102 protein-coding genes, 1 tRNA gene and 2 other RNA genes (1 of these 105 cut by a window edge) are annotated in these 113,830 nt (G+C 66.4%); 66 read left to right on the forward strand and 39 right to left on the reverse strand.

The window, feature by feature from the left end; translation table 11 throughout:
* Positions 1-127: 127 nt before the first annotated feature.
* Complete coding sequence (locus tag VRZ08_RS17910; RefSeq protein ID WP_414533385.1) at positions 128-466, reverse strand: hypothetical protein; 339 nt, start codon at positions 464-466, stop codon at positions 128-130.
* Positions 467-656: 190 nt separating this feature from the next.
* Positions 657-1,376, reverse strand: coding sequence for a L,D-transpeptidase (locus VRZ08_RS17915; RefSeq protein WP_263989137.1), 720 nt, complete (start codon positions 1,374-1,376; stop codon positions 657-659).
* A gap of 270 nt (positions 1,377-1,646) precedes the next feature.
* Here VRZ08_RS17915 and VRZ08_RS17920 point away from each other — a divergent pair, with 270 nt between their 5' ends.
* Both VRZ08_RS17920 and VRZ08_RS17925 read left to right on the forward strand, forming a co-directional pair.
* On the forward strand, positions 1,647-3,095 hold the full coding sequence (locus VRZ08_RS17920; protein WP_264052917.1) for a tryptophanase: 1,449 nt from the start codon (positions 1,647-1,649) through the stop codon (positions 3,093-3,095).
* Positions 3,096-3,320: 225 nt separating this feature from the next.
* Positions 3,321-3,521 carry a DUF3606 domain-containing protein gene (locus VRZ08_RS17925; protein WP_263989135.1) on the forward strand — a complete coding sequence of 67 codons (201 nt, stop codon included), beginning with the start codon at positions 3,321-3,323 and terminating at the stop codon, positions 3,519-3,521.
* 55 nt (positions 3,522-3,576) lie between these two features.
* Here the strand turns inward: VRZ08_RS17925 and VRZ08_RS17930 are convergent, their stop codons facing one another.
* On the reverse strand, positions 3,577-4,425 hold the full coding sequence (locus tag VRZ08_RS17930; RefSeq protein ID WP_414533386.1) for an arsenite methyltransferase: 849 nt from the start codon (positions 4,423-4,425) through the stop codon (positions 3,577-3,579).
* Positions 4,415-4,771, reverse strand: a complete 357-nt coding sequence (locus VRZ08_RS17935; RefSeq protein ID WP_013501553.1) for an ArsR/SmtB family transcription factor — start codon at positions 4,769-4,771, stop codon at positions 4,415-4,417. The genes VRZ08_RS17930 and VRZ08_RS17935 overlap by 11 nt, the downstream gene beginning before the upstream one ends.
* Positions 4,772-4,867: 96 nt before the next feature.
* On the opposite strand from VRZ08_RS17935, the gene VRZ08_RS17940 reads away from it, so the two are divergent.
* From VRZ08_RS17940 to arsB, 7 genes are all read left to right on the forward strand, one after another.
* Positions 4,868-5,167: an ArsR/SmtB family transcription factor gene (locus VRZ08_RS17940; protein WP_142883130.1), complete on the forward strand. Its 300-nt coding sequence runs from the start codon at positions 4,868-4,870 to the stop codon at positions 5,165-5,167.
* Positions 5,164-6,213 (forward strand): permease, encoded by a 1,050-nt coding sequence (locus VRZ08_RS17945; protein ID WP_346295195.1) that lies wholly within the window; start codon positions 5,164-5,166, stop codon positions 6,211-6,213. The genes VRZ08_RS17940 and VRZ08_RS17945 overlap by 4 nt, the downstream gene beginning before the upstream one ends.
* A gap of 11 nt (positions 6,214-6,224) precedes the next feature.
* Complete coding sequence (locus VRZ08_RS17950; RefSeq protein WP_414533387.1) at positions 6,225-6,461, forward strand: thioredoxin family protein; 237 nt, start codon at positions 6,225-6,227, stop codon at positions 6,459-6,461.
* 54 nt (positions 6,462-6,515) lie between these two features.
* Positions 6,516-6,872 (forward strand): ArsR/SmtB family transcription factor, encoded by a 357-nt coding sequence (locus VRZ08_RS17955; protein ID WP_013501556.1) that lies wholly within the window; start codon positions 6,516-6,518, stop codon positions 6,870-6,872.
* The gene (locus VRZ08_RS17960; protein ID WP_013501557.1) at positions 6,865-7,392 is read left to right on the forward strand and encodes an arsenate reductase ArsC; all 528 of its coding nucleotides are present in this window, start codon (positions 6,865-6,867) and stop codon (positions 7,390-7,392) included. The genes VRZ08_RS17955 and VRZ08_RS17960 overlap by 8 nt, the downstream gene beginning before the upstream one ends.
* Positions 7,392-7,817, forward strand: a complete 426-nt coding sequence (gene arsC, locus VRZ08_RS17965) for an arsenate reductase (glutaredoxin) (protein WP_414533388.1) — start codon at positions 7,392-7,394, stop codon at positions 7,815-7,817. The genes VRZ08_RS17960 and arsC overlap by 1 nt, the downstream gene beginning before the upstream one ends.
* A 246-nt stretch (positions 7,818-8,063) precedes the next feature.
* On the forward strand, positions 8,064-9,116 hold the full coding sequence (arsB, locus tag VRZ08_RS17970) for an ACR3 family arsenite efflux transporter (protein WP_414533389.1): 1,053 nt from the start codon (positions 8,064-8,066) through the stop codon (positions 9,114-9,116).
* Positions 9,117-9,127: 11 nt separating this feature from the next.
* On the opposite strand, the gene VRZ08_RS17975 is transcribed toward arsB, so the two are convergent.
* From VRZ08_RS17975 to VRZ08_RS17990, 4 genes are all read right to left on the reverse strand, one after another.
* Positions 9,128-9,949 carry an SDR family NAD(P)-dependent oxidoreductase gene (locus VRZ08_RS17975; RefSeq protein ID WP_414533390.1) on the reverse strand — a complete coding sequence of 274 codons (822 nt, stop codon included), beginning with the start codon at positions 9,947-9,949 and terminating at the stop codon, positions 9,128-9,130.
* A complete protein-coding gene (locus VRZ08_RS17980; RefSeq protein ID WP_414533391.1) occupies positions 9,946-10,665 on the reverse strand; it encodes an SDR family oxidoreductase in 720 nt (239 codons plus the stop codon). Before VRZ08_RS17980 ends, VRZ08_RS17975 begins: the two co-directional genes overlap by 4 nt.
* A complete protein-coding gene (locus tag VRZ08_RS17985; RefSeq protein ID WP_414533392.1) occupies positions 10,662-12,563 on the reverse strand; it encodes a B12-binding domain-containing radical SAM protein in 1,902 nt (633 codons plus the stop codon). Before VRZ08_RS17985 ends, VRZ08_RS17980 begins: the two co-directional genes overlap by 4 nt.
* A 232-nt stretch (positions 12,564-12,795) precedes the next feature.
* Positions 12,796-13,434 carry an HAD-IA family hydrolase gene (locus VRZ08_RS17990; protein WP_414533393.1) on the reverse strand — a complete coding sequence of 213 codons (639 nt, stop codon included), beginning with the start codon at positions 13,432-13,434 and terminating at the stop codon, positions 12,796-12,798.
* A gap of 176 nt (positions 13,435-13,610) precedes the next feature.
* On the opposite strand from VRZ08_RS17990, the gene VRZ08_RS17995 reads away from it, so the two are divergent.
* A complete protein-coding gene (locus VRZ08_RS17995; RefSeq protein WP_414533394.1) occupies positions 13,611-16,859 on the forward strand; it encodes an autotransporter domain-containing protein in 3,249 nt (1,082 codons plus the stop codon).
* A gap of 32 nt (positions 16,860-16,891) precedes the next feature.
* Here the strand turns inward: VRZ08_RS17995 and VRZ08_RS18000 are convergent, their stop codons facing one another.
* The gene (locus VRZ08_RS18000; protein WP_107345319.1) at positions 16,892-17,131 is read right to left on the reverse strand and encodes a hypothetical protein; all 240 of its coding nucleotides are present in this window, start codon (positions 17,129-17,131) and stop codon (positions 16,892-16,894) included.
* 190 nt (positions 17,132-17,321) lie between these two features.
* On the opposite strand from VRZ08_RS18000, the gene VRZ08_RS18005 reads away from it, so the two are divergent.
* Entirely contained in the window at positions 17,322-19,277 is a 1,956-nt protein-coding gene (locus tag VRZ08_RS18005) for a methyl-accepting chemotaxis protein (protein WP_414533395.1), read from the forward strand.
* 123 nt (positions 19,278-19,400) lie between these two features.
* Positions 19,401-20,642 carry an extensin family protein gene (locus tag VRZ08_RS18010; RefSeq protein ID WP_263989125.1) on the forward strand — a complete coding sequence of 414 codons (1,242 nt, stop codon included), beginning with the start codon at positions 19,401-19,403 and terminating at the stop codon, positions 20,640-20,642.
* Positions 20,643-20,653: 11 nt separating this feature from the next.
* Here VRZ08_RS18010 and VRZ08_RS18015 read toward each other — a convergent pair whose 3' ends face one another.
* On the reverse strand, positions 20,654-21,304 hold the full coding sequence (locus VRZ08_RS18015) for a TetR/AcrR family transcriptional regulator (protein ID WP_414533396.1): 651 nt from the start codon (positions 21,302-21,304) through the stop codon (positions 20,654-20,656).
* A 182-nt stretch (positions 21,305-21,486) separates the two neighbouring features.
* On the opposite strand from VRZ08_RS18015, the gene VRZ08_RS18020 reads away from it, so the two are divergent.
* From VRZ08_RS18020 to VRZ08_RS18035, 4 genes are all read left to right on the forward strand, one after another.
* Positions 21,487-22,767, forward strand: coding sequence for an HlyD family secretion protein (locus VRZ08_RS18020; protein ID WP_414533397.1), 1,281 nt, complete (start codon positions 21,487-21,489; stop codon positions 22,765-22,767).
* A gap of 149 nt (positions 22,768-22,916) precedes the next feature.
* Positions 22,917-24,512 carry a DHA2 family efflux MFS transporter permease subunit gene (locus tag VRZ08_RS18025; protein WP_107345314.1) on the forward strand — a complete coding sequence of 532 codons (1,596 nt, stop codon included), beginning with the start codon at positions 22,917-22,919 and terminating at the stop codon, positions 24,510-24,512.
* Between the two features lie 48 nt (positions 24,513-24,560).
* Positions 24,561-24,761, forward strand: coding sequence for a hypothetical protein (locus VRZ08_RS18030; protein WP_414533398.1), 201 nt, complete (start codon positions 24,561-24,563; stop codon positions 24,759-24,761).
* Between the two features lies 1 nt (position 24,762).
* On the forward strand, positions 24,763-25,332 hold the full coding sequence (locus VRZ08_RS18035) for a Fic/DOC family protein (RefSeq protein WP_414533399.1): 570 nt from the start codon (positions 24,763-24,765) through the stop codon (positions 25,330-25,332).
* 53 nt (positions 25,333-25,385) lie between these two features.
* Here VRZ08_RS18035 and rnpB read toward each other — a convergent pair.
* Both rnpB and VRZ08_RS18045 read right to left on the reverse strand, forming a co-directional pair.
* An RNA gene (gene rnpB / locus VRZ08_RS18040) (RNase P RNA component class A) lies at positions 25,386-25,869 on the reverse strand.
* Between the two features lie 62 nt (positions 25,870-25,931).
* Positions 25,932-26,798 carry an N-acetylmuramoyl-L-alanine amidase gene (locus VRZ08_RS18045; RefSeq protein WP_414533400.1) on the reverse strand — a complete coding sequence of 289 codons (867 nt, stop codon included), beginning with the start codon at positions 26,796-26,798 and terminating at the stop codon, positions 25,932-25,934.
* Between the two features lie 499 nt (positions 26,799-27,297).
* On the opposite strand from VRZ08_RS18045, the gene rsmH reads away from it, so the two are divergent.
* The 11 genes from rsmH (at position 27,298) to murB (ending at position 41,131) form a co-directional block, all read left to right on the forward strand.
* A complete protein-coding gene (gene rsmH, locus VRZ08_RS18050) occupies positions 27,298-28,296 on the forward strand; it encodes a 16S rRNA (cytosine(1402)-N(4))-methyltransferase RsmH (protein ID WP_414533401.1) in 999 nt (332 codons plus the stop codon).
* Positions 28,296-28,676: a hypothetical protein gene (locus VRZ08_RS18055; RefSeq protein ID WP_199851840.1), complete on the forward strand. Its 381-nt coding sequence runs from the start codon at positions 28,296-28,298 to the stop codon at positions 28,674-28,676. Before rsmH ends, VRZ08_RS18055 begins: the two co-directional genes overlap by 1 nt.
* Positions 28,673-30,427, forward strand: a complete 1,755-nt coding sequence (locus VRZ08_RS18060) for a peptidoglycan D,D-transpeptidase FtsI family protein (protein WP_414533402.1) — start codon at positions 28,673-28,675, stop codon at positions 30,425-30,427. The genes VRZ08_RS18055 and VRZ08_RS18060 overlap by 4 nt, the downstream gene beginning before the upstream one ends.
* A gap of 112 nt (positions 30,428-30,539) precedes the next feature.
* Positions 30,540-31,997: a UDP-N-acetylmuramoyl-L-alanyl-D-glutamate--2,6-diaminopimelate ligase gene (locus VRZ08_RS18065; protein WP_414533403.1), complete on the forward strand. Its 1,458-nt coding sequence runs from the start codon at positions 30,540-30,542 to the stop codon at positions 31,995-31,997.
* Entirely contained in the window at positions 31,994-33,433 is a 1,440-nt protein-coding gene (locus tag VRZ08_RS18070) for a UDP-N-acetylmuramoylalanyl-D-glutamyl-2,6-diaminopimelate--D-alanyl-D-alanine ligase (RefSeq protein WP_414533404.1), read from the forward strand. Before VRZ08_RS18065 ends, VRZ08_RS18070 begins: the two co-directional genes overlap by 4 nt.
* Positions 33,434-33,443: 10 nt before the next feature.
* A complete protein-coding gene (mraY, locus tag VRZ08_RS18075) occupies positions 33,444-34,529 on the forward strand; it encodes a phospho-N-acetylmuramoyl-pentapeptide-transferase (protein WP_107345310.1) in 1,086 nt (361 codons plus the stop codon).
* Between the two features lie 184 nt (positions 34,530-34,713).
* Complete coding sequence (murD, locus tag VRZ08_RS18080; protein ID WP_414533405.1) at positions 34,714-36,126, forward strand: UDP-N-acetylmuramoyl-L-alanine--D-glutamate ligase; 1,413 nt, start codon at positions 34,714-34,716, stop codon at positions 36,124-36,126.
* A gap of 211 nt (positions 36,127-36,337) precedes the next feature.
* Entirely contained in the window at positions 36,338-37,480 is a 1,143-nt protein-coding gene (ftsW, locus tag VRZ08_RS18085) for a putative lipid II flippase FtsW (RefSeq protein WP_107345308.1), read from the forward strand.
* A gap of 4 nt (positions 37,481-37,484) precedes the next feature.
* Positions 37,485-38,585 (forward strand): undecaprenyldiphospho-muramoylpentapeptide beta-N-acetylglucosaminyltransferase, encoded by a 1,101-nt coding sequence (gene murG, locus VRZ08_RS18090; protein WP_414533406.1) that lies wholly within the window; start codon positions 37,485-37,487, stop codon positions 38,583-38,585.
* A gap of 136 nt (positions 38,586-38,721) precedes the next feature.
* The gene (gene murC, locus VRZ08_RS18095; protein WP_414533407.1) at positions 38,722-40,125 is read left to right on the forward strand and encodes a UDP-N-acetylmuramate--L-alanine ligase; all 1,404 of its coding nucleotides are present in this window, start codon (positions 38,722-38,724) and stop codon (positions 40,123-40,125) included.
* Positions 40,126-40,201: 76 nt separating this feature from the next.
* On the forward strand, positions 40,202-41,131 hold the full coding sequence (gene murB / locus VRZ08_RS18100) for a UDP-N-acetylmuramate dehydrogenase (RefSeq protein ID WP_414533408.1): 930 nt from the start codon (positions 40,202-40,204) through the stop codon (positions 41,129-41,131).
* A gap of 58 nt (positions 41,132-41,189) precedes the next feature.
* Here the strand turns inward: murB and VRZ08_RS18105 are convergent, their stop codons facing one another.
* Complete coding sequence (locus VRZ08_RS18105; RefSeq protein WP_107356339.1) at positions 41,190-42,011, reverse strand: DUF4239 domain-containing protein; 822 nt, start codon at positions 42,009-42,011, stop codon at positions 41,190-41,192.
* A gap of 229 nt (positions 42,012-42,240) precedes the next feature.
* Here VRZ08_RS18105 and VRZ08_RS18110 point away from each other — a divergent pair, with 229 nt between their 5' ends.
* The 8 genes from VRZ08_RS18110 (at position 42,241) to recN (ending at position 53,307) form a co-directional block, all read left to right on the forward strand.
* The gene (locus VRZ08_RS18110; RefSeq protein WP_414533409.1) at positions 42,241-43,569 is read left to right on the forward strand and encodes a glycosyltransferase family 87 protein; all 1,329 of its coding nucleotides are present in this window, start codon (positions 42,241-42,243) and stop codon (positions 43,567-43,569) included.
* 109 nt (positions 43,570-43,678) lie between these two features.
* A complete protein-coding gene (locus tag VRZ08_RS18115) occupies positions 43,679-44,668 on the forward strand; it encodes a D-alanine--D-alanine ligase family protein (protein ID WP_414533410.1) in 990 nt (329 codons plus the stop codon).
* Positions 44,669-44,985: 317 nt separating this feature from the next.
* Positions 44,986-45,975, forward strand: coding sequence for a cell division protein FtsQ/DivIB (locus tag VRZ08_RS18120; protein ID WP_414533411.1), 990 nt, complete (start codon positions 44,986-44,988; stop codon positions 45,973-45,975).
* Positions 45,972-47,294 carry a cell division protein FtsA gene (gene ftsA, locus VRZ08_RS18125; RefSeq protein ID WP_107345301.1) on the forward strand — a complete coding sequence of 441 codons (1,323 nt, stop codon included), beginning with the start codon at positions 45,972-45,974 and terminating at the stop codon, positions 47,292-47,294. Before VRZ08_RS18120 ends, ftsA begins: the two co-directional genes overlap by 4 nt.
* 93 nt (positions 47,295-47,387) lie before the next feature.
* Positions 47,388-49,166, forward strand: a complete 1,779-nt coding sequence (ftsZ, locus tag VRZ08_RS18130; RefSeq protein ID WP_414533412.1) for a cell division protein FtsZ — start codon at positions 47,388-47,390, stop codon at positions 49,164-49,166.
* A gap of 346 nt (positions 49,167-49,512) precedes the next feature.
* Positions 49,513-50,475 (forward strand): UDP-3-O-acyl-N-acetylglucosamine deacetylase, encoded by a 963-nt coding sequence (gene lpxC, locus VRZ08_RS18135; RefSeq protein WP_414533413.1) that lies wholly within the window; start codon positions 49,513-49,515, stop codon positions 50,473-50,475.
* 226 nt (positions 50,476-50,701) lie between these two features.
* Entirely contained in the window at positions 50,702-51,610 is a 909-nt protein-coding gene (locus VRZ08_RS18140; protein WP_164573044.1) for an outer membrane protein assembly factor BamD, read from the forward strand.
* An 11-nt stretch (positions 51,611-51,621) separates the two neighbouring features.
* Positions 51,622-53,307 carry a DNA repair protein RecN gene (recN, locus tag VRZ08_RS18145; RefSeq protein ID WP_414533414.1) on the forward strand — a complete coding sequence of 562 codons (1,686 nt, stop codon included), beginning with the start codon at positions 51,622-51,624 and terminating at the stop codon, positions 53,305-53,307.
* A gap of 154 nt (positions 53,308-53,461) precedes the next feature.
* Here the strand turns inward: recN and VRZ08_RS18150 are convergent, their stop codons facing one another.
* Positions 53,462-53,749 (reverse strand): GIY-YIG nuclease family protein, encoded by a 288-nt coding sequence (locus VRZ08_RS18150; protein ID WP_414533415.1) that lies wholly within the window; start codon positions 53,747-53,749, stop codon positions 53,462-53,464.
* Between the two features lie 146 nt (positions 53,750-53,895).
* Here VRZ08_RS18150 and ligA point away from each other — a divergent pair, with 146 nt between their 5' ends.
* Entirely contained in the window at positions 53,896-56,043 is a 2,148-nt protein-coding gene (gene ligA, locus VRZ08_RS18155) for an NAD-dependent DNA ligase LigA (protein WP_414533416.1), read from the forward strand.
* A 131-nt stretch (positions 56,044-56,174) separates the two neighbouring features.
* Here the strand turns inward: ligA and VRZ08_RS18160 are convergent, their stop codons facing one another.
* Together VRZ08_RS18160 and VRZ08_RS18165 are read right to left on the reverse strand one after the other, a co-directional pair.
* Positions 56,175-57,461: a multidrug effflux MFS transporter gene (locus VRZ08_RS18160; protein ID WP_414533417.1), complete on the reverse strand. Its 1,287-nt coding sequence runs from the start codon at positions 57,459-57,461 to the stop codon at positions 56,175-56,177.
* Between the two features lie 381 nt (positions 57,462-57,842).
* The gene (locus tag VRZ08_RS18165; protein WP_414533418.1) at positions 57,843-59,672 is read right to left on the reverse strand and encodes an aminopeptidase P family protein; all 1,830 of its coding nucleotides are present in this window, start codon (positions 59,670-59,672) and stop codon (positions 57,843-57,845) included.
* A gap of 196 nt (positions 59,673-59,868) precedes the next feature.
* On the opposite strand from VRZ08_RS18165, the gene VRZ08_RS18170 reads away from it, so the two are divergent.
* Complete coding sequence (locus VRZ08_RS18170) at positions 59,869-60,063, forward strand: hypothetical protein (protein ID WP_107345293.1); 195 nt, start codon at positions 59,869-59,871, stop codon at positions 60,061-60,063.
* 24 nt (positions 60,064-60,087) lie between these two features.
* On the opposite strand, the gene VRZ08_RS18175 is transcribed toward VRZ08_RS18170, so the two are convergent.
* Positions 60,088-60,978 carry a 50S ribosomal protein L11 methyltransferase gene (locus VRZ08_RS18175; protein ID WP_107346672.1) on the reverse strand — a complete coding sequence of 297 codons (891 nt, stop codon included), beginning with the start codon at positions 60,976-60,978 and terminating at the stop codon, positions 60,088-60,090.
* Positions 60,979-61,500: 522 nt separating this feature from the next.
* On the opposite strand from VRZ08_RS18175, the gene VRZ08_RS18180 reads away from it, so the two are divergent.
* Positions 61,501-61,725, forward strand: coding sequence for a hypothetical protein (locus VRZ08_RS18180; protein ID WP_414533419.1), 225 nt, complete (start codon positions 61,501-61,503; stop codon positions 61,723-61,725).
* A 69-nt stretch (positions 61,726-61,794) separates the two neighbouring features.
* Here VRZ08_RS18180 and VRZ08_RS18185 read toward each other — a convergent pair whose 3' ends face one another.
* Positions 61,795-63,405, reverse strand: coding sequence for a phytoene desaturase family protein (locus VRZ08_RS18185; RefSeq protein ID WP_414533420.1), 1,611 nt, complete (start codon positions 63,403-63,405; stop codon positions 61,795-61,797).
* Positions 63,406-63,566: 161 nt separating this feature from the next.
* On the opposite strand from VRZ08_RS18185, the gene VRZ08_RS18190 reads away from it, so the two are divergent.
* Complete coding sequence (locus VRZ08_RS18190; protein ID WP_414533421.1) at positions 63,567-65,846, forward strand: spermidine synthase; 2,280 nt, start codon at positions 63,567-63,569, stop codon at positions 65,844-65,846.
* A 61-nt stretch (positions 65,847-65,907) separates the two neighbouring features.
* On the opposite strand, the gene VRZ08_RS18195 is transcribed toward VRZ08_RS18190, so the two are convergent.
* Complete coding sequence (locus tag VRZ08_RS18195) at positions 65,908-66,678, reverse strand: L,D-transpeptidase (RefSeq protein WP_414533422.1); 771 nt, start codon at positions 66,676-66,678, stop codon at positions 65,908-65,910.
* A gap of 268 nt (positions 66,679-66,946) precedes the next feature.
* Between VRZ08_RS18195 and VRZ08_RS18200 the strand changes: the two genes are divergently transcribed.
* A complete protein-coding gene (locus tag VRZ08_RS18200; RefSeq protein ID WP_107345289.1) occupies positions 66,947-67,294 on the forward strand; it encodes a hypothetical protein in 348 nt (115 codons plus the stop codon).
* 84 nt (positions 67,295-67,378) lie between these two features.
* On the opposite strand, the gene VRZ08_RS18205 is transcribed toward VRZ08_RS18200, so the two are convergent.
* The 6 genes from VRZ08_RS18205 to VRZ08_RS18230 all read right to left on the reverse strand — a co-directional run bounded on the left by VRZ08_RS18205 (position 67,379) and on the right by VRZ08_RS18230 (position 72,838).
* The gene (locus VRZ08_RS18205) at positions 67,379-68,140 is read right to left on the reverse strand and encodes an ABC transporter permease (protein WP_107345288.1); all 762 of its coding nucleotides are present in this window, start codon (positions 68,138-68,140) and stop codon (positions 67,379-67,381) included.
* Positions 68,141-68,142: 2 nt separating this feature from the next.
* Positions 68,143-69,063 carry an ABC transporter ATP-binding protein gene (locus VRZ08_RS18210; protein ID WP_408016612.1) on the reverse strand — a complete coding sequence of 307 codons (921 nt, stop codon included), beginning with the start codon at positions 69,061-69,063 and terminating at the stop codon, positions 68,143-68,145.
* Between the two features lie 334 nt (positions 69,064-69,397).
* Positions 69,398-69,688, reverse strand: a complete 291-nt coding sequence (locus VRZ08_RS18215) for a type II toxin-antitoxin system HicB family antitoxin (protein ID WP_414533423.1) — start codon at positions 69,686-69,688, stop codon at positions 69,398-69,400.
* Between the two features lie 8 nt (positions 69,689-69,696).
* Positions 69,697-69,891 (reverse strand): type II toxin-antitoxin system HicA family toxin, encoded by a 195-nt coding sequence (locus tag VRZ08_RS18220; protein WP_414533424.1) that lies wholly within the window; start codon positions 69,889-69,891, stop codon positions 69,697-69,699.
* 116 nt (positions 69,892-70,007) lie between these two features.
* Positions 70,008-70,292 carry a type II toxin-antitoxin system HicB family antitoxin gene (locus VRZ08_RS18225; RefSeq protein WP_414533425.1) on the reverse strand — a complete coding sequence of 95 codons (285 nt, stop codon included), beginning with the start codon at positions 70,290-70,292 and terminating at the stop codon, positions 70,008-70,010.
* A complete protein-coding gene (locus tag VRZ08_RS18230) occupies positions 70,292-72,838 on the reverse strand; it encodes an ATP-dependent helicase (protein WP_414533426.1) in 2,547 nt (848 codons plus the stop codon). The genes VRZ08_RS18225 and VRZ08_RS18230 overlap by 1 nt, the downstream gene beginning before the upstream one ends.
* A gap of 315 nt (positions 72,839-73,153) precedes the next feature.
* Between VRZ08_RS18230 and VRZ08_RS18235 the strand changes: the two genes are divergently transcribed.
* On the forward strand, positions 73,154-73,327 hold the full coding sequence (locus VRZ08_RS18235; protein ID WP_107345284.1) for a DUF1328 domain-containing protein: 174 nt from the start codon (positions 73,154-73,156) through the stop codon (positions 73,325-73,327).
* Here the strand turns inward: VRZ08_RS18235 and VRZ08_RS18240 are convergent.
* Positions 73,324-73,854: a thioesterase family protein gene (locus VRZ08_RS18240; RefSeq protein WP_414533427.1), complete on the reverse strand. Its 531-nt coding sequence runs from the start codon at positions 73,852-73,854 to the stop codon at positions 73,324-73,326. The genes VRZ08_RS18235 and VRZ08_RS18240 overlap by 4 nt on opposite strands.
* A gap of 67 nt (positions 73,855-73,921) precedes the next feature.
* On the opposite strand from VRZ08_RS18240, the gene VRZ08_RS18245 reads away from it, so the two are divergent.
* Complete coding sequence (locus tag VRZ08_RS18245; protein WP_414533428.1) at positions 73,922-75,349, forward strand: FAD-binding oxidoreductase; 1,428 nt, start codon at positions 73,922-73,924, stop codon at positions 75,347-75,349.
* Positions 75,350-75,484: 135 nt separating this feature from the next.
* Positions 75,485-79,306, forward strand: coding sequence for an AsmA family protein (locus tag VRZ08_RS18250; RefSeq protein ID WP_414533429.1), 3,822 nt, complete (start codon positions 75,485-75,487; stop codon positions 79,304-79,306).
* 20 nt (positions 79,307-79,326) lie between these two features.
* Here the strand turns inward: VRZ08_RS18250 and VRZ08_RS18255 are convergent, their stop codons facing one another.
* From VRZ08_RS18255 to ssrA, 5 genes are all read right to left on the reverse strand, one after another.
* Positions 79,327-79,605, reverse strand: a complete 279-nt coding sequence (locus VRZ08_RS18255) for a ribbon-helix-helix domain-containing protein (protein ID WP_011159041.1) — start codon at positions 79,603-79,605, stop codon at positions 79,327-79,329.
* Positions 79,602-79,790, reverse strand: a complete 189-nt coding sequence (locus tag VRZ08_RS18260; protein ID WP_107346670.1) for a DUF4169 family protein — start codon at positions 79,788-79,790, stop codon at positions 79,602-79,604. The genes VRZ08_RS18255 and VRZ08_RS18260 overlap by 4 nt, the downstream gene beginning before the upstream one ends.
* Before the next feature lie 265 nt (positions 79,791-80,055).
* On the reverse strand, positions 80,056-81,483 hold the full coding sequence (fumC, locus tag VRZ08_RS18265; RefSeq protein WP_414533430.1) for a class II fumarate hydratase: 1,428 nt from the start codon (positions 81,481-81,483) through the stop codon (positions 80,056-80,058).
* A 112-nt stretch (positions 81,484-81,595) separates the two neighbouring features.
* Positions 81,596-82,132, reverse strand: coding sequence for an SspB family protein (locus tag VRZ08_RS18270; protein ID WP_164635597.1), 537 nt, complete (start codon positions 82,130-82,132; stop codon positions 81,596-81,598).
* A gap of 216 nt (positions 82,133-82,348) precedes the next feature.
* Positions 82,349-82,717, reverse strand: a transfer-messenger RNA (tmRNA) gene (ssrA, locus tag VRZ08_RS18275).
* 140 nt (positions 82,718-82,857) lie between these two features.
* Here ssrA and VRZ08_RS18280 point away from each other — a divergent pair.
* From VRZ08_RS18280 to VRZ08_RS18345, 14 genes are all read left to right on the forward strand, one after another.
* Positions 82,858-83,454, forward strand: coding sequence for a chromate transporter (locus tag VRZ08_RS18280; RefSeq protein WP_414533431.1), 597 nt, complete (start codon positions 82,858-82,860; stop codon positions 83,452-83,454).
* Positions 83,451-83,981, forward strand: coding sequence for a chromate transporter (locus tag VRZ08_RS18285; RefSeq protein ID WP_414533432.1), 531 nt, complete (start codon positions 83,451-83,453; stop codon positions 83,979-83,981). Before VRZ08_RS18280 ends, VRZ08_RS18285 begins: the two co-directional genes overlap by 4 nt.
* A gap of 71 nt (positions 83,982-84,052) precedes the next feature.
* Positions 84,053-84,553, forward strand: a complete 501-nt coding sequence (locus tag VRZ08_RS18290; protein WP_264074061.1) for a tripartite tricarboxylate transporter TctB family protein — start codon at positions 84,053-84,055, stop codon at positions 84,551-84,553.
* A 7-nt stretch (positions 84,554-84,560) separates the two neighbouring features.
* Positions 84,561-86,078: a tripartite tricarboxylate transporter permease gene (locus tag VRZ08_RS18295; protein WP_414533433.1), complete on the forward strand. Its 1,518-nt coding sequence runs from the start codon at positions 84,561-84,563 to the stop codon at positions 86,076-86,078.
* 101 nt (positions 86,079-86,179) lie between these two features.
* The gene (locus tag VRZ08_RS18300; protein ID WP_346295150.1) at positions 86,180-87,187 is read left to right on the forward strand and encodes a tripartite tricarboxylate transporter substrate-binding protein; all 1,008 of its coding nucleotides are present in this window, start codon (positions 86,180-86,182) and stop codon (positions 87,185-87,187) included.
* 174 nt (positions 87,188-87,361) lie between these two features.
* Entirely contained in the window at positions 87,362-88,156 is a 795-nt protein-coding gene (locus VRZ08_RS18305; protein ID WP_414533434.1) for a thymidylate synthase, read from the forward strand.
* A complete protein-coding gene (locus VRZ08_RS18310; protein ID WP_346295148.1) occupies positions 88,153-88,695 on the forward strand; it encodes a dihydrofolate reductase in 543 nt (180 codons plus the stop codon). The genes VRZ08_RS18305 and VRZ08_RS18310 overlap by 4 nt, the downstream gene beginning before the upstream one ends.
* 144 nt (positions 88,696-88,839) lie before the next feature.
* A complete protein-coding gene (gene hflK, locus VRZ08_RS18315) occupies positions 88,840-89,994 on the forward strand; it encodes an FtsH protease activity modulator HflK (RefSeq protein WP_107345273.1) in 1,155 nt (384 codons plus the stop codon).
* Positions 89,991-90,926, forward strand: a complete 936-nt coding sequence (gene hflC, locus VRZ08_RS18320; protein ID WP_107345272.1) for a protease modulator HflC — start codon at positions 89,991-89,993, stop codon at positions 90,924-90,926. The genes hflK and hflC overlap by 4 nt, the downstream gene beginning before the upstream one ends.
* A 240-nt stretch (positions 90,927-91,166) precedes the next feature.
* Positions 91,167-91,367 carry a DUF2065 domain-containing protein gene (locus tag VRZ08_RS18325; protein WP_107345271.1) on the forward strand — a complete coding sequence of 67 codons (201 nt, stop codon included), beginning with the start codon at positions 91,167-91,169 and terminating at the stop codon, positions 91,365-91,367.
* 214 nt (positions 91,368-91,581) lie between these two features.
* A complete protein-coding gene (locus VRZ08_RS18330) occupies positions 91,582-93,087 on the forward strand; it encodes a Do family serine endopeptidase (RefSeq protein WP_263989077.1) in 1,506 nt (501 codons plus the stop codon).
* Between the two features lie 6 nt (positions 93,088-93,093).
* Positions 93,094-93,708: a class I SAM-dependent methyltransferase gene (locus VRZ08_RS18335; RefSeq protein WP_414533435.1), complete on the forward strand. Its 615-nt coding sequence runs from the start codon at positions 93,094-93,096 to the stop codon at positions 93,706-93,708.
* Between the two features lie 238 nt (positions 93,709-93,946).
* The gene (locus VRZ08_RS18340) at positions 93,947-95,158 is read left to right on the forward strand and encodes an ABC transporter substrate-binding protein (protein WP_414533436.1); all 1,212 of its coding nucleotides are present in this window, start codon (positions 93,947-93,949) and stop codon (positions 95,156-95,158) included.
* Between the two features lie 104 nt (positions 95,159-95,262).
* A complete protein-coding gene (locus VRZ08_RS18345; protein ID WP_414533437.1) occupies positions 95,263-96,456 on the forward strand; it encodes a CaiB/BaiF CoA transferase family protein in 1,194 nt (397 codons plus the stop codon).
* 10 nt (positions 96,457-96,466) lie between these two features.
* Here the strand turns inward: VRZ08_RS18345 and VRZ08_RS18350 are convergent, their stop codons facing one another.
* The 3 genes from VRZ08_RS18350 to VRZ08_RS18360 all read right to left on the reverse strand — a co-directional run bounded on the left by VRZ08_RS18350 (position 96,467) and on the right by VRZ08_RS18360 (position 97,383).
* Positions 96,467-96,799: a nucleotidyltransferase family protein gene (locus VRZ08_RS18350; RefSeq protein ID WP_414533438.1), complete on the reverse strand. Its 333-nt coding sequence runs from the start codon at positions 96,797-96,799 to the stop codon at positions 96,467-96,469.
* Complete coding sequence (locus VRZ08_RS18355) at positions 96,796-97,209, reverse strand: nucleotidyltransferase substrate binding protein (RefSeq protein ID WP_414533439.1); 414 nt, start codon at positions 97,207-97,209, stop codon at positions 96,796-96,798. Before VRZ08_RS18355 ends, VRZ08_RS18350 begins: the two co-directional genes overlap by 4 nt.
* A 100-nt stretch (positions 97,210-97,309) precedes the next feature.
* Positions 97,310-97,383 (reverse strand) — tRNA-Gln (locus VRZ08_RS18360).
* Positions 97,384-97,664: 281 nt separating this feature from the next.
* Between VRZ08_RS18360 and VRZ08_RS18365 the strand changes: the two genes are divergently transcribed.
* Entirely contained in the window at positions 97,665-97,895 is a 231-nt protein-coding gene (locus VRZ08_RS18365; RefSeq protein ID WP_414533440.1) for an AbrB/MazE/SpoVT family DNA-binding domain-containing protein, read from the forward strand.
* The gene (locus VRZ08_RS18370) at positions 97,892-98,296 is read left to right on the forward strand and encodes a PIN domain-containing protein (protein WP_263989068.1); all 405 of its coding nucleotides are present in this window, start codon (positions 97,892-97,894) and stop codon (positions 98,294-98,296) included. The genes VRZ08_RS18365 and VRZ08_RS18370 overlap by 4 nt, the downstream gene beginning before the upstream one ends.
* A gap of 43 nt (positions 98,297-98,339) precedes the next feature.
* Here VRZ08_RS18370 and VRZ08_RS18375 read toward each other — a convergent pair whose 3' ends face one another.
* Together VRZ08_RS18375 and VRZ08_RS18380 are read right to left on the reverse strand one after the other, a co-directional pair.
* On the reverse strand, positions 98,340-101,477 hold the full coding sequence (locus tag VRZ08_RS18375) for a multidrug efflux RND transporter permease subunit (protein ID WP_264074013.1): 3,138 nt from the start codon (positions 101,475-101,477) through the stop codon (positions 98,340-98,342).
* Positions 101,478-101,479: 2 nt separating this feature from the next.
* Positions 101,480-102,703 (reverse strand): efflux RND transporter periplasmic adaptor subunit, encoded by a 1,224-nt coding sequence (locus tag VRZ08_RS18380; protein WP_263989066.1) that lies wholly within the window; start codon positions 102,701-102,703, stop codon positions 101,480-101,482.
* Between the two features lie 336 nt (positions 102,704-103,039).
* Between VRZ08_RS18380 and VRZ08_RS18385 the strand changes: the two genes are divergently transcribed.
* From VRZ08_RS18385 to VRZ08_RS18410, 6 genes are all read left to right on the forward strand, one after another.
* Positions 103,040-103,282, forward strand: a complete 243-nt coding sequence (locus VRZ08_RS18385; RefSeq protein WP_011159021.1) for a hypothetical protein — start codon at positions 103,040-103,042, stop codon at positions 103,280-103,282.
* 286 nt (positions 103,283-103,568) lie between these two features.
* Entirely contained in the window at positions 103,569-105,950 is a 2,382-nt protein-coding gene (locus VRZ08_RS18390) for a TonB-dependent receptor (protein ID WP_107356301.1), read from the forward strand.
* A 24-nt stretch (positions 105,951-105,974) separates the two neighbouring features.
* Positions 105,975-106,664 carry a Fe2+-dependent dioxygenase gene (locus tag VRZ08_RS18395; RefSeq protein WP_164573668.1) on the forward strand — a complete coding sequence of 230 codons (690 nt, stop codon included), beginning with the start codon at positions 105,975-105,977 and terminating at the stop codon, positions 106,662-106,664.
* Positions 106,661-107,572, forward strand: coding sequence for a tonB-system energizer ExbB (gene exbB, locus VRZ08_RS18400; protein ID WP_414533441.1), 912 nt, complete (start codon positions 106,661-106,663; stop codon positions 107,570-107,572). The genes VRZ08_RS18395 and exbB overlap by 4 nt, the downstream gene beginning before the upstream one ends.
* Before the next feature lie 3 nt (positions 107,573-107,575).
* Positions 107,576-108,025, forward strand: coding sequence for a TonB system transport protein ExbD (gene exbD / locus VRZ08_RS18405; protein WP_107356298.1), 450 nt, complete (start codon positions 107,576-107,578; stop codon positions 108,023-108,025).
* 104 nt (positions 108,026-108,129) lie between these two features.
* Positions 108,130-108,924, forward strand: a complete 795-nt coding sequence (locus VRZ08_RS18410) for an energy transducer TonB (RefSeq protein ID WP_107356297.1) — start codon at positions 108,130-108,132, stop codon at positions 108,922-108,924.
* 364 nt (positions 108,925-109,288) lie between these two features.
* On the opposite strand, the gene VRZ08_RS18415 is transcribed toward VRZ08_RS18410, so the two are convergent.
* The 3 genes from VRZ08_RS18415 to VRZ08_RS18425 all read right to left on the reverse strand — a co-directional run bounded on the left by VRZ08_RS18415 (position 109,289) and on the right by VRZ08_RS18425 (position 112,849).
* Positions 109,289-110,038: an SDR family NAD(P)-dependent oxidoreductase gene (locus VRZ08_RS18415; RefSeq protein ID WP_414533442.1), complete on the reverse strand. Its 750-nt coding sequence runs from the start codon at positions 110,036-110,038 to the stop codon at positions 109,289-109,291.
* A gap of 134 nt (positions 110,039-110,172) precedes the next feature.
* Positions 110,173-110,907, reverse strand: coding sequence for an SDR family oxidoreductase (locus VRZ08_RS18420; protein ID WP_414533443.1), 735 nt, complete (start codon positions 110,905-110,907; stop codon positions 110,173-110,175).
* A gap of 133 nt (positions 110,908-111,040) precedes the next feature.
* On the reverse strand, positions 111,041-112,849 hold the full coding sequence (locus tag VRZ08_RS18425) for an IlvD/Edd family dehydratase (protein ID WP_414533444.1): 1,809 nt from the start codon (positions 112,847-112,849) through the stop codon (positions 111,041-111,043).
* Positions 112,850-113,085: 236 nt separating this feature from the next.
* Between VRZ08_RS18425 and VRZ08_RS18430 the strand changes: the two genes are divergently transcribed.
* Positions 113,086-113,830, forward strand: the 5' portion of a protein-coding gene (locus tag VRZ08_RS18430; RefSeq protein ID WP_414533445.1) for an ABC transporter ATP-binding protein. 320 nt of this gene lie beyond the right edge of the window; only the first 745 of its 1,065 coding nucleotides appear in the window; it begins with the start codon at positions 113,086-113,088; its stop codon lies beyond the right edge, outside the window.

A 113,830-nucleotide genomic window follows, 5' to 3' on the forward strand; every position in this document is an offset into this window, starting at 1 on the left:
GGACAATACAGCCCGGGGGCGGGGGGCGCCAGCCGCGCCAGCCCCGCGGGCCGCCAAGCCGTGGAAAGACCCGCGAACCGCCGCGATATCGCCGGCAACAACGCCGCAGATGGAGTGTTGCCGGAAATTACAGCCGGATCGGCCCGTCGGGCTCGCAGCCCAGTGCGCCACCGCGCTGTGCCCACAGATTGCACACCGAATCCGCGCTGACCGGCCCTTCGACCACCAGGCACTGGTCCGGCGCCTGATAGAACCGGCAGGAGCCGCAGCGCCGCCCGGAAGTCGCGGACGCGACGAAGCGGGCATCCTGCTGCGATGATTTCCGCGGGATCACCGCCGAACATCCGGCGGCCGGCTGCGCCCGGCCGGTCGTCGCGGCCGTGCAGGTCGCTGCCAGCGTGAGGCCGGCGATGCCGAGCAGGCGCCGGCGCGATACCAGGGCCGCGGAGTCGATCGGCTTGTCCATCCAAGTCCCCCTTCGCCGCGGCGCACAGAACGAGACAGGCCGCGCTCGGGAGAACTGATAGTTCCGTCGTGCTGACGGTTAGCTGACAACGCTCGCGGTAAGCGGCGATGGGATGCCTGACGCAAGAACGCGCGGCCTCCGGAGAGACCGCGCGTTCTGAATTAACTAATCGTTGACCGCCGGGGCGAACTCAGCCGCGGCGTCCGGTGCCGGCATCGGCGGCGCGGCGGTTGTCGGGCAGCACAATCACCTTGGCGCCGACGTTGACCCGCGAATACAGATCCTTGACGTCCTCATTGGTCAGCCGGATGCAGCCAGAGGAGACGTGGGTGCCGATGGTCGACGGCGCGTTGGTGCCGTGGATGCGATACACGGTGCCGCCGAGATACATCGCGCGGGCGCCGAGCGGGTTGCCCGGGCCGCCGGCCATGTGGCGCGGCAGATAGGGTTGGCGGGCGATCATTTCCGGCGGCGGCGTCCAATCCGGCCACTCGGCCTTTCTGGCGACCGCCTTGACGCCTGACCAGGTGAAGCCATCACGGCCGACCCCGATACCGTACCGGATCGCACGCCCGCTGCCGAGCACGTAGTACAGATAGGTGTTGGGCGTATCGACGATGATGGTGCCCGGGGCTTCGCGGGTCTGATAGGCGACGATCTGGCGCTTCAACCGGGCGGGCAGCTCGGCGACGGTGCCGTCCTCGTCTTCTTGCGGCGCGACTTGGGGTTGTGGTGCGGTCTGTTCGACAGGTGCGTAGGCCAGCGGCTGCATCGCTTCCGGCTGCGGCAGGAAAGGCAGGAACGGGAAGGGCAGCGTCTGCGCCGCATTCGCGGGTGCGGCGATGGCAATGGTCCCGATCGCGACAATGGCGACCGCGGCGGCACGGCTGGTGCGCGGAAAACGGATCATGTCGGGTCCCCCTGTGGGTGCTCTGTTCGTTCGCCTCGACGCCTTTTCGGCGACTTGTTGGCGCTACCAGTACTCCACCATCCGTTTCCGGACGTTTTCGCCGACCGATGGATTTGGTTTCGTCGCAGTAGGGATTTGTTTCGCCTGTCCGCCTGGCGGGCTCCCGGCGGCGCGCCGGATCGTTTGATCAAGCGCAATTGAGAAAGCCCGCCTGCCCGATAAGCCAAGGCCCCCGCGCGGTGCGGGCAAGGGTCGGGGGAGTTTGACGACATGGCGACAGTGAAGTTTTTTGGCAACGAGGCGGTGCCGCTCGAGATGCACAAGGTGCGGATCGTGCAGAAACTCAACCTGCCGCCGGTCGAACGCCGGCTGGAGAAGATCACCGAGGCGGGCAACAACACCTTCCTCTTGAAGAACGACGACGTCTTCCTCGACATGCTGACGGATTCCGGCGTCAACGCGATGAGCGACCGCCAGCAGGCCGCGATGCTGACCGCCGACGACTCTTACGCCGGCAGCGCCACCTATACCCGGCTCGAAGACAAGCTCCGCGACATCTTCGGCATGCACTACTTCCTGCCGACCCATCAGGGCCGCGCCTGCGAGCACATCCTCGCCAAGGTGTTCGTCTCGCCCGGCAAAGTCGTGCCGATGAACTATCACTTCACCACCACCAAGGCGCACATCGTGTTGCAGGGCGGCACGGTGGAGGAACTGGTGACCGACGCCGGCCTCGAAGTGACCAGCGCCAACCCGTTCAAGGGCAACATGGACATCGCCAAGCTGCGGGCGGTGATCGAGAAGGTCGGCGCCGCCAATATCGGCTTCGTCCGGATGGAGAGCGGCACCAACCTGATCGGTGGCCAGCCGGTGTCGCTGCAGAACCTCGCCGACGTCAGCAACGTCTGTAAGGAGCACGGCGTTCCGCTGGTGCTCGACGCCAGCCTGCTCGCCGACAATCTGTACTTCAACAAGACCCGCGAGGATCACTGCAAGACGCTGTCGATCCGCGAGATCACCCGCCGCACCGCCGACCTGTGCGACATCATCTACTTCTCGGCGCGCAAGCTCGGCTGCGCCCGCGGCGGCGGCATCTGTATCCGCGACCGGGCGCTGTATGAGAAGATGCGGCCGCTGGTGCCGCTGTATGAAGGCTTCCTCACCTATGGCGGCATGTCGGTGCGCGAAATGGAAGCGCTCACCGTCGGCCTCGAAGAGACCATGGACGAGGAGATGATCAACCAGGGGCCGCAGTTCATCGCCTATATGGTCGACCAGCTGGTCGAGCGCGGCGTTCCGGTGATCACGCCGCCCGGCGGCCTCGGCTGCCACATCGACGCCAAGCGCTTCGTCGACCATATCCCGCAGTCGCAATATCCGGCCGGCGCGCTGGCGGCGGCGCTGTACGTCGCTTCCGGCATCCGCGGCATGGAGCGCGGCACGCTGTCCGAACAGCGCGAGCCGGACGGCAGCGAGATCTACGCCAATATGGAGCTGGTACGCCTCGCGATGCCGCGCCGGGTGTTTACGCTGTCGCAGGTGAAATACGCCGTCGACCGCATTGCCTGGCTGTACGCCAACCGCAAGCTGATCGAAGGCCTGACCTTCGTCGAGGAGCCGGAAGTGCTGCGGTTCTTCTACGGTCTGCTCAAGCCGGTGACCGATTGGCAGAACAAGCTGGTGGCGAAGTTCCGCGAGGACTTTGGCGACAGCCTGTAATCATCGCTGTTACTCGTCTCTTGCAGCACAAACGTCGTCATGCCCGCGCTCGTCGCGGGCATCCACGTTTTGGAGACCTGTCGAGCAAGGCGTGGATGGCCGAAACGATGCCGGCCGTGACGAGGGCGGCAATCCCACGCTCGATTCCATTCGGTACGACGCCGCGTCTTCGGAACCTGGGATTCCTGAATGCGTTGCTCACGGGGGCAACATCAGGAGGCCAGCATGGCTGCGAAGAAAGCCACCAAGAAGACCACGACGCGCGGACGCAAGCAGGACCGGGCGCGCGTCGCCGGCGGCCAGGACTACGAAGTCCGCTACGAAGCCAAGAAGACCGGCCGCTCCGCGCCCGCGGTGAAGAAGGCCGTCAAGAAAGTCGGCAACGCGCGCAAGAAGGTCGAGAAGCGGCTGGCGAAGAAGGGGTGACGCGCCGGCGGGCGGGGTGATCCCGGCTCGCAATGACTTCGCCAGGACACCGCGCTCAGGTGCAACATCCTGCGGGCGAGTTTCCATCGGGCTTGCTGGCCCGAATGAATCCGCTGAAGAACTTGTCCTGCATCTTGGGGGCGAGGGCGTCGACGTCGATGCCCTTGCCGGCGAGGAATTCGCGCGCGTCCTCGATCTCGTAGACGCGGGTCGGCTCGATCGAGATCTGCGCGAAGCCGGCGGCGGCCAGCCTGGCGACGTAGTCGCTCTCGTCGAGCGCGCCGGCGAGGCAGCCGACCCACAGCAGCACGTCGCGGCGCAGCGCTTCCGGAATCTCGCCGCGGGTCACCACGTCCGACACCGCGAACCGGCCGCCCGGCTTCAGCACCCGGAACGCCTCGCGCAGCACGCGGTCCTTGTCGCCCGACAGGTTGATGACGCAGTTCGAGATGATCACGTCGACCGAAGCGTCGGGCAGGGGGATCGCCTCGATCTCGCCCTTGAGGAATTCGACGTTGTCGACGCCGGCCTTGCGCTGGTTATCGCGCGCCAGCGCCAGCATCTCGTCGGTCATGTCGAGGCCGTAGGCCTTGCCGGTCGGGCCGACCCGGCGCGCCGACAGCAGCACGTCGATGCCGCCGCCGGAGCCGAGATCGAGCACGGTCTCACCCGGCGACAACTGCGCCAGCGCGGTCGGGTTGCCGCAGCCGAGCGAGGCCAGCATCGCCTCGGCCGGCAGGCCCTGTTCCTGCGCGGCGTCGTAGAGATTGCTGGTGATCGGGCTGGCGCCGGGAAGTGCCGACGACCCGCAGCACGAGGCGCTGCCGCCGGTGGCGACCTTCAGCGCTGCGCCGGCGTATTTCTCGCGGACGATGTCCTTCATGTCTTGCACGTCAGTGGGCATTGCGGTTCTCCGTTGGGCAGCAGACGACGTCTTCGGCCCGCACCGCGCGGGAGCGGGTGCAGCATTCGGCATAGAGGAAGGCCAGCAGCTCGCGCAGCGCATCGGCGTTGGCGGTGTAGCGCAGGAAGGTGCCTTCGCGGCGGGACTGCACCAGGCCTTCGTTCTTCAGCTTGTCGAGATGATGCGACAGCGTCGACGGAGCTATGCCGAGTTCGTCGCCGATCTCGCCGACCACCAGCCCGTCCGGATGCGCCGACAGCAGCGTGCGCATGATGCGGAGCCTGGGCTCGGTGCCCATCGCGGCGAGCATGTCGGCGAAGCGGGCGATATCGACGGTGTCGGTCATGGCATCGATCTCATTTTCGATAATTCTACAATCATCGAATTGTTGGTCAAGCTGTTTGTGCTTGACCGCTTATGCGCATAAGCGCATTTGTTTGCGATGGACACCGAAGCTCTCTGCTATCTCAACGCGCTCTCCGATCCGACCCGGCTCGCAGCGGTGCGGCTGCTGTGGGACGGCGAGGAGCATTGCGTCTGCGAACTGATGCGCGTGCTCGGCGCGACGCAGTCGCGGATGTCTCGGCATATGGCGGTGCTACGCAGCGCCGGTCTGGTCATCGATCGGCGCGACGCGCAGTGGGTGCGCTACCGGCGCTCTCCGAATCTGTCCCCCGAAGCGGTGGCGCTGGTCGAGGCCGCGCTCGCCTTCAGGCGCAAACGGCGCGCGAGGGCCGCATGACCACCACCGCACTGTCCGGCAAGTCTCGCTTGATGACGACCAAACTGATCGTCACCGTCCTGCTCGTGGCACTATGGGGCGCGGTGTACGCGGTGCTGTCGCCGGCTTCGGAATGGATCGTGCGCCAGCTTCCGCTCGATCCGGCCGGCGGTTCGGCGCGGGCGCTCGCGTTCTTCATCTATGACACTCCCAAGGTGCTGATGCTGCTGACGCTGATCGTGTTCGCAATGGGCGTGGTGCGCAGCTTCTTCTCGCCTGAACGCACCCGTGCGCTGCTCGCCGGGCGGCGCGAAGGCGTCGGCAATGTCGCCGCTGCCGGGCTCGGCGTGCTGACGCCGTTCTGCTCGTGTTCTGCGGTGCCGCTGTTCATCGGCTTCGTCAGCGCCGGCGTGCCGCTCGGGGTGACGTTCTCGTTCCTGATCTCCGCGCCGCTGGTCAACGAGGTCGCGCTCGGGCTGCTGCTGGCGCTGCTCGGCTGGAAGGTGGCGCTGCTGTATCTGTTGCTCGGCCTCGCGGTGGCGATCGTCGCCGGCATGGTGATCGGCCGGCTGCATCTCGAGGCCTGGCTGGAAGACTGGGTGCGGGCACTGCGCACTGAAGCGGCGCCGCTCGAAGCCGAGCGCCTCAGCGTGTCGGACCGGATCGACGCCGGGGTCGAGGCGGTGCGCGACATCGTCGGTCGAGTGTGGCCGTGGATCATCGCCGGCATCGCGATCGGCGCCGGCATTCATGGCTGGGTGCCCGAAGGGCTGCTCGCCGGGATCATGGGGCGCGATGCGTGGTGGTCGGTGCCGGCCGCGGTGGCGATCGGCATTCCGATGTATTCCAACGCCGCCGGGATCGTCCCGGTGGTCGAGGCGCTGCTCGGCAAGGGGGCCGCGCTCGGCACCACCCTGGCGTTCATGATGAGCGTTACCGCGCTGTCGGCGCCGGAACTGATCATCCTGCGCAAGGTGCTGACGGTCCGGCTGATCGCCGTGTTCGTCGCCGTCGTCGGCCTCGGTATCCTGGCGGTCGGCTATCTGTTCAATTTCCTGTTCGGCTGAAGGAGAAGGTCATGAAGGACGTCAAGGTGCTGGGTTCGGGCTGCAAGCGCTGCATCGAAACCGCCGCTCTGGTGCAGGGCGAGGCTGACCGCCTCGGCGTGCCGATCCGGTTGGAGAAGGTCACCGACTACGCCGAGATTGCCAAATTCGGCATCGCCTCGACGCCGGGCGTGGTGGTGGACGGCAAGGTGGTGCATACTGGCGGGCTGCCGAAGGCCGAGAGCATCGCGGCCTGGCTGTCGAGCTGAGCGGCGGCGGAGACAGGACTTGACCGGTGCTGATACTTCCATTATTCATGAATTATGGAAGCAAATGCAGCCCTCGATGCTCTGTCGGCCCTGTCGCAGGAAACCCGCCTCGCGGTGTTCCGGCTGCTGGTCCGGTGCGAGCCGGATGGCGTCGCCGCCGGCGATCTCGCCAAAGCGGTGGGGGTGCCGGCCAACACCATGTCGGTGCATCTCGGCGTGTTGAGCCGCGCCGGCCTGGTGACCTCGGAGCGGCACAGCCGCTCGATCGTGTACCGCGCCGATCTGGCGCGGTTCCGAGCCCTAATGCTGTTTATGCTGATGGATTGCTGCGACGGCCGCAGCGACATCTGTGCCCCGCTGATCGCCGACCTGACCCCCTGTTGTCCTTCGAAAGAGACTGTCGATGTCTGATCGCATCTTCAACGTGCTGTTTCTCTGCACCGGCAACACCGCCCGCTCGATCATGGCCGAGAGCATTCTGCGCAAGGACGGCGGCGGCCGGTTCAACGCCTTCTCCGCCGGCAGCCAGCCGAAAGGCGTGGTCAATCCGTTCGCGCTGAAAGTGCTGGCGGACGGCAACTACCCGACCGAGGGGCTGCGCTCCAAGAGCTGGCAGGAGTTCGCCGCCGCCGACGCCCCGGTGATGGATTTCGTGTTCACCGTCTGCGACAACGCCGCCGGCGAGGCCTGTCCGGTGTGGCCCGGCCAGCCGATGACCGCGCATTGGGGGATCGATGATCCCGCCGCGGTCGAAGGCATCGATCTCGAAAAGGAGCGCGCCTTCGTGCAGGCGTTCCGCTTCCTGAAGAACCGGATCGGCGCCTTCACCGCGCTGCCGATCAAGCGGCTCGACGGCGTCGCGCTCGGCGCCAAGCTGCGCGAGATCGGTCAGTCCGCTGGCGCCAGTCACGGCCGGCCGGAGGTGGCGTGATGGACGTCGTCATCTATCACAACCCCGACTGCGGCACCTCGCGCAACACCCTCGGCCTGATCCGCAACGCTGGGATCGAGCCGCACGTCATCGAGTATCTGAAGTGCCCGCCGAGCCGGGCGATGCTCGAACAGTTGATTGTCCGCGCCGGGCTGACGCTGCGGCAGTTGCTGCGCGAGAAGGGCACGCCGTATCACGAACTGAAGCTGGACGATCCGGCACTGAGCTACGAGGATCTGATGGCGGCGGTGATGGCGCATCCGATCCTGATCAACCGGCCGCTGGTGGTGACGCCGAAGGGCGTGCGGCTGTGCCGGCCGTCCGAACAGGTCATCGACCTGCTGCCGCCGCAGCGCGGCCAGTTCACCAAGGAAGACGGCGAACTGGTGACCGATGCCAGCGGCCGGCGCGTGGCGGCGGTGTAGTTGTGCTTTGGGGTGGAGATGAAGCCAAGCGTTACCACCCGCACCGCCGTCATCGCCCGGCTCGACCGGGCGACCTAGTATTCCAGAGCGCCGTTGCGTTCGCGCGGCGACGTAAGCGCTGGATAGCTGGCGTTCTGGGATACTGGATCCCCGCCTACGCGGGGATGACGTTTGTTAGTTTGGTGGGCGGAGCGGCCAACAGATCATTCGACAAAAGAGTCCAGAGAACGGGTTAGAGATCATTCCATGTCCACCTTCGAACGCTACCTCACCCTGTGGGTCGCGCTGTGTATCGTCGTCGGCATCGCGCTCGGGCATCTGATGCCGGGGGCGTTTCAGGTGATCGGGGCGGCGGAGATCGCCAAGGTCAATCTGCCGGTAGCGGCGCTGATCTGGCTGATGATCATTCCGATGCTGGTGCGGATCGACTTCGCCGCCTTGGGCCAGGTGCGCGAGCACTGGCGCGGCATCGGCGTGACACTGTTCATCAACTGGGCGGTGAAGCCGTTCTCGATGGCGGCGCTGGCGTGGCTGTTTGTCGGCTATCTGTTCAGGTCGTATCTACCGGCGGACCAGATCAACTCCTACATCGCCGGCCTGATCATCCTGGCGGCGGCGCCGTGCACTGCGATGGTGTTCGTGTGGTCGAACCTGACCAAGGGCGAGCCGCATTTCACCCTGAGTCAGGTCGCGCTCAACGACACCATCATGGTGTTCGCGTTCGCGCCGATCGTCGGTCTTCTGCTCGGCCTGTCGGCTATCACCGTGCCGTGGGACACGCTGGTGCTGTCGGTGGTGCTGTACATCGTGGTGCCGGTGATCATCGCGCAGGGCCTGCGCCGCTGGGCGCTGGCGTCGGGCGGCGAGGCGAGCTTGCAGCGGCTGCTCGGCGTGTTCCAGCCGCTGTCGCTGGTGGCGCTGCTGGCGACGCTGGTGCTGCTGTTCGGCTTCCAGGGCGAGCAGATCATCCGGCAGCCGCTGGTGATCGCGCTGCTCGCGGTGCCGATCCTGATCCAGGTGTATTTCAACGCCGGGCTCGCCTATCTGCTCAACCGGCTCAGCGGCGAGCAGCACTGCGTCGCCGGCCCGTCGGCGCTGATCGGCGCCAGCAACTTCTTCGAACTCGCGGTCGCCGCGGCGATCAGCCTGTTCGGCTTCGAATCCGGAGCCGCGCTCGCCACCGTGGTCGGCGTGCTGATCGAGGTGCCGGTGATGCTGACGGTGGTGGCGATCGTCAACCGCTCCAAGCGCTGGTACGAAACCGCTGCGGGCGCCCCGGTGGCGCGGACGCCGGGCTGACGGAGCCCTGATTAAGCGGCTCCGGTCGCGGCGCGGAAGGTGGCGCGGGCGACGCCGAACGGCTCGCCCAGCGACAGGCCGCCGTCGATCACCAGCGTTTGACCGGTGATGTAGCCGGCCGCCGGCGAACACAGGAAGGCCACCACCTCGGCGATCTCGGCGCCGGTAGCGGCGCGGCCGAGCGGCACCGCGGCTTCGAGCACCGCGCGATTGACCGGATCGTCGCTGAGCTTGGCGCCGACATCGCGATCCACCACGCCGGGCGCCACCGCATTGACCCGCACGCCGCTGCGGCCGAGATGCCAGGCGAGATAGCGGGTGAGCTGTTCGACGCCGGCCTTGGCGACGTGATAGGCGGCAGTCTCGTGCGCGACGCTGCGCGCCAACACCGACGACAGGTTGACGATCGCGCCGCGCGCTTGCGCCAGATGCGGCAGCGCCGCCTGCGCGGTGAGCATGTAGCCGCGCAGCATCACCGCTTCGGTTGCATCCCACAGTGCGGCGCTCTGCTCGGCGAAGGGCGGCCGCGCCCGCTGGGTCGGCGCGGCGTTGTTGACCAGGATATCGAGCCCGCCGTTCGCGGCGGCGCTCGCCGCCACCGTTGCGGCGATCGCGGGCTCGTCGCTCATGTCGCCGACGATGAAGCGCGCATCGCCGCCTGCGTCCCTGATCGCGCGTGCCGCCGCTTCGCCGGACTCGTGCTTGAGGTTGACCAGCATGACCTGCGCGCCCTGCAGCGCCAGCGTGCGGGCGATCGCGAGGCCGATGCCCTGGGCGGCGCCGGTGACCATCGCGCGGCGGCCGTGCAGGGGCAGGGCGGTGCGCTCGTTCATCTCGGCGCCGGCGATGGCGGCCGCGCCGGCCGCAGCTCGATCCGGCTCGCCAGCGCGCGCGGCGCGAACGACAGCGCGTCGATTACCGCCTGCGCGACGTCGTCGGCCGACAGATGCCAGTCCTGCGGCGGCTCGCCGGCGAAATCGGTCGCGACCCGGCCCGGCATCACGCAACTGACGCGGATGCCGAACGGGTGCAGCTCTTGCAGCAGTGATTCCGACAAGCCGAGCAGGCCGAATTTCGAGGCGCAATACGCCGCGCCGCCGCCATAGGCGTTGACGCTGGAGCGGCTGCCGATGTTGACGATGGCGCCGCCGCCGCGCGCTTTCAGCGCCGGGATCGCGTAGTGGCAGCAATAGAACGCGCCGGTGAGGTTGGTATCGAGGGTGAGCCGCCAATGCTCGGGCGGAAACGTCTCGACCGGTCCGAGCAGGCCGACCCCGGCGTTGTTAACCAGGAAATCGAGGCCGTCGAACGCCGTGACGGTGTGGTCGACCAGTTGGCGCACCGCCGCTTCGTCGCGAACGTCGCACACCACGCCGTGAACCCGGCCGGCGACGCCGTCGCGCAGCGCCGGCAGCGCCTGGGCGATCTCGCCCTCGTCGCGGGCGCAGATCATCACCGCGGCGCCGGCCTGCGCCAGCGACCGCGCGATCGCGAACCCGATGCCTTTGCTGCCGCCGGTGACCAGCGCGGCCTTGCCGGCGAGGGTCATGCCGGCACCTGTCGGCGCTGCGGCTGCGGCAGCGGCCGCGTCAGACCGCGCGGCATCGTTCCCGCGAACCAGCCCGGCGGCTGCTCGACATGCGCCAGCGCCAGCAGCTCGGGGAATTGCGCGACGCGGTTCTGCCAATAGGCGGAGGTTGCGGTGAGCCGCAGGAAGTCGGCGCGATGATGGGCATGGCGCTGCGCGTCGCCGAGCAGGTGATAAGCATGCGCCAGCGCCGCGGCCATCGAGGCGTCGTACGGATAGCCGTCGTGGATCGCATCGATCCAGCGCGCCAGCTTGGCGGCATTGCCGCCGCGCCGGAAGTTCGGATTGTCGAGGAAGTTGGCGACCAGGTTGAAGCTGAACCAGATCTCCTTCTGCTGTTCGAGATCCGGCACGCTGGCGCGGTCGATCTCGAAGATCTCCCAGCCGGTTCGCAGCACGCGGTCGCGCGCGAAGCGGTAGCCGAATTCGCCGCGCTCGGCGGAGCGTCCCGGATTGATGGTCTTGTCGTAGCGCTCTTCCTTGGTGCGCGCGTCGCCGAGCGACTGGAACGCCGAGAACATCTCGGTGCCCTTCAGCGGCTGGCAGATGTAGAAGCTCGCCCAGTCGCTGGCGAGTTCGACCGCCAGATCGTAGCTATCCATCATCTGGCCGAAGGTTTCGTCGGGAAAGCCGATGATGAAATTAGTCGAGACGAACACCTCCGGATATTTGGCGAACAGCTCGGCGCGAGCGCGCAGCTTCGGCTTGGTGGTCGGTTTCTTGATCGTCTTCAGCATCGCGTCGTTGCCGGATTCGACGCCGATCTTGAAAGCGCGCAGGCCGGACGCCACCATCGCCTGCATCACCTCGTCGTCGATCGCCACCGCGATCAGGCCGTTGCTGGCGGTCCATTCCAGCCCCGGCACCTGCTCGGCGAGGCCCCTGAACAGCGCCAGCGCGCGCTCCCGGTCCCACAGCAGATCGTCGTCGAGCCAGTCGATCGAGCGGATGCCGTGATCGGTGACGAGGTGCTTCACCTCGTCGATGACGTCCTGCACCGTGCGCTGCCGCAGCCCGAAGCCGTTGAAGTTGCGCACCGTGCAGAAGGTGCAGCGGGCCCGGCAGCCGCGTGCGGCCAGCACCGTGGCGAACGGCTTGTCGGCGCCGACATAGCGTGAGAACGCGCCGAGCCCGCCATAGCGGTGATACTCCTCGATCCGGATCGCGCCGTAGAACGGGGTGACGTCCCAGTTCACCGGATTGTCCGGCGGTGGTGCGCCGAGCTCGACGATGGCGCCGGCCTCGGTGAATGCCATGCCGACCGGAACGGCATCCGGATTGCCGGCCAGCGCGCCGAGATAGCCGATCAGTTGCTGTTCGCCTTCGTGGCGGGCGACGATGTCGCACAGCCCGCTCGCCAGGATCTCCCGATAGTCGAACGTCGCCTGCACGCCGCCGCACAGGATCGGCACCTGCGGGAATTCGCTACGGATCAGATCGATCACTTCGGTGAAGCACGGCTTGGTGGTGCCGAACATGTAGGACACGCCGACATGCGGATGGGCGCAGGCCTTGATCGCATCGCGCACCAGATCGCGCCAAAGGCCGTAGTCGAAGGCCTCGCCATGCGCGGCCTTGAGCAATTGATGATTGATGTCGATCAGGTGGATGCCCAGCGCCGGATCGGCGGCGCGGGCGGCGGCGGCGAGATACAGCAGGCCCACTGGAGGAAAGTTGTAGTAGCCGCCGCTGCGCGCGGTGGTGACGTCGAAATAGCTCTGCGGCACCAGCGCCGGCTGGATCAGGATCAGGTCGCTCGGCCGCTGCAGCGAACGGGCGGCAACGAAGCGGTCGAACTCGGCGCGGATCCGGGCGCGATCATCCGACGCGGAACTGATGGTCGCAGCGGCCTTGGTCATCACAGCGGACTCGCGGGCTTGCAGGAACGATCGAACGCAAAGCAACCACGGACGCCGCCCGCCGATGAAAGCGCGGAGGCGCGTCACGAATCAATACAATCACTCTGGCATGAGTAGAAGCGCAGCAGCGCCGCCGCGCGCCTCGGGAAACTACGCGGACGCCGGATATCGAACGACGATCGGCTGCTGTCAGGAAGTGACGCCGCCGACGAGGGGTGAGGGAGATTGGCGCTCAGGCGCCCCGCAAATTCAGCCCGGTCGCGTCTTCGAGCTCGGCGATCGCCTGTTCGGCGCTCACCACCTTGATGGTCGCCATGCCCATCTCGCGCGCCGGCTTCAGATTGACGCCGAGGTCGTCGAGATACACGCAAGCCTTCGGGTCGACGCCGAGCGCCTCGATCATCATCTGATAGATCTTCGGATCCGGCTTGCGCAGCCCGATCTTGGCGGATTCGATGACGTGATCGAACAGCGCCATCACCTCGGCGATGTACAGCGTCCGTCCCGACGCCGAGCCGATCGCGTTGGCGGGCAGGTTGTTGGTGATGCAGCCGGTCTTGTGGTTCTGCTTGACGATCTTCAGCGCATTCACCATCTCCGGCCGCAGCGAGCCAGACAGCAGCGGCAGAACGTCGCGGCCACGTACTTCGGCGCCGAGGGCACGGGATTCTTCAGCGAACAGCGCGTCGAAGGTGTCGAGATCGATTTCCGCGCGCTCGAATTTGGCCCAGGCGTTCTCGAAATGATTGGCGGCGTTGGTGCGGCGGATGATGTCGATCGGCAGCCCGCGCTCGGTCTCGAACCGTGCAAATGCCTCGAACGGCGAACTCGTGAGCACCCCGCCGAAATCCCAGATCACCGCCTCGACCATCGCGTTCCATCTCCCCGCTGTTGTTTGCCGGAGCGCTATCACGCGTTCGCAGCGGCGACCAGTCTGATCGCAGATGTGAGTTCCAATAATGGTTCCTATTTGCATCCCAATCCTGAACCTTTAGGTTGTTTTCTGAATCAGGTCGCCAATGACCTGAGAGGTGACAGGGCAGTGGCGTGCAGGTTCGGGGCATTGGTGAGGGGCTGAGGTCGAGCGTCATAGGTCGGGCGCGTGGCGCCCGAAGACGGATGGTGCTGTCGTCGCTGCTTGCTTCGACTGCGCTAGTGGCGGTTCCAATGCCCGCGTTGGCCCAGCAGGTCTGGATCGGCGCCGATCAGATTTACAACACGCCGTCGAATTGGAGTGGCCCGGCCAACGTTCCGGACACCGGGGCCAGCGCGGTGTTCCGCAACAATAGCGCGTCGAAGTTGTTGGTGCTGTCCGGAGTCACGCGTAACCCGAACGATTTCACTTTCGAAGCGGGGGCGCCTGGCTACAGCATTGGAGTCGTTTCGGGCGGCCAGCTAAATTTCAACGGCGCAGGCATCTTGAATAATTCCGGGACCACGCAGCAGCTCCTGATCGATCCGAGCAGTCAGATCGATTTTCGGGGGAGCAGCACGGCTGCCGATGTGACGATTACAAATACAGGCGGCACACTGATCTTCAGCGAGACCTCGTCGGGCGGAACGGCGGCAGTCGTCAGTAACGGCGGGGATCTGGCGCTGCGGACCACGACTGGGGCGATCTCGATCGGATCGCTGTCGGGCAGTGGAACCGTTCAGGCGACGGCGGTGGGCGGGGTTCCCGTTCAGGCTCTGACCATCGGTGGTCTAAACACCTCGACGGAATTCTCGGGCACGTTCGTCGACAACGGCGCTCAATTCGCTCTCGGCAAGACCGGCACCGGAACGCTGACTCTGACCGGTGACAGTTTCTACACCGGCGGCACCACGATCTCGAGCGGAACGCTGCAGCTCGGCAATGGCGGCATCAGCGGCTCGATCACCGGCGACATCACCAACAATGCGACGCTGGCGGTCAATCGCAGCAACGGCACCAGCCTCGGCGGCGTGATCTCCGGCACCGGCCAATTGGTCAAGCTCGGCGGCGGCATTCTGGCGCTACTCGGCAACAACACCTACACCGGCGGCACGACGATCTCGGCCGGCACACTGCGGGTCGGCAACGGCGCCACCAGCGGTTCGATCGTGGGCGACGTCGTCAATAACGGCGTGCTGCAGTTCAATCGCTTCGACTCGATCGGCTTCAATGGCGTGATCTCCGGCACCGGCAGCGTCACCAAGCTCGGCAACAATGCGATGATCCTGGGTGGGGACAACACCTATACGGGCGGCACGACGATCAGCGGCGGTTACTTGCAGGTCGGCAACGGCGGCACCACCGGGTCGATCGTCGGCGACGTCGTCAACAACGGGACGCTGGAATTTGCGCGTTCCGACGCCCATACGTTCAGTGGCTCTATTTCCGGCACCGGCAATCTGATCAGCTTCGGCGGCAGCGCCGGCACTGGCGTTTTAACGTTGACGGGAGCCAATACTTACACCGGGGGCACCACCGTCTCCAGAGGCGCATTGCAGATCGGCGACGGCGGCACCTCGGGATCGATCCTCGGCGACGTCATCAACAACGCTACTCTGGCCTTCAATCGCTCCGACGCGACCAGCTTCGGCGGCGCGATCTCAGGCGGCGGCAATCTGATCAAGCGCGGCGCCGGCAATCTGTCGCTGAGCGGCACCAGCAGCTACACCGGAGCCACCACGGTCGAGGCCGGCACGCTCAGCGTCAACGGCTCGATCGCGTCCTCGTCGCTGACGACGGTGAATGCCGGCGCGGCGCTCGGCGGCAACGGCGTGGTCGGCACCACGCTGATCAACGGCGGCGCGCTGGCGCCCGGCAATTCGATCGGCACGCTGAATGTTAGCGGCAATCTGACGTTCACCGCGGCGTCGAGCTACATGGTCGAGGTGTCGCCGAGCAGCGCCGACCGCGTCAACGTCAGCGGCACCGCCACGCTCGGCGGCGCCACGGTGAACGCGTCGTTCGCCAGCGGCGGCTACGTCGAGCGGCAATATACTCTCGTCAATGCGACTGGCGGCGTGGTCGGCACCTTCGGCACGCTGGTGAATACCAATCTGCCGTCCGGCTTCAGATCGAGCCTCGGCTACGATTCCAACAATGCCTATCTCAATCTGGTGCTCGACTACACGCCCGGTCCGTCGCCGGTCATCAACAGTGGACTGAACCGCAACCAAACTCAGGTCGCAAACGCACTGAGCGGTTACTTCGCGCGCACCGGCAGCATTCCGATCGTGTTCGGCGCGCTGACGCCGGCCGGGCTGAGCGCCGTGTCGGGTGAGACCGCGACCGGTGCACAGCAGTCGACGTTCAGTGCCATGACGCAGTTCATGGGCGTGCTGACCGATCCGTCGAGCAACGGTCGCGGTGCGCAGGATGCAACGACTGCGTTGCCTTATGCCGAAGCGAGCTCCGGTTCGGTGCGCGATGCGCACGCGATGATGAACGCGGTGGTTGCCAGGACGTCGTTCGAACCGCGCTGGGTGACATGGGGTGCCGGCTTTGGTGGCTCACAGACCACCGATGGCAATGTGTCGCTCGGCTCCGCCACCGCAACCAGCCGGCTCGCCGGCATCGCGGCCGGTGCCGATTACTGGCTGTCGCCGCAGACCGTTGCGGGCTTCGCGATGGCCGGCGGCGCCACGCAATTCGGACTGGCGGGCGGTCTCGGTTCGGGCACGTCGGATCTGATCCAGGTCGGCGGCTTCATCCGCCACAGCTTCGGCCCAAGCTACCTGACTACGGCGGCGGCCTATGGCTGGCAGGACATCACCACCGAACGGACCGTCGCGATCGGCGGTCTCAATCAACTCCGCGCCAATTTCAACGCCAACGCTTACTCCGCACGTGTCGAGGCCGGGCATCGCTGGAGCGCCCCGGTGATCGGCGGTGTTGGTCTGTCACCGTACGCTGCCGCGCAAGTGACGGCCTTCGATCTGCCGGCCTATACCGAGCAGGCGGCGGGCGGAACCGGTGTGTTCGCGCTCGGCTATGCGGCCAAGACCGTCACCGCGACGCGCAGCGAGCTCGGGGTGCGGACTGACAAATCGTTCGCGCTGGATGGCGCGCTGCTGACGCTGCGCGGCCGTGCCGCCTGGGCGCACGATTTCGATGTCGACCGGTCGATTGCCGCCACCTTCCAGGCGCTGCCGGGCGCCAGCTTCGTGGTGAACGGCGCGCGACCGGCGCGCGATGCGGCGCTGACCACAGTGTCGGCGGAAGTGAGCTGGCTGAACGGCTTCTCAGTCGCGGCCAGCTTCGAGGGCGAGTTCTCCGACGTCACCCGCAGCTACGCCGGCAAGGGACTACTTCGCTACGCGTGGTGATCGCTCCGGTGCGCGGCAAGCGCCCGCGCGCCTCAATGCATGGTTTTGCTGCTCTTGAGGAACGGCCGGCGGGCGGATTCGTGTTTCTCGTAGAGCTCGAGCCAGCGGCGGTCTTCCGGCCGGTACCACTCGTCACGCGTGACCTGGGGCAGCGGCATGCTCTTGCTGATGATTTCCTCGAGGCGAAAATACTCGGCGGTCTCCTCCGCCGTCAGCCCGATCAGCACGCGGTTGCCTGAATCGTCGAGTTCGTAGTCGTCGTCCTTGATCATGCGGTTAGTTGACCAGGCGCGCGCGCGTGGTCAATGCGATTGCGGTTTTAACCTAACCAGTCAACCTTACCGGGCCGGTCCGAACTGGTAATCCTACGGGGTAGGTAGGCATTAACCGCTTCTTGTTCCCTTGCGGGTAGGTGTGGACTGCGGCGGTCTGACCGCGCGCACCTAGAAAAGGGACCGCGGAATGCTCAAATCGATATCGGCCCGGATGATCGTGGCCATCACGCTGGTGGCGATCGGCTCCTGTGTCGTGCTTGCCGGCTTCAGCGTGTGGCGCCAGAAAGCGACGATCGACGTCGCCCTGGAGCGCGAGCTGCGCGCCGATTTCGCCAACATCACCGCGGCGACCGAGGCCGAGACCCGTACCACGCTGGCGCTGAGCGACGTTCTTGCGGCGCTGCCGCCGCTGCGTGAGCTCACCAAGGCGAGCGACCGCGACGGGCTGATGAAGCTGCTGAAAGAAGGCCGCGACCTGACCACGCTGCGCGGGCTGTCGCTGTACACGATCCAGGTGCCGCCGGCGACGACGCTGATGCGGATCCACAATCCCAAGACCTTCGGCGACGACGTGTCGACGCGGCGCGCCATGGTGGTGCAGGCGATGACCACCGGCAAGGCGGTCGGCGGCATCGAGCCGGGTCTGGATAACCTCACCGTGTTCGGCACCACGCCGATGATCGAGGACGGCAAGGTGATCGGCACCGTCGATATCGGCGCGCCGTTCGGCAAGGCGTTCGTCGAGCGGATGAAGGCGCGGTTCGGCGTCGACGTCGCGATCCTGCAGCTGAGCGGCGACAAGACCAACGTGATCGCGTCGAGCCTTGCTAATCCTGTTACCGATCCTGCGACGCTGCGCCGTGCGTTCGGCGGCGAACTGGTGATCGAAGAGGGCGAGTTGGACGGCAAAGCGATCGCCACCACCTTCGGGCCGCTCAAGCGGTTCTCCGGCGAGCCGGTCGCGGTGCTGATGATCGTGCGCGACGCCAGCGCCTATGCGGCGCTGGAGCGGCAATCGATGCAGTGGCTGGCGTTCGCTGCGATCGCCGCCGTGCTGGCCGCCGCCGCGATCGCGGTATGGCTCGGCCGCAGCATGGCCAAGCCGATCCAGGCGCTCGGCGGCGCGATGCGCGAGATCAGCAGCGGGCGTCACGATGTCGAGGTGCCGGGCCGGGGGCGGAGCGACGAGATCGGCTCGATGGCCAAGGCGGTCGAAGTGTTCAAAGAGGGGCTGATCGAAACCGGCCGGCTACGCGCCGCGCAGGACGAGCAGCGGATCGCTCACGAAACCGAGCGCCGCAAGGCGATGCACGAACTAGCGGCGCGGTTCGAAACCGGCGTCGGCAGCGTGGTCGAACTGGTCGGTTCGGCCGCGACCGAACTGCGCGGCACTGCGGACTCGATGGTCGGCACCGCGCGGGAATCCGAGCGCCGGCTGGTGGCCGCGACCGCAGCCTCGCAGCAGGCAACCTCGAATGCGCAGGCGGTCGCCGCTGCCGTGGAAGAGCTCGATGCCTCGATCACCGAAATCGGCAACCGGGTCGATCAATCGGCACGGGTCGCCGGCGAGGCGGCCACTCAGGCCGGCCGCACCAATGAAGAGGTGCGCAGTCTCGCTGAGGCCGCGCAGAAGATCGGCGAGGTGGTGACGCTGATCAGCGACATCGCTTCGCAGACCAATCTGCTGGCGCTCAACGCTACCATCGAAGCGGCGCGCGCCGGCGACGCCGGCCGCGGCTTCGCGGTGGTCGCTGCCGAGGTGAAGGCGCTGGCCGAGCAGACCTCGAAGGCGACCGAGGAGATCACCACGCAGATCAACTCGATCCAGCAGGCGACACAGTCTTCGGTGCAGGCGATCGAAGGCATCACCGGCACGGTGGCGCAGATCAACGAGATCGCCACCGCGATCGCCAGCGCGGTGCGCGAACAGAGCGCGGCGACGCGCGAGATCGCCCACAACGTTGCCGAGTCCGCGCGCTCCACCACGGAAGTTTCCAGCAACATCTCCGGCGTCAATGAAGCGGCGCGCGAGACCGGCGTTGCGGCGGGGCAAGTGGTCGAATCCGCGTCGGAATTGTCGCGCTCCGGCGAGGCGCTGAAGACCCAGGTCGACACCTTCCTGCGCGAAGTCCGCGCCGCCTGATCAGGCGACAACGGCGACAGTGAGGCGCTGCGGGACACCGCGTTCCGCGCGCCTCTTATGGTTAAGAAATCCTCGCCCAATACCGTTCAATTCTCTTTAATCAGATTGGTGGACTGTGCGCGCATGACGCGCGGAGTTCGTTTGTATCTCGTCGGCTCCTTCGTCCTCGTATCTCTTGCGGGTTGCGGTCGCGGTCTGTTTCAGACCGCTGAGCGCGAACCGTGGCGGGCCGAGGCCGAGATCGCGTGCTTGAAGTCCGGCGTGGTCCGCGAAGGACCCGATCTGGTCCGGATCGATCCGATCTCAGGCCCTGGTGTGTGTGGCGCTGAGTTTCCGCTGAAGGTCGCAGCGCTCGGTGAAACCGGCGCGATTGGTTTCGCCGACGATCTGCGCCCGCCGGGTGCGATCGGCGGTGCCAATCAAAGCCAGCCGCGCTGGCCGGGCGGCCAGCCGCAGCCGAACTACGCGACACCTCAACGTGGCTATGCCGAGCCGCCCGCGCGCGCCCCGAACTACGGCACGCAGCCGCAGGCCGGCTACGGCGCGCCGCAAGGCGGCTACGGCAAAGCGCCGGTGTCGCTGAACGCGCCGGGCGTGGTGCCGGCTCAGGACGATATCGAACTGCCGCCGGAAGGCGAGCCGTCGGCCGAGCGTCCGCCGGCCGAGAACGTCACCGGCTATCCGCGTGGCGCGGCACCGCAGGGCGGCTATCCCGGCGAAGCGGAGCGGCCATTGCCGCGGCTCGGACCGGGTCAGCAGGGCGGCATCACCGGATCGGTCGGGCCGGTCGCGATCAAGCCGACCGCGACGCTGGCGTGCCCGATCGTGTCAGCGCTCGATCGCTGGCTGGCGGAGTCGGTGCAGCCCTCGGCGATGCGCTGGTTCGGCGTGCGCGTGGTCGAGATCAAGCAGATCTCGGCGTATTCGTGCCGCGGCATGAACGGCAATCCGAATGCCCACATTTCCGAGCACGCATTCGGCAACGCGCTCGATATCGCCGCCTTCGTGCTGGCCGACGGTCGCCGCATCACCGTGAAGGGCGGCTGGCGCGGATTGCCGGAGGAGCAGGCGTTCCTGCACGACGTGCAGAATTCGGCGTGCCAGATGTTCACCACGGTGCTGGCGCCCGGCTCGAACGTGTATCACTACGATCACATTCACGTCGATCTGATGCGCCGGCGTAGCCAGCGTACGATCTGCAAGCCGGCCGCGGTGTCCGGCGAAGTGATCGCGCAGCGGCTGCAGCAGCGTAATCCTTACGCAGGCAGCGCGTCGCCGGGCCCGGGTTGGAACGGCGTCACCGGCTCGATCGGTCGTAACGCGTCGCGCCACAAGGTCGATCGCGACGAGGCCGAGGACGATTAGTCGAACGTCGGTTAGTTCGGGCCGCCGGCTTTCGGCGCCCGATAGGCGGCGAGGAACATCGCGGTGGCGCTGTCGACCACGCCCGCAATCCGCGCCGGCGAGGGCGGTTCCGAGGTCTGAAAGATGAACGGCAGAAACAGCGTCGCCTGGCAGGCCTGCATGAACTGCGCGGCGGCGAGTTCGCAGTTGTCGATCTGGAGCACGCCGGCTGCGACCTGGGCCTGCAGATAGCGCCCGAACCGACCAATGGTGTTGGCGATCACCCGCTCGTAGTAGCGCCGGCCGATCTCCGGCATTCGCTCGGCGATCGCCATTACGGTACGGATCGCCGACGCGCCGCGAGGATTGCAGATCAGCGCGATATAGGCGTTGCCGAACGCGCGCAGCGTCGCCTCGATATCCCTGTCGGGAGCGAACTCGAACGACAGCATGCCTTGCGCCAGGCTCTCCTGCTCGACGATCTCGCAGAACAGCGAGTTCTTGTCGGCGAAATAGACGTACAGCGTGCCTTTAGATACGCCCGCGGCGCGGGCGATCTCGCCCATGCTGGCGCCATCGAAGCCGAACTCCAGGAACACCGCGCGGGCGCCGTCGAGGATCTGGCGCCGCTTGGCGCTGTCCTCGTCGCTGTGAATCGCCGCCGCCGATGGGATTGCAACCATTGGTTCAGCCTGTCCTGCAAAATCACGAAGGGTGGAACTAAGGTAGAAACGCACACCTGCTACCCTGATGCCGTGAAGGTAAGTTGACCGAACCGTTCGGTCAATGGTAGATCTGGATGACCTGCTAGGGGTACCAGTCCGGCAGGTCCATTTGTCGTGCGAGCTGAGTTCAGGAGAACCCGATGTCCGGACGCGACCAAGCTGCCCGCGTGCTGCGCTCCGAGCCGGAGAACGGGGAGGCGGTAGCGGCCGCCGGCACGCCCGCGCATCCGGCTGCGCCACACGGCGCGCCGTCGCAGGCCGAGGCGCTGCGCTCGCTGCTGGAAGATCCCTCGACGCTGAAGCTCGCCGATCCGCCCGAGCCCGAAGCGGAGTCGGAGCCGGTGGCGCCGGCCGCGCGTCCGGGCACCGCAGCCAAGCCGCCGAGCAAGAAGAAGTTCGTGCTGATCGGTGTCGGCATCGCGGCGCTTGCCGCGCTCGGCTACTTCGGCACGCAGTACATGCTGGTCGGCCGCTTCATGGTCGGCACCGACGACGCCTATGTCCGCGCCAACAACACCACGCTCGGCGCCCGCGTGTCCGGCCACATCGCCGCGATCCTGCCGCGCGACAATTCCGAAGTGAAGGCCGGCGACGTCGTGTTCCGGATCGACGACGGCGACTACAAGATCGCGGTGGACTCCGCGCGCGCCAAGATCGCCACCCAGGAAGCCACCATCGCCCGGATCGGCCGCCAGGTCGCCGCGCAGCAGAGCGCAGTGGAGCAGGCCCAGGCGCAGCTCGCCTCCGCCGAAGCCGCCGCCAAGCGCGCTGACCTCGATTTCGATCGCCAGCAGGCGCTGAGCACGAAGGGCTTTGCCTCGCGTGCGGTGTTCGAGACCTCGCAGGCGAGCCGCGACCAGAGCGCCGCTTCGGTGTTGGCTGCCAAGGCCGCCTACGACGCGGCCCGCGACAATGTCGAAGTCACCAGGGCGCAGCAGACCGAAGCCCGCGCCCAGCTGACCGAGCTGCAGAGCGCGCTGGCCAAGGCCGAGCGCGATCTCGCTTTCACCAATGTGCGCGCGCCGGTGACCGGGGTGTTCTCCAATCGCCTGGTGAATGTCGGCGACTACATCAACGCCGGCCAGCGGCTGGCCAACATCGTGCCGCTCGACGGCGTCTATATCGATGCCAACTTCAAGGAAACCCAGCTGCGCCGGCTGAAGCCCGGCCAGAAGGTCGGCATCTCGGTCGACGCGTTCTCCAGCCGCAAGATCGAAGGTACGGTCGACAGCCTGGCGCCGGCGGCCGGGCAGGTGTTCACCCTGCTGCCGCCCGACAACGCCACCGGCAACTTCACCAAGATCGTGCAGCGCGTTCCGGTGCGGATCCGCGTCCCCGCCGACGTCGCGCGCGAAGGGCTGCTGCGCGCAGGCATGTCGGTCTACGTCGACGTCGATACCCGGACCGGCGACGCCAAGTAATTCTTTTCTGTCAGCGTTGTTGCGAGGAGCAAAGCGACCAAGCAATCCAGCCCGTGCACCGAGTCCTGGATTGCTTCGCTTCGCGCGCAATGACGGAAATTCTGTTCGATTACTGACGGCCGCTCAGGTCGGGCGCTGAGAACGTAGCAATGTCCGCGACAACCACGGCAGATACACCGATCGCGGCGCCCGCCGAGCCCTCCGAGCACGTCCCGGCAACGCGCCTGATCGCGTTTCTGATCATGGTGTTCGGGATGTTCATGTCGATCCTGGACATCCAGATCGTCTCGGCATCGCTGTCCGAAATCCAGGCCGGTCTGTCGGCATCGTCGTCCGAAGTCTCGTGGGTGCAGACCGCGTATCTGATCGCCGAAGTGATCGCGATCCCGCTGTCCGGCTTCCTGTCGCGCGCGCTCGGCACCCGGAATCTGTTCGCGATCTCGGCCGCCGGCTTCACCTTCGCCAGCCTGATGTGCGGCTTCACCTCGTCGATCGCCGAGATGATCGTGTGGCGCGCGATCCAGGGCTTCCTCGGCGCCGGCATGATCCCGACCGTGTTCGCCTCGGCCTACACGGTGTTTCCGCGAAGCAAGTTCAACATGGTCGGCCCGATTATTGGTCTCGTCGCCACGCTGGCGCCGACCATCGGCCCGACGGTCGGCGGCTACATCACCGACCTGATGTCGTGGCACTGGCTGTTCTTCATCAACATCGTGCCCGGCATCGGCATCACCATCGGCGTGCTGGCGCTGGTCGATTTCGACGAGCCGCATTACGAGCTGCTCGATCATTTCGACTGGTGGGGCCTCGGCTTCATGGCCGGCTTTCTCGGCTCGCTCGAATATGTGCTGGAGGAGGGCCCGCGCAACGACTGGTTCAACGACGAGTCGATCTTCATCTTCGCGATCGTCTGCGCGGTCTCGGCGGTGGCGTTCTTCTGGCGGGTGCTGACTGCGCGCGAGCCGATCGTCGACATCCGCGCCTTCACCGACCGCAATTTCGCGATCGGCTGCATGTTTCAGTTCTGCGTCGGCATCGGGCTGTACGGTCTGACCTACATCTACCCGCGCTATCTCGCCGAAGTGCGCGGCTACAGCGCGCTGATGATCGGCGAGACGATGTTCGTCTCCGGTATCGCGATGTTCTGCACCGCGCCGCTGGTCGGCCGGCTGATGGCGCTGGTCGACATGCGGATCCTGATCGCGATCGGCCTGATCCTGTTCGCCGGCGGCACCTGGCAGATGACCTGGATCACGCGCGACTTCGATTTCTACGAGCTGCTGTGGCCGCAGATCTTCCGCGGTGTCGGCATGATGATGGCGATGGTGCCGGTCAACAACATCGCGCTCGGCACGCTTCCGCCGCACCGCGTCAAGAACGCCTCCGGCTTGTTCAACCTGACCCGCAACCTCGGCGGCGCGCTCGGGCTGGCGCTGATCAACACCATCCTCGACAGCCGCACCGACCTGCACATTTCGCGGCTGCACGACAAGGTGAACTGGGGCAACGCCCAGGCGGTCGAGCTGCTCAACACCTTCACCCAGCGCTTCCAAGGCATGGGCGACGCTTCGATGATGGCGCTGAAACAGCTCACCGCCATCGTCCATCGCCAGGCCGTGGTGATGAGCTACGGCGACGCCTTCTTCCTGCTGACGGTGTTTTACCTCGGCCTGACCACGTTGGTGTTCCTGCTCGCCAAGCCAGCCAACCCGATGGCCGGGCCGGGCGGTGGTGGGGGGCATTGAGGCGCTCTGACCCGTGACGCTCTCGGCGCTGTGTGATAAGCTGATCAAATGTCGGAAGATAATCGTCACCGGGAGCAGACGGCGCAGCGGGAATTCCTTATTGGCGCCGAGCGTTTCGAAAAGATCAGCGCTGTCGAGGGCATCGTCCTCTCTGACGAGATGAGGCGCCGCGCCGACGAGGCCAAGCGTCTCGGGCTTTCTGCGGAACAGCGGATCGAGCGGATCAAGGACGTTTACCGCAAGGGTTAGCATGTACGATGCGGTCTCCGATCCGTATTGCTATCCGGGCACGACGGTTCTGAGGAATCTGCTCGATATTCGCGACCAATCCACTCTGGATCGTTACGAAGCCGAAGTGACTGCAGTGCGGGCGGAGCAGCCGGTTCCGTCTGGAGCGTTCGATGTTGCGCACTACTGCGCCTTTCATCGGCATTTATTCCAGGACGTTTACGATTGGGCTGGGCTTTACCGGACAGTGCGTATCGCTAAGGGTAGCAGTGCTTTCTGCTATCCGGAGTACATTGAGCCGCAGATGGTTCGGCTGTTTTCACGTCTGCAGGCGGATGACTACTTTCGCCATTGCTCACAACGAGACTTCGCCGCTTCCGCAGCTCACTTTCTTGCCGAGCTGAATTCTATCCATCCGTTCAGAGAGGGGAATGGACGGACTCAGCTCGCATTCTTCATCCATCTTGCCGAAGCCTTCGGACACCCACTGCACGTCAAGCGAATGGACCCGACGGCCGTCATGGCCGCGATGATCTCGAGCTTTCTTGGTGATGAGAGGCAGCTTCGCGACCTGATCGATACGCTCTTGTGACCGTGCGAAATGGCGAAGGGCCCGACGTTTCCGCCGAGCCCTTCATTCATAGAAGTATCAGCCGGCCTGTAAGCCGGGTTCTGGAGGGCAGCGCCCGCTTGCGCAAGCACTACGCGACGGCCATTCCTCTGGGACGCTGTTTGCACAGCGCCTCGAGCAACCTACCCGGACGGCGGGTTTGACATCACCCTGCGGAGTTATCGCCCCGAAGAGCGAACTATCCGCGATGCCGTCCCTATTCGGTTTTGCTCCCGGTGGGGTTTACCATGCCGTCCCCGTTGCCGGCGACGCGGTGCGCTCTTACCGCACCTTTTCACCCTTACCCGCCGTCGCAGCTTGCGCTGCTATGGCGCGGCAGGCTCGAGAGCTTGTCGCGCCGAAGCCCCGAAGGGGCGTAGGCGGGCGGTTCGTTCTCTGTGGCACTTTCCCTGGGGTCGCCCCCGCCGGACGTTATCCGGCACCGTATGTCGATGGAGCCCGGACTTTCCTCCCCGGCGGCCTTTCGGCACTTGCCGGAGCGACCGTCCGGCCGACTGACGCGGCAAGCCATGCGGGCTCGGGCCGCGATCGTCAAGCCGCAAGTGGTGTGGAAGAAGCGCTCAGCCGAGTGCGGCGACGGCGCGGGCGTCGACCGGCAGCCGGTCGAGCAGCGCATGCAGCGTCGCCAGCGTCGAGGCATCGGCGATGCCGTCGACCTTCTCGGGGCGGAAGTGACGCTGGAACGCGGTGACGACGTCGGTGGTGGCGTGGTCGTAGCTGCCGTTGACCGGGACGCGGTAGCCGTAGTCGGCCAGCGCCTGCTGCATCAGCCGCACTTCCTCGCCCTCGGTGCCTTGCTTCAGCGCCGGCCCCGGCACGATCCGCGCCGGCTCGACCCACAGGCCGACGCCGGAGGCGGCGAGCGATCGCCACGGGAATTTCTCGCCCGGGTCTTTCTTGCGCGCCGGCGCCACGTCGGAGTGGCCGACGACGCGGTGCGGCGGCACATCGCGGCGCAGGATGATGCCGCGGCACAGCGCGATCACCGCCGCGATCTGGCGCAGCGGATAATCCGGATAGCCCCAATCGTGGCCGCGATTGATGATCTCGATGCCGATCGAGCAGGAGTTGATGTCTTCCTCGCCGGCCCAGGAGGCGACGCCGGCGTGCCAGGCGCGCTTGGATTCCGGCACGCATTGCAGGATCCGGCCGTCTTCGAGCACGACGTAATGCGCCGAGACTTCGGTGCCTGCCTTGCACAGTCGGGTCAGCGCGCCTTCGACATCGGGCATGCCGGTGTAGTGCAGGACGATCATGTCCGGACGGCGCGCTTTATTGCGCTCGCCATAGTTCGGCGAGGGCAGCACGTCGGACACCATCGACGAGTCGGGCGTGAAGGTCTGCATAGACAGCATGCCCTTGGGCAAAGGGAGGCCGCGTCGACGTTTCGACTCCAGACCAGCGGACGCTAACGAACCTGACAACATCGGATAACTCAATACTGGCAGGACCACGGCGAAGCTGACCGACGCCGACTGCAACATCCGATTCACTATCTGAGTCCCTCGGGTCTCCTGCAACGCGCTGTCTTCACGATTTTGCCATTTTCTGTGGACGAGCGCGGGTTCGCCGTCCTGCAGCGCAGCGAAAATGCCTGCGAGCGACGCCGCGTTCCTCGGCGCGGGATGACGGACAGCCGTCAACGGTTTCTTAAGCGTAAGCGCCGTTACTGAGTGGTGAACAGCCGGTGTCAAATTGCCGGCAATATTTCCTGTGACGCCCCATAAGCCGATGGCAATCCATCAGATTCCACGCGGAGAGCCGGGTTCGTCGGTCGCCTTGGTCGGCTGGCGTGGCGCTCCGCCGGCGGAATGGGACGAGGCGAGGCACGATGGGCCGATTGCCCTGCAGCAAGCCGACGATCGGCCGGACCGGTTTCCGCGCCACGCGGGACCGACGGGGCTTTGCCGCGGCCGGGGCGATCGCATGAAGCCGTCCGACGCGCGCCATATTCCGGTGCTCGGCCCTGAAGCGGTCGGCCTGCTCGCACCGCGCGACGGCGGCATCTATGTCGACGGCACGTTCGGGGCCGGCGGTTACACACGGCTGATCCTCGAGACCGCCGGCAGCCGCGTGATTGCGATCGACCGCGATCCGACCGCGATCGCCGGCGGTGCCGATCTGGTTGCCGAGTCCGGCGGCCGGCTGACGCTGGTGCAGGACCGGTTCTCCAATCTGGCCGACGTCTGCGCCGCGCAGGGTGCCGCGACCGTCGACGGCGTGGTGATGGATATCGGCGTGTCGTCGATGCAGCTCGACCAGGCCGAGCGCGGCTTCTCGTTCCGGTTCGACGGGCCGCTCGACATGCGGATGGGGCGCGACGGGCCGAGCGCGGCCGATGTCGTCGCCCGCGCGTCCGAAACCGATCTCGCCAACATCATCTACATCTTCGGCGAGGAGCGGTATTCGCGCCACGTCGCCCGCGCCATCGTGGCGGCGCGGAGCGAAACGCCGATCACGACGACCAAGGCGCTCGCCGACATCGTCGCCAAGGTGGTGCGTGCCAAGCCGGGTGAGATCCATCCGGCGACCCGAACGTTCCAGGGGCTGCGGATCTTCGTCAACGAAGAGCTCGACGAGCTGCACCAGGCGCTCGACGCTGCCGAGCGCGTGCTGAAGCCGGGCGGTCGGCTCGCGGTGGTGTCGTTCCATTCGCTCGAAGACCGCATCGTCAAGACCTTCCTGACCGAGCGCAGCAAGACTGGCGGCGGCTCGCGCCATCTGCCGGAAGTCGCACAGGCAGCGCCGAGCTTCACGCTGCTCAGCAAGCGGCCGATCGTCGCCGGCGATGCCGAGGTCGCCGCCAATCCGCGCGCGCGCTCCGCCAAGCTGCGCGGCGCCGAACGCACCGAAGCCCCCGCGCATGCCGCCGGCGATCTGCCGGGATGGCCGACGCTCGCCAGCGTGATGAGGGCCGGGCGATGATGCGGCTCGTGCACGTGCTGGTGATCGGCATGCTGGTGTTCGCAGCGGCCTATGTGTACCGGATCAAGATGGAGTCGACGGTGCGCACCGAGAAGGTGCTGCAGATCCAGGCCGAGCTCCGCAAGGAGCGCGAGGCGATCGCGCGGCTCCGCGCCGAATGGGCCCAACTCGACTCGCCGGGCCGGCTGCAGGGGCTCGCCACCCGCCATCTCAAGCTCAAGCCGGTCGGCGCGCGGCAGTTCGACTCGCTGAAGAACCTGCCCGAGCGGCCGCCGGCCGTCGTCGATCCGAGCGCTCCCGATCCGATCGCATCGATGATCGAAAAGATCGATCCCGACATCGTCACCGGCTCGCTGCCGGCTCCGGAGCCTGCCCAGTGACCGATCCTTCGCTGCCGCTCGTCGGCCACCACGTTAAATGGCGCCAACGGCTGATCCGCAGCCTGATCTATGGCAAGGACGTCGATCGCGACGGCAAGGCGCGTGCCCGTGTCGGCCTGGCGATGATCGCGTTTGCGGCGGTGTACGGCATCATCGCGTTCAAGCTTTCGATGATTGCGGTGTTCGGCGACGGCCACGGCGCTCGCCGCACCGGCTCGCAGGACGCGGTCGCCACCGCGCGGCCGGACATCGTCGATCGCAACGGTCAGGTGCTGGCCACCGACGTCAAGACGCCGTCGCTGTTCGGCGAACCGCGCCGGCTGATCGATCAGGACGAAGCGGTCGAACTGCTCACCGCGACGCTGCCCGACCTCGAGACCCAGGAGGTGCGCGAGCGCCTGGCGTCGAAGAAGGGCTTCGTCTGGCTGAAGCGTGAAATCACGCCGCGCCAGCAGGCCGAGATCAAGAAGCTCGGTATTCCGGGCATCGGCTTCCTGCGTGAGAACAAGCGCGTCTATCCGAACGCCGCCGAGGTCTCGCATCTGATCGGTTTGGTCAACATCGACAACCAGGGCATCGCCGGTATCGAGAAATGGCTCGACAATAACGGCCTTGCCGACCTGCACCGCGCCGGCTTCGCCTCCGACCGGATGCAGCGCCCGATCGAGCTGGCGCTCGACGTCCGGGTCACGCACGCGCTGCGCGACGAGCTGATCAAGGCCAAGGAGAAGTACAGCGCCAAGGCGGCGTCGGGTCTGGTCTCCAACGTCAAGACCGGCGAGATCGTCGCGATGGTGTCGCTGCCGGACTTCGATCCGAACAACCCGCGCGAGGCCAACGATCCCGACCGCATCAACCGGCTCACCACCGGCGTGTACGAGATGGGCTCGACCTTCAAGACGCTGACGCTGGCGATGGCGCTCGATGCCGGCAAGGCGACGCTGCATTCGATGTACGATGCGCGCGGGCCGCTGCACTACGGCAAGTTCAAGATCCACGACTCGCACAATATGGGCCGCGCCATCTCGCTGGCCGAAGTGTTCACCTATTCGTCGAACGTCGGCGCGGCGCGCGTGGCGCTGTCGATGGGCGTCGAGGCCCACAAGGCGTTCTTGAAGAAGGTCGGCCAGCTCGACCGTCTGCGCACCGAGCTGCCGGAAAGCGCGTCGCCGATCGTGCCGAAGCGCTGGAGCGAACTCAACACCATCACCATCTCGTTCGGCCATGGCGTCGCGGTGGCGCCGCTGCAGGCGGTGATGGGCATCAACGCCATGGTCAATGGCGGCTATCTGATCCCGCCGACCTTCCTGAAGCGCACCGAAGAGGATGCCAAGAAGGTCGGCAAACGGGTGATCAAGACCGAGACCAGCGACAAGATCCGCTACCTGATGCGGCTCAACGCCGAAGTCGGCACTGCCAAGACCGCCGACCAGATCGCCAAGGGTTATTACATCGGCGGCAAGACCGGCACTTCGGAGAAGGTGGTCAACGGCCGTTACGCCAAGAAGCAGGTGCTGAACTCGTTTACCGCGATCCTGCCGGCGGACAATCCGCAATATCAGGTGCTGGTGATGCTGGACGAGCCGAAGGCGCTGCCGGAGACTCACGGCTTCATCACCTCCGGCTGGAACGCCGTGCCGACCGGCGGCAAGGTGATCGAGCGAATCGCCCCGCTGCTCGGAATCGAGCCGCGGTTCGATCTGCCGCCGCCCGACCGCCTTATTCTTGCGTCATCGAGGGCCGGCCAGTAGCCGCGCGGCCTGCCGCGACGGCGCCATCCCCGCCGTTTTGCGCCGCGCGCTGCTTGCGTTAAAAGCCTCGCAGGCGTGAGAACATCTGTCTCGAATCGGACGCCCCAGGACCATGAAGCTTCGCGACCTCTTCAGCGCTGAGGCCGACATCGCCGCGCCGGCGGCCGATCTCGCCATCGGCGGGCTTGCCGTCGACAGCCGCGCGGTGAAGCCGGGCGACCTGTTCTTCGCGCTCGCCGGGGCCAAGACCGACGGGGCGCGGTTCGTCGCGGCGGCGGTCGCCGCCGGCGCGGTGGCGGTGGCCGGCGAACATCGGCCGGACGGCGACCTCGCGGTGCCGTTCGTGCAACTGTCCAATCCCCGCTTGGCGCTGGCGCAGGCCGCGGCGCGGTTCTACCCGCACCAGCCGGAGGTGATCGCGGCGGTCACCGGCACCAGCGGCAAGACCTCGGTCGCGGCGTTCACCCGGCAGATCTGGCAGCGGCTCGGCCATGCCTCCGCCAGCATCGGCACCATCGGTCTCGTCACCCCGACGCGCAGCGTGTACGGCTCGCTGACGACGCCCGACCCAATCGCGTTGCATCGCTCGCTCGACGAGATCGCGCGCGAAGGCATCACCCATCTGGCGCTGGAAGCCTCGTCGCACGGGCTCGATCAGTTTCGGCTCGACGGCGTTCGCGTCGCCGCGGGCGGATTCACCAACCTGTCGCGCGACCACATGGACTATCACCCCACCGTTGCGCACTATCTCAACGCCAAGCTGCGGCTGTTCCGAAATCTGGTGCAGGATGGCGGCGCCGCGGTGATCTCCGCCGATCACGATTGTTCGGCCGAAGTGATCGAAGCCGCGCGTGCGCGCGGCCTGCGGCTGATCACGATCGGCCGCAATGGCGATCCCGGCGCCGGCATCAAGCTGATCAATGCCGCGGTCGAAGGCTTTGCGCAGACGCTTGATGTCGAACATGAGGGGCGGCGCTATAGCATCAAGCTGCCGCTGGTCGGAGAATTCCAGATCGAGAACGCGCTGGTCGCGGCCGGTCTGGTGATCGGCACCGGCGGCGATGCGGCGGCGAGCTTCGCCGCGCTCGAACATCTTGAAGGCGCGCCGGGCCGGCTCGATCTGGTCGGCGCCCACAACGGCGCGCCGGTGTTCGTCGACTACGCGCACAAACCCGACGCACTCGCCAAGACGCTGCAGGCGCTGCGCCCTTACGCGAAACGCAAGCTGGTGGTGGTGTTCGGCGCCGGCGGCGATCGCGATTCCGGCAAGCGGCCGCTGATGGGCGCGATCGCGGCCGAGAATGCCGATGTCGTGATCGTCACCGACGACAACCCGCGCAGCGAAGATCCGGCCACGATCCGCGCCGCCATCCTCGCGGCCGCGCCAGGCGCACGCGAGATCGGCGACCGCGCCGAGGCGATCCGCATCGCGATCAGCGAATTGCAGTCGGGCGATGCGCTGCTGATCGCCGGCAAGGGCCATGAGACCGGGCAGATCGTGGGCGACCGCGTGCTGCATTTCAGCGACCACGACGCCGCGAAAGCGGCGCTATCAGCGAGCGCCGCATGAGCAAACAACCGCTTTGGACCTCCGACGCGATGGCGGAGGCGATGGCCGCGACGCGCAGCGGCACGCTGCCGCGCGACGTGTTCGGGATTTCGATCGACAGCCGCACGCTGGCGCCGGGCGACGCTTACTTCGCCATCAAGGGCGATGTTCATGACGGCCACGACTTCGTCGCCGCGGCGCTGAACGCCGGCGCGGCGCTGGCGGTGGTGGAGAAGGCGCAGCGCGACAAGTTCGCGGCCGACGCGCCACTTCTCGTCGTTGAAGATGTACTTGAAGGTCTGCGCCGGCTCGGCGTCGCGGCGCGCTCGCGGCTGTCCGCCAAAGTCATCGCGGTGACCGGCTCGGTCGGCAAGACCTCGACCAAGGAAGGCCTGCGCGGCGTGCTCGGCGCCCAGGGCGCGACCCACGCCTCGGTGGCGTCGTTCAACAATCACTGGGGCGTGCCGCTGTCGCTGGCGCGCTGCCCGGCGGACACGCGGTTTGCGGTGTTCGAGATCGGCATGAACCACGCCGGCGAGATCGAGCCGCTGGTGAAGATGGTGCGGCCGCACATCGCGATCATCACCACGGTCGAAGCGGTGCATCTCGAATTCTTCTCCGGCATCGAAGGCATCGCCGATGCCAAGTCGGAGATCTTCACTGGCCTCGAGCCGGGCGGCATTGCGGTCTTGAATCGCGATACGCCGATGTTCGACCGGCTGTGCAGCAATGCGCTGCGCGCCAATGTCGGCCGCATCGTCACCTTCGGCGCCGATCCGGCCGCCGACGCGCGGCTGCTCGACGTCGCGTTGCATGCCGACTGCTCGGCTGTGCATGCCAGCATTCTCGGCCACGACGTCACCTACAAGCTCGGCATGCCGGGCCGGCACATGGCGCTGAATTCGCTGGCGGTGCTGGCTGCCGCGGAGCTGGCCGGCGCCGACCTCGCGCTCGCCGCGCTGGCGCTGTCACAGGTCGCGCCTGCCGCCGGCCGCGGCGTCCGCAAGCCGCTGCGGGTCGGCTCCGGCGAGGCGACGCTGATCGACGAGAGCTACAACGCCAATCCGGCCTCGATGGCCGCGGCGCTCGGTGTGCTCGGCCGCGCCGAGGTCAGCGGGCAGGGACGTCGGATCGCCGTGCTGGGCGACATGCTCGAACTCGGCCCGCGCGGCCCGGAGCTGCACCGGGGCCTCGAAGAGGCGGTGCGGGCCAATGGCATCGACCTGGTGTTCTGCTGCGGCCCGTTGATGCGCAATTTGTGGGACGCCCTTTCCTCCGGCAAACGAGGGGGCTATGCAGGCGACGCGGCCGCGCTCGAATCCCAAGTCGTCGCCGCAATCCGAGCCGGCGACGTCGTGATGGTGAAGGGGTCGCTCGGTTCGCGCATGAAAACCATTGTCACCGCGCTCGAGAAGCGCTTCCCCGGCACGACCGCACGCGACGACGCTGCGGTGTAAGGCGGCTTGAATGCTCTATTGGCTGATCGACCTCTCCAGCTCGTTTCCGGCGTTCAACGTCTTCCGCTACATCACTTTCCGCACCGGCGGCGCGATGGTGACCGGGGCGCTGTTCGTGTTCATGTTCGGCCCGTGGATCATCGACAATCTGCGGCTGCGCCAGGGCAAGGGGCAGCCGATCCGCACCGACGGCCCGCAATCCCACCTGATGACCAAGAAGGGCACGCCGACGATGGGCGGCCTGATGATCCTGTCGGGACTGACGGTCGGCACCGTGCTGTGGGCCAATCCGCTCAATCCCTACGTCTGGATCGTGCTGGCGGTGACGCTCGGCTTTGGCTTCGTTGGCTTCTACGATGACTACATGAAGGTCACCAAGCAGACCCACGCCGGCATCTCCGGCCGCACCCGTCTGCTGATCGAATTCACCATCGCGGGCGCGGCGTGCTTCGCGCTGGTGTGGCTCGGCCGCGCACCGCTGTCGAGCTCGCTGGTGATTCCGTTCTTCAAGGAAGTGATGCTCAACCTCGGCTGGGCGTTCATCGTGTTCGGCGCCTTCGTGGTGGTCGGCGCCGGCAACGCGGTGAATCTGACCGACGGCCTCGACGGCCTCGCGATCGTGCCGGTGATGATTGCCGCGGCGAGCTTCGGCCTGATCTCGTATCTCGCCGGCAACGCGGTGTTCGCCGAATATCTGCAGATCAACTACGTCGCCGGCACCGGCGAGCTTGCGGTGTTGTGCGGAGCGCTGCTCGGCGCCGGCCTCGGCTTTCTGTGGTTCAACGCGCCGCCGGCCTCGATCTTCATGGGCGACACCGGCTCGCTGGCGCTCGGCGGCATGCTCGGCTCGATCGCGGTCGCGGTGAAGCACGAGATCGTGCTGGCGGTGATCGGCGGCCTGTTCGTGCTCGAAGCGGTGTCGGTGATCGTGCAGGTCGCTTCGTTCAAGCTCACCGGCAAGCGCGTGTTCAAGATGGCACCGATCCACCACCACTTTGAACAGAAGGGCTGGACCGAGCCGCAGATCGTGATCCGGTTCTGGATCATCGCCGTAATGCTGGCGCTCGCCGGCCTGTCGACGCTGAAGCTGCGGTGAGTGAAATGATGCGCACCCCTCCACGAGTCGTCCCCGCGAAGGCGGGGACCCATAACCCCTGTGGTTGGGATGGACGTATTCGGCTCCATACTCTGACCGAGAGCGCAGGGAGTATGGATCCCCGCCTTCGCGGGGATGACGGCTGTGCAGTTGGTAAGGCGCGCGCGCCCATCTGGAGTCCGGCATGATCCCCGTCACCTCTTTCGCCGGTCAGTCGGTCGCGGTGTTCGGGCTCGGCGGGTCGGGGCTGGCGAGTTGCCATGCGCTGAAGGCTGGCGGCGCCGAAGTGATCGCGTGCGACGACAATCTCGACCGCATGGTCGAGGCGGCGCAGGCCGGCTTTATCACCGCGGATCTGCGCAATCTGCCCTGGACCAATTTCGCCGCGCTGGTGCTGACGCCCGGCGTGCCGCTGACGCATCCGGCGCCGCATTGGACGGTGTTGAAGGCGCAGGAGGCGGGCGTCGAAGTGATCGGCGACGTCGAACTGTTCTGCCGCGAGCGCAAGGCGCATGCGCCGCACGCTCCGTTCGTCGCCATCACCGGTACCAACGGCAAGTCGACCACCACGGCGCTGATCGCGCATCTGCTGCGCGAGGCCGGCTGGGACACCCAGCTCGGCGGCAACATCGGCACCGCGATCCTGTCGCTCGAACCGCCGAAGGACGGCCGCGTCCACGTGATCGAGATGTCGTCGTATCAGATCGACCTGACGCCATCGCTCGATCCGACCGTCGGCATTCTGCTCAACGTCACCGAGGATCACATCGATCGCCACGGCACCATCGAGCACTACGCAGCGGTGAAAGAGCGGCTGGTTGCCGGTGTGCAGGACGGCGGCACCTCGATCATCGGCGTCGACGATGAGTTCGGCCGCGCCGCCGCCGACCGGATCGAACGCACCGGCAAGCGCGTGGTGCGGATGTCGGTGCTGGGGCCGGTGACCTCCGGCATCACCGCCGATCTTGAAACCATTCGCCGCGTCGACGGCGGCACATCCACGGAAGTCGCCAAGCTCGGCGGTATCGGCTCGCTGCGCGGGCTGCACAACGCACAGAACGCGGCTGCGGCTGCGGCTGCGGTGCTGGCGCTCGGCGTCTCGCCGCAGGTGCTGCAGCAGGGTCTGCGCAGCTTCCCGGGCCTCGCACACCGGATGGAGCAGGTCGGCCGCCAAGTCAGCGAGAAGGGGACGACGCTGTTCGTCAACGACTCCAAGGCTACCAACGCGGATGCGGCTGCGAAGGCGTTGTCGTCGTTCGGTGAGATCTTCTGGATCGCCGGCGGCAAGCCGAAGACCGGCGGCATCGAGAGCCTGGCCGAGTATTTCCCGCGCATCCGCAAGGCCTATCTGATCGGCCAGGCCGCTCAGGAATTCGCCGCCACCCTGGAAGGCCGTGTGCCGTACGAGATCAGCGAAACGCTGGAAGTCGCGGTGCCCGCCGCGGCGCGCGATGCCGCGGCGTCGGCATTGGCTGAGCCGGTGGTGCTGCTGTCGCCGGCCTGCGCCTCGTTCGACCAGTTCCGCAATTTCGAACTCCGCGGCACCAGGTTCCGCGAACTGGTGACGGCGTTGGAGGGTGTGCACCCCATCCCCTGATGTCATCGCCCGCGCAGGCGGGCGACCCAGTATTCCAGAGCGTTTTGATTGAAGAGATAGGCTCTGGGATACTGGATCCCCGCCTTCGCGGGGATGACGGATTGCTGAGCGGCAAGCCTCCTGTTCACATCCTCGATTCCGCGCCTTCGCATTAACCCCCTGGCAACCACGTGGGCGCACCAATGGGCGACCTCTTTGCCCAGGATCGCCGATGATCTCCCGTGACCAACGCACCCCGTTCAGCGAATGGTGGTGGACCGTCGACCGCGTGCTGCTGGTGGCGCTGATCGCGCTGATGCTGGCGGGCGTGATCCTGTCGCTGGCGGCGTCGCCGCCGGTCGCGACCCGGATCGGGCTCGATCCGTTCCACTTCTTCAACCGTCACGTCCTGTTCCTGGCGCCGTCGCTGATCGTGCTGATCGGGGTGTCGTTCCTGTCGCCGCGACAGATCCGGCGCTCGGCGCTGATCGTGTTCGTGCTGGCGATCGGGCTGATCGTGGCGACGCTGCTGTTCGGGCCGGAAGTGAAGGGCGCGCGGCGCTGGATCACGCTGGTCGGCATCAACATCCAGGCCTCCGAAATCGCCAAGCCGTCGTTCGTGATCCTGGCCGCTTGGCTGTTCTCCGAAGCGGCGCGGCGGCCGGAGATGCCGGCCACCTCGATGGCCATGATGCTGCTGCTGTCGCTGGTGTCGCTGTTGGTGATGGAGCCGGATTTCGGCCAGACCATGCTGGTGCTGATGGTGTGGGGCGCACTGTTCTTCATTGCCGGCATGCGGATCGTCTGGGTATTCGGCCTCGCCGGCGCCGCCGCGGGCGGACTGTTCACCGCCTATCTGTTCGTTCCGCACGTGGCCGGCCGTATCAAGCGGTTCATGAATCCGGCCTCCGGCGACACCTTCCAGGTCGATATGGCCAGCGAGGCGTTCAGCAACGGCGGCTGGCTCGGCCTCGGCCCCGGCGAAGGCATCGCCAAGCGCAGCCTGCCGGACAGCCACACCGACTTCGTCTATGCGGTGGCGGCCGAAGAGTTCGGCATCGTGCTGTGCCTGGCGCTGCTCGCGCTGTTCGCCTTCATCGTGCTGCGCACGCTGTCGCGCGCCTATCGCAGCGAGGATCTGTTCTCGCGCTTCGCCGCATCGGGGCTGGCGATCCTGTTCGGCGTGCAGGCGGCGATCAACATGGCGGTGAATCTGCAACTGATCCCCGCCAAGGGCATGACGCTGCCGTTCATCTCCTATGGCGGCTCGTCGATGGTGTCGCTGGCCTACGGCGTCGGCATGATGCTGGCGCTGACGCGGCAGCGGCCCAAGACCGAAGTCAATGCGATCGAGGCGGCGGGAAGCTACGCGTGAGGCCATGACCGACGCTCCCCTGATCCTGCTCGCCGCCGGCGGCACCGGCGGCCACCTGTTTCCGGCCGAAGCGCTCGGCGTGGTGCTGATTCAGCGCGGCTACCGCGTCCGCCTGGTCACCGACCATCGCGCCACCCGCTACAGTGGGCTGTTCACCGCCGAGATGACCGACGTGGTGCCGAGCGAGACGGTGCGGGGGCGGACGCCGTGGGCGCTGGCGAAGACCGCGCTGAAGCTCGGCTCCGGCGCGCTGCTCGCCTTCAATCTGATCGGGCGCCTGAAGCCGGCTGCGGTGGTCGGGTTCGGCGGCTATCCGACGCTGCCGCCGCTGCTCGCCGCGACCTGGCGCCGAGTGCCGACGCTGATCCACGAGCAGAACGCGGTGATGGGCCGCGCCAACCGCTTCCTGGCGCCGCGGGTCGACGCTATCGCCACCGGCTTTCCCGGCCACGAGACCGCTTGGCCGGCGCTCGCCGCGAAGATCACCAATACCGGTAATCCGATCCGTCCAGCCGTCGCCGACGCCGCGACTGTCGCTTACGACCCGCCGGTCGCCGGCGGTCCGCTGCGGGTGCTGGTGTTCGGCGGCAGCCAGGGCGCGCGGGTGATGGCCGACATCGTGCCGCCGGCGCTGGAGAAACTGGATCCGGCGCTGCTTGGCCGGCTGGTGCTGACCCAGCAGGTCCGCGACGAGGACATGAGCCGCGTCCGTGCGGTGTATGACCGTCTGCAGCTGAACTGCGAGCTGGCACCGTTTTTCACCGATCTGCCGCAGCGGCTGGCGTCGAGCCAGCTCGTGGTGTCGCGCTCCGGTGCGGGGACGGTGGCTGAACTCGCGGCGATCGGCCGGCCCGGCATCCTGGTGCCTCTGCCGGGTGCACTCGACCAGGACCAGTTCGCCAATGCCGGCGTGCTGACCGCGGCCGGCGGCGCGCTGCGCATCGTTCAACCGGATTTTACCCCGGACCGGCTGGCGGCCGAGATCACCGCGCTGGCCGCCGATCCGGCCAAATTGCCCCAAATGGCCGCCGCGGCGCGCCAAATTGGCCGTCTGGACGCCGCCGAACGCCTCGCCGACGTCGTCGGACGGGTCGCGAAGGTCTAAGGCCGGGCGGACGAAAACCTCGCAACGGCGCATTTGCCGGACTTGTCCCGGCCATCCCCGTCTTGCATGAAGTGACCCTGAATCGGAAATGCCCGTGACCATCCGGGCACGACCAGCAACGATAGAGACCCTCCCCATGAGATTGCCGCGCCATATCGGACCCATCCACTTCGTCGGGATCGGCGGTATCGGCATGAGCGGCATCGCCGAGGTGCTGTGCAATCTCGGCTACACCGTGCAAGGCTCCGACGCCTCGGAAAGCGCCAACGTCAACCGGCTGCGCGAAAAGGGCATCCAGATTCACGTCGGTCACCAGGCCGACAACATCAAGGGCGCCGACGTGCTGGTGGTGTCGACCGCGATCAAGCGCGACAACCCCGAACTGCTCGCTGCGCGCGCGCAGCGCATTCCAGTGGTGCGCCGCGCGGAGATGCTGGCGGAGCTGATGCGGCTGAAGAGCTGCGTCGCGATCGCCGGCACCCACGGCAAGACCACCACCACCTCGATGGTGGCGGCATTGCTCGACGCCGGCGATCTCGATCCGACCGTGATCAACGGCGGCATCATCAACGCCTACGGCACCAATGCGCGGCTCGGCGGTGGCGACTGGATGGTGGTCGAAGCCGACGAGAGCGACGGCACCTTCCTCAAGCTCCCTGCGGATGTCGCGATCGTAACCAACGTCGATCCCGAACATCTCGATCACTTCAAGACCTTCGACGCGGTGCAGGACGCGTTCCGCAACTTTGTCGAGAACGTGCCGTTCTACGGCTTCGCAGTGATGTGCATCGATCATCCGGTGGTGCAGACGCTGGTCGGCAAGATCGAAGACCGCCGCATTATTACGTACGGCGAGAACCCGCAGGCCGATGCGCGGCTGCTCGATCTTGCAGCCAGCGGCGGCGGCTCGACCTTCAAAGTCGCGTTCCGCGATCGCAAGGCCGGCACCGCGCACGAGATCGCCGATCTCAAGCTGCCGATGCCGGGTCGTCATAACGCGCTCAACGCCACCGCTGCGATCGCCGTGGCGCACGAGCTCGGCCTGTCCGACGACACCATCCGCAAGGCGCTGGCGAATTTCGGCGGCGTGCGCCGTCGCTTCACCAAGACCGGCGAGTGGAACGGCGTCACCATCATCGACGATTACGGTCATCATCCGGTCGAGATCGCCGCGGTGCTGAAGGCGGCGCGGCAGTCGACCTCGGGCAAGGTCATTGCCGTGGTGCAGCCGCATCGGTTCAGCCGGCTGCAGTCGCTGTTCGAAGAGTTCTGCACCTGCTTCAACGATGCGGATGCGGTGATCGTCGCCGACGTCTATCCGGCCGGCGAAGCGCCGATCGAAGGCGTCGACCGCGATCACTTCGTGCTCGGCCTGCGCGCCCATGGCCACCGCGACGTCGTCGCGCTGCAGGATTCCGCGTCGCTCGCCGGCGTCGTCGCCGGCCTCGCCCACAGCGGCGACTACGTCGTCTGCTTAGGGGCCGGCAACATCACCCAATGGGCCTACGCACTGCCCGGCGAATTGAAGGCGCTGGGTTGATGTTGTTCTGGCCGGACGTTGAATCCTCTTCATGGCCGGGCTCGGCCCGGCCATCCACGTTTGTGGCCTTAAACGTATGAGTTTTCCCGATCTCACGCCCGACCTGAAAGCCGCGATGCCGGAGCTGCGCGGGCGGTTGCTCGGCAACGAGCCGCTGGCGCCGTTGACGTGGTTTCGCGTCGGCGGGCCGGCGCAGGTGCTGTTCACGCCGGCCGACGAGGATGATCTCGGTTACTTCCTGTCACGGCTGCCGGTCGAGATTCCGGTGATGTGCCTCGGGCTCGGCTCCAATCTGATCGTGCGCGACGGCGGGCTGCCGGGCGTCGCGATCCGGCTGTCGCCGCGCGGCTTCGGCGAGCATCGCGTCGAGGGTGAGGTGGTTCATGCCGGAGCCGCCGCGCTCGACAAGCGCGTGGCCGAAACCGCGGCTGCGGCGCAGCTCGGCGGGCTGGAATTCTACTACGGCATTCCCGGCTCGATCGGCGGCGCGCTGCGGATGAACGCAGGCGCCAACGGCCGCGAGACCAAGGACGTGCTGATCGACGCCACCGCCTATGATCGCAGCGGCACGCGCAAACTGTTCGACAACGCCGCGATGCAGTTCTCGTATCGCCACAGCGGCGCCGATCCTGCGCTGATCTTCACCTCGGCGCGGCTGCGCGGCACCCCGGCGACGCCGGATCACATCCGCGCCAAGATGAACGAGGTGCAGGCGCATCGCGAGCTGGCGCAGCCGATCCGCGAGAAGACCGGCGGCTCGACCTTCAAGAATCCGCCTGGTCAGAGCGCGTGGCGCCTGATCGATGCCGCCGGCTGCCGCGGCCTCAGAATCGGCGGCGCGCAGGTCTCGGAGATGCACTGCAATTTCCTGATCAACACCGGCGAGGCCACTGCTGCCGATATCGAGACGCTGGGCGAGACCGTGCGCTCTCGCGTCAAGGCGCAGTCCGGCGTCGAGCTGCAGTGGGAAATCAAGCGGATCGGCGTCGCGCCCGAGCAGAGCTGAGCCGCCGGCCGCACGCGATCAACTCAGCAAACGCGCAAGGCGTTGGGCGTGCCTTGCCTCATGGCTTTTGAGGGTGTGGAATCGGCACCGCGTTGGGAGGTAGTTGGGGCGTATCCGGCAGCGACAGCACGTGCTCGAGCGGAATCGAGGACACCTGGAACACGCCGCTGAACGGATCCTCCTGCAGCGCGATCAGCCCGAGTGCGACGATCGCGCCGGTGGCGAACACCGACAGGGCCGCCGACATGGGCCGCGGCTTGTCGAGATGCACCAGCGCGATTGCCGCCTGAGTGATGACGCCGAGGAGCAGAACGGAGATCCATTTGAGGTCACTGGTCCGGTCGATCGACAGGCTGATCCGGGTATTGCGTGCGGTGCCGGCGCGCACGGCGGAGCTGAGCAACGCCACGTGCACCGCCGCGCCGGAGTCCCGGGTGATCGCCGGCGAACTGATTTCAGTCAGCATCTGATCATAGGCGAGGTTGGTCCGCGGCGAGGCGAGGCCGTTTACGGTCGGCCATTCGTCCTTGAGTACCGTCGCCACATAGTTCTTCAGCGCGACGCGGATGGCTTGCATGTCCGACACCGAGGCGACGCTGAGCGTATAGACATTCTGCAGTTCGCCGGCCTCGGTCTGCACCGCGCGCGACGCCTGGCGATTTCGTTCGGCGACATCGTAGCCGAGGAAGCCGGTCAGCAATCCGAACAGCACCGCCACCGACGAGAAGAACGGCGCTACCACGCCCTGCAATCGCGCGATCGGCCCGCGCAGCGGCGAGACGAACACCACCACGATCAGTACGGCGGCCACGCCATAGTACAGCAGCGCCAGCGTCGCGAAGGTTCCAAACGGCGGAAGGTCGAGCCAATCTCGGATCATCTGTGTCTCTTTGTTTCTCCGCAACGGCGCGAAACGGCACCGACGCAGGACCGCCGGAATCACGCTGCAACACCCTGCAAACGCGTCCGACTTTGGCGGTTTTCGCCGCCATCGTCCACGGCCAGCGCGCGAGGGGTTTGGCTGCCCTGCACGTATGCTGGTCTAGTGCCACGGTTCCGCCAGACCGCTGCGGCCATGTGCTCGGCGACGGCTGAGGAGACATCCTGCCTTGTATTCGCAATTTGCGCCGCGCCTGCGACAGCTTCGCTGGTACGAGATCGTGCTGATCGCTACGGTCGCGGCGGCGCTGTGCATCTATCTGCCGATCGTGGTGAAACGCTCGGCGGTGCAGGGCTTCGGCGACGTGCAGGTGTTCTTCCGCGCCGCCTGGGCGGTGTGGACCGGCTATCCGCTGTATGAAGTCGCCGATCATCACGGCTGGACCTATCACTATCCGCCGACCTTCGCGCTGCTGATGGGACCGTTCGCCCATCCGCTCGACGGCTTCCCCAAACCGGAGTGGGCGCTGCCGCTGCCGCTGTCGGTCGCGACCTGGTACGTCTTCAGTGCCGCCGCGATGCTGGCGGCCGTCGATCTTTGGGCGCGTGGGCTGGAACGTGCGCTGCCGCCGTCACTCGATCAGACCGGTTGGAGCGCGTGGTGGCTGCTGCGGCTCGGGCCGGTGGTGGCGCTGCTGCCGTTCTTCGGCGACGGGCTCGGCCGCGGCCAGCCGAGCGCCGTGGTGCTGCTGACCATGGTGGCATTCCTGGTGCTGTACTTGCGCGGCCGCATCTACCTTGCGGCCTCTGCGTTGGCGCTCGGCTTCACCATCAAGCTGTTTCCGCTGGCGCTGCTGATCTTCCCGGTGTTGCGCCGCGATTTCCGCGCCGTGCTCGCCACCCTCGGCTTCAGCGCGGTGTTTCTGTTCGTGGTGCCGACGCTGTGCCTCGGCCCGGCCGAAGTGGTGAAGCTGTATGGTGCGATGTGGACCGAGCATCTCAGCGGCATCTTCACCGGCGTGCCCAATCCGAAGATCGCCGACGAGATCACCTTCACGTCCTACGATATGCTCAGCATCGGCGCGATGCTGGCGCGGATCGCCGCCGGCGGTCTGCCCGAGACCGACACCCTGCCGCGCTTCGCCACCATCGGCCAGCTCGTGTTCGATGCGGTGGTGATCGGCGCGCTGGTGTGGCTCGGCCATGACCGGTTCTGGCGCCTGAAAGGCCCGCAGCCGCCGCTCGGCACGTCGCTACTGATCGGCGGCGCGCTGCTCAGTGCGGCGCTGCCGGTGATGCTGTCGGTGTCGCAGCCCAACTACGTGGCGTTCGCGGCGCCGCTGATCGCGCTGGTGCAGTTCGAAGTCTGGCGGCGGCGAGGGCGGGTGTGTGTGGTGCCGGCGTTGATCGCCTGGTCGGGCGTGATGTGGCTCGGCATGATCGCGACCGAAGGCGGGGTGTGGCAGCCGCTGCGGGTGGTCGGTTTGACCACGCCGGCGCTGGTGGTGCTGCTGCTGTGGGGCTTCGCCTCCCTGCGGCGCGCAGCCGCGCCGCCGTAACGCCGCTTCTCCGAATCGGCCAAATCGGCAAAATGACGCCGCGCGCCGGGTCCGCGGGACGCAGCAGCTTTTCTTCGACTTCAACAGGGACCGCGCGGCGGATCGACCGATGCGACACACCATTCTGTTCGGCGGCACCAGCAAAGAGCGCTTGGTGTCGGTCGCCTCGGCGCAGGCGCTGCACAGCGCGCTGCCGGACGCCGATCTATGGTTCTGGAACGACGACGACCGCGTCCATGCCGTTTCGGCGCAAGCGTTGCTGGCGCACGCCCGGCCGTTCGAAGAGGCTTTCGTGCCGGACGGCGAGGACGTCGGCCCGCTCGAAACCGCGCTCGATCGCGCCGCGGCCGAGCAGCGGCTGCTCGTGCTGGGCCTGCACGGCGGCGCCGCCGAGAACGGCGAGTTGCAGGCGATGTGCGAACTGCGGCGGGTGCCGTTCACCGGCTCGGGCTCGGCAGCTTCGCATCTGGCTTTCGACAAGGTCGCCGCCAAGCATTTCGCGGCGATCGCCGGTGTCCGTACCGTGAGCGGGATCGCGCTCGCCGATGCCGAGGCAGCGCTCGAAACCTACGGCCGGCTGATCGCCAAGCCGGCCTGCGACGGCTCGAGCTATGGGCTGTTCTTCGTCAACGCCAGGCAGGACCTGGTCGCGGTGCGCCATGCCGCCAAGACCGAGGATTATCTGATCGAGCCGTTCGTCGCCGGCGTCGAGGCGACCTGCGGCGTGCTCGAAACCGAAGACGGCTCGCTGCGCGCGCTGCCGCCGATCGAGATCGTGCCGGCCGACGGCGGCTTCGACTACACCGCGAAGTATCTTGCCAAATCGACCCAGGAGATCTGCCCCGGCCGGTTCGCCCCCGAGATCGCAGCCGCCATTATGGACTACGCCGTGCGGGCGCACCGGGTGATGTCGTGCCGGGGCTACTCGCGCTCCGACTTCATCGTCGGCAAGGATGGCCCCATTTTCCTGGAGACCAACACGCTGCCCGGACTCACCAAAGCCTCGCTCTATCCCAAGGCGTTGAACGCGCTGGGAATCCCCTTCGTCGACTTCCTTAACGGGCAGATCGCGCTGGCCGAGCGCGCCGTGCGGAGCTGACCGGACGCCCTCCCGGTTCCATCTGGAGGCCTTGGCGGAAAGTCGCGTTTTCGCCGCAAATCCTTCTCCGGACGCAACAAATTCGGGTCTGCGCAGGCCTGCTTTACGATTTGTTTACCAGGAGGGCCGAAGGTTAACGCTGGCGGCGCATCCTGGCGCTCGGCTGTCGTGGCGTAAGCCGGGCGGAGCTCTTTATCCGTTTCGGTTTGCATTTCAGGCAGACGGTCCGGCCCGCAGGGCGGGTCCGGAACCACCGAGACGTCACCTGCGCCATTGCCCGGAGTAGGCGCGGGCGCAACGTGTAACGAGCTTTTGCAATGGACGGTGGAGGGCGCCTCGCCCGGTCGTCAAGACTGTCGAGGCTTCAGTCTGACCTGAAGGCGGTCGCCCACGCGGTGGCTGCGCTGCTGCGCGAACGCCGTTCGCGCAAGAAGCAGGCGCGGCCGCAGCGTTTGGTGCGTCCCGAGCCGTCGCGCGGTGTGATCGCCGTGCTGGAGCGCTGGCTGCCGCGTCGCGTCGGCGTCGCTTTCACCGCGCTGATCCTGCTCGGCAGCGCCGGCATGGGCATCGTCAAGGGTGGTCATGTCGACGAGTTCGTTCAGGCGCTGGACGACACCCGCAACGGCGCCGCCAATCTCGCCGGCTTCCGCATCAAGCAAGTCGCGATCGCCGGCCGCAAGCAGCTCACCCAGGACGAGATCCTGGCGATCGGTGGCATTACCGGCCGGTCGTCGCTGCTGTTTCTCGATGCCGCCGCGGTGCGCGACAAGCTGAAGGCGAACCCGTGGATCGCCGACGCCACCGTGCTGAAGTTCTATCCGGGCGAACTGCAGATCGACATCGTCGAGCGCACGGCATTCGCGCGCTGGCAGCTCGACGGCCATATGTCGGTGATTGCCGATGACGGCGCCGTGCTCGAGCCATATGTGGCGCGCCGCTTCCTGTCGCTGCCGCTGGTGGTCGGGAAGGGCGCCGGCGAACGAGCCAAGGATTTCATCGCGCTGTTGCAGCGCTATCCGCAGGTGTGGTCGCAGACCCGCGCCGTCGCCCTGGTCGGCGAACGGCGCTGGAACGTCTGGCTCACCAGCGGTCTCGTCATTCGCATGCCCGAGCACGACGTCGGCAACGCGCTGACGATGCTCAGCCAGCTCGATCAGGACGACAAGCTGTTCTCGCGCGACATCACCGCGATCGATATGCGGCTGCCGGACCGTCTGACGGTGCGGCTGTCGGACGCCGCCTTCAAGGCGCGCGAAGAGCTGTTCAGCAAGGACAAGAAGTCCAAAAAGAAGGCTGGTGACGCGTGACCGTCTTCGATCGTACCCAGACGCCGAAGACACGGCCGATTGCGCCGCATCGCACCGCGATGGTGGCGTCGCTCGATATCGGCACCAGCAAGATCGCCTGCATGATCGCGCGGCTGAAGCCGTGCCCGCCGCAAGAGGCGCTGCGCGGCCGCACCCATTCGATCGAACTCGTCGGCTACAGCCAGATCCAGTCGCGTGGCGTCAAGGCGGGCGCGGTTGTCGACATGGCCGAATGCGAGAAGGCGATCCGCCACGCCGTGGCGCTGGCCGAGCGCATGGCCAAGGTGCGGGTGGAGTCGGTGCTGCTGTCGGTCTCCGCCGGCCGGCTGCAGGGCCAGCTGATCGAAGCCACCTCCGACATCAAGGGCGGTGCCGTCACCGCCGAAGACATCAGCCGCGTCACCTCGACCGGCATGCACCACGCCACCGGCATCGGTCGTGCTGTGCTGCACGCGCTGCCGGTCGGCTACACGCTCGACGGCGTCAAGGGCATCCGCGATCCGCGCGGCATGGTGGCACGCCAGTTCGGCGTCGACATGAACGTCGTCACCACCGACGCCACCGTCGCCAAGAATCTGATGCTCGCGGTCGAGCGCTGCCACCTCAATGTCGAAGCGATGGCGGCGAGCCCGTATGTCGCCGGGCTGTCGATGCTGACCGACGACGAGGTCGATCTCGGCGCCGCGCTGATCGAAATGGGGGCTGGTACCACGACGATCGCGATCTATTCCGGCGGTCGCTTCGTCCATGCGAGCGGATTTGCGGTCGGCGGGCATCACATCACGATGGATCTCGCCCGCGGACTCGGTGCGTGCATTGCGGATGCCGAGCGAATCAAGACGTTATATGGCACGGTGCTAACTGGCGGTTCCGATGCGCGCGAGTTGATGTCGATCCCGGCCGCCGGGGACGAGCGGGATAGCCCGCAAGTGATCTCCCGCGCCACGATCGCGAACATCATCCGGCATCGGGCCGAGGAGATTTTTGAGATGGTCAGGGACCGGCTGGCGGAGTCGCCGTTTGCGGCAGAGCCCCGGGCGCGTGTGGTGCTGAGCGGCGGTGCGTCGCAGCTCACCGGCGTGCCCGAGCTCGCCACGCGGATTCTCGGCCGCTCGGTCCGTGTAGGCCGTCCGCTCGGCGTCGGCCGTCTGCCGAACGAAGCCAAGAGCGGCTCGTTCGCGGTGCCGACCGGTCTTCTGGTCTATCCGCAGTTCGCTCACCTCGAGCACATCGAACCTCGCCACACCCGCCACATCCGGGCCGACGCCCATGCCGGTTACTTCGGCAAAGTCGGCCGCTGGCTGCGCGAGGGCTTCTGATGACTCTTTTCCGCCCCCTTCCGCTTTCACAGATTGCCCAGGCCATTTGCCGGGGACTTCACGAACCAACGCGCGCGTAATCGAGAGGCAACCATGACCATCAATCTCAATGTCCCGGATATTCGCGAGCTGCGGCCCCGGATCACCGTGTTCGGCGTCGGTGGCGCCGGCGGCAACGCGGTCAACAACATGATCACGGCCGGACTGGATGGCGTGGACTTTGTGGTCGCCAACACCGACGCGCAGGCGTTGACGATGTCGAAGGCCCAGCGGCTGATCCAGATGGGCACCCAGGTCACCCAGGGTCTCGGCGCCGGCTCGCAGCCGGACGTCGGCTCGGCTGCCGCGCAGGAAGTCATCGACGAAATCCGCGACCACCTCTCGGGCGCGAACATGGTTTTCGTCACCGCCGGCATGGGCGGCGGCACCGGCACCGGCGCCGCGCCGGTGATCGCCAAGGCCGCGCGCGAGATGGGTATACTGACCGTCGGTGTGGTGACCAAGCCGTTCCACTTCGAAGGCGCACGCCGGATGCGCACCGCCGAGACCGGCATCACCGAGCTGCATAAAGTCGTCGACACTCTGCTGATCATCCCGAATCAGAACCTGTTCCGGGTGGCCAACGAGAAGACCACCTTCGCCGACGCCTTCGCGATGGCCGACCAGGTGCTGTATTCGGGCGTCGCCTGCATCACCGACCTGATGGTCAAGGAAGGCCTGATCAACCTCGACTTCGCCGACGTCCGCGCCGTGATGCGCGAGATGGGCAAGGCGATGATGGGCACCGGCGAGGCCACCGGCGAGAAGCGCGCGCTGACCGCCGCCGAAGCCGCGATCGCCAATCCGCTGATCGACGATTCCTCGATGAAGGGCGCCCGCGGCCTCTTGATCTCGATCACCGGCGGCAAGGACCTGACGCTGTTCGAAGTCGACGAAGCCGCCACCCGCATCCGCGAGGAAGTCGATCAGGACGCCAACATCATCGTTGGCGCCACCTTCGACGAGAGCCTCGACGGCATCATCCGCGTGTCGGTGGTCGCCACCGGCATCGAGCAGGCGCAGCTGTCGCGCAATGCCGGCACCCCGGCGGCGGCCGCCGCCGCGAGTGCGGTGGGAAACGATAGCCGCTTGGCTGAGCTGACAGCCAAGCTGCGGGCCGACAATCAGCGGATTGCCGAAGCTGCTGCGATGCGCGCCGCCCAGGCCGCCGCTGCTCCGGCCGCCGCTGTCGTCGACTCGTCTCCGCGTCAGGCTGCCAATGTCGAGCGCGCCGCGCTCGCCGCGATCGCGGCTGCCGTCGGCAACGAGCCGATGCCGCAGGAAGCCCCGGTGCAGCAGGCGTCCTACGGCGACGTCACCGTCCGCCCGATCCCGCAGAAGCCGTCGCTGTTCCCGGATCCGGAACAGTCGCGCGCCGTGTCCGAAGAGCCGCTCGCGCCGGAAGCCTTCGTGCCGCCGGCCGCCGACCGCGCCGCGATGCGCCCGCCGCGGATGCCGCGCTTCGACGAGCTGCCGGTGCCGGCCCAGAACGAAATCCGCCAGGCCCGCGGCGATGGCGAAGAGGATCATCCGCAGAAGAATCGGCTGTCGTTGCTGCAGCGCCTCGCCAACGGTCTCGGCCGCCGCGACGACGAGCCGGCCGAAGCGCCGCAGGTCGCCCGCAACGGCGGTCCGCAGATGCCGCCGCTGCCGGAGCGCCGGCCGCAGCGCAGCGTCGCCGATCAGATGGGTAAGGAGCCGGTGTCCGAGTACGCCAAGCGTCCGGCGCCGCAGGGACTCGACATGCACGGCCGCCCGGCGCCTGTGGCCCCCGCGCCACAGGGCGACGACCATCTGGATATCCCCGCCTTTCTCCGGCGGCAGGCGACCTGAAACAATGTCTGAAATCTGACCAAGCTCAGGGCCTCGGCGATCCGCCGGGGCCCTTTTTTGTGGCAAGCCGGTATTCTGGCCTTCAAAATCTAAGTCACTGAAAAATCGTCATTTTACGACTTTAGGCGGAACTGAAACGAAATCGCGTCGATCACGATTGATGTCGAATTCGATCGGCAGGCGGCGGTAATGCGGCGGGTTTGGGGTAACAATCCGTAAAAAAGCGTGAGTTGGCGCGATTTGGGGCAGTGCTATGGTCAATACGGACTTGGGGACGCCTAGAGCGAGTCGCTCGGCCGACAGGACCGGAACGATCTCCGCACTGCGTCAGTGGGACACTTTACTTATGAAGTTCAGCCGGCAAACCACGCTGCGTTCGCAAGCCACGGTGACGGGCGTAGGTGTTCATTCGGGCCGTCCTGTGACTCTGACGTTGGGACCCGCAGATATCGATGCGGGTTTTCTTTTTGTCCGGACCGGACTTGATGGCGCCGATCGCGAGATCAAGGCGACGTCCAAGTCGGTGGTCGCCACCGAGCTGGCCACCGTCCTCGGCGACAGCGACGGTCCGCTGGTCTCCACCGCCGAACACATTCTCTCCGCGCTGCGCGGCATGGGCATCGACAACGCCACGATCGAAGTCGACGGTCCCGAAGTTCCGATCATGGACGGCAGCGCCGCCCCGTTCGTCGCTGCCATCGACCAGGCCGGCCTCCGCGAGCAGGCCACTCCCCGCAAATACCTTCAGATCCTGAAGCCTGTCTCCGCCGCGATCGGCGAATCCTTCGGCGAATTCCGGCCCTACGCCGCCGGCTTCCGCGTCGAAGTCGAAATCGACTTTTCCAATCCGCAGATCGGCAAGCAGAAATATGCGCTCGCGGTCGAGCCGGAGATCTTCCGCCGCGAAGTCGCGCGCGCCCGCACCTTCGGCCGCATGAACGACGTCGCCCGGCTGTGGAAGATGGGTTACGCGCTCGGCGCCTCGTTCGAAAACTCGGTGGTGTTCGACGACGACCGTCTGCTCAATCCGGAAGGCCTGCGCTACTCCGACGAATGCGCGCGCCACAAGGCGCTGGATGCGATCGGCGACCTCGCGCTCGCCGGCCTGCCGATCCTCGGCGCCTATCGCTCGGTGCGCGGCGGCCACAAGCTCAACCACACCGTGCTGACCACTCTGTTGGCCGATCGCAGCGCCTGGCGCGTGATCGAAGCCGAGCCGGCGCGTCGTGCGGTGCGCGGCCACGCCGAAGCCGTCACCGGCCTGGTCGGCGGCATGGTGGCTCCGGCCTACGGTCCGGACGTGTCCTGACCGCAACAGCGAGTCAGGCGATTTTCCACATCTTGCGGCCTGTTAACCGATTGGGCCGGCCGCCTTATTCCCGGCGAATTAGCTGCGTACCCGGTTGGTGAAGTCACCTTTTTCGGCTAAACAGCCGGCGGTTGACTCCACGCTTTCCGGCGCAGGTCGATGGCTCAGGCCACAGCGGTCTGGTCGATTGCCGGGGCACCGTTCTCCATTTGTCGGGTTGGAATTGATGTCGGCACAGCGGATCGCGCTCGGACTGCGGAACGGAGAGACTTCTCGCAGGGGCGATCGCCTGCGGCGCGGGCTGCCGATGATCTTCAGCCTGCTGGCGCTGTCGCTTCCGCTCGGCGGCTGCGGCACCGGCGCGTTGTGGGACAAGTTCCTGGCCAAAGACGACAAGATGGTCGATGAGCCGGCGGACAAGCTCTACAACGAGGGCTTGTACCTGATGAATCAGGACAAGGACACCAAGGGCGCCGCCAAGAAGTTCGAAGAAGTCGACCGCCAGCACCCGTATTCGGATTGGGCGCGCAAGTCGCTGCTGATGTCCGCCTACGCGTACTATCAGGCCGGCGACTACGACAGCTGCATCGGCGCCGCCACCCGCTACGTCACGCTGCACCCCGGCAGCTCTGACGCTGCCTATGCGCAGTACCTGATCGCGGCGTCGAATTACGACCAGATCCCGGACATCTCGCGCGACCAGGGCCGCACCGAAAAGGCGATCGCCGCGCTCGAAGAGGTGATCCGCAAATATCCGACCTCCGAATATGCCAACAGCGCCAAGCAGAAGCTGGAAGGCGCCCGCGACCAGCTCGCCGGCAAGGAGATGGATATCGGCCGCTATTACATGAGCAAGCGCGACTACGCCGCGGCGATCAACCGGTTCAAGACCGTGGTGACGCGCTATCAGACTACCCGCCACGTCGAAGAGGCGCTGGCGCGTTTGACCGAGGCCTATATGGCGATCGGCATCGTCGGCGAAGCGCAGACCGCCGCCGCCGTGCTTGGCCACAACTTTCCTGACAGCCGCTGGTACAAAGACGCCTACAATCTTGTAAAGTCGGGGGGACTCGAACCCACCGAGAACAAGGGCTCCTGGATCAGCAAGTCCTTCAAAAAGCTCGGTCTCGGATAGGACCGTCTCCCATGCTTTCGCGCCTTTCGATCCGCGATATCGTGTTGATCGAGCGGCTCGACATCGAATTTTCCCGTGGCCTCGCGGTGCTGACCGGCGAGACCGGTGCCGGCAAGTCGATTCTGCTCGACGCCTTTGCGTTGGCGCTTGGCGGCCGCGGCGATGCCGCGCTGGTCCGCCACGGCGCCGAGCACGGCCAGGTCACCGCCAGCTTCGATGTCGCCAAGACCCATCCGGCGTTCGCGATCCTCAAGGCCAACGGCCTCGACGATCGTGAGGTCGACGAATCCGGCGAACTGATCCTGCGCCGGGTCCAGCTTGCCGACGGCCGCACCCGCGCCTTCATCAACGATCAGTCGGTGAGCGTGCAGACCCTCAAGGCGGTCGGCGCCACGCTGGTCGAAATTCACGGCCAGCATGACGAGCGGGCGCTGGTCGACGCCGCCACCCATCGCCGGCTGCTCGATGCCTTCGCCGGGCTCGAGAAGGACGTCGCCGCACTGGAGACGCTGTGGGAGGGCCGCCGCACAGCGCGGGCGGCGCTCGACGCCCACCGCGCCGGCATGGAGCGCGCCGCCCGCGAGGCCGACTATCTGCGCCATGCCGCCGATGAGCTGAAGCAACTCGCGCCGCAGGATGGCGAGGAGACCACGCTGGCCGAGCGCCGCGCCACCATGATGCAAGGCGAGAAGATCGCCGCCGACCTGCGCGAGGCGCAGGAGGCAGTCGGCGGGCCGCATTCGCCGGTCGCCTCGCTGGCTGCCGCGGTGCGCCGGCTGGAGCGTCGCGCCGGCTCCGCGCCGCAACTGGTCGAGCCGGCCGTGAAAGCCATCGACGCCGCGATCAATGCGCTGGAAGAGGCCGATCAGCATCTTAACGCCGCGCTGGCCGCGGCTGATTTCGATCCGTTGGAACTGGAGCGGATCGAGGAGCGGCTGTTCGCGCTGCGCGCCGCCGCCCGCAAGTATTCGACCCCGGTGGATTCGCTTGCCGCGCTTGCCGCCCAATACGTCGCCGACGTCGCGCTGATCGATGCCGGCGCCGATCGGCTGGTGGTCCTGGAGAAGGACGCCGCCGAAGCCGACGCCCGCTACAGCGCTGCAGCCGCAAAGCTCTCGGCGGCCCGGACCAAAGCGGCGGAGAAGCTCAACAAGGCGGTGGGTGCCGAGCTGGCGCCGCTCAAGCTCGAACGCGCCAAGTTCATGACCCAGGTCGAGGCCGATGACGCCGCGCCGGGGCCGCAGGGCATCGACCGCGTCGAGTTCTGGGTGCAGACCAATCCCGGCACGCGCCCCGGCCCCCTGATGAAGGTGGCGTCGGGCGGCGAGCTGTCGCGCTTCCTGCTGGCGCTGAAGGTGGTGCTGTCCGACAAGGGCTCGGCGCCGACCCTGGTGTTCGACGAGATCGACACCGGCGTCGGCGGCGCCGTCGCCGATGCGATCGGCGCCCGGCTGGGGCGGCTCGCCTCCAAGGTCCAGGTGATGGCCGTTACCCACGCCCCGCAGGTCGCCGCCCGTGCCGACCAGCATTTGCTGATTTCCAAGGCTGCCCTCGACAAGGGCAAACGCGTCGCCACCCGAGTCGCCGCGCTGGAACAAGACCACCGCCGCGAAGAAATCGCCCGCATGCTGGCCGGCGCCGAGATCACCGCAGAGGCGAGGGCCGCGGCCGACCGGCTGATCAAGGCGGCGGGGTAGGGGGTCTCCTCCCAGTGGCAGAGATTCCGGGTTCGCGAGCTTTCGCTCGCGCCCCGGAATGACTCGCTGAGGGGCTGTTTCTCAAAACGCCGTCATTCCGGGGCGCGCGCAGCGCGAACCCGGAATCCCGAGGTTCAGGGCACCCTGCCTCAGCCTATCGCGCGATCGTCTCGAACAGATCGTCCCAGCCCGGATTGTCGCGCTCGATCAGCGCCACTTTCCACGCCCGTCGCCACTTCTTGATCTCCTTCTCCCTTGTGATGGCGGAGATCGGGTCGTCGTGGATTTCGAACCACACCAGCTTGGCGATGTTGTATTTCGACGTGAAACCCGGCACGGATTTGGTGCGATGCTCATAAGCCCGGCGGACGAGGTCGTTGGTGACGCCGACATACAGGGCACCGTCTTTGCGGCTGGCGAGCAGATAGACATAATAGGACACCGGCGCCTCGCGCGCGGCGAGATTCCGGGTTCGCTTGCTGTCGCAAGCGCCCCGGAATGACTCGCGGTAAAGTTTCTAACCTCATCACCTCGGTCATTCCGGGGCGCGAGCGTGAGCTCGCGAACCCGGAATCTCAAGTGCGAAAAATGGCTGCGAAGACCAAACCCGCCCCCGACATCGCCACCCTCACCAAAGCGAAAGCCAAGGTGGAGCTGATGCGATTGCGCCTCGAGATCGAGGGGCATGACAAGGCGTACTATCAGGACGACGCGCCGAAGATTTCGGACGCTGACTACGACGCGTTGCGGCGGCGGCTGGAGGCAATCGAGCAGAAGTTTCCCGAACTGGTCAGCGCCTCGTCACCGACCCAGAGCGTCGGCGCGGCGCCGGCCCGCGGCTTCGCCAAGGTGCAGCATGCGGTGCCGATGCTGTCGCTCGGCAACGCGTTTGCCGATGACGAAGTCGCCGAGTTCGCTTTGCGGGTGCAGCGCTTTCTCAAGCTCGACGACATGCCTGCGATCGTTGCCGAGCCGAAGATCGACGGGCTGTCGCTGTCACTGCGCTACGAGAACGGCGAGCTGGTGCGCGCGGCCACCCGCGGCGATGGCTTCACCGGCGAGGACGTCACCGCCAACGTCCGCACCATCAAGGACGTGCCGAACACGCTGAAGGGCAAGCATATCCCCGCCGCCTGCGAGCTGCGCGGCGAAGTCTATATGCTGAAGCAGGACTTCCTTGCGCTGAACAAGCGTCAGGAGGAGATGGGCGAAACCGTATTCGCCAATCCGCGCAACTCGGCGGCCGGTTCGCTGCGGCAGAAGGACGTGTCGGTCACCGCGTCGCGACCGCTGAAGTTCTTCGCCTATGCGTGGGGCGAGATGAGCGACTATCCGATGGAGGAGCCGACCCAGCACAAGATGCTGCAATGGCTTGATCACGCCGGCTTTGTCGTCAATCCCGAGATCACGCTGTGTCACAGCGTCGAGGATGCGCTCGCGTTCTATCGCCGGATCGGCGAGAAACGCGCGTCGCTGCCGTATGACATCGACGGCGTGGTCTATAAAGTCGACCGTCTCGACTATCAGGAACGTCTCGGCTTCGTGTCGCGCAGCCCGCGCTGGGCGATTGCGCATAAGTTCGCCGCCGAGCAAGCGACGACTGTGCTCGAGAAGATCGACATTCAGGTCGGCCGCACCGGCGCGATGACGCCGGTGGCGCGGCTGCAGCCGGTAACGGTCGGCGGCGTGGTGGTACAGAACGCGACGCTGCACAATGAGGACTACATCAAGGGTATCGGCAATGATGGCGAGCCGATCCGCGATGGCGTCGACATCCGCGAAGGCGACACCGTGGTGGTGCAGCGCGCCGGCGACGTGATTCCGCAGATCGTCAGCGTGGTGATGGAGAAGCGGCCGGACAGCGCGAAGCCGTACCACTTCCCGCACAAATGCCCGCGATGCGGCAGCCACGCGGTGCGCGAAGAGGGCGAGGCGGTGTGGCGCTGCACCGGCGCGCTGATCTGCCCGGCGCAAGCGGTGGAACGGCTGAAGCACTTCGTGTCACGGCTCGCCTTCGACATCGACGGGCTCGGTGAAAAGCAGATCGAGCTGTTCCACGAGCGCGGCTGGGTGCAGGAGCCGGCTGATATCTTCACGCTGAAGGCGCGCAATGCCGAACTGAAGCTCGAGCAGCTGGAAGGCTACGGCGAGACCTCGGTGCGCAATTTGTTCGCCGCGATCGACGCGCGGCGCGCCATCGAGTTGCACCGGCTGATCTTCGCGCTCGGCATCCGCCATGTCGGCGAGGGCAACGCCAAGCTGCTGGCGCGGCACTACGGCACGCTGGATGCGTTCCTTAGCGCGATGCGTGCCGCCGCCGACGCGCAGACCGAGGAGGGCAACACTTCGGAGGCGTATCAGGATCTCGACAACATCGCCGGCATCGGCGACGTCGTGGCCGAAGCGGTGGTCGAGTTCTTCGCCGAGGAGCGCAACATCAAGGCGCTCGATGCGCTGCTGGTCGAACTCACCGAAGTGCTGCCGGCCGAGCAGGCACGGCGCGACACTGCGGTCGCCGGCAAGACCGTGGTGTTCACCGGCTCACTGTCGAAATTCACCCGCGACGAAGCCAAGGCCGCGGCGGAGCGGCTGGGCGCCAAGGTTGCCGGTTCGGTGTCGAAGAAGACCGACTACGTGGTCGCCGGCGAAGACGCCGGATCGAAACTGACCAAGGCGAAAGACCTCGGCGTCACCGTGCTGACTGAAGACGAGTGGCTGGCGCTGATCGGAAACTAACCCCGTCATTCCGGGGCGCGCGGAACGCGCGAACCCCGGAATCCCGAGCTGTTCTGCCGATCGAGATTCCGGGTTCGCTCACTTGCGTGAGCGCCCCGGAATGACTCGCTGCAAGGGAGACGAAGCTCCGCCTACACCAGCGTCTCTTCTTCCGCCTTTTCGATCATTTCCTCGGTCGCGATCAGATTGCGGCGCGGCACCAGGAAGATCATCGCCGAGGCGCAGGCGAGCGCCGTTCCGAAGATCGCGATATTGAGCGGCAACGGTGTCGCGAAATGGCCGCCGAGCCAGGCGCCGGCCTGCGAACACAGTGAGCCGAACCCGAATTGGGTGAAGCCCATCAGTCCGGATGCGGTCCCGGCGGCTTGCGGGCGGATGCTGATCGCGCCGGCGGCGGCGTTGGCCATCACCGCGGCGTTGCCGAACATGATGATCATGTGGGTGCCGAACAGCCAGCTCGGCACCTGATTCCAGCCGAGGACGCCCCACGCCAGATTGAGCAGCGCGCCGACGATCTGCAAGCTGAGCCCGAACCAGATCAGCCGGTCGAGCGAATGCCGCGGCGAGAATTTCACGCAGAACACGTTGCCCATCAGATAGGCGAAGCCGGAGCTGGCGAACCAGGCGCCGTACTCGGCGCTGCTGCGGCCCATCTGCGTCACCACGACGTAGGGGCCGCCACCGGCGAAGATGAAGATGATCGCCGACGCCAGCACCTGGCACAGCACGTAGCCGATGAAGGCGCGGCTGCCGAACAGGCTGCGGAGGTCGGTGCGGAAGCCGCCGCGCTGCGCGGTGGGCGTGCTGCTGCGGCTGGTTTCCGGCAGCGCCAGCGTGATCGCGACGGCGACGACGATCGCCCCGGCGGTGACGGCGTAGAAGATCGCGCGCCAGCCGAGCGCGGTTTCGATCACGCCGCCGGCGAGCGGGCTCAGCATCTGCGCGATCATCATCACGGCGATCACGAGGCTGAGCATGCCGCCGACGCGGTCGCGGCTGTAGAGATCGCGGATGATGGCGCGGCTGATCACCATGCCGGACGCGCCGCCGAGCGCCTGCAGGAAGCGCAAAGCGATCAGTTGCGGCAGCGTCTGCGCGAAGATGCAGCCGATGCTGGCCGCGACCATCAGCGCCAGCCCGCCGAGCAGCACCGGGCGGCGGCCGAAGCGGTCGGACAATGGCCCCATGATCAGCTGCGAGCAGGCCAGCCCGACCATGTAGAGCGACACGGTCATCTGCGCGACCGAGATGTCGCTGGAAAAATCGCTCGCCAGCACCGGCAGCGCCGGCACGAAGATGTACAGCGCGATCGGCGCCGCGCCGTTCATCAGCACCAGCAGCAGGAGCAGCAGCTTCGATGGCGGCAGGTCGCGCCGGCTGGCGTCGATCGTTGCGTATCTGCCGACGATTCCGTGCATGCGAGATCGGTTCCCGACGGGCCTGCCAGGGCGGAGGATGTGAGCTGGTGGTTCGACTGTAGCCTGCCAGGGCAATGCTAACAGGCGGTTTTTCGGCATAAGGCTATGCGGAAGGCGGGCGAGGGGCAGCTGGTCGTGGGGCCGCAGAGGTCTCGGACCGGTGTCGTTCGCGCGTGGACTCTCAACCTGTCATTCCGGGGCGCGTGCGCAGAAACTCTCGCGTGTCATTCCGGGGCGCCGCGCAGCGGCGAACCCGGAATCTCGAGGTTAGTGTGCGCGACGCAGCTCCAGGCCGTGCCCGCTTCAGATTCCGGGTTCGCGAGCTGGCGCTCGCGCCCCGGAATGACTCGGGAAGAGGGCGGCACTCACCGCTTCAGGCGCTCAGGCCTTGAGCGGCGCCGTCGCGGCGTCGAGCCAGAGTTGGGTGGGGCCGTCGAGGTGGGGGCGGACGGTTTCGCGGACGCGGGCGTGGTAGGCGTCGAGCCAGGATCGTTCCTCGGTGCTGAGCATCGCCACATCGATCAGGCGGCGGTCGATCGGCGCCAGCGTCAGGGCTTCGAAACCGTTCATCGGTTTCTCGGCGCCGTCGATCTGTTTCTCGACCACCAGCTCGAGGTTCTCGATCCGGATGCCGAAGCCGTCGGTCTTGTAGTAGCCGGGCTCGTTGGACAGGATCATGCCGCGCTTCAGCGGCGTGGTGCCGAGCTTGGAGATCCGCGCCGGGCCTTCGTGCACCGACAGATAGCTGCCGACGCCGTGGCCGGTGCCGTGCTCGAAATCGATTCCGGCCTGCCACAGGAACTGCCGCGCCAGCGTGTCGAGCTGCGCGCCGGTGGTGCCGTCGGGAAACACCGCGCGGGCGATTGCGAGGTGGCCGCGCAGCACGCGGGTGAAGCGGTCGCGCATCTCCGCCGTCGGCTCGCCGACCGCGATGGTGCGGGTGACGTCGGTGGTGCCGTCCTGATACTGCGCGCCGCTATCGATCAGTAAGAGGTCGCCCGGCTGGATGCGGCGGTTGCTCTTGCGGGTGACGCGATAATGCACGATCGCGCCGTTCGGTCCGGTGCCGGAGATGGTCGGGAACGACACGTCCTTGAGCGCGCCGGTGTCGCGGCGGAAGGTCTCCAGCGCTTCGACCGCATCGATCTCGGTCAGCGTGCCCTTCGGCGCTTCGGCATCGATGAAGGCGAGGAAGCGCGCCAGCGCCACCGCGTCGCGGCGATGCGCGGCGCGGGTGCCGTCGATCTCGGCCTGGTTTTTCACCGCCTTGAGCAGCGCGACCGGATCGGCGCCGCGCAGCGGCTTGCCGCCGGCCTCCTTGATCAGCCGGGTCAGCGCATCGGCCGCGGTGGCGCTGTCGAGGGCGATCGTCGCGCCGGTCTTGGCCTGCTCGCGCAGCATCGGCGCCAGCTCGGCCGGCTCGGCGACCTCGGCGGTCTGTTCGAGATGGTCGCGCACGCTGTTCGACAGCTTGCGGCTATCGATGAAGATGGTGGGGCGGCCATCCTTCGGCAGCAGCGCGTAGGACAGCGGCAGCGGCGTGTGCGAGACGTCGGCGCCGCGGATGTTGAAGGTCCAGGCGACCGCGTGGGAATCCGACAGCACCAGCGCATCGGCCTTCAGCCGAGCCAGCTCCTCGTTGATGCGGCCGAGCTTGCTGGCCTCGCTCTCGCCGGCGAATTCCACGTCGTGGACGGTGACCGGTCCGAGCGGCGGCGCGGGACGTTCGCTCCACACCGCGTCGACCGGATTGCCGTCGACCGCGACCAGCTCGGCGCCGGCTTTGGCGCAGGCGGCCTGCATCCGTTCGACTGCTGAAGAAGTGTGCAGCCACGGATCAAATCCGAGGCGATCACCGGCTTTCAGATGGGTCTCCAGCCAGCGTTCCGGCGGCGGTTCGACCAGCGACTCGATGCGCCACGCATTGGTGTCGACCTGTTTGGCGGCCTGCAAGGTGTAGCGGCCGTCCACGAACAATGCGGCCTGATCGATCAGCACATACGCCAGCCCCGCCGATCCGGTGAAGCCGGTGAGCCACGCCAGGCGTTCTTCGGAGGGCGGCACATATTCGTTTTGTTGCTGATCGGTGCGGGGAATTGCAAATCCGGTGAGCTTGCGCCGCAGCAGCTCTTCGCGAAACGCCGACAGCCGCGCGGTGAGTGCGACGCCGCTCTCGGGCTCCTCGAAGCTCTGGAAATGCGACTCGAACATAGCAGTCTGCTCCCTCGACACGTTGCGCACGGCTCACGCGATATGCATAAAGTCCAGCTTATGGCACGAGTTATGCTTGATTTATCGAGCCCGCAAGAGACGGGCGAGAGCTCCGCAGTGCCAGCTGCACCACGCTCTGACAACGCGTCCGGGACAATCCCGGGAGTGTCTCAACTCAACGACGAGGTGATACACCATGCCTGCTTTTACGTTTGAGAAGATTTCCCCGCCGGTCCGCCCGGGTGGTACGCCTCCGAACGTCGAGCCCGAGCAGCCGCAGCCGCGTGGTGTGATCGTGCGCATCCTGGACCGTTTCGTCCAGTCGGCGGTCAGGCGCACCGACCCGAACGGCGACGCTCACAGCCGCTTTCCCGACAAGCCCGCGCACTGAGCACCCGCTCAGCAGCGCTCCCTATCAGAACGTCTTCACCAGCAGCAGGCTGCTCCAGCCTTCGATCACCAGCTGCCTCAGCAGCACGCAGCCGCGCGCCCGATACGCCGCGATCACGCTCTGCGCCTGCGGCTGCAGCAGCCCCGACAGGATCACCAGAGCGCCGGGCGCGAGGTGCTCGCTCATCGGCTGGGCCAGTGCCCGGAGCGGGTTGGCGAGGATGTTCGCCAGCACCAGATCGAACGGCGCATGGGCCGCGAACACCGGCGAGGCAAAGCCGGTCGCCCATTCGGCCTGAACCAGATTGCCGACACCGTTGAGCCGCGCGTTCTCGCGCGCGACCGCGACCGACTGCTTGTCGATGTCGGTGGCGAGCACGGTGTGGCGCAGTGCCTTGGCGGCGGCGATCGCCAGCACGCCGGTGCCGGTGCCGAGGTCGAGCACGCGCTGCGGCGGGCCGGCGCGCAGCACCAGATCGAGCAGGGTCAGGCAGCCGCGGGTGGTGCCGTGATGGCCGGTGCCGAAGGCGAGCGCGGCTTCGATCTCGATGCCGAGCTTGTTGGCCGGCACCCGATCACGATCATGACTGCCATGGACGACGAAGCGGCCGGCCGGAACCGGCACCAGCCCTTCCAGGCTCGCTGCGACCCAATCCTTGGCGGCGACGGTTTCGAGGCTGATCGCCTGCGCGGCCTCGGGGCCGGCGGCCTGCGCTACCAGCTCGCGGATGTGGTCGAGGTTTGGCTGCTCGCCGAAATGCAGCGCCACCTCCCAGCTGCGGTCCGGCCGCTCGAACGCCGCGATCGCCATCTCGGCCTCGTCGAAGCACTCGCCGAGCAGGTCGGTGACGCGGCGGGCGGTGGCCTCGTCGCCGAGCACGAAGCTGGCGCGGACAGTGGGAGCGGGATCAGTCATGGCAGGTCCGAAGGTTGGCAGCGAAAGGGCGCGGCTGAAGTGATCTCTCAACAGATCGTCCACCGCTTCTGCGCCGGAAACGCACAGCTTGTCCATGACTTATGCACAGGGTTGAATCCGCAAGATTCAGAGTTCTCCACTGCCTTCGCGCAACTTGTCGACAGATTCGTGCACAGCGTGACGAATGGCTGCGAAGCCTATGTGCGTGGGACAGAAAACGACTCGGAAGTTCTGTTACGCACACGCTTTCCGGGGAGTGGTCCGCGCCCACGGACAGGGGGTTGCGAACAGATGCGCGGAACCAGTTCCGTGTCGGCTGCGTTTCAAGTTTTGGTTGTGAGAGTCCTATTGTCGCCTTGTTCTTTGGCCAATGGGTTCGCGCGCTTGGCCGCAGCTCCAATGACGGCGCCGCCAGCGACCATCCCGACAACGACATGAGGTTTGATGAGCAAGGCCAACGAAGTTCCGTGCGCGACCGCCACCCGGCGCCGAAAACTGTCTACGATGGTGGTCGTTTCAGCCTTGCTCGCAACCGTTTGCACGCCCGCGGCTTTCGCCGAGGGGCAGGGCGGCGTGACGCCGGTCGCTTTCCCGGCCGGGCAGACCGCAATTCCGGCGGGCGTCGACTGCGTCACGGTGCGCTACTACGTCAGCGAACACGGCCGGGCCAAGTCGATCGCCTGGGCGCTCAAGAACGGCTACAGCTGGGCGCAGATCGCCGAAGCCAAGCGCTGTCTGCGCGGCTGAGAAACCCTCCGCAGCCGCACTGTTCATCTACAAGTTTTCCACAGCTTATCCACAGGCTTATCCCCGGACTTATCCACGGCTTGCGAACAAGCTGCGGTGGTCGTTGAGGATCGCCGCGGCCGCATTATGGCCGGGGGCGCCGGTAACGCCGCCGCCGGGGTGGGCGCCGCTGCCGCAGTGGTAGAGACCTTTCAGCGGACCGCGATAGTCAGCGTGGCCCAGCAGCGGGCGCGCCGAGAACAACTGGTTCAGGCTGAGCGCGCCGTGGAAGATGTCGCCGCCGAGCAGGCCGAACTCGCGTTCGAGGTCGAGCGGCGACAGGATCTGGCGACCGAGCACGCTGGCCGCAAAGCCCGGCGCGTAGCGGTCGACAGTCGCGATCATCAGGTCGGCAACCTCTTCGCGATGGTCGTCCCAGGAGGCGCCGTCCGGCAGCTCCGGGGCGACGTGCTGGCAGAACAGGCTGGCGACGTGTTGCCCCTTCGGAGCCAGGCTGTCGTCGAGCGTCGACGGGATCAGCATCTCGACCACCGGCTCGCGGCTCCAGCCGTGGGCGCGGGCGTCCTGATAGGCTCGGTCCATATAGCCGAGGCTCGGCGCGATGATGATGCCGGCGGTGAGGTGGTCGCCGTCGCCGGGCAGCGCGGTGAACGACGGCAGCTGCGACAGCGCGACATTCATTCGGAACGTGCCTGAACCGGTCTTCCAATTTTGCATCCGGCGGCGGACATCGTCGGGTAGCGCGTCCTGCGGCAGCAGGCGGGTGTACAGCAGCTTCGGGTTGACGTTGGACGCCACCAACCGCGCCCGCACGCTGCGGCCGTCGTCGAGGCTGACGCCGACCACGCGATCCTTCTCGACCAGCACCTCGCGCACCCCGGCTGAGGTTTCGATCTCGGCGCCTGCGGCGCTGGCTGCTGCGGCCATCGCCTGGGTGATTGCGCCCATGCCGCCGATCGCGTGACCCCAGACGCCCTTCTTGCCGTTCACCTCGCCGAACGCGTGATGCAGCATCACATAGGCCGAGCCGGCCGCATACGGACTGGCGTAGTTGCCGACGATGGCGTCGAAGCCGAACAGCGCCTTGACCAGATCGTGCTCGAACCGGGCGTCGAGCATTTCGCCAGCCGAGCAGGTGAACAGATCGAGCAGCAGCCGCTGCTGCTCGATGGTGAGAGCCCGCAGCCGGTTGGCGGTTCCGAGCGCGTTCAGGCTCTCGCGGATCGCCGGCAAGCCGAATTGCGCCACCAGATTGGGCGGGGCGCGCAGCACGAAGTGCCGCAGTACATCGGCGATGATTTCGAGTTCGGCCGCGAACCCGCCGAACGCTGCGGCATCATGCGGACTGAGCCGGGCCAGCGAGGCGGCGGTGAAGTTGCTGCCGGTGAGCAGATATTGGCCGTCCAGCGCGGGCAGGAAGTTCTGCGCCTTGCGCTCGACGATTCTGAGCCCGTGCTCGTGCAGCTTGAGGTCGGCGATCACTTTCGGATTGAGCAGGCTGACCGTGTAGGCCGCGACCGAGTTGCGGAAGCCGGGATGAAACTCCTGCGTCACCGCGGCGCCGCCGACCACGCTGCGGCGCTCCACCACCTTCACCTTCAATCCCGCGCGCGCCAGATACGCCGCGCAAGTGAGGCCGTTGTGACCGGCACCGATGATCAGGACGTCGGGATCGGACATCGGAAGGTTCCCGGACCGGATGTGACAGACACGTTCCCGGCTGGTTTTGCCATTGTTCACAGAGCGACGCTAGGATGCGGCGCGTCACGGGCCTGCCGGAATCCATCGCCATGGCCGACGATGTCCAGCGTCCGCCGCGGCGGACCGCAGCAGGAGACGCCATGACCGAACCGACCCTCGGCGCGAGCCCGGCCAGCCCGGCGCGCAACCGGCAGATCCTGATCGTTTATACCACCGCGATCTTCGTCAGCGCGCTGCTGCTATTTTCGGTGCAGCCGCTGTTCACCAAGATGGTCCTGCCGAGGCTCGGCGGCTCGCCGGCGGTGTGGTCGGTGGCGATGGTGTTCTTCCAGTCGCTGCTGCTGGCCGGCTACGCCTATGCGCACGGGCTGAGCCGGTTTTCCGATCGCCGAGTGCCGGTCGTCGTGCACCTGCTCGTGCTGGTCGGCGCGTTGTTGACGCTGCCGCTGGCGATCGCCGGCGGATGGGGCACGCCGCCGGCGAGCGGCTATGAGCTGTGGCTGCTCGGCCTGTTCGCGGTGTCGATCGGTCTGCCGTTCTTCGCGCTCGCCGCCAACAATCCGCTGCTGCAGGCATGGTTCGTCCGCACCGGCCATCCCGACGGCCGCGATCCGTACTTCCTCTATGCGGCGTCCAATATCGGCAGCTTCCTGGCGCTATTGTCCTATCCGGTGCTGCTCGAGCCGCTGCTGACGCTGCGGCTGCAGAACCTGATGTGGACCGCCGGCTACGGCGTGCTGATCCTGCTGATCGCCGCCTGCGGCGTGCTGTTGCTGCGGGCACCGGCCACCGCTGCGGCCGAATTGATCGCCGACGATCAGGATGTCCCGGCGCCGTCATGGCTGACGGTGGGGCGCTGGGTATTTCTCGCCGCAGTGCCGTCCGGGCTGCTGATCGCCGTCACCGCGCACATCTCGACCGACGTCGCCGCCGCGCCGCTGCTGTGGGTGCTGCCGCTGTCGCTGTACCTGCTCACCTGGGTGTTGGTGTTCCAGTCGCGGCCGCTGCTGCCGCACAAATGGATGCTGGCGCTGCAGCCGATCGCGATCGCGGTGATCGTGGTGCTGCTGGCCTATTCGGCGTCCGAGCACAATCTGCTGCTGACGCTCGGCGGACACCTGGTGTGCTTCTTCATCATCGCGATGGCCTGCCATGGCGAGCTGGCGCGGACCCGGCCGCCGGCGCGATATCTCACCGGCTTCTACGTGGCGCTGTCGTTCGGCGGCATGGTCGGCGGCCTGTTCGCCGGTCTGCTGGCGCCGTACACGTTCTCCTGGATCGCCGAATACCCGATCCTGCTGGCGCTGGCAGTGCTGTGCCGGCCGCAGACGCCTGAATGGCGGCCGCAATGGTCGGTGGCGATCTGGCTGCTGATCGCCGCGCTGGCGGTGGTGCTGATCACCTCCGCGTTCACCACCGGCAAGCTGCACGAATGGTTCGCCACCAACCGCGTGCTGGTGATCGGCGACGTCGTCGGGCTCGGCGTGGTCCTCGCGGTGGTGCTGCGCGCAGCCCCGGCCAAGCTGCTCGCCACCGTCGTGATCGCCTTGGTGTTGATCCGGCTGTATCCGGCCGACGAGGGGCGGATTGAGACGGTGCGCAGCTTCTTCGGCGTGCACAAGATCCAGGTGACGGCGGACGGCCGCTTCCATGTGCTGCTGCACGGCACCACGATCCACGGCGCCGAACGCGTGCTGAACGACGACGGCACGCCCGTCACCGGGCGGCCCGATCCGATCTCGTACTACCACAAGGACGGCGGCATCGGCCAGGCGATCACCGCGATGCGCGAGCGTAAGGGCGGCCCGATCCGCGTTGCCGTGATCGGGCTCGGCTCCGGCACGCTGACCTGCGCGGCGGCACCGGACGAGCATTGGCGGTTCTTCGAGATCGATCAGTCGATGATCGATACCGCGCGCGACCCGAAATATTTCAGCTTCGTCAGCAAATGCGCGCCGGATCTGCAGCCCGTGGTCGGCGACGCGCGGCTGACCTTCGCGCACGAGCCGGACGGCGCCTACGACCTGATCATCGTCGATGCCTATTCGTCGGACGCGATCCCGATCCACCTCGCCACCCGCGAGGCGATGGCGATCTACAAGGCGAAGCTGGCGCCACAGGGCGCTGTGCTGATGCACGTCTCCAACCGCCATCTCGAGCTGGCGAGCGTGGCGGTCGGCATCGCCGACGCCAACGGGCTGAAGAGCTGGGTCGCGTCGCAGGATGCCGGGCGCGATGCCGAATACATCTTCGCCACCTCGGTGGTGATCTCGGCCCGCGAGGCTGCGGACATCGGCCGGCTCGCCGGCAACGAAGACTGGACCCTGACCGCGCCGCGCGACGGCGACCGGGTGTGGACCGACGACTACTCCAACGTGCTCGGTGCGGTGTGGCGCCGGCTGCGCGACGGCGAGGATTAGGCAAAACAAAACGCGCGGCTGGGGAGGCCGCGCGTTTCAATCGGATCAGTCGTGGCTCGGCTCAGTACGCCGAGTAGCCGCCATAGCCGCCGTCATAATAGCCGCGCGGCTGATAATAGCGTCGCGGCGCATAGTCCTGGGCGTAGGAGTCGTTTTCGACGTAGCCGTATTGCGGCGGCGCGACGCGGCGATAGCCGGGAGGGGCTGGGTAGCGGCGGTCGGCGTAGCTGCCATCGGCCGGATAGATGTAGCCGTCATCGGTGACCTGCGGGCGCACCGCGCGCGGCCGGCTCGGCACCAGGTCGATCGGCTGGCCGTTGGCATCATAGGTCGGAGACGGCAGCGGTTCGGCGCGGGCGATGGCATTGCCGCCCTTGGTCTTCAGCCGCGCCAGCGCGACCTGCGACGAGCCGGTAAGCGTCACCGTGGTGTTCAGCACGCCTTCCTTCTCGACCAGCGCGTACAGCGTCGCGGCGTTGTCGCGGGATAGCCGCACGCAGCCATGCGACACCGGTACGCCGAGCTTGCCGGCCGCGTCGGTGCCATGGATGGCGTGGCCCTGCTTGGTGAAGAAGATCGAATGCGGCATCGGCGCATCGTCGAATTCCTTCGAATAATGGTCGGCTTCCATCCGGAAGGTCTGGAATTTGCCGTTCGGCGTTTCGTGCGACGGATTGCCGGTCGACACCGGCCAGCGGTACCGCTCGACGCCATCGACCGCGACGGTGAGCTGCTGATTGTCCTTGTCGACGGTTATGGCGACTTTCGCCTGAGCGGTGCTTGAGACCGCCAGCAGGATCAGGCCGGTCAGAGATACGAGATACGAACGCATTGTGCGGCCTCCTGGCCCGATCCTTTCACTTCCTTGCCCGCCCGATGGTAATATGCATAGCGGCTGCGACAGTTTCCAGTCGCCGCTGTGCCGCAGCGGCAAAACCTTCGGCATCGTTAAGATGGCTTCGGCGACTCCAGCGGCAGCATCAAGACACCACCACGGCGGAATCTCGGCGAAACGGGAACCCGAGGCGCGCGGGCGTGTTAATGTGCTGCAGAGTCCGCGCCCGGCGTTCTGTCGGGCGTTTCAATCCGGAGGGACATCGATGAAGACCACTGCCAAGGCGTTTGCCGTTCGCGCCGAGCACACCCCGTTGAAAGCACTGTTCGCAGCAGCCGCCCTGGCGCTCGCGGTGCTGGCGATTCCGACCGCCGGTCATTCGCAGGGCATCGTGCGCGGCGCGGAGCAGGGCGCCCGTGAGGGCAATCGCGCGGCCGGACCGATCGGCGGCGCCGTGGGCGGCGCGATTGGTGCCGGCGTCGGCGGCGCGGTGGGTGCGGTGAACGGCGTGCTCGGCCTGCCGAACCACGGCCCGCGCTACCGCTATCACCGCGGCCATCGCTGCAAGGGCTATTACACCCGGAGCGGCAACTTCCGCTGCTATCGTCGCTAAGACGAGCGGCTCATAAACAATCAAGGCGCGGCCATCGGGCCGCGCCTTTTCGTTTGGGGCGTGCTTTGCGACGCGGCTGCTGGCTCAGGCCTTCAGGCGATAACCGGTCTTGAAGATCCACCACACCACCGCGAGGCAGGCGAGCAGGAAGCCGAAGGTGGCGGCAAGGCTGACGGCGACGTTGACGTCGGCGATCTCGTAGAAGCTCCAGCGGAAGCCGGAGACGAGATAAACCACCGGGTTGAACAGCGCGATGGTCTGCCAGACCGGCGGCAACATCGAGATCGAATAGAAGCTGCCGCCCAGGAAGGTGAGCGGCGTGATGATCAAGAGCGGCACCACTTGCAGCTTCTCGAAACCGTCGGCCCAGATGCCGATGATGAAGCCGAGCAGGCTGAACGCCACCGAGGTCAGCACCAGGAACGCGAACATCCAGACGGGATGAGCGATGTGCAGCGGCACGAACAGGCCGGCGGTGGCCAGGATGATCAGGCCGAGGATGATCGACTTGCTGGCCGCGGCGCCGACATAGCCGACCGCGATTTCCAGAAACGACACCGGCGCCGACAGGATCTCGTAGATGGTGCCGGTGAATTTCGGAAAATAGATGCCGAACGAGGCGTTGGCGACGCTCTGCGTCAGCACGCTGAGCATGATCAAGCCGGGCACGATGAAGCTGCCGTAATTGACGCCTTCGACCTGGTCGATCCGCGAGCCGATCGCGGCGCCGAACACGATGAAATACAGCGAGGTCGACAGCACCGGCGACACGATGCTCTGCATCAGCGTCCGCCAGGTCCGCGCCATTTCGAACAGATAGATCGCGCGGATCGCCCGCAGGTTCATGCTCACGTCCTCACCAGGCTGACGAAGATCTCCTCCAGCGAGCTCTGGCTGGTGTCGAGATCGTGGAAGCGGATGCCGGCGGCGCGGACGTCGCCGAGCAGCGCGGTGATGCCGGTGTGTTCGGCGCGGGTGTCGTAGGTGTAGATCAGCTTGTTGCGGTCGTCCGACAGCGTCAGGCCATAGGCGGCGAGCTGCGGCGGCACCGTGTCGATCGGGGCGTCGAGATGCAGCTTGAGCTGTTTCTTGCCGAGCTTCTGCATCAGTGCCGATTTTTCGTCGACCAGAATCAGCTCGCCATGGTTGATGACGCCGACGCGGTCGGCCATCTCCTCGGCTTCCTCGATGTAGTGCGTGGTCAGGATGATGGTGACGCCGGTCGCCTTCAGGGCGCGCACCACCTCCCACATTCCCTTGCGCAGTTCGACGTCGACGCCTGCGGTCGGCTCGTCGAGAAACAGGATCTGCGGCTCGTGGCTGAGCGCTTTCGCGATCATCACCCGGCGCTTCATGCCGCCGGACAGGGTGATGATCTTCGAGTCCTTGCGGTCCCACAGCGACAGGTCGCGCAGCACCTTTTCGATATGCGCCGGGTTTTTCGGCCTGCCGAACAGCCCGCGGGAAAAGCTCACGGTGTCCCACACCGACTCGAACGCGTCGGTGTGCAGCTCCTGCGGCACCAGCCCGATCAGCTCGCGCGCCGCCCGATAGTCGGTGATGATGTCGTGGCCGTCGACCGTCACCGTGCCGCCGGTCGGATTGACCAGCCCGCAGATCGTGCCGATCAGCGTGGTCTTGCCGGCCCCGTTCGGCCCGAGCAGCGCGAAAATCTCGCCGCCCATGATGTCGAGACTGACCCCGTTCAGCGCCTTGCGCCCGGTGCCGTAGGTCTTGCTCAGATTTTGGACGGAGATGATCGGGGCCATGCGGGCTCGTAAAGTGTCGGGCGCAGGAAAAGGGCGGAACGCAGCCGGAACGTGCGGGCGGCTTACATAAGGACGGCCGAGCGCGGACGCAACCGACAGGACAAACAGGCGGGGGTGGGGAAAAATTTCGTGTCGCGGCTTGGTGCGCCGAACCTCATCGCGTCGGTGCTTCGTGGTATCGCCCCTCACCGCGTCATTGCGAGAAGGCGAAGCCGACGAAGCAATCCAGAGATCCAGAGCACTGAGTTTCTGGATTGCTTCGCGGAGCCTGTCATCGGGCGGCGCTGCGCGCCGACCCGTTGGCTCGCAATGACGGGGGGAGACGTTGGTCCGATCACTCTGCCGCGTGGGCGCGGCTTGGTGTTTCGATCAGCGCGACGATGTAGTTCTGGATGTCGTCGGCGAGTTCAGGATCGGCCTTCAGTTCGGTCAGCGAGCGCGGCTTGGGCACCGGCTTGCCGTCTTGCTCGACCTGCTCCAGGTACAGCTCCAGCGCCTCCGGCGCATTGCGCAGCGCCTCGTCGAGATCGTCGCCCGCGGAGACGCAGCCGGGCAGGTCCGGAAACCACACCCCGACCGCTACGTCGGGCCCGGCGTCTTCGATGATGGCGATGTAGTGGGTCATGGCCGACCTCAATCCGGCTCCCAGCCTGCGCCCTTATAGATGGCACGGACCAAGCCTTTTCCCAAGTCCTTCTTCGGATGCGGCACGGTGACGATGTCCCGGCGCACAGGATGCTTGAAGACGTGATGCGATCCGGTGACGCGGACGCAAGTCCAGCCTTCACGTTCGAGACGTCGGATGATATCGCGGCTACTGGTGAGCATCGGGCGGTCGTCAGGTAATTAATTCAAACTGCAATGCACCAGCCTACATCTCCCTCGCCAAAGGCGCGAGCGCGTTCATCCTCTCGGTCACGTCAAAGATAGCTTATGCCCGGCCGCTATTCGGCTGCATCCGCGTCGGCGTCAAATTCGATCAGCGCCACGATCGCATCCCTGCTGGCTTCGACGAAGGCGGGGTCTTTGTTCAGTTCGTCGATCGACCGCGGCGGATTGAATACGATGGTGCCGTCCGGATCTTCGGCCGCAAAGGCAAGCAGCTCGGCGGCTTCTTCTTCGGCTTCCTCGATCGTCTCGCCGGCGGTGACGACGCCTGGAATGTCGGGAAACGACACGCTGTAGCTGCCGTCGGCGTCCTGATGGATCAAGGCGACGTAGTGCGCCATCACACCCGCTCCACGAAACTATCGACCACCTTCTTCTCGCCGGCCTTGTCGAACACGATGGTGAGTTTGTTGCCGTCGATCTTGGTGACGTGGCCGTAGCCGAACTTCTGGTGGAAAACGCGATCCTTCAGCGAGAACGCCGACTCCGTGCCGGTGGATTTGGCGACCAACTCGCCCTCGATGGTGAACGGAGCGCGGCGGGCGGTGCCGGATGAGTAGGACGAACCGCTCTCGCCGAAGCCGCCGCTGCGGCCACCGTTGCTGCCACCACCGCTCCGACCGCGTTGCGCCTGGGCGCGCTGCCAGCCCGGCGTTGAATAGCTCGAGCCGAACGACTCGACGTTGTCGAACCGCGACGGGCCGTAGCCGCTCATGCCGCCCCAGCCGGAGCCGCCTTTCGACTCGGTGATCTCGACATTGGCGGCCGGGAGTTCATCCAGGAAGCGCGACGGGATCGTGGTGTTCCAGGTGCCGTGGATGCGGCGGTTGGTGGCGAAGTACAACTTCGCGCGCTTGCGGGCGCGGGTGATGCCGACATGGGCGAGGCGGCGCTCTTCCTCGAGGCCGGCGCGGCCCTGTTCGTCGAGCGCGCGCTGATGCGGGAACAAGCCTTCCTCCCAGCCGGGCAGGAACACGGTCTCGAATTCGAGGCCCTTGGCGGAGTGCAGCGTCATCACGCTGACGGCGTCTTCGTCGGCGCCGCCTTCGCGATCCATCACCAGCGAGATGTGCTCCAAGAATCCCTGAAGATTCTCGAACTCCTCCATCGAGCGCACGAGTTCTTTGAGATTCTCCAACCGGCCCGCGGCATCGGCGGAGCGGTCCTTCTGCCACATTTCGGTGTAGCCGCTCTCGTCGAGCACGATCTCGGCCAGCTCGGTGTGCGCCAGCGCGTCGCGCTGCACCTGCCAGCGTTCGAAATTCTCGATCAGGCCGCGCAGGCTGCCGCGCGCTTTCGGCTTCAGCTCGTCGGTGTCGATCACCATCCGCGCCGCCTCGAACAACGGAATACGGCGCTTGCGAGCGTGGTCGTGCAGCATCTGCACGGTGGCGTCGCCGAGGCCGCGCTTCGGGACGTTGACGATGCGCTCGAAGGCGAGGTCGTCGGCGGGCGAGTTGATCACCCGCAAGTAAGCCAGCGCGTCGCGGATTTCGGCGCGCTCATAGAACCGCGGACCGCCGATCACGCGGTAGGGCAGGCCGAGGGTGACGAAGCGGTCTTCGAACTCGCGCATCTGGAACGAGGCGCGCACCAGGATCGCAATCTCGTTGAGCGCGTGGCCCTGGCGCTGTAGCTGTTCGATCTCTTCGCCAATCGCACGGGCTTCTTCTTCCGAATCCCAGGCGCCGGTGACGGTGACCATTTCGCCGTCGACGTCCTCGGTGCGCAGCGTCTTGCCGAGCCGGCCTTCATTGTGAGCGATCAGGTGCGAGGCGGCGGCGAGGATGTGGCCGGTGGAGCGATAGTTGCGCTCCAGGCGAATGACCTTGGCGCCGGGGAAGTCGTGCTCGAACCGCAGGATGTTGTCGACCTCGGCACCGCGCCAGCCATAGATCGACTGATCGTCGTCGCCGACGCAGCAGATGTTCTTGGGAGGGCCGGATGGGGCAACCACGTTGCCACTCGCTCCCACGTCATCACCGGGCCGACGCGAAGCGTCGAGACCCGGTGATCCATCGTCTTGTGAAGGGATGGGTTGCCGGGTCAAGCCCGGCAATGACGATGAGGCAGAAGGCGTCTGCGACAGCAGCCGCAGCCACAGATACTGTGCGACGTTCGTGTCCTGATACTCGTCGACCAGGATGAACTTGAAGCGGGACTGATACTGCCGCAGCACGTCGGGGTGTTCGCGGAACAGGCGGATGTTTTCCAGTAGCAGATCGCCGAAATCGGCGGCGTTGAGGATCTTCAGCCGCTCCTGATACTGCGCGTAGAGCTTGCCGCCGCGGCCGTTGCCGAACATCGCGGCTTCGCCGGCCGGCACCTGCGACGGCGTCAGGCCGCGGTTCTTCCAGCCGTCGATCAGGCCGGCCAGCATCCGCGCCGGCCAGCGCTTGTCGTCGATATTGTCGGCGGCGAGCAGCTGCTTGAGCAGGCGGATCTGGTCGTCGGTGTCGAGCACGGTGAAGTTCGAGGTGAGCTGCACCAGTTCGGCGTGATAGCGCAGGATGCGGCCGCCGATCGAATGGAAGGTGCCGAGCCACGGCATGCCTTCGACGGCCTGGCCGAGCATCTGGCCGAGCCGCAGCTTCATCTCGCGCGCGGCCTTGTTGGTGAAGGTCACCGACAGGATTTCGGCGGGGCGGGCGCGGCCGGTGGAAAGGATGTGGGCGATCCGCGTGGTCAGCACGCGGGTCTTGCCGGTGCCGGCGCCGGCCAGAACCAGCACCGGGCCGTCGAGCGTCTCCACGGCGTCGCGCTGCTCCGGGTTGAGGCCGGACAGATAGGCCGGGCCCGCCGCGGCGCGGGCGCGCGCGGCGATGCCGCCGGCGGCGGGCTGATAGCTGGAGAGGTCGAGAGGCTGGCGCTTGGTCGGATCGGTCATGCGAATCGTTTTACCACCCACAGCCGCGCTGCGGGGCTCGAAGGGGAGCCTTTAGAGCAGGATTATCCGCCGATATAGGCGCGGCGGGCCGCTATCGACAGGTTCGGTCGCGCATCGCAGGCCGGCGCAGCGGCTGGTTAAGGCGATTTCGTTCCGATTTCTCGCGTGAAAATGACGCCTTGACACGCCGAAACCGGCGGGAACTTTCGTTCCAGCCTCGGATTGTTTCGCCAAGCGGCGCAGCCGAAACCGGCGGCGCCTCATCCCAAGAAGGCAGCCGCCAGCGGGTGCCTGAAGCGAAACGGAGGTCATCACATGTTGGGTTGGGTCGTGACGTTTCTCGTGGTTGCGCTGATCGCCGGTCTGCTGGGTTTCGGCGGCATCGCCGGTGCGTCGATCGAAATCGCCAAGATCATCTTCTTCATCGCGATCGTGCTGTTCCTGATCTCGGCGGTGGTCAGCATCTTCCGCGGCCGCACACGGGTCTAAGACGCCGGCCACTTCTTCGAGGGCATCGCGATGCTGCGTCCGATGCCCTCGGGTTGCGGAAGGGCCCGATGAGCTTCTGCCATCCGCGCAATATTGGCGCGGATGTCGTCCGGAAACGGCGCGACTTTCCGGCTCGCCATATCGACGTGCATCGACATGTTCTCGGATGTCGCCGACAGCCAGCCTTCCTCGGCGTGGCGCAGTTCTTCGAAGGTGTGGATCCGCTTCTCGTCCGCCGCGACAATGTAGACCGCGACCTGCACCGGGTCGCCGAGATGAATCTCGCGCAAGTAGCGGACGTGAGCTTCGGCCGTGAAGGTCGAGCCGCCGCGCGTGTTCAGATAGTCGACGCCGATCCCGAGCTCGCTCCAGATCTGATCGATCGCGCGGTCGAACAGCACGTTGTAATAGGCCATGTTGAGGTGGCCGTTATAGTCGATCCAGCCGGGCTCGATCTGCATCACCGACGACAGGAACGGCCCAGATACGGTGCCGATTTCGCTGCTGCGATCTACTTCCAAAGTCAATCGTACCTCCCTTGACCCCTCCGGTATCCTTTGCCACGGTCGCCCCGTTTCCGAAGGAGTTTTTATCGTGGGCCTGACCATCACCAACACGCCGAAGCGCGCCGAGCCGCAGGCCGTGGCGAACGCCATTGAAGCGCTCGCGGCGCGGTTCGGCAACCGCCTCGTCACCTCGCTTGCGGTGCGCGAGCAGCACGGCCACACCACGACCTGGCTGCCGAACCAGCCGCCGGACGCGGTGGTGATGGCGCAGGACACCGCGGACATTCAGGACACGGTGCGGATCTGTGCACAGCACAACGTGCCGGTGATCGCGTTCGGCACCGGCACCTCGCTCGAAGGCCATGTCAACGCGCCGGCCGGCGGCGTCTGCATTGATCTCCGCGACATGAACAAGATCCTCGCCGTCCACGCCGAGGATCTCGACTGCGTGATTCAGCCCGGCGTCACCCGCAAGGCGCTGAACGAGAACCTGCGCGACCAGGGCCTGTTCTTCCCGATCGATCCCGGCGCCGACGCCTCGATCGGCGGCATGGCGGCGACCCGCGCCTCCGGCACCAATGCGGTGCGCTACGGCACGATGCGCGACAACATCCTGGCGCTGAAGGTGGTGCGCGGCGACGGCGAGATCATCACCACCGGCACCCGTGCCAAGAAGTCGGCCGCCGGCTACGACCTCACCCACCTGTTCGTCGGCTCGGAAGGCACGCTCGGCATCATCTCCGAGCTGACCATCAAGCTGCGCGGCATCCCGGAGATGATCGCGGCAGCCTCATGCTCGTTCCCGTCGGTCAGCGACGCCTGCCAGGCGGTGATCCTGGCGATCCAGACCGGCATTCCGCTGGCCCGGATCGAGCTGATGAGCGAATCCCAGGTCAAGGCGGTGAATGCCTATTCCAAGCTGACGCTGCCCGAGACGCCGCTGCTGCTGCTCGAATTCCACGGCAGCGAGGTCGAGGTCGGCGAGCAGTCGAAGAATTTCGGCGCCATCGCCAAGGATTGCGGCGGCGGCGATTTCACCTGGACCACTCGCCCGGAAGACCGCAACAAGCTGTGGCAGGCCCGGCACGACGCCTATTGGTCGGTGCGGGGGCTGCGCCAGGGTGACGGCGTCGGCGTCGTCGCCACCGACGTCTGCGTACCGATCTCGCGGCTGGCGGATTGCGTCGGCGAGACCGAGGCCGACCTCAACCGGCTCGGGCTGCTGGCGCCGATCGTCGGCCATGTCGGCGACGGCAACTTCCACTGCTCGCTGTTGTGCGACGTCAACGATGCCGAAGAGCTGAAGCGCGCCGATGAGTTCATGCACCGGCTGGTTGAACGGGCGCAGTCGATGGACGGCACCTGCACCGGCGAGCACGGCATCGGCCAGGGCAAGCAGAAGTATCTGCAGGCCGAGCTCGGTCTCGAAGCGCTGCAGGCGATGCGCGCGATCAAGCAGGCGCTTGATCCGCAGAACATCTTCAATCCCGGCAAGATCCTGCCGCAAGGGATTTGAACCACAGCAACTTTGCGCCGCGTGAATCCGCCGCTTGAAGTTGCTGTGAGTTCGCCACAGTCTGTCGCTAGGCGTTGAAATCACGAAAGAACGACGCCAGCGAGGGGCGTCAGAACGCCCCCGAGGGGAGACCGCGTGCAGACGACGCTGCTCGGCCTGGCTATCGCGCTGATCCTGGCGCTGCTCGCCGCCCTGGTCGGGCCGTATCTGATCGACTGGAACCAGTTTCGCACTCCATTTGAGGCCGAAGCGACGCGGCTGCTCGGCGCCCAGGTTCGCGTCGCCGGCCCGCTTGATGCGCGGCTGTTGCCGACGCCGTCGCTGCGGTTGCAGCAGGTAACCGTGGGCGGCGCCAACGACGCCGGCCGGGTCGGTGCCGCCAAGCTCGATGTCGAATTCAGCCTCGGCTCCCTGATGCGCGGCGAGCTGCGCGCCGACGAACTGTCGATCAATGGATTGTCGCTCGATCTCGGCCTCGATCCGCAGGGCCGGCTCGACTGGCCGGCGGCCGGACTGTCCAATCTTGCCGCGCTCACCGTCGATCGGCTCAACCTGACCGGTCGGATCGCGCTGCACGATGCGGCGAGCCGCAGCAATCTCGAACTCAGCGACATCGCATTCTCCGGCGAGCTGCGGGCGCAGGCCGCGGCGCTGCGCGGCGACGGCAATTTCCTGCTCGGCGGCCAGCGCTATCCGTTCCGGCTGTCGACCAGCCGCGCCGCGGACAGCGACGCGATCCGGCTGCGCGCCGGGATCAACCAGGGCGCCGGCGGGATCGCGGCAGATCTCGACGGCTTGGTGAGGTTTGAGCAAAGCCGGCCCCGGTTCGACGGCGCAGCTTCGCTGGCGGCGCTTGCGGCAGCGACGGGTGAGACGCCGCGAACGCCGTGGCGGCTCGCCGCCAAGGTCGAGGCTGATCCGGCGCTCGCCAAGCTCGATCAGGTCGAGATCTCCTGGGGCGCTGACGACCGCGGGCTGAAGCTCACTGGCAGCGGCGAAGCGCGGTTCGGCGCCGCGCCGCGTCTCGACGCCAAGCTGTCGGCGCAGCAGCTCGATGCTGACAGGCTGCTCGCGAAGCCCGGCGATGCCGCGGCACCGCAGCCCTGGCTGGCGCGGCTGCGCGATCTGGCGGCGTCGCTGCCGCTGCCGCCGTTGGCGGCGCGGGTGTCGCTCGACGCCGATCAGATCATGATCGGCAGCCGCCCGGTGACCGATCTGACCGCCGAGCTGCGCGGCGATAATCAGGCCTGGCAGATCGAGCAACTTGAGCTGCGGGCGCCCGGCGGCACGCGGTTGGCGCTGCGCGGCGGCGCCGGGGCCGCGGACGCGGCGATCACCGGCACCCTCGATCTGTCCGCCAGCGATCCGGATCTGCTCGCCGCCTGGCTGCAGGGCCGCACGCCGACCGCCGGTGGCCTGTCCAAGGGGTTGCGGATCGCCGGCGGGGTCCGCGCCGGCTCCGACGCTTGGGTGCTCGATCCGCTGACGGTGCAGAGCGGCGGCGACACGCTGCGCGGCCGCTTCGCCTATCGGGCGCGGCGCGACGATCAGGGCGCGCAGATCGACGCCGAGCTGAAGGGCGATAGCGCCGATCTCGACGCCGCGCTGCAGTGGGCCCGGACGCTGGCCGGTCCCGATGGCGGCTGGCCGGAGCAGGCCAGCCTCACGCTCGATCTCGGCAAGCTCAGCGTCGGCGATCAGGTGTGGCAGCCCGCGGCGCTGCGGCTGGCGTATGATCCGCACCGGATCGCGCTCGACCGTCTGAAGCTGGGCACCAGCGCCGGATTGCTGCTGGAAGGCGACGGCGCCCTCGACCGCGACAACGCCGTCGGACGATTGAGCCTCACAGCGCGGGCACCCTCGCCGGGGCCGATCGCGGCGGCGATTGATCCGTTCGCGCCAGCCGTTGCGGCCCGGCTGAAGGCATTGCCTACCGAGGCCGGTGAGGCACGCGCCAAGCTCACACTGTCGACCGAGAAAACCGGCGCGGCGCGGGACCACGTCGAGGCGAGCGGTTCGCTCGAACTGACCGCGCCACAGCTCAGCGGACGTTTGACAGCGAAGGCGAGCCCGCCCGCTGCCGATCTGCGCAAGCTCGATCTCGATGCGCTGGGCCGAAGCGAGCTCAAGCTCGACGGCGAGCTGTCGGCGCCGCGCAGCGAGGCGCTGATGACGTTGCTCGGGCTCGACCGCGTGATCGCCGCGGGGGATGGCGCGGCGACGCTGCAAGCTTCTGGCACCGGCAAATGGCGCGGCGCGCTGCGCGGCAAAGCCAAGCTGACCGCGGCGCGACTCGACGCCGAGGCGAACGGCGAGATCGAGCCGTTCGCGGCCGAGACCAAGGCGGCGCTGTCGCTGAACGCGCGCAAGCTCGACCTAGCGCCGCTGCTCGATCTGCCGGCGTCCGCCACGAGCGATGCGCCGCTGTCGCTGGCGACGCAACTGACGGTCGCCGGCAGCAAATGGAGCTTCAAGGACATCGATGCCGGCATTGCCGGCTCGCGGCTGCGCGGCCGGCTGGCGCTGACCCGCGACGAGACCGCCGAACTCGACGGCGAAGCCGGGATCGACACGCTGCCGCTCGGACCGGCGCTGCAGCTCGCGCTCGGTGCCGCCGGACGCCCCGCCGACGAGCCGCTCGGGCAGGGCTGGCTGCGCGGCTGGCGGGGCAAGATCGCGTTTCAGGCGGTGCGGGCCGAGCTGCCGGGCGGCAGCGAGCTGCAGCCGCTCCGCGGCGTGATCCGCAGCGACGGGCGGTCGCTGACGCTGGACAGCAGTGGCAAGCTCGGCGGCGGTGACGCCAAGGCGGTGCTGACCGCCAAACCGGTGGACGCTGGGGTGGCGCTCGATGCACATCTCAGCTTGAAGGATGCCGACTCCGCGGCGCTGCGCGATGGCGCGCTCGCGCTGCCGCCAGGGAAGCTGTCACTGCAAGGCACGCTGGCGAGCAGCGGCCGCAGCGCTTCGGCGCTCGCCGGCGCGCTGTCCGGCGGCGGCACCGTGACGCTGTCGCAGGCGGCGATCTCGGGGCTTGATCCGAGCGCCTTCGCGGTCGCGATCCGCGCCGCCGATCAGGGCCAGCCGGTCGATGCCGACCATCTGGCCAAGCTGGTCGAGCCGGCGCTGAAGGCCGGGCCGCTGAAAGTCGACAGCGCGCAGTTTCCGATTAGTGTCAGCGACGGCCGCTTCAAGCTTGCGCCGACCACGTTGCAGGCCAACGACGCCCGCGCGGTGGTGTCGGGCGGCTACGATGTGGCGGCGGGGCAGGCCGATCTGCGGGTCGCGCTGATGCAGGCCGAGCCGGCCCAGGAGTTGCCGCCGGAGATTCGAATCTTCGCGGCCGGGCCGCTGGACCGGATGGAGTGGTCTGTCGATCTGTCGGGATTGTCGTCGTGGCTGTCGATCCGCCGGATCGATCGCGAGACCCGCAAGCTGCAGCAGCTCGAACAGGGCGGCAAACCAGCCGCTGCGGCCGATCCGCAGGCACCGACTCAGTCCCCAGCCAATGCCGATCGCGCTCCGGCGCAGACCTCAAGCCTGCCGCCGCCAGCCGTACCGGCGAAGTCGGACACGGCGCCGCCGGCAACTCGCGCGCCATCGGGCAATCCCCAAGCCGTGCCGAAAACCGTGCCTGAGGCTGCACCACAGCCGGCCGCTCCGGGCATCGGGCAGGGCGCTGCGATCAGCCCGGCACCGCCGCTCACGCCGCCATTGCCGGATGCCGATCCGCGCCGCGTGACACCGAAGCCGCGCGCTCAGCCGCAACGACCGTCGCAGCCTCAGCCGCAAACGTCATCTCAGCCGCAAGCTTCGACCGCTGCGCCCTCGACATCGCGCGAAAAGCTCGCGCCACTGCCGCCGCCTTTGGAGATCAAACCTGCACCAGGAGACGCGCGCCCGTCACGGCCGCGTCCGCCCCTGATGTTGTCGCCCCCGAATGCGAGGGCGACCGACTGATCAGCGCACCGATCGAACGATCAGTGCGCTGTCAGCGAGCTCTCGGTCTTGGTATCTGCCACTGCCTGCTGCTGCGCCTGCAAGGCGCGGCTGCGGAAGTAGTCGAGCACGAACAGACGGATCGCCGAGGACAGGTTACCCTGCTGACGATTGCTGTCGATCTCTCCGACGAGCTCGGACAAAGTCATGTCCCGCACGCTGGAGATTTCCTTCATGCCGTTCCAGAACGCTTCTTCGAGGCTGACACTGGTCTTGTGGCCCGCGACCACGATCGACCGTTTCACCACCGGCGATTTCATGACGCGTCCTCGCCACCGATTATGTGTTGATCGAGCAGTTGATTGGCGCGGCTGACATGATGTTGGTCGAGCGCACGCTGCGATTTGGTCCTGCCAAATCGTGCGCGATTGGCATCTGCGAGTTTAGCGGCTGCTTCCCGCTCGGCTCGCTTCTTGAAGCGTTTCAAATTGACCACGTCGGTCATAACGTCACCCATCATCGATTAAATCGGCAACGGGCGTCGCCAGCCAGGCGGGCACGAATGCACGAAGCCATTAGAGGCTCGATCACCATCAAGAACAAAACCATATCGCTGCTTAGATGTGGTTCAACACTTATTCCGTAAATCGAATAAGGCCGCCGAACCACACCGCCGCAAGTGCAAGTTGACCAATCTGGGCGCGCAAGGGATATGATTTACATCAATTTCCGAAAGGGCATTTTTACGACTCTCGGGGCATCCCGCGAGGCTAGCCCGGATGCGTCATTTTGTCCGGCCGCACCAGCCGGTCAAAATCGACCGCACTGATCAGCCCCGAGCGCACCGCTTCCTCCTTCAAGGTCGTACCACGCTGGTGAGCCGCCTTGGCGATCTTGGCGGCGTTGTCGTAGCCGATGGTCGGCGCGAGCGCCGTCACCAGCATCAGTGAGCGCTGCATCAATTCGCCGATCCGTTGCTCATCGGCGCGGATGCCGTCGACGCAGTTGGTGGTGAACGAACGCGCCGCATCCGCCAGCAGCCCGATCGACTGCAGCATCGCCTGCGCCATCACCGGCTTGTAGACGTTGAGTTCGAAGTGGCCCTGGCTGCCGGCGACGGTCAGCGTGGTCTGATTGCCGAACACCTGGCTGCACACCATGGTCATCGCCTCGCACTGCGTCGGGTTGACCTTGCCGGGCATGATCGACGAGCCCGGCTCGTTCTCGGGCAGGATCAGTTCGCCGAGGCCGGAGCGCGGGCCGGAGCCGAGCAGGCGGATGTCGTTGGCAATCTTGAACAGCGCAGTGGCGGCGGCGTTGATCGCGCCATGCACGAACACGTAGGCGTCGTTGCCGGCGAGCGCTTCGAATTTGTTCGGCGCCGTGACGAACGGCAGCTTGGTAATCGCAGCAGCCCGCTTGGCGAACGCCTTGGCAAATTTCGGATGGGTGTTCAGGCCGGTGCCGACCGCGGTGCCGCCCTGCGCCAGCGGATACAGCTCCTTCAGCGCCGACTTGATCCGGGCGATGCTGCTGGCGAGCTGCGCCGCGTAGCCGGAGAATTCCTGGCCCAGCGTCAGCGGGGTAGCATCCTGGGTGTGCGTCCGTCCGATCTTGACGATCTTGGCGAACGCCTTCTCCTTCTTGCGCAGCGCGTCGTGCAGCAGCGTCAGCGCCGGGGTCAGGTCCGAAGTGATCGCCTGCGCAGCGGCGATATGCATGGCGGTCGGGAACGAGTCGTTCGACGACTGGCTCATGTTGACGTGATCGTTGGGATGCACCGGCTTCTTCGAACCGCGCTCGCCGCCGAGCAGTTCGTTGGCACGGTTGGCGATCACCTCGTTGAGGTTCATGTTGGTCTGGGTGCCGGAGCCGGTCTGCCACACCACCAGCGGGAAGTGATCGTCATGGGTGCCGTCGATCACTTCGCGCGCGGCGCGGACGATCGCGCCGGCGCGGCGGGTGTCGAGCAGGCCGAGTTCTTTGTTGGTCTCGGCCGCGGCCAGCTTGACGATTGCCAGCCCTCGGATGATGCCGATCGGCATCCGTTCGGTGCCGATGCGGAAGTTCTGCCGCGAACGCTCGGTCTGCGCGCCCCAATAGCGGTCGGCGGCGACATCGATCGGACCGAAGCTGTCGGTCTCGCTTCGGGTCGCAGCAGATCGCGCGGGGCGGGGAGAGCGGGGCGTGCGGGCCATGATCATCGTCCTGGGAGTTGAGGGTCGAAGAGGGGCGTGGCGGCGCAGGCCGGCAACGCCAAGCGCGCCGGAACGATCCAGCGCGCGGAAGACCTGATAATCGGCAGTTTCGTTACTTCTTGCGGAAGCGGTCGAGCCGCACCACTTCGGCGCCTTCGCCGGAGTGCGCAGGCTGGTCGTCGGAGGACGCGTCGCTGTCGGTGGTGGAAGTGGACGACGGCAGCGCCACAGGCGCCGGAGCCGCGGTCACCAGTTCGGTGACGTCGTCAGACTCGCCGGTCTCGTCGACCTCATCGGCGGCTTCGAATTGCAGCCCGAACTTCACCGACGGGTCGAAGAAGCTCTTGATCGCGGCGAACGGCACCACCAGCCGCTCCGGAATGCCGCCGAATGACAGCCCGACCTCGAAGCGGTCCTCGGTGACGACGAGGTCCCAGAACTGATGCTGCAGCACCACGGTCATTTCTTCCGGGTACTGCGCCAGCAGCCGCGGCGACAGCTTCACGCCGTCGCCCTTCGACTGGAAGGTGATGAAGAAGTGATGCTCTCCGGGCAGGCCGTTCTGGGCGACGTCGGTGAGGACGTGGCGAAGAACGCCGCGCAAGGCATCGCGCGCGAGCACGTCGTATCGGATGTGGTCGGTGGCCATGTCGTCGTCCCGTCTCGTCGTTCCGTCGCTCGGATGCCTGAAGGCTGGTTCGGCACTGGGGCGGGGCCCGACTCGCGCCGAACATCATGCTACCCCGGCCGCCGCGTATGGTCAGCACCTATCGCGGCAGAATTGTGCGGCGCCGCGCCGGAGAAACCGGCGGTAAGCCATCCTCCAGCCTGCAAAATTCTGAACGAGCAAGGCATGATTAGAATGAGTGGAGGCTTCTGTTGCCAGGTGCCTCCGAACCCCGCCTAACGGAGCTTAACCCGTTAGGGCTTTAAAGTGGTCTTTCAAACTGCCTTACGCAGCCTGAGCAACCGGAGCATAGTTGTCGTTGGCAACTATTGCAGTAGCCCGATAACGGCGGAACAATACCGGGAAAAAGCGAGCCCTTTACGCCCTCGTCGATCCTATTTCGCCCCCGCCGAAACCCGCCTTTCCGAAACGAAAAGAGCGGGCTTGGGTGGAGGCGCCGGGTACCGCCCCCGGGTCCGAATGGTTTATTGCGGCGGCCATTTATTTCCATAGTCGGGTTGCCCCGACGCTCCCAATATAGGGGGCAATGCCGGCCGGCGAAAGGGCCTCGCGGCCAAGCACTTGTGGGCGGGCGGCCGGGACTTTCGAACGGCCGGTCCAGCATCCGGGCAGCTTCGCTGTGCGCGAACAGGGGGACGGCGGAAAAGCCGGTAGTTGTGCTCCTCGCGGCGGTCTAAAGCTTGCGAATGGCTCTTATCGATGCACCCGATCGTGATGCAGAGGGCGCCGCGGCTGCTCCGGCCCCTGGCCTCGGGGAGCTGTTCGTCGCCTTCGCCAAAATGTCGCTGGCGGGGTTCGGCGGCGTGCTGGTGTGGGCGCGGCGGGCGATCGTCGAGCAGCATCGCTGGATGACCGCCGACGAGTTCAATGAGACCTTCGCGCTCTGTCACTTCTTACCGGGACCGAACATCGTCAACCTGTCGGTGGTGTTTGGGGCGCGGTTCCGGGGCATCCCCGGGGCGATCGCCGCGTTTGCCGGGCTGCTCGGTCCGCCGCTGCTGATCGTGACGCTGCTGGCGGTGCTTTACGCCCATTACGGCGAGCTCGAGACCCTGCGGCGCATCCTGGCCGGGGTGTCCTACGCGGCGATCGGGCTGCTGTTCGCCGTGGTGTTCAAGATGCTGATGCCGCTGCTGCGCAAGCGTGATCCGGTCGCGATCGGACTGCTGGTCGCGGTGTTCGTCGCGGTCGGCGTGCTGCGGCTGCCGATGCCGTGGGTGCTGGCGGTTGCGGTGCCGTTCAGCATCGCGGCGACCTACCTGCTACGGAGACGCGCCGCATGACCGGGGCGCCTTCGCTCGGCGGTCTCGCCGCGACGTTCAGCACGATGTCGCTGTTCGCGATCGGCGGCGCCAATGCGGCGCTGCCGGAGATCCACCGCGTCGCCGTCACGCTCAACCATTGGCTGACCGAGCAGCAATTCGCCGACGCCTTTGCGATCGCCCAGCTGTCGCCCGGGCCCAACGTGCTGATCGTCACGCTGATCGGCTACCAGGCCGCCGGGCTCGCCGGTGCGCTGGTGGCGACTGTCGGGATGTGCGGGCCGAGCGCGACCCTGGCCTATGTGGTCAGCCGGCTGTTGGGCCGGGCCGGCCAATCGCCATGGCCCGGGATCATCCAGGCGGCGCTGGTGCCGCTGTCGATCGGGCTGATGGCGGCGAGCGGCCTGATCCTGGCGCTGGGCTCCGACCGGTCCACCGCGGCGGTGATCCTGACCGCGACGGTTGCGGTGCTGGCGGCGGTGACCCGGATCAATCCGCTGTGGCTGTTGCTCGCCGGCGGCGTGTTGGGATTTGCCGGCGTTGTTTGATCCAAGCCGATAGGCCAAACACAGAAGATGCCGTTCGCGAGGCGGGCGGTGCGCAGTGCGGGGAGGGACCGATGGACGAAGCGCCGAGCGGGTTGCGTGAGCGATCGGTATTTCCGAGCTGGATCCGCGGACCGCAGGATTTCGTCGGCGGGCTGGCGCTGATGGCGGTTGCGGCCTTCGCGCTGTGGGCGGCTAGCGACCTTGGCGGCATGCAGGGCTTTCGCTTCGGTGCCGGCACGGTGCCGCGGCTGTTGGCGGTGCTGCTGCTCGGCCTGGGCGCGGTGGTCGCTGCGACCGGGATCTTCGCCCCCGGCGAGCAGCTGGCGAAATTCCATTGGCGCGGGCCGTTGTTCGTCGGCCTCGCGATCCTGTCGTTCGCGGTGACGATCCGGCCGCTCGGCCTGGTGATCGCGGCGTTCTCGAGTTTCCTGATCGCGGCGCTGGGGACGCCTGAGACGCGCTGGGGCGAAACCTTCGTGGTCGGCCTGGTGCTGACCGCGGCCTGCTGCGGGCTGTTCGTATATGGGCTGGCGCTGCCGTTCGCGCTGTGGCCCGCGTTCCTGACGCAGTGAGGCCGGGATGATGGACCTGTTTTCCAATCTCGCGCTCGGCTTCCAGGTCGCCGCGTCGCCGACCAATCTGTTGCTCTGCCTGATCGGCGCGCTGGTCGGCACCTTGATCGGCGTGCTGCCGGGGATCGGCACTATCGCCACGGTGGCGATGCTGCTGCCGATCACGTTTGGGCTGCCGCCGGTCGGCGCGCTCATCATGCTCGCCGGCATCTATTACGGCGCCCAGTACGGCGGTTCGACCACCTCGATCCTGGTCAACATTCCGGGCGAGGCGACCTCGGTCGTGACCACGCTCGACGGCTTCCAGATGGCCAAGCAGGGCCGCGCCGGCCCGGCGCTGGCGATCGCGGCGATCGGCTCGTTCGCCGCCGGCTGCTTCGCCACCGTGCTGATCGCGCTGGTCGGCGAGCCGCTGACACGGCTGGCGCTGGAGTTCGGGCCCGCCGAGTACTTCTCGCTGATGGTGCTCGGCCTGGTGTTCGCCGTGGTGCTGGCGCGCGGTTCGGTGCTGAAGGCGGTGGCGATGATCGCGTTCGGGCTGCTGCTGTCGACGGTCGGCTCCGACATCGAAACCGGCGTGTCCCGGATGACCTTCGATGTTCCGGAACTGGCGGACGGGCTCGGCTTCGCCACCGTGGCAATGGGGGTGTTCGGGTTCGCCGAGATTATCCGCAACCTCGACTTCGGCGCCGCGACCGACCGCGAACTGGTGCAGCAAAAGATCACCGGGTTGATGCCGACCCGGAAGGATCTGCGCGACGCCGCGCCGGCGATCGGCCGAGGCACCATCCTGGGTTCGCTCCTCGGCATCCTGCCTGGCGGCGGGGCGGTGATCGCCTCGTTCGCCGCCTATACGCTGGAGAAGAAGATTGCGCGCGACCCCAAGCGGTTCGGGCGCGGCGCGATCGAAGGCGTGGCGGCGCCGGAAAGCGCCAACAACGCCGCCGCCCAGACCTCGTTCATCCCACTGCTGACGCTCGGCATTCCGCCGAACGCAGTGATGGCCCTGATGGTCGGTGCGATGACCATCCATAACATCGTGCCCGGGCCTCAGGTGATGAAGAACCAGCCCGAACTGGTCTGGGGCATGATCGCCTCGATGTGGATCGGCAACCTGATGTTGCTGGTGATCAATCTGCCCCTGGTAGGTATTTGGGTGCGGTTGCTCCGCGTCCCGTACCGGCTGATGTTTCCGTCGATCGTGGTGTTCTGCTGCATCGGGATCTACTCGGTGAACAACGCCCCGGTCGATGTCATCCTGGCGGGTGCCTTCGGGCTGATTGGTTACTGGCTGGTGAAGCACGACTTCGAACCGGCGCCGCTGCTGCTCGGCATGGTGCTGGGTCCGCTGATGGAAGACAATCTGCGGCGCGCGCTGCTGATCTCGCGTGGCGATGCCTCGGTATTCATCACCCGGCCGCTGTCGGCCTCACTGCTGGTGGTAGCCGCCGGCCTGCTGATCCTGGCGGTATTACCTATGCTGCGGCGCAAGCGCGACGAAGTGTTTGTCGAGTCCGAAGGGTAATTTCAGCGCCGCCAATCCCGCATCGCCGCAACGTCGTTTTCGCCGGTTGATCTGATAGCGAGTAATTCGCTATCACCACGTCTTTCCGGCGGAGACGCACAATGCATTTGTTTGACGGAGCGAGCGCAGCGAGGTGCGCTGCGATCGCCCTGATGGCACTCTGGGTGTCGCCCGCCGCGGCCGCCGAGCCGGACCGGTTGGACCAGATCGACTTTCCCGTTCGTACCGTCACCGTCGTGGTTCCGTTCGCCAGGGGTGGACCGACCGATACTGTCACGCGGCTGATTACTGCCGAGATGGCGAAGACGCTCGGCCAGCCGATCGAAATCGAGAACATGCTCGGTGCCGGTGGTACGCTGGCAGCGACCCGCGTCGCGCACGCCGCGCCCGACGGCCACACGCTGATCGTCGGACATCTTGGAACTCACGGGGCCGCGGTGGCGCTGTTCCCCAAGCTTGCCTATCGGCCCGACAAGGACTTCTCGCCGGTCGCGCTGCTCACCGAGATGCCCGTCCTGTTGCTGGCCCGCAAGCAGTTCCCGCCGAAGGACCTCAGCGAGTTCGCGTCCTACGTGAAATCGCACACCGACAACCTCAACGTCGCACATGCCGGCTTCGGCTCGGTGTCATACGCGTCGTGCCTGCTGCTCAACCGCCTGCTCAAGGTCGATCCGACCGGGGTGCCGTTCAGCGGTACCGGCCCGGCGCTGCAGGCGCTGATGGAAGGGCAGGTCGATTACATGTGCGACCAGATCGTCAATGCGGTGCCGGCGCTGCGCGAAGGCAAGATCAAGGCCTATGTGATTGCCTCGTCGGAGCGCGATCCGGTGGTTCCCGACATACCCACCGCCCGTGAAGCCGGGCTGCCCGGCTTCCAGGTCGGGGCGTGGACCGGCCTGTTCGCGCCCCGCGGCACGCCGGAACCGATCGTCGCCAAGATCAACGCGGCGGTCTCCCGCGCCCTCGACCAGTCGGATGTCCGGACCCGGCTGACCGACCTCGGCGCCCTGGTGCCGCGGCCCGAGCAGCGCGCCCCGGTCGTGCTGGCCCAGCTAGTCCAGGACGAGATCAACCGCTGGGAAGAGGTGGTGAAGGGAAACATCCCCTAGCAGCAACCTCCGGGCGGAGGCCGATCACGGGCCTGCGTGTGGAAGGGCGGCGCGGCGGCCTTGCCCTGGCCATCGTCCCGGGCCATTTTCGCAGCCTGTCCGGATTCTCCTTAAAGCCCACGCGCCCGCAGGCCTGAACGGCCGCGTCCGCGGCATCTTCGAGCCACATCGCCGATGATCCAATATCACGACCTGCTCGAACGCATTTTGAGCGACGGGGCGGAGAAGCACGACCGCACCGGCACCGGAACGCTGTCGGTGTTCGGGCATCAGATGCGCTTCGATCTTGCGGCCGGATTCCCGATGGTGACCACCAAGCGGCTGCCGCTAAAGGCGATCGTCCACGAACTGCTGTGGTTCCTGAAGGGCGACACCAACATCAAATATTTGCACGATCACGGCGTCACGATCTGGGACGAGTGGGCGGACGCCAACGGCGATCTCGGCCCGGTGTACGGTGCGCAGTGGCGCTCCTGGCCGACCGCGGACGGCGGCTCGATCGACCAGATCGCGGGCGTCGTCGAAATGATCAAGCGCAATCCGGATTCACGGCGCTTGATGGTCACGGCGTGGAATCCGGCCGACGTCGAGAAGATGGCGCTGCCGCCGTGCCACTGCCTGTTCCAGTTCTATGTCGCGAACGGCAAGCTGTCCTGCCAGCTGTATCAGCGCTCCGCCGATGTGTTTCTCGGCGTGCCGTTCAACATCGCGTCCTACGCGCTGCTGACCATGATGGTGGCGCAAGTCACCGGTTTGAAGCCGGGTGAATTCGTTCACACCCTCGGCGACGCGCATCTGTATTCCAATCACCTGGAGCAGGCGCGGCTGCAGCTGACCCGCGCGCCGCGCGCGCTGCCGGTGATGACGATCAATCCGGCGGTGAAGGACATCTTCGGCTTCCGCTACGAGGATTTCACCCTGACCGGCTACGACCCGCACCCGCACATCAAGGCCGAGGTGGCGGTGTGAGTAGTAACGCCGCGGAGGTAGCAGGCCTGTCGATCGTCCTGGTCGTCGCAGTTGCTGACAATGGCGTGATCGGGCAGGGCAACGCGATCCCGTGGCGGCTGAAGTCGGATCTGCAGCGGTTCAAACAGCTCACACTGAACAAGCCGGTGATCATGGGCCGCAAGACCTATCAGTCGATCGGCCGGCCGCTGCCCGGGCGCACCAACATCGTGGTCACGCGCGATGCGGCGTTTACGGCTCCGGGCGTGGTGGTGGCGCCGTCATTTACGGCGGCCGAAGAGGTCGCGCGCGGCGATGCGCTGCGGCGTTTTGCCACCGAGATTGCGGTGATCGGCGGGGCGGAGATCTACACGCAGTGGCTGCCACGCGCGGCGCGGATCGAACTCACCGAAGTGCATGCGCAGCCCGCCGGTGATACCTCGTTTCCGCCGATCAGTCCGGAACAATGGCGTGAAGTGGCACGCGAACGTCATACGGCCGGGCCGCACGACAGCGCTGATTTTTCCTATGTGACGTATCGACGCGAAACCATGTGCTGAGCGGGGGCGCGGCACCGTTTGCAATTGACAAACCTTCGTCAAGGCTTAGCTCGCAACGCGGAATGACGCGCGTTGTGCCCGGGGGGACGGTCCCCTATAAAGCCGGGCAGACTGCGGCCGTTCGGCTGCGAAGGAGATGTTTGAATGCCGTGGAAGAATCAAGGCGGAGGCCCGTGGGGTTCAGGCCCCAAAGGTCCGTGGGGCTCGGGGCCACAATCATCGGGACCGCGGCCGCCTGATCTTGAAGACCTGCTCCGTCGTGGTCAGGACCGGCTGCAACAGATTCTTCCCGGCGGCCATTTCAGCGGGCTCGGTATCGCGATCGTGCTGCTCGGCGCGCTGGCGATCTGGGGCCTGTCCGGCTTCTTCCGCGTCCAGTCGGAAGAGCTCGGCGTGGTGCTCCGCTTCGGCAAGCACGTCCGCACCGTGCAGCCGGGTCTGAACTATCACCTGCCGTATCCGATCGAGACCGTGCTGCTGCCGAAGGCGCTGCGCGTCAACACGATCAGCATCGGCATGACGCTGATGAACGATCCCGCCCGCCGCGGCGCGACCATGCACGACGTGCCGGAAGAGAGCCTGATGCTGACCGGCGACGAGAACATCGTCGACGTCGACTTCACCGTGCTGTGGCGGATCAAGCCCGACGGCGTCGGCGACTACCTGTTCAACATCCAGAGCCCGCAGGGCACGGTGAAGGCGGTGGCCGAGAGCGCGATGCGCGAAGTGATCGGCCGCTCCGACATTCAGCCGATCCTGACCGGCGCCCGCTCCACCATCGAAAACGCCGTGCAGGAACTGATGCAGCGGACGCTCGACAGCTACGGCGCCGGCGTGCTGGTGCAGCAGGTGCAGCTGCAGAAGGTTGACCCGCCGCAGCAGGTGATCGACGCCTTCCGCGACGTGCAGGCCGCGCGCGCCGACCAGGAGCGCATGCAGAACGAAGCGCAGACCTACGCCAATCGCGTCATCCCCGACGCCAAGGGCCGCGCTTCGCAGATCATCCAGAACGCCGAAGGCTACAAGGGCCAGGCGGTCGCCGAGGCCAAGGGCCAGAGCGCGCGCTTCCTGGACGTGTACGAGGAATACAAGAAGGCCCCTGCGGTGACCCGCGAACGTATCTATCTTGAAACCATGGAGCGCGTGCTCGGCTCCGCCGACAAGCTGGTCTACGATCCGGGCGCCGGCAATGCGCAAGGCATCGTGCCCTATCTGCCGCTGAACGAACTGACCCGGCGCTCGTCGCCGCCGGCAACCGTGCAGCAGAACCAGCAGCCGATGGGCGGAGGCAACCGATGAAGGCCGGAGTCGCAGGAGTCGTCGCGCTGATCGTGGCGCTGGTCGCGGTCATCGTCGGCTGGTCGTCGCTGTTCACCGTGAATCAGACCGAGCAGGTGCTGCTGGTCCGCCTCGGCGAGCCGGTGCGGGTCGTCACCGAGCCGGGTCTGCATTTCAAGGCGCCGTTCATCGATACGGTGATCAGCATCGACAAACGGATTCTCGACCTCGAGAACCCGTCCCAGGAAGTGATCGCCGCCGACCAGAAGCGGCTCGTGGTGGATGCGTTCGCGCGCTACCGGATCAAGAACGCGCTGCGCTTCTATCAGAGCGTCGGCTCGATCCCGGCCGCCAACGTGCAGCTCACCACGCTGCTCAACGCGTCGCTCCGTCGCGTGCTCGGCGAGGTCACCTTCATCCAGGTGGTGCGCGACGAGCGTGAGGCTCTGATGGGCCGCATCCGTGCCCAGCTCGACAAGGAAGCGGAAGGCTACGGCATCTCGGTGGTCGACGTCCGGATCCGCCGCGCCGATCTGCCCGACCAGAACAGCCAGGCGGTGTATCAGCGGATGCAGACCGAGCGTCAGCGTGAAGCCGCCGAGTTCCGCGCGCAGGGCGGCCAGAAGGCGCAGGAGATCCGCTCCAAGGCCGACCGCGAAGCCACCGTGATCATCGCCGAGGCCAATTCCGAGGCCGAGCAGATCCGAGGTTCGGGCGACGCCGAGCGTAACCGGCTGTTCGCGACGGCGTACTCGAAGGACCCTGAGTTCTTCGCGTTCTACCGGTCCATGACCGCTTACGAGCAGTCGCTGAAGAGCAACGACACCCGCTTCCTGCTGCGGCCTGACTCGGACTTCTTCCGGTTCTTCGGCAGCCCGGACGGGCGGGCGGCCACGAACGGCGCTGCGCCGGCCGCGGCTGCAGCTCCGGCGGCACCTGCCGCACCGCGCTAAACGGAACCACGATATTGCAGCGGGCCGCCCACCAGCGGCCCGTTTGCTTTTGGCCTTACCCTTCGCCTGCTATGGCCGGCTAAGGCTCCGGTCAGAAGGCGCGACAAAACAACCCTGTAGAGCCGCAGTTGGATTTCAATCGGACGCGGAATTGCTCTAGAACAGGCCGATCAACTGCGGCGCGCGCTGAGCTGCGCTGGGACAACAAGGGCCGCGCGCCGGCCGGGAGGAAGCTGTCGCATGAGGTCTTTCGCGTTCGCCGACCTCCTCATCGGCGTGGGATTGCTGTTCGTTCTGGAAGGCCTGATCTTCGCGGCCAGCCCGAATTGGATGCGGCGGGCGATGAAGAGCGCACTGGAAACTCCGGACAACGTGCTGCGTGCGGTCGGCATCGGCTCCGCGGTCGGCGGCCTGCTGCTGATCTGGCTGGTCCGGCACTGAGGCGCGTATCCGGCGTTGTCGCCCCGGTGACGGTGCCGGAATGCTGTCACGACGTTTTCAACCACGACATCGGGTTTGACGCTGGTTTTCGCCGCAATCAGTGGCGCGGATAGGGTAGCTTCGTTCACCACCGATGCTTGCGCCGGTCCCAGGATCGGGCGCAGTGTTCACGCGACTGCGCTCTCTTTTGCGCACGCCAGGAGATGATTCGACCATGCCCGCTGCGATCGCCCTTAGTTCCCGGATCAGGCCCTTGCGGATCAGGCCGCTGTTCGCCGCGCTGTGCCTCGGCGCGGCGGTGATCGCCGGCCCGGCGCCAGCCTCCGCCCGCGGCCCCGAAGGGATCGCCGATGTCGCCGAGAAGGTGATCGATGCGGTGGTCAACATCTCCACCACCCAGACGGTCGACGCCAAGGGCTCGGGCGAGAGCAAGGGCGGCGCCGCGCCGCAATTGCCGCCGGGCTCGCCGTTCGAGGAGTTCTTCGAGGACTTCTTCAAGAACCGCCGCGGCGAAAAGGGTGGCGGCCCACGCAAGACCAATTCGCTCGGCTCCGGCTTCATCATCGATCCGGCCGGCGTCGTCGTGACCAACAATCACGTCATCGCCGATTCCGACGAGATCAACGTGATCCTCAACGACGGCACCAAGATCAAGGCGGAGCTGGTCGGGGTCGACAAGAAGACCGACCTTGCGGTGCTGAAGTTCAAACCGCCGGCGGGCAAGACGCTGACCGCGGTGAAGTTCGGCGACAGCGACAAGCTGCGGCTGGGCGAATGGGTGATCGCGATCGGCAACCCGTTCTCGCTCGGCGGCACCGTGACTGCCGGCATCGTCTCGGCGCGCAACCGCGACATCAACTCCGGCCCGTATGACAGCTACATCCAGACCGACGCCGCGATCAATCGCGGCAACTCGGGCGGCCCGCTGTTCAACCTCGCGGGCGAAGTGATCGGCGTGAACACCCTGATCATCTCGCCGTCGGGCGGCTCGATCGGCATCGGCTTTGCCGTGCCGTCGAAGACCGTGGTGCCGGTGGTCGATCAGCTCCGTCAGTTCGGCGAACTGCGCCGCGGCTGGCTCGGCGTCCGCATTCAGCAGGTCACCGACGAGATCGCCGAGAGCCTGAGCATCAAGCCGGCGCGCGGCGCGCTGGTCGCCGGCGTCGACGATAAGGGCCCGGCCAAGCCGGCCGGCATCGAGCCGGGCGACGTGGTGGTGAAGTTCGACGGCAAGGACATCAAGGAGCCGAAGGACCTGTCGCGCATCGTCGCCGACACCGCGGTCGGCAAGACCGTCGATGTCGTCCTGATCCGCAAGGGCAAGGAAGAGACCAAGCAGGTCACGCTCGGCCGGCTCGACGACGATGCCAAGCCGCAGCCGGCTTCGGCAAAGTCGCAGCCCGAACCGGAAAAGCCGGTGACCCAGAAGGTGCTGGGCCTCGATCTCGCCGCGCTGTCGAAGGATCTGCGCGGTCGCTACAAGATCAAGGACAGCGTCAAGGGCGTGCTGGTGACCGGCGTCGACGATGGCTCTGATGCTGCCGAGAAGCGGCTGTCGGCCGGTGACGTCATCGTCGAGGTGGCCCAGGAGTCGGTCGGCAGTGCCGCCGACATCAAGAAGCGGATCGACCAGCTCAAGAAGGACGGCAAGAAGTCCGTGCTGCTGCTGGTCGCCAACGGCTCCGGCGAGCTGCGCTTCGTCGCGCTCAGCCTACAATAAGGCACTATGGCCGAACCGGCCCGGACCGCGCCTGCCGTCGACTTCGTCGGCGGCGCGGTCGGCTATCGGTTTCGCACCCAGGCCGGGCGCAGCCACGCGCTGCTCAAGGCCACCGGCGTGTCGCCGACCCGTCCGCTGCATGTGATCGACGCCACCGCCGGCCTCGGCCGCGACGCCTTTCTGCTCGCCTCGATGGGCGCGACGGTGACGCTGATCGAGCGGGTGCCGGAGGTGCATGCGCTGCTGGCCGAAGCGCTCGAAGCCGCGCGCAACGAGAGCAACGAACTCGCAGCGATCATCGGCCGGATGACGCTGCTGCACGGCGATGCCCGGGTGCTGCTGCCGACGCTGCAGGCCGACGTCGTCACCATCGATCCGATGCATCCGCCGCGAACCAAGACCGCACTGGTGAAGCAGGAGATGCGGCTGCTGCGCGATCTGGTCGGCGCCGATCCGGATGTCGGCGAGCTGTTGGCTGCAGCGCTGGCGGCCGACTGCGGCCGCGTGGTGCTGAAATGGCCGCTGCGGGCCGCTGCGCCGCCGGCCGCGCGCAAGCCCTCGCATCAGATCGCCGGCAAGACCGTCCGCTACGACGTCTACGTGCGGCCGCGCGCTCGCTGACCGGCGAGTGTTCGACGGCTTTCCGAGCCTGCGAAATTTGCATGCAGATGCGTACGGGATCGCACGCCTCAGCGCGGGCGAAGGATGTATGTTTTTCATCAACCGGTGAGCCGTGCGCTCATCCATAACAGGCGCCTGCAACACGCAGCGCGAACGCGGCCACCACCGCCGCGAGGGAGCGAAGACCGGACAGCATCGCGACAAGACGATGCGGCCGGACCAAGGAGGAAGACCCCGCATGCAATTGTTTCGGCACACACCGATCGTCGCCGCGGCTGCGCTGCTTGCAGTGCTTGGCGCCGGCCCCGCGTTAGCCGGCGGCAGCTACGATCCCGGCGCCAGCGACAGCCTGATCAAGCTCGGCCAGACCATGCCGTATTCGGGACCGGCGTCGGCCTATTCGACGATCGGGCGGGCCGAGGCCGCTTACTTCAAGATGCTGAACGACAAGGGCGGCATCAACGGCCGCAAGGTCGAATTGCTCAGTCTCGACGATGCTTATTCGCCGTCGAAGACGGTGGAGCAGGTCCGCCGCCTGGTGGAAAGCGACGAAGTGCTGGCGATGTTCTCGATCCTCGGCACCGGCCCGAATATCGCGGTGCAGAAGTATCTCAACATCAAGAAGGTCCCGCAGCTGCTGCCGTTCAGCGGTGCGAGCCGCTGGAACGACGCCGCGCATTTCCCGTGGAGCACAGGCTCGCAGCCGACCTACAAGACCGAGGGCAGGATCTACGCGAAGTGGATTCTCGCCAACAAGCCGAACGCCAAGATCGCGGTGATCACGCCGGCCGAAGAAGCCGGACGCGATTATCTCGCCGGCTTCAAGGAAGGGCTCGGTGAGCACGTCAACCAGATCGTGTCTGAGGCGGTGTACGAAACCACCGACCCGACCGTCGACTCCCAGATCGTCAAGTTCAAGGCCGCCGGCGCCGACGTGCTGTTCAACGAATGCACGCCGAAATTCGCCGCGCAGGTGATCAAGAAAGCCGCCGAGCTCGGCTGGAAGCCGCAGATCATTCTGCCGGCGGTGTCGAATTCAGTCGGCTCGGTGCTGAAGCCGGCGGGGCTGGAGAACGCGGTCGGCATCGTCACCGGTGCTTACCTGAAGGATCCGGGCGATCCGCGCTGGGCCAATGATCCCGGCATGCAGCAATGGCGCAGCTGGATGCAGGCCTACAATCCCGGCGCCGATCCGGCCGACATCTTCAACGTCTCCGGCTACACCTTTGCGCAGATGATGGAGCTGGTGCTGCGCCGCGCCGGCGACGATCTCACCCGGGCTAACCTGATGAAGCAGGTGGAGGCGCTGAACGGCGTCGAGATGCCAATGCTGCTGCCCGGCATCAAGCTGCAGATGTCGCCCGATCAGCGTACGCCGATCCGGCAGCTGCAGATGGCGCGCTTCAACGGCACCTCGTGGGAGCTGTTCGGCGACGTGCTGAGCGAGTAGTTGCGCGCGACGCAGGATGGGGGAGGGGCCTGCCGCTCCCGTCCCGCTGAATGGCGTCGCGCTGTCGACGTCGAGTCGTTCCCTTCAATCAAATCGTTGAGTCCATGACCGCACCGACCGGGCCGCTCGCCGGCATCCGCATTCTCGATCTCACCAGCGTGCTGTTCGGCCCCTATGCGGCGCAGATCCTTGGCGACTGGGGCGCCGACGTCATCAAGATTGAAACCCTCGACGGCGACATGTGGCGCTACACCGGGCTGTTTCGAAACCGCGGCATGAGCGGCCAGTTCATGGCGGTGAACCGCAACAAGCGCAGCCTTGCGTTGGACCTGAAGCATCCCGACGGCAAGGCGGTGCTGCAGCGGCTGATCCCGACCGCCGACGTGCTGCTCACCAACGTCCGCCCCGCTGCGATGGCGCGGCTCGGCTTCGGCTATGACGCCTGTGCGGCGCTCAATCCGCGGCTGATCTATGCGGCGGCGACCGGCTTCGGCCAGGACGGCCCGTGGGCGGCGCGGCCGGCGTTCGACGAGATCATTCAGGCGGCTTCGGGTCTTGCCTCATCGATCGGCTCGGACGACGAGCCGCAATTCGTGCCGAGCCTGGTCGGCGACAAGATCTGCGGCCAGGCGCTGGCCGGAGCGGTGTCGGCGGCGCTGTTCAGCCGCGAGCGCACCGGCAAGGGCCAGCTCGTCGAAGTGCCGATGTTGGAGACCATCGCCGGCTTCAACAGCATCGAGATGCTCGGCGGCTACGCGTTCGATCCGCCGATCGGCCCGTCCGGCTACAAGCGGATGAAGGAGCGCAAGCCGGTGCGTACCAAGGACGGCTGGATGACGATGCTGCCGTATTCCGGCGACAACTGGTGCGCGTTCTTCGAGGCGGTCGGCCGCTCCGAACTGATCGACGAGCTGCAAGTGCGCGATCCGGTGGCGCGTGCGGAGAACATCGACCGGATCTATGCGGCGATGGCCGAGATCGCGCCGGCCCGCACCACCGCCGAGTGGGAGGAATTGCTGCTGCGCCTCGACGTGCCGCACACGGCATTTGCCAAGATCAGCGAGATCGGCGAGCAGGAGCACCTCAAAGCGGTCGGCCTGTTCGCCGCGATCGATCACCCCAGCGAAGGCAAGCTCCGCCAGGCCCGCCCGGCGACGCGCTTTTCCGAAGCTCCGCCCAACCTGCACCGCCCGACGCCGCGGCTCGGCGAACATTCCCGCGAGGTGCTGCTGGAGGCCGGCTACCGCGCCGCCGAGATCGACACGCTGGTCCAGGCGAAGGCGGTGGGCGAGGGGTGAGGAGCGCAGCTCAGGGAGTAGACGCGCTGGCGGCCTGCACCCGCACCGCATCGCGCCGGATCACGTCGCGAAACCGCGCATCGGTCTGAGCCCACTCAACGACGTCGACCTTGAATGGAAGGTCCGACTCCTCGAACGCTTCCTTCAGTTCGGCCACCTTGTGGAGGCCGAGCGGATCCTCTCCGAGCACGGCGAGATCGAGATCCGAATACCGCTTCGCCTGTCCCCGAGCGCGCGAGCCGAAGGCGAGAACTTCCCGGTCCGGGATCTGCGTCGCCAGGATATCGCGAACCATCGCCCAGTGCTCGGGGCGCAAATCCAGCTTCGGCAGGGGCGCCGTCATGACAGCCGCTCGGCGAGACGGTCGTAAAGTACGCGGGCTTCCTCGATGAAGCGCGGGATGCCGCCGACCACTTCCAGCGCAACGTCTTCATTGTAGGTGTGGCTGGTTTTGCTGCGCATTTCGCGGAAGCCGCGCCAGTCGGCCCATTCGCCGAGGAGCAGGCCCTGTCCGCCGGCGGTGCGGATCAGATCCTGAAAGCTCATGCCGTCGATCAGCGCCGGGTTCGGCGAAGCGAATTCCAGATAGCGCTTCAGCATCTTGTGCGCGATCTCATAGGTGAACTCGAAGCGCTGCACCAAGCCGTCGCGAATTTGAGTATCGGAGATGTCCGCCTGATAACGTGCCAGTCCCTCGATCAGGCGATCGAGCGCACGCTTGAGTAGCGAGATGTCTGGCTTGGTGTCGGTCATCAACGCTCACCCGGCTGGTGCCGTTCGCGCCGAGCGGCGCCGCAGCGATCGGTGAACGATAGGTCGAAACGAGGGATTTTCAATCGGCCTAGGCCGGAACTGGCTGGGGAACCTGGATTCGAACCAAGACAAACAGAGTCAGAGTCTGTTGTGCTACCATTACACCATTCCCCACCGAGAATGCGCTGACGGATCAGGCATTTAGGAGTGATGCACGGGGCACACTCGACACGGTGCCGGGCGCGGCGGTAGTGGCTCGCGACGCACCTCGGGTGTGCGGGTCTTCTAGCTGCGTCGGCTCCGGCCCGCAAGAGGGTTGCTTGCGACAGATGGGGAGATCGGGAGCCGATCTCGCCGCCGGCAGCGATCGGCTGGGCGAGGCGAACACTCGCTCTGGTTGAATTTTTGGATATCCTGCATATGATATACCTGCTCGCAGGGGCATGGAGGGTGCGATGAAGGTCTCCAGATGGGGTAATAGCCTTGCCGTCAGGCTGCCGAATGCGCTGGTGGACAAGCTCGATCTGAAAGAGGGCGACGAGCTCAACGTGGTCGACGTCGTCGGGCGGACGGTGGTGGTCGAAAAGGAGGACAGAAGGAAAGCCGCGCTGGAGCGCATGGCCGAGCGCAAGTGGAAGTTGCCTGAGGGCTATCGCTTCGATCGTGACGAGGCCAACGAGCGGTGACGGCTTTCTTCGATACTAACATTCTAGTCTATGCTCAGGAAACGGGCGCGAAAGCGGACCGTGCACGGGCCGTCTTGGGCGGCGGTGGCAGGCTCAGCGTTCAAGTGTTGAACGAGTTCACCGTTGTGGTGCAGCGCAAGTTCGGCCGGGGGTGGAGGGAGATCGCCGAGGCTATCGACGACGCTCTGGCTGTGTCCGGGCCACCACTGCCTCTGACGCAAGATCTGCACGTTGCCGCTCGCGTGCTCGCTGAGACGTGCAAGCTGTCGTTCTACGACGCGCTGATCGTCGCTGCCGCGCAGGAGGCCGGCTGCGAGGTGCTGTACAGCGAGGATTTGCAGCACGGCCGCAGCTTCGGCACGTTGCGCGTCGAAAATCCGTTTCTGGAAAATCCGCGATAAAGCGCGCTCGCGCGACAACCCGACTCGCTCACCGCGCTCCGCGTTACTCCGCCGCGCGTTGGACGCGGTCGTCTTCGTCCTCGTCGACCGGGATGTGGGTGCGGCCCCAGTTGGTGAGGGCGTTGGAGAGGCGGTCGAGATAGAGGTACACCACCGGGGTGGTGAACAGCGTCAGCGCCTGGCTGACCAGCAGGCCGCCGACCATCGCGTAGCCGAGCGGCTGGCGGATTTCCGAGCCGGTACCGGTGCCGAGCATCAGCGGCACGCCGCCGAGCATCGCCGCCATCGTGGTCATCATGATCGGGCGGAAGCGCAGCAGCGCGGCCTTGCGGATCGCCTGCTCGGGATCGAGATGCTCGTCGCGCTCGGCGGTGATGGCGAAGTCGACCATCATGATGCCGTTCTTCTTCACAATGCCGATCAGCAGGATGATGCCGATCAGCGCGATCAGGCTGAAGTCGAAGCCGAACAGCATCAGCATCGCCAGCGCGCCGACGCCGGCCGACGGCAGGGTTGACAGAATCGTCAGCGGGTGGATGTAGCTCTCGTACAGGATGCCGAGGATCAGATAGACCACCACCAGCGCCGCGACGATCAACAGCGGCACGGTCGATAGCGACTGCTGGAACGCCTGCGCGGTGCCCTGGAAGCTGCCGCTCAGCGTCGGCGGCGTGCCCATCTCGGCCATTGCGGCCTGCACCGCTTCTGTCGCCTGGCCGAGCGCGACGCCCTGCGCCAGATTGAAGCTGATCGTGGTGGCGGGGAATTGGCCCTGGTGACTGATCGACAGCGGCCGCACCGGCACGGTGGTCCACTTCGCGAACGCCGACAGCGGCACCTGATCGCCGGTGGTCGGCGACTTGACGTAGATCTGGTTCAGCGTGTCGAGCCGGCCCTGCAGCTCCGGCAGCACCTCCAGGATGATCCGGTAGGTGTTCACCTGGGTGAAGTACTGCGTCACCTGGCGCTGGCCGAACGCGTCGTACAGCGTGTCGTCGATCAGTTGCGGCTTGATGCCGAACCGCGAGGCGGTGTCGCGGTCGATCGTCAGCGTCAGCGTCGTGCCTTCGGTCTGCTGGTCGGTGGCGACGTCGCGCAGTTGCGGCAGCGACTGCATCTTCGCCAGCACCTTCGGCGCCCACTCGTTGAGCTCGGTGAGGTTGGCGTCCTGCAGGGTGTATTCGAACTGGGTACGGGTCGGCCGGCCGCCGAGCCGGACGTCCTGGGCCGCCTGCATGAACAGCCGCGCGCCTTCGACCTTCTCCAGCTTCGGCCGCAGCCGCGCGATGATCTCCTGGGCGCTGGCCGAGCGCTCGTCGCGCGGCTTCAGCGTGATGAACATCCGCCCGGTGTTGAGCGCGGTGCCGCTGCCGCCGATGAACATCGCGACGCTGTCGACGTCGGGATCGGCCATCACGATCTCGCCGAGCTGCTCCTGGCGCTGCTTCATCCCGGTGAACGAGATGTCCTGCGCGGCCTCGGACGCCGCGGTGATCATGCCGACGTCCTGTTGCGGGAAGAAGCCCTTCGGGATCGCAACGAACAGGTACACCGACAGTCCCACCGTCGCGAAAAACACCATCAGCGTGGTGAAGCGCCAGCGCAGCACCAGATCGAGGCCGCGCTCATAGGCGCGCAGCATCGCCTCGAACGCGCCTTCGATCCACTGATAGATCCGGCCGTGGCGGACTTCGGTGGCCGGCCGCATGAAGCGCGACGCCATCATCGGCGTCAGCGTCAGCGACACCAGCATCGACACGGCGATGGTCATCGCCAGCGTCACGGCGAATTCGCGGAACAGCCGGCCGATGATGCCACCCATGAACAGCAGCGGGATCAGCACCGCGACCAGCGAGATCGAGATCGACACGATGGTGAAGCCGATTTCGCGCGCGCCCTTCAGCGCCGCGGTGAACGGCTTCTCGCCTTCTTCGATATGGCGGGCGATGTTCTCCAGCATCACGATGGCGTCGTCGACCACGAAGCCGACCGAGATCGTCAGCGCCATCAGCGACAGGTTGTCCAGCGTGTAGCCGGCGGCCCACATCAGCGCGCAGGCGCCGAGCAGCGCCAGCGGCACCGTGACGCTGGGAATGATGGTGGCCCAGAAGCTGCGCAGGAACAGGAAGATCACCATCACCACTAGCGCGATGGTCAGCAGCAGGGTGAACTGCACGTCCTCGACGGCGGCGCGGATGGTGGTGGTGCGGTCGCTGATCACCTCGACCTTGATGGCGGGCGGAATGCCGGCGACCAACCGCGGCAGCTCCGCCTTGATGTGATCGACGGTGTCGATGACGTTGGCGCCGGGCTGCTTGAACACCACCAGGAACACGCCGCGCTTGCCGTTGGCCCACGCCGCGGTCTTGGCGTCCTCCGGCCCGGTCACCGCGTGGCCGACGTCGCGAATCCGCAGCGGGCCGCCGTTGCGATAGGCGAGGATGACGTCGTTCCAGTCCTTGGACTCGGTGAGCTGGTCGTTGGCGTAGATGGTGTAGCTGCGGTTCGGCGCGTCGAGCGTGCCCTTCGGACTGTCGACGGTGGTGATCGCGATCTGGGCGCGGACGTCCTCGAGCGACAGGCCCTTGGTCATCAGCTTGGCCGGATCGACTTGGATCCGGATCGCCGGCTTCTGCTGGCCGCCGATGAACACCTGGGCGACGCCGGTGATCTGGCTGATCTGCTGGGCGATCTTGGCGTCGGCGTTGTCGCTGACCGTGGTGAGCGGCAGGGTGTCGGAGGTTGCCGACAGGATCAGGATCGGCGCATCGGCCGGGTTGACCTTGCGATAGGTCGGCGGGTTGGGCAGGTTCTTCGGCAGCTGGCCGCCGGCGGCGTTGATCGCCGCCTGGACGTCGTTGGCGGCGGCGTCGATGTTGCGGTTGAGGTCGAACTGGATGGTGACCGCGGTCGAGCCCAGCGAGCTCGTCGAGGTCATCTGCGACACGCCGGGGATCTGCGCGAGCTGGCGCTCGAGCGGCGTCGCCACCGACGAGGCCATGGTTTCCGGGCTGGCGCCGGGCAGGCTGGCGGAAATCTGGATAGTGGGGAAGTCGACCTGCGGCAGCGGCGCCACCGGCAGCGCTGGGTAGGCGATCAGGCCGAGGAACAGGATCCCCGCCATCAATAGCGAGGTCGCGATCGGGTAGCGGATGAACGGCGCCGAGATGCTCCGGTCCATGGCTATTTCCCGGCCGGCTTGGGCTGCGCCGGCGCCGCCGGTTCGTTGTCGGCGACCTTGAACGCCAGCGGCGTGCCCGGCTTGACCTTGTACTGGCCGCCGACCACGACCCGATCGCCGGGCTCGAGACCGCGCTCGATCACGGTGTTCTGGTCGTTGGCGGGGCCGACCACCAGCTTGCGTAGCTCGGCCTTGTTGTCGGCGTCGACCGCGTAGGCATACAGCCCGTCGGTGCCGTGCTGGACCGCATCGTTCGGAACCACCACGACGTCCTTCAAGGTCTTCACCAGCAGCCGGGTCTGCACCGACAGGCCGGGCCACAGCGCGTGGTTCTTGTTGGCGAACACCGCCTTGAGCCGCACCGTGCCGCTGTTGCTGTCGACCTGGTTGTTGACCACCGCCAGCGTGCCGTCCTCGGCGAAGGTGGTTTTGGCGTCGGTGGAGAGCGCGATCACCTGGAGCGGGCGTGCGGCGAGGGCGCGGTTGATGTCGAACACGCGCTCTTCCGGCGCGGTGAAGATCACCGCGATCGGCTCGATCTGCGCGATGGTGACGATGCCGGTCTGGCTCGAGGCGTTGACGATGTTACCCTTGTCGACCTGGCGCAGCCCGGTGACGCCGGAGATCGGCGCCTTGATCGTCGCGTAATCGAGCTGGGTCTGGGCGTTGGCGATCGCGGCCTCGTCGGCCTCGATCTGCGCGGTGAGCTGCTGGACGTTGGAGCGCTGGGTATCGGTCTGCTGCTTGGTGGCGAACTCGCCGAGCCGCACCGAGCGGCTGAGGTCGAGCTTGGCGTTGGCGAGATTGGCCTCGTCCTGCGCCTTCTTGGCCTTGGCCTGGTCCAGCGTCGCCTGGAACGGCCGCGGGTCGATCTGCGCCAGCAGGTCGCCGGCCTGGACGATCTGGCCCTCGGTGAAGGCGATGTTGTCGAGTTGCCCGTCGACCCGGCTGCGGACCAGGACGGTATTGAAGCCCTGCACGGTTCCGAGCCCGCTCAGATACACCGGGAAGTCGGCCTTCTGCGCGGTCGCCACCGTCACGGGAACCGCTGCGGTGCGGCCGGCGCCGGCCTTCGGCGCGGAGGTGCCAGATTGCGCCTGCGGGATGCCGCCCGGCGCCGCGGAGCGGCCGCTCTGGACGCGTTGCCAGCCCCAATAAGAACCGCCCGCTGCAAGCAGCAGGCACACGACAACGAAGGCCCTGCGATAGGCGCCGGGTTTGTTCATGCCCGATCCGATGTTCGGCCGGCGGTGACGGCTTCTGGCGACCGGTTCAGCCCGCGCGGCGGTGATTGCCTGGATTGAGGGGTAACTATAGCGGCAATTGCCGCCAGCACATCACAAACCGCATGACATTGCTAAACTTTCATGGAGCGGCAGGGTTCATCGAGCGGGCACGGAAGTGGGTTGCGGCAGCGCCGTCGATCGCTCGCCGGTCGTAGGCACGGGCAGGGTATGAGCTCCAGTTAAGAACTCTTCCAATTGTCAGTTGCGCGCAGCTCGGCCATACCACGGCGCTCGATGCGGCAGGGGGAATGTGCTGCCGCGCGACCGGAGTACAGAATGGAAGAGCTCAACGGCCGGATGATCGCCTGCCAGATCCTGATCACCGGGCTGATTGCGCGCGTCGCCAATGAGCAGCGCGACCCGCTGCAATTCCTCAGCGAGTTTCGCGACGAGATCCGCGCGGTGGTCCGCGGTATCCGCATCGATGGGATGGTGGATACCGAGCGGGTGCGGCTCACGGCGCAGCAGACCGTCGACGAGATGTTCTCGTTGATGAAGCCGCCGAGCCCCGCGGAGTAAGTCAGCCCTCAGGGTCTCTGCGCGCCCGCACGCGCAGCGTGATGTCCACAGCGCTGTTCCCTTGCATCAGGGTCTGCTCATGAAGTGAGCAACAATCGATCACTTCGAGGTGCTGAAGTACCGAGATTTGTCGCGCTTCCGGATGTTTACGGAGGCGGTTTCTTAGAATGATTTTGATCTTGAACTATTCCATCTTGTCGATCGTGACGCTTCGTTGACCCTCGATACCCCGCTCGATACCACCTTTGTTGCACTTGATTAGCGGCAGCACATCTGGGGGCGTGGGATGAACGGGGCAAAGGCACCGAGGTCGTTGCGAGCGGAAGCAACGCTTCGGACGTTCGGCGAATTCGACGGCCATCATGGCCGCAAGGTGTCGGCGGTAGCCGGCATGATCGCGGTGGCGTCGATCGGCGGCGCCGAAGCGCAGCAGTCGAGTCTTCCGGCCGTGACCGTCGATGCCCCGGTGGCTCGGCCGAAGCCGGCTGCGGCGCGCGCAACGCCTGATCAGGTGCGGGCCCGCACCGCGCTGCGCCGGGCGGCCCGCCGCACGCAGCCGACCCAGGTGCAGCCGGTGCCGTTTCCCAATGCCGGCACGCTGTCGGCGGATCGCAACCCCTATGCGGATGCGGCCGCGCCCTACAAGGTCGACCGGCTGTCGGGCACCAAGTTCACCGAGCCGGTGCTCAACACCCCCCGCACCGTAACGGTGCTGACCAAGGAGCTGCTCGAGGACAAGAACGCGACCTCGCTGCGCGAAGTGGCGCGTTCCACCGCCGGCGTCACGCTCGGTACCGGGGAGGGCGGCAACGCGTTCGGCGACCGCTTCTTCATCCGTGGCTTCGATGCCCGCAACGACGTGTTCATCGACGGCATTCGCGATCCGGCGATCTCGATCCGCGAGAACTTCTTCACCGAGCAGGTCGAGATCCTGCGCGGTCCGGCCTCGACCATGGCGGGCCGCGGCACCGCCGGTGGTGCCATCAACATCGTCACCAAGCAGGCGACTACCGAAGGCAACTTCACCAAGGCCGAAACCACGTTCGGCTCCGACGCCACCAAGCGCGTCACGGTGGACGTCAACCAGGTGCTGAGCCCGACATTGGCGGTGCGTGTCGACGGCCTGTACCAGGACGCCAAGGTCGCCGGTCGCAACTACGTCACCGACGACCGCTGGGGCACGCTCGCCGCGGTGAAGTGGACGCCGACTGACGCCATCAAGGTCACCGCCAACTACGTCCACACCGATCTCGACGGCCTCCCGGATTTCGGCGTGCCGTACAACACCGCGCTGCGCCGGCCGTCGACCGACGTCAACGTGCCGCGCGAAACCTATTACGGCTTCGTCAATCGCGACTTCCAGAAGGCCAAGCAGGATTTCGGCACAGTCACCGGCGAGTTCGCGATCACGCCGGATCTGACCCTGACCAACCGTTCGCGCGCCGCGCATTCGGTGCTCGACTATATCGGCACGCTGCCGAGCAATCCGACCGCCACCACGGTCTCGCTGGCGTCGCAGAGCCGCTATCAGACCACCGACGTGCTCGCCAACCAGACCGACCTGACCTACAAGTTCGACGTCGGCGGGGTGAAGCACACCATGGTCGGCGGTGCCGAAATCTCGCGCGAAAGCGTGATGCGCGACACCTATGCGGGTCTCACCTCGGAGCTCGCCGGCTTCCAGAGCGGCGGCCGCATCACCGTGCCGCTGCTGGCGCCGCCGAACCTGTTCGAGTTCGCCACCCAGCCGCAGCGCGCCTACAACCCGACCTTCATCAACGTCGACACCAAGTCGGCCTATGTGATCGAGACCGCCAACTGGAACGACGTCGTCATCCTCAACGGCGGCCTGCGCTACGACGATTACAACATCACCGGACACACCGCGGCGACCTCCACCGCGGTGCAGTCGGGTATGTGGAACTACAATCTCGGCGCGGTGGTGAAGCCGCTGCCTTACGCCAGCCTGTACGCCGCCTACGCGACCTCGACCAACCCGGTCGGCGCCGAACTCGACGCGTCGGGCACCGCTTACGGTGGCCTGGTGGTCAACAACGCCACCTTCCAGGCGCTGCCGCCAGAAATGAACAAGGCGGCGGAAGTCGGCACCAAATGGGAGCTGTTCGATCGCCGACTGCTGCTGACCGCATCGCTGTTCGAAACCCAGAAGTCGAACGCCCGCGAAACCGTCGGCAACAACATTCTGTCGACCGGCGTCTATCGGGTCCGCGGTATCGACCTCGAAGCCTCCGGCAAGATTACCGACCGCTGGAGCGTGTTCGGCGGCCTGGTGCTGATGGAAACCAAGGTGCTGCAGTCGATCGATCCGAATTCGGTCGGCGCGCAGCTCGCCAACATCGCACACCAGTCGTTCAACCTGCTCACCAAGTACAAGTTCGACGACCATTGGGAAGTCGGCGGGCAGGCGGTGTACGCCTCCAAGATCTACGGCGGCACCTTTGCGGCGATCAACGGCAACGTGCTGCCCGAGCACTGGCGGTTCGACAGTTTTGTCGAATTCAAAGTCGACAAACACATGACCGCCAAGTTGTCGGTCAACAACATCTTCAACACCACCTACTACGACGCGTTCTATCGTTCGAACTCGCCGTTCGTGTTCATCGCGCCGGGTCGTTCGGTCTGGTTGACGCTGCGCGGCGCGCTGTAAGCGCGTCGCGAGACTGGAGCAGCCATGCTGGTCTGTATTCCCGAGGTTCTGCCGAAGTCCGAGGTTGCGGAATTCCGCCGCCTGATGGACGCCGCCGATTGGGAGGATGGCCGCTCCACCGCCGGCGCGCAGTCGGCGATGGTCAAGCGCAACGAGCAATTGCCGCCGGACAGCGATCTGGCGCGTGCGCTCGGGCGGCGGATCGTGTCGGCGCTCACCAGCAATCCGAAGTTCGTCTCTGCCGCGGTGCCGCTGCAGATCTTCCCGCCGCTGTTCAATCGCTACGCGGCGTCGGGCGGCCACCATTTCGGCATCCATGTCGACAATGCGGTGCGCGGTGATCATCTCACCGGTCTGCGTATTCGCACCGATCTGTCGGTCACGTTGTTCTTGGCCGAGCCGGACGAGTACGACGGCGGCGAACTCGTGATCGAAGACACTTACGGCTCGCACGAGGTCAAATTGGCCGCGGGCGATGCCGTGCTGTATCCGTCCACCAGCCTGCACATGGTGACTCCCGTCACGCGCGGCGCACGGGTGGCGTCTTTTTTCTGGCTGCAGAGCATGATACGTGATGCGCAGGCGCGCAGCATGATCTACGATCTCGACAACGCCATTCAGGCCCTTGTCGAGCGGCTGGGACGCGATGACCCTGAAACGGTCAAATTGACCGGTATTTATCACAACCTCATCCGCTACTGGGCCGAAGTATGAACAAGTTGAGCTTCCGATCGATCGGCGTTGCCCTGATCGCACTGTCGCTGTCCGCGCCGCTCGCGCCGTCCGTCGCACAACAGCCGGCGTCGCCTCCCGCCGCCACCGCACCGTCGCAACCCGCGGCTCCCGCGCCGGCCGCCACGGCTCCTGCGCCGGCTGCATCGCAGGAGTTGCCGGAGGCTGGGCATCAGCCGGGTAGCGTCACGCCCGGCCTGTCCGAGCTGTCGCCGTGGACGATGTTCCTCAACGCCGACATCATCGTCAAAATCGTCATGATCGGTCTGGCGATCTCCTCGGTGATCACCTGGACGATCTTCATCGCCAAGAAGGTCGAGCTCGGCCGCGCCCGTTTCCGGCTGCGCCGCTCGCTGAAGCAGATCGGTGAATCACGCTCGCTGGCCGAGGCGCAAATGGCGCTCGGCGACAAGCACAGCGTGCTGTCGATGCTGCTCGCCGCGGCGCTGCGCGAGGCGAAGCTGTCGGCCGGTCTGTCGAGCGATGAAGGCATCAAGGAGCGCGCGGCGTCGTCGTTCAGCGAGTATGTGCGTGCCGAAGGCCGTCACATGCGTCGCGGCATGGGCTTCCTGGCCACCATCGGCGCCACCGCACCGTTCATCGGCCTGTTCGGCACGGTGTGGGGCATCATGAACAGCTTCATCGGCATTTCGAAGTCGCAGACCACCAACCTTGCGGTGGTCGCGCCCGGCATCGCCGAAGCGCTGCTCGCCACCGCGATCGGCCTCGTCGCCGCGATCCCGGCGGTGATCATCTACAATCACTTCTCGCGCGAGATCAAAGTCTACCTCGAACTGGTCGCCCGCGCGTCCGGCGCCGCCGGCCGTCTGCTGTCGCGCGATCTCGATCGCAGCCACGGCGGCGCGCATCGCGCCCGCGCGGCGGAGTGAGCGATGGCTGTCTCGCTCGGCAATTCCGACGATCTCGACGACGATTTCGACGAGACCCACGAGATCAACGTCACGCCGTTCATCGACGTGATGCTGGTGCTGCTGATCATCTTCATGGTGGCGGCGCCGCTGTCGACGGTCGACCTTCCGGTCAGCCTGCCGACCTCGAGCGCCACGCCGCAGAAGCGGCCGGACAAGCCGACCTATGTCAGCATCAAGTCCGACCTCGCGGTGGCGATCGGCGAGAACCAGGTCAAGCGTGTCGACCTGGTGAAGACGCTCGACACCATGCCGGACATGACCAAGGAGCGCTTCATCTTCCTGCGCGCTGACCGCGCGGTGCCGTATGGCGAGCTGATGGACGTGCTGGAGATGCTGCGGGCCGGCGGCTACGCCAAGATCAAGCTGGTGGCGCTGGAAGCGGTGCCCGGCGCCAAGCCGGACGGCAATTAGCCGTCTCGCGGGAGGGGGCGAGGCAAAGCCTTCGAAGGCTTTGCCGGCCGGATGGCTCCGGTCCGCTCGCAAACACAGTTGCACTTTGTTAGAAACGCAATCGCATGACCGACCCTGACCTCAACCGCAATGGCACCTACCGGCTCTGGCTGATGGCCGCCGTCGGCGCCGTGGCGTTGCACGTCGGCGGTGCCGCGCTGGCACTGGTCAGCATGCCGGAAGATGCCGACGACGACGCGCTCGGCGCGCCGGCGATCGAGGTCGGCGTCGAGATGATGTCGCCGAAGATCGAGGCCTCCGATCTGCCGCCGGGCCCGGACACCGAGGCCTCGATGGCGTCGCCGGCGCTTAACGAGCAGAAGGCCGAGGTCAAGGACTCCGACCTGCCGAAGGACACCCCGCAGGAGACCGAGGAGCCGGACCGCGTCGTTACCACCGAGACGCCTAAGAAGGTCGACGAGGAGCAGAAGGAAAAGGCGCAGCAACAGCAGCAGGCCTCGACCGAGTCGGTCGCCGCTGAAGCGACCGCGATGCCGAGCAACGAGTCCGCCAAGGAAGGTCCGCGCTCGGTCGCGCCCGCGCAGGGCGTCGGCAAGGCCGCCGCCCGTATCCGCGCCACCTGGCAGAAGGAGCTGGTGGCGTATCTCGACAAGCACAAGCGCTACCCGAAGGAGGCCGCGCAGAAGAACGTGCGGATCGTCGTCGGCTTCGAACTCGACCGCGTCGGTCATGTGCTGTCGATGCGGATCGTCGAAGGCTCCGGCGACGCCGCGTTCGATCAGGCCGCGCTCGACATGATCAAGCGCTCCGACCCCGTCCCGGCGCCCCCGCCGCTGGTCGCCGACGAAGGCCTGACCTTCAGCCTGCCGGTGATCTTCCGGACCAAGGGGAAGGGGTAGGGGAGGCTCTGACTGGCTGAGCCTGTCGGCCTCCGCGGCAGCCTGTCAGCGTGATGCTTCCAGCCTGTTGTCTCTTCCACAACGTCCCTGCGCCGTCATTCCGGGGCGCGAGCGAAAGCTCGCGAACCCGGAATCTGCTGTAGGCAATGACGGTCATCGCCCGCGCAGGCGGGCGAAGCCGTATTGCAGAGCCTTCGTGGTGATCATCGATGCCCTGGGATACTGGATCCCCGCCTGCGCGGGGATGACACGGGGAGACGCCCGCACGCACAAAGCAAGGCCCCTCGCGGCACGCAGACCATCTCGGGATTCCGGGTTCGCGCTGCGCGCGCCCCGGAATGACGTTGTGGGGTAAGTGCGCCGCTTAATACGTCGCGCGTCCGCCGGAGATGTCGAACACTGCGCCGGTCGAAAACGCGCAGTCTTCCGACGCCAGCCACGCTACCAGGGCGGCGACTTCTTCGACCAGCACGAAGCGGCCCTTCGGGATCTTCGACAGCATGAAGTCGATATGCTGCTGGGTCATCTGGTCGAAGATCGCGGTGCGCGCCGCGGCCGGCGTCACCGCGTTGACGGCGATGTCGTAGGACGCCAGCTCTTTGCCGAGCGATTTGGTCAGCGCGATCACGCCGGCCTTCGAGGCCGAGTAGTGCGCGGCGTTCGGGTTGCCTTCCTTGCCGGCGATCGAGGCGATGTTGACGATGCGGCCGTATTTATGCGCGATCATCGACGGCACCACCGACTTGCAGCACAGAAACGGGCCGTCGAGGTTCAGCTTCAACACCCGCTGCCACTCGGCGTAGTCGGTCTCCCACACCGTCTTGTTGACGCCGGCGATCCCTGCATTGTTGATCAGGATGTCGATCTTGCCGAACGCCTGCAGCGTTGCGTCACGGGCGCGATCGATCGCGGCGGGATCGGTGACGTCGACCGCAACGGCGATCGTCACGTCGTCGCCGATTTCCTTGGCGGTCCGCTCGGCTAGCGCGAGGTCGTGGTCCCACAGCGCCACCTTGGCCCCCGACGCAACGAACCGCTCCGCGATCGCCCGCCCAATCCCCTGCGCCCCGCCGGTGACTACCGCGCAGCGATGGTTGAGGTCGATGGTGTTCATGGCTGCTGTGTCCTCTGATCCTATTCGGCAACTCCGTCATTGCGAGCGAAGCAATCCAGGACTACGAGCACTGAACTGGATTGCTTCGTCGCTTCGCTCCTCGCAATGACGATCTTCGATCCCAGCGAAAGGACTCACAACGTCCAACCGCCGTCGATGATGTGCGCGACGCCGGTGGTGAAGGCGCTCTCGTCGCTGGCGAGGTAAACCGCGAGCGCGGCGATCTCTTCGGCGTTGCCGAGCCGACCCATCGGTTGGCGCGATACGAACATCTCGCGGCCCTGCGGCCCGAGCGCGGCGGCGCGGCCGAGCATTGAGGGGGTTTCGATCGTGCCCGGGCAGATCGCGTTGCAGCGGATACCACGGGTGATGAAATCGACCGCGACCGCGCGGGTCAGCGCCGCTACCGCGGCTTTCGTTGCGCCATAGACGTAGCGGTTCGGCGCCGCTTTGACGACGCCGGCGGCCGACGAGATGTTGACGATCGAGCCGCGGCCCGCTTCCAGCATCGCGGGCAGAAACGCGCGGATAGTGCGGTGCATTGACTTGACGTTGAGGTCGAACGAGAAGTCCCAATCTGCATCCGAACAGTCGAGCACCGTGCCGTGATGCACGAAGCCGGCGGCGTTGAGCAGGATATCGACGGTGCCGGCTTCGCGGGCGATCGCTTCGACCGCCGCGGTGTCGCGGACATCGAGCTTCGCGGTCCGCGCAATGCCGTGCTCGGCGAGTGAGGCAAGCCCGGCGTCATCGATATCGGTCGCGAACACCTCGGCGCCCTCGCGCGCAAACGCAATCGCCGATGCCCGCCCAATCCCCGCCGCCGCCGCGGTGACGAACGCGCGTTTGCCTTTCAGGCGGTCGGTCATGCTGTTTCCTCCCGACGACGTCATGGCCGGGCTTGACCCGGCCATCCATCGTTCTTCGTGTGATGATGGATGCGCGGGTCAAGCCCGCGCATGACGATCGTAATGGGGCACGTGCCGTGCCCAAGCCGCCCCATCAATGATTATGCCGCGCCACGCCGACGGCGCCGGCGATGTTCTGGTAGCGGGTGGCGAACTCCATGCAGGCGCCGGTGGCGTGCTGGCCGACGGTCGAGCGATACAGCTCCTGCCATGGCGTCTGGTGCTTCGGATAGGCGAAGCCGCCATGGGCGGCGAGATCGGCGCGACGCTGCTTCAGCTCCTCGTCCGGGATCAGGATGTCGGCGCTGCCTCTGTTGAGGTCGATGCGGACGCGGTCTCCGGTCTTCAGCAGCGCCAGCCCGCCATTGGCGGCGGCTTCCGGCGTGGCGTTGAGGATCGACGGTGAGCCCGAGGTGCCGGACTGACGGCCGTCGCCGATGCACGGCAGCGAATGGATGCCGCGTTTGATCAGCGCAGCCGGCGGTTGCATGTTGACCACCTCGGCGCCGCCCGGATAGCCGATCGGCCCGGTGCCGCGCACGAACAGGATGCAGTGCTCGTCGATATCGAGCGCCGGATCGTCGATGCGGTGGTGATAATCCTCCGGCCCTTCGAACACGATGGCGCGGCCCTCGAACGCGTTCGGGTCCTTCGGGTTGGACAGATAGCGTTCGCGGAATTCGAGGCTGATCACGCTGGTCTTCATGATCGCGGAATCGAACAGATTGCCGCGCAGCACCAGGAAGCCGGCGTCATGCACCAGCGGCGTGTCGTAGCGATGGATCACGTCGCCATCGGGGGCGGGCGCGCCGGCGCAGTTCTCGCCCATGGTCTTGCCGTTCACCGTCAGCGCGTCCTGGTGGATCTTGCCGTGGCGCATCAATTCGCCGACCACCGTCGGCACGCCGCCGGCGCGGTGATACTCCTCGCCGAGATAGAGACCGGCGGGCTGCAGATTGACCAGCAGCGGAATCGCATGACCGACGCTCTGCCAGTCGTCGATCGACAGCTCGACGCCGACATGGCGCGCCAGCGCATTGAGATGGATCGGCGCGTTGGTCGAGCCGCCGATCGCCGAATTGACCACGATGGCGTTCTCGAACGCCTTACGTGTCAGGATATCGGACGGCTTGAGATCCTCCCACACCATCTCGACCGCGCGCACGCCGGTCTCGTAGGCGATCTGGCCGCGCTCTCGATATGGCGCCGGGATCGCGGCGCAGCCGGGCAGCGACATGCCGAGCGCTTCGGCCAGCGAGTTCATCGTCGAGGCGGTGCCCATGGTGTTGCAGTGCCCAACCGACGGCGCCGACGAGGCCACGATCTCCATGAACTGTTCGTAGTCGATCTCGCCGGCGGCAAGCCGCTCGCGCGACTTCCACACCACCGTGCCGGAGCCGGTGCGCTCGCCATTGTGCCAGCCATTGAGCATCGGGCCGCCCGACAGCACGATCGCCGGGATGTTCACGGTCGCGGCCGCCATCAGGCAGGCCGGCGTAGTTTTGTCGCAGCCGGTGGTCAGCACCACGCCGTCGAGCGGGTAGCCGAACAGCACTTCGACCAGGCCGAGATACGCGAGATTGCGGTCGAGCGCCGCGGTCGGCCGTTTGCCGGTTTCCTGGATCGGATGCACCGGAAACTCCATCGCGATGCCGCCGGCCGCCCGGATGCCTTCGCGAACGCGCTGCGCCAGATCGAGGTGATGCCGGTTGCACGGCGACAGGTCGTTGCCGGTCTGGGCGATGCCGATGATCGGCTTGCCGGACTGCAGTTCCGCGCGGGTCAGTCCGTAGTTCAAATAGCGCTCGAGATAGAGCGCGGTCATTCCCGGATTATGCGGATCGTTGAACCATTCGCTGGACCGGAGTTTGCGCCGGGGGCTGCCGGCATCGTTCTTCGTCATCGTGTCTCCCGCACCGCACACATCCTTGAAGCGGATGTTTTGAGCGCCTTTGCTGAGCATGGAACGGCGCGCATGCTGGCATGTCGCACCGCGCTACGCAATCGGCGTAGTGTGATCACGCCCGACTAATTTGCGAGCGCGACAGCGGCGAAATATTCTGCTAAGAGTTGCGTCAACATAAGTCTCACGCCGGCGGCAACGACCGCAACAAATGGCGGGACATCGGGAGGTGCTGGATGGCGTCGGTGCAGATTCACGACGTGCGTAAGTCTTTCGGCGGCTTCGAAGTATTGCACGGCGTGACTGTTCCCATCGAAGATGGTGAGTTCGTCGTTCTGGTCGGCCCGTCCGGCTGCGGCAAATCCACTTTGCTGCGGATGCTCGCAGGGCTGGAAAAAATCACCGCAGGAACGATCTCGATCGGCGAGCGCATCGTCAACGACGTGCAGCCGAAGGAGCGGGACATCGCCATGGTGTTCCAGAACTACGCGCTGTACCCGCACATGACGGTGGCCCAGAACATGGGCTTCTCCCTGAAGCTGCGCGGCGCCGATCAGAAGACCATCGACAGTAAAGTGCGGCGCGCCGCCGACATCCTCGATCTCGGCAAATTGCTCGACCGCTATCCGCGCCAGCTCTCCGGCGGCCAGCGCCAGCGCGTCGCGATGGGCCGTGCGATCGTGCGCGATCCGCAGGTGTTCCTGTTCGACGAGCCGCTGTCGAACCTCGACGCCAAGCTGCGGGTGGCGATGCGCACCGAGATCAAGGAACTGCATCAGCGGCTGAAGACCACCACGGTCTACGTCACCCACGACCAGATCGAGGCGATGACGATGGCCGACAAGATCGTGGTGATGCAGGACGGCGTGGTCGAGCAGATCGGCGCGCCGCTGGATCTGTACGACCGGCCTGACAACAAATTCGTCGCCGGCTTCATCGGCTCGCCGGCGATGAACTTCCTCGACGGCACGTTGAAGGTGA

This window comes from Rhodopseudomonas sp. G2_2311, assembly GCF_047501505.1.
In the GTDB taxonomy this organism is placed as follows: Bacteria; Pseudomonadota; Alphaproteobacteria; order Rhizobiales; family Xanthobacteraceae; genus Rhodopseudomonas; species Rhodopseudomonas palustris_H.

Bases quoted from the DNA above. Each gene is read 5' to 3' on its own strand.
- VRZ08_RS17910 (WP_414533385.1), bottom strand. From the start codon at position 466: ATGGACAAGCCGATCGACTCCGCGGCCCTGGTATCGCGCCGGCGCCTG.
- VRZ08_RS17915 (WP_263989137.1), bottom strand. From the start codon at position 1,376: ATGATCCGTTTTCCGCGCACCAGCCGTGCCGCCGCGGTCGCCATTGTC.
- VRZ08_RS17920 (WP_264052917.1), top strand. From the start codon at position 1,647: ATGGCGACAGTGAAGTTTTTTGGCAACGAGGCGGTGCCGCTCGAGATG.
- VRZ08_RS17925 (WP_263989135.1), top strand. From the start codon at position 3,321: ATGGCTGCGAAGAAAGCCACCAAGAAGACCACGACGCGCGGACGCAAG.
- VRZ08_RS17930 (WP_414533386.1), bottom strand. From the start codon at position 4,425: ATGCCCACTGACGTGCAAGACATGAAGGACATCGTCCGCGAGAAATAC.
- VRZ08_RS17935 (WP_013501553.1), bottom strand. From the start codon at position 4,771: ATGACCGACACCGTCGATATCGCCCGCTTCGCCGACATGCTCGCCGCG.
- VRZ08_RS17940 (WP_142883130.1), top strand. From the start codon at position 4,868: ATGGACACCGAAGCTCTCTGCTATCTCAACGCGCTCTCCGATCCGACC.
- VRZ08_RS17945 (WP_346295195.1), top strand. From the start codon at position 5,164: ATGACCACCACCGCACTGTCCGGCAAGTCTCGCTTGATGACGACCAAA.
- VRZ08_RS17950 (WP_414533387.1), top strand. From the start codon at position 6,225: ATGAAGGACGTCAAGGTGCTGGGTTCGGGCTGCAAGCGCTGCATCGAA.
- VRZ08_RS17955 (WP_013501556.1), top strand. From the start codon at position 6,516: ATGGAAGCAAATGCAGCCCTCGATGCTCTGTCGGCCCTGTCGCAGGAA.
- VRZ08_RS17960 (WP_013501557.1), top strand. From the start codon at position 6,865: ATGTCTGATCGCATCTTCAACGTGCTGTTTCTCTGCACCGGCAACACC.
- arsC (WP_414533388.1), top strand. From the start codon at position 7,392: ATGGACGTCGTCATCTATCACAACCCCGACTGCGGCACCTCGCGCAAC.
- arsB (WP_414533389.1), top strand. From the start codon at position 8,064: ATGTCCACCTTCGAACGCTACCTCACCCTGTGGGTCGCGCTGTGTATC.
- VRZ08_RS17975 (WP_414533390.1), bottom strand. From the start codon at position 9,949: ATGAACGAGCGCACCGCCCTGCCCCTGCACGGCCGCCGCGCGATGGTC.
- VRZ08_RS17980 (WP_414533391.1), bottom strand. From the start codon at position 10,665: ATGACCCTCGCCGGCAAGGCCGCGCTGGTCACCGGCGGCAGCAAAGGC.
- VRZ08_RS17985 (WP_414533392.1), bottom strand. From the start codon at position 12,563: ATGACCAAGGCCGCTGCGACCATCAGTTCCGCGTCGGATGATCGCGCC.
- VRZ08_RS17990 (WP_414533393.1), bottom strand. From the start codon at position 13,434: ATGGTCGAGGCGGTGATCTGGGATTTCGGCGGGGTGCTCACGAGTTCG.
- VRZ08_RS18000 (WP_107345319.1), bottom strand. From the start codon at position 17,131: ATGATCAAGGACGACGACTACGAACTCGACGATTCAGGCAACCGCGTG.
- VRZ08_RS18005 (WP_414533395.1), top strand. From the start codon at position 17,322: ATGCTCAAATCGATATCGGCCCGGATGATCGTGGCCATCACGCTGGTG.
- VRZ08_RS18010 (WP_263989125.1), top strand. From the start codon at position 19,401: ATGACGCGCGGAGTTCGTTTGTATCTCGTCGGCTCCTTCGTCCTCGTA.
- VRZ08_RS18015 (WP_414533396.1), bottom strand. From the start codon at position 21,304: ATGGTTGCAATCCCATCGGCGGCGGCGATTCACAGCGACGAGGACAGC.
- VRZ08_RS18020 (WP_414533397.1), top strand. From the start codon at position 21,487: ATGTCCGGACGCGACCAAGCTGCCCGCGTGCTGCGCTCCGAGCCGGAG.
- VRZ08_RS18025 (WP_107345314.1), top strand. From the start codon at position 22,917: ATGTCCGCGACAACCACGGCAGATACACCGATCGCGGCGCCCGCCGAG.
- VRZ08_RS18030 (WP_414533398.1), top strand. From the start codon at position 24,561: ATGTCGGAAGATAATCGTCACCGGGAGCAGACGGCGCAGCGGGAATTC.
- VRZ08_RS18035 (WP_414533399.1), top strand. From the start codon at position 24,763: ATGTACGATGCGGTCTCCGATCCGTATTGCTATCCGGGCACGACGGTT.
- VRZ08_RS18045 (WP_414533400.1), bottom strand. From the start codon at position 26,798: ATGTTGTCAGGTTCGTTAGCGTCCGCTGGTCTGGAGTCGAAACGTCGA.
- rsmH (WP_414533401.1), top strand. From the start codon at position 27,298: ATGAAGCCGTCCGACGCGCGCCATATTCCGGTGCTCGGCCCTGAAGCG.
- VRZ08_RS18055 (WP_199851840.1), top strand. From the start codon at position 28,296: ATGCGGCTCGTGCACGTGCTGGTGATCGGCATGCTGGTGTTCGCAGCG.
- VRZ08_RS18065 (WP_414533403.1), top strand. From the start codon at position 30,540: ATGAAGCTTCGCGACCTCTTCAGCGCTGAGGCCGACATCGCCGCGCCG.
- VRZ08_RS18070 (WP_414533404.1), top strand. From the start codon at position 31,994: ATGAGCAAACAACCGCTTTGGACCTCCGACGCGATGGCGGAGGCGATG.
- mraY (WP_107345310.1), top strand. From the start codon at position 33,444: ATGCTCTATTGGCTGATCGACCTCTCCAGCTCGTTTCCGGCGTTCAAC.
- murD (WP_414533405.1), top strand. From the start codon at position 34,714: ATGATCCCCGTCACCTCTTTCGCCGGTCAGTCGGTCGCGGTGTTCGGG.
- ftsW (WP_107345308.1), top strand. From the start codon at position 36,338: ATGATCTCCCGTGACCAACGCACCCCGTTCAGCGAATGGTGGTGGACC.
- murG (WP_414533406.1), top strand. From the start codon at position 37,485: ATGACCGACGCTCCCCTGATCCTGCTCGCCGCCGGCGGCACCGGCGGC.
- murC (WP_414533407.1), top strand. From the start codon at position 38,722: ATGAGATTGCCGCGCCATATCGGACCCATCCACTTCGTCGGGATCGGC.
- murB (WP_414533408.1), top strand. From the start codon at position 40,202: ATGAGTTTTCCCGATCTCACGCCCGACCTGAAAGCCGCGATGCCGGAG.
- VRZ08_RS18105 (WP_107356339.1), bottom strand. From the start codon at position 42,011: ATGATCCGAGATTGGCTCGACCTTCCGCCGTTTGGAACCTTCGCGACG.
- VRZ08_RS18115 (WP_414533410.1), top strand. From the start codon at position 43,679: ATGCGACACACCATTCTGTTCGGCGGCACCAGCAAAGAGCGCTTGGTG.
- VRZ08_RS18120 (WP_414533411.1), top strand. From the start codon at position 44,986: ATGGACGGTGGAGGGCGCCTCGCCCGGTCGTCAAGACTGTCGAGGCTT.
- ftsZ (WP_414533412.1), top strand. From the start codon at position 47,388: ATGACCATCAATCTCAATGTCCCGGATATTCGCGAGCTGCGGCCCCGG.
- lpxC (WP_414533413.1), top strand. From the start codon at position 49,513: ATGAAGTTCAGCCGGCAAACCACGCTGCGTTCGCAAGCCACGGTGACG.
- VRZ08_RS18140 (WP_164573044.1), top strand. From the start codon at position 50,702: ATGTCGGCACAGCGGATCGCGCTCGGACTGCGGAACGGAGAGACTTCT.
- recN (WP_414533414.1), top strand. From the start codon at position 51,622: ATGCTTTCGCGCCTTTCGATCCGCGATATCGTGTTGATCGAGCGGCTC.
- ligA (WP_414533416.1), top strand. From the start codon at position 53,896: ATGGCTGCGAAGACCAAACCCGCCCCCGACATCGCCACCCTCACCAAA.
- VRZ08_RS18160 (WP_414533417.1), bottom strand. From the start codon at position 57,461: ATGCACGGAATCGTCGGCAGATACGCAACGATCGACGCCAGCCGGCGC.
- VRZ08_RS18165 (WP_414533418.1), bottom strand. From the start codon at position 59,672: ATGTTCGAGTCGCATTTCCAGAGCTTCGAGGAGCCCGAGAGCGGCGTC.
- VRZ08_RS18170 (WP_107345293.1), top strand. From the start codon at position 59,869: ATGCCTGCTTTTACGTTTGAGAAGATTTCCCCGCCGGTCCGCCCGGGT.
- VRZ08_RS18175 (WP_107346672.1), bottom strand. From the start codon at position 60,978: ATGACTGATCCCGCTCCCACTGTCCGCGCCAGCTTCGTGCTCGGCGAC.
- VRZ08_RS18185 (WP_414533420.1), bottom strand. From the start codon at position 63,405: ATGTCCGATCCCGACGTCCTGATCATCGGTGCCGGTCACAACGGCCTC.
- VRZ08_RS18190 (WP_414533421.1), top strand. From the start codon at position 63,567: ATGACCGAACCGACCCTCGGCGCGAGCCCGGCCAGCCCGGCGCGCAAC.
- VRZ08_RS18195 (WP_414533422.1), bottom strand. From the start codon at position 66,678: ATGCGTTCGTATCTCGTATCTCTGACCGGCCTGATCCTGCTGGCGGTC.
- VRZ08_RS18200 (WP_107345289.1), top strand. From the start codon at position 66,947: ATGAAGACCACTGCCAAGGCGTTTGCCGTTCGCGCCGAGCACACCCCG.
- VRZ08_RS18205 (WP_107345288.1), bottom strand. From the start codon at position 68,140: ATGAACCTGCGGGCGATCCGCGCGATCTATCTGTTCGAAATGGCGCGG.
- VRZ08_RS18210 (WP_408016612.1), bottom strand. From the start codon at position 69,063: ATGGCCCCGATCATCTCCGTCCAAAATCTGAGCAAGACCTACGGCACC.
- VRZ08_RS18215 (WP_414533423.1), bottom strand. From the start codon at position 69,688: ATGACCCACTACATCGCCATCATCGAAGACGCCGGGCCCGACGTAGCG.
- VRZ08_RS18220 (WP_414533424.1), bottom strand. From the start codon at position 69,891: ATGCTCACCAGTAGCCGCGATATCATCCGACGTCTCGAACGTGAAGGC.
- VRZ08_RS18225 (WP_414533425.1), bottom strand. From the start codon at position 70,292: ATGGCGCACTACGTCGCCTTGATCCATCAGGACGCCGACGGCAGCTAC.
- VRZ08_RS18230 (WP_414533426.1), bottom strand. From the start codon at position 72,838: ATGACCGATCCGACCAAGCGCCAGCCTCTCGACCTCTCCAGCTATCAG.
- VRZ08_RS18235 (WP_107345284.1), top strand. From the start codon at position 73,154: ATGTTGGGTTGGGTCGTGACGTTTCTCGTGGTTGCGCTGATCGCCGGT.
- VRZ08_RS18255 (WP_011159041.1), bottom strand. From the start codon at position 79,605: ATGAAATCGCCGGTGGTGAAACGGTCGATCGTGGTCGCGGGCCACAAG.
- VRZ08_RS18260 (WP_107346670.1), bottom strand. From the start codon at position 79,790: ATGACCGACGTGGTCAATTTGAAACGCTTCAAGAAGCGAGCCGAGCGG.
- fumC (WP_414533430.1), bottom strand. From the start codon at position 81,483: ATGGCCCGCACGCCCCGCTCTCCCCGCCCCGCGCGATCTGCTGCGACC.
- VRZ08_RS18270 (WP_164635597.1), bottom strand. From the start codon at position 82,132: ATGGCCACCGACCACATCCGATACGACGTGCTCGCGCGCGATGCCTTG.
- VRZ08_RS18280 (WP_414533431.1), top strand. From the start codon at position 82,858: ATGGCTCTTATCGATGCACCCGATCGTGATGCAGAGGGCGCCGCGGCT.
- VRZ08_RS18285 (WP_414533432.1), top strand. From the start codon at position 83,451: ATGACCGGGGCGCCTTCGCTCGGCGGTCTCGCCGCGACGTTCAGCACG.
- VRZ08_RS18290 (WP_264074061.1), top strand. From the start codon at position 84,053: ATGGACGAAGCGCCGAGCGGGTTGCGTGAGCGATCGGTATTTCCGAGC.
- VRZ08_RS18295 (WP_414533433.1), top strand. From the start codon at position 84,561: ATGATGGACCTGTTTTCCAATCTCGCGCTCGGCTTCCAGGTCGCCGCG.
- VRZ08_RS18300 (WP_346295150.1), top strand. From the start codon at position 86,180: ATGCATTTGTTTGACGGAGCGAGCGCAGCGAGGTGCGCTGCGATCGCC.
- VRZ08_RS18305 (WP_414533434.1), top strand. From the start codon at position 87,362: ATGATCCAATATCACGACCTGCTCGAACGCATTTTGAGCGACGGGGCG.
- hflK (WP_107345273.1), top strand. From the start codon at position 88,840: ATGCCGTGGAAGAATCAAGGCGGAGGCCCGTGGGGTTCAGGCCCCAAA.
- hflC (WP_107345272.1), top strand. From the start codon at position 89,991: ATGAAGGCCGGAGTCGCAGGAGTCGTCGCGCTGATCGTGGCGCTGGTC.
- VRZ08_RS18325 (WP_107345271.1), top strand. From the start codon at position 91,167: ATGAGGTCTTTCGCGTTCGCCGACCTCCTCATCGGCGTGGGATTGCTG.
- VRZ08_RS18330 (WP_263989077.1), top strand. From the start codon at position 91,582: ATGCCCGCTGCGATCGCCCTTAGTTCCCGGATCAGGCCCTTGCGGATC.
- VRZ08_RS18335 (WP_414533435.1), top strand. From the start codon at position 93,094: ATGGCCGAACCGGCCCGGACCGCGCCTGCCGTCGACTTCGTCGGCGGC.
- VRZ08_RS18340 (WP_414533436.1), top strand. From the start codon at position 93,947: ATGCAATTGTTTCGGCACACACCGATCGTCGCCGCGGCTGCGCTGCTT.
- VRZ08_RS18345 (WP_414533437.1), top strand. From the start codon at position 95,263: ATGACCGCACCGACCGGGCCGCTCGCCGGCATCCGCATTCTCGATCTC.
- VRZ08_RS18350 (WP_414533438.1), bottom strand. From the start codon at position 96,799: ATGACGGCGCCCCTGCCGAAGCTGGATTTGCGCCCCGAGCACTGGGCG.
- VRZ08_RS18355 (WP_414533439.1), bottom strand. From the start codon at position 97,209: ATGACCGACACCAAGCCAGACATCTCGCTACTCAAGCGTGCGCTCGAT.
- VRZ08_RS18365 (WP_414533440.1), top strand. From the start codon at position 97,665: ATGAAGGTCTCCAGATGGGGTAATAGCCTTGCCGTCAGGCTGCCGAAT.
- VRZ08_RS18375 (WP_264074013.1), bottom strand. From the start codon at position 101,477: ATGGACCGGAGCATCTCGGCGCCGTTCATCCGCTACCCGATCGCGACC.
- VRZ08_RS18380 (WP_263989066.1), bottom strand. From the start codon at position 102,703: ATGAACAAACCCGGCGCCTATCGCAGGGCCTTCGTTGTCGTGTGCCTG.
- VRZ08_RS18385 (WP_011159021.1), top strand. From the start codon at position 103,040: ATGGAAGAGCTCAACGGCCGGATGATCGCCTGCCAGATCCTGATCACC.
- VRZ08_RS18390 (WP_107356301.1), top strand. From the start codon at position 103,569: ATGAACGGGGCAAAGGCACCGAGGTCGTTGCGAGCGGAAGCAACGCTT.
- VRZ08_RS18395 (WP_164573668.1), top strand. From the start codon at position 105,975: ATGCTGGTCTGTATTCCCGAGGTTCTGCCGAAGTCCGAGGTTGCGGAA.
- exbB (WP_414533441.1), top strand. From the start codon at position 106,661: ATGAACAAGTTGAGCTTCCGATCGATCGGCGTTGCCCTGATCGCACTG.
- exbD (WP_107356298.1), top strand. From the start codon at position 107,576: ATGGCTGTCTCGCTCGGCAATTCCGACGATCTCGACGACGATTTCGAC.
- VRZ08_RS18410 (WP_107356297.1), top strand. From the start codon at position 108,130: ATGACCGACCCTGACCTCAACCGCAATGGCACCTACCGGCTCTGGCTG.
- VRZ08_RS18415 (WP_414533442.1), bottom strand. From the start codon at position 110,038: ATGAACACCATCGACCTCAACCATCGCTGCGCGGTAGTCACCGGCGGG.
- VRZ08_RS18420 (WP_414533443.1), bottom strand. From the start codon at position 110,907: ATGACCGACCGCCTGAAAGGCAAACGCGCGTTCGTCACCGCGGCGGCG.
- VRZ08_RS18425 (WP_414533444.1), bottom strand. From the start codon at position 112,849: ATGACGAAGAACGATGCCGGCAGCCCCCGGCGCAAACTCCGGTCCAGC.